This window comes from Halobacillus sp. Cin3, assembly GCF_947311855.1.
GTDB classification, from domain to species: Bacteria; Bacillota; Bacilli; order Bacillales; family Halobacillaceae; genus Halobacillus; species Halobacillus kuroshimensis.
On the sequence record NZ_CAMZMV010000003.1, the window covers coordinates 57,672 to 173,014 of the forward strand.

The following is a 115,343-nucleotide window of genomic DNA, read 5'->3' on the forward strand; positions in this document are numbered from 1 at the left end:
TTGAGAAGGAAGTGCAGAATTTCGAAATAAACGAGATCAATTGATTGGAAGGGTTGATTTTAATTCAAATAGTCCATATAATCTAACTAACGTTAGTTAGATTATTTAAAGGAGGTAATTGAATATGGCATGGTTTTATTTAATCATTGCTGGTTTATGTGAAGTGGGATGGGCTTTTGGTCTGAAATTCTCAAACGGTTTTACAAATATGAGTGTAGTTTTTCCAACATTAATTCTTATGATTGTGAGTTTTTGGATGTTTTCTAAGTCGCTTGTTTCTATGCCAGTTTCTACAGCTTATGCTATCTTCACAGGTATAGGAGCATTTGGAACAGGGATCGTGGGGATGTTGTTTTTAGGAGATGCTTTCAGCATTGTAAAACTGATTCTGTTAGTTACTCTTATTAGTTGTATCATTGGACTGAAATTAGTATCAGAAGACTCTAATGAAAATGACTCTGTTCAAGAAAGAGGTGTATAAATTGAGTTGGCTTTATTTAATGTTTGCGGGTTTGTTGGAGGTTGGAGGAGTAATATCTCTAAAAATGGCTGAAGGGTTCACAAAAATGAAACCCTCCCTGGCTTTTGTTATCTTTATGGGGTCGAGTTTTGTATTACTATCCTTATCCTTAAAAGAAATCCCTATCAGTATTGGATATGGTATTTGGACGGGTATTGGGGCAGCTGGCAGTGTTTTGTTAGGAATGTTCATCTTTAAAGAACGGAAGGATTTGAAGAAACTCATCTTCGTAGGGGGCATAATCGGATGTATTGTAGGCCTTAAATTATTGTCATAAGGGCTACTCGTTGATGATGCATCATGGAGAGGAAAGTTGCGATGAATGATATAGTCTTATTAACCGTTGATTTTGTTTGATTTTAATATCAATATTTCTATTAATTCTGGTATATCGAACTCTAAGAGGAGCAACAGAAGCAGATAAAGCAGTAACCTTAGACACCTTTGGTATTTATTTGATGGCGTATGGGGCTTACCAGGCATATCATCTCCAACACATATGTTGAATAATGTAATGTTCACTAGTAGGTATTCTACTATTTGTTGGGACAGAGGCTACTTCAAAATTCTTAGAAAGAATAATATTAAAAAAACAATATCAATAGCGTCAATTTTTTAAAATGGAGTAAGTATTATAAAGGAGAGAATCCCGTGACTAAAGGAGAAGAAACGAAAAAAAGGATAGTAAACAATGCCTTAATCACTTTTGCAACTAATGGATATGAAGAAACTTCCATGAAAGATATTGCTACCAGGACAAATATTAAAGCACCATCAATTTATGCTTACTTCTCTAGTAAAGACCGCCTATTTGAAGAAGTCATGGATACAACAATGCTCGAATATATTCATTACATTCAAAATATAGACAATGACTTAGCGGACCTTACAACGGAAGCTAAATTATACAATATATTAATTGGGCTGAATGAATATTTTTACAATAACAGTTTAGGGCATTTTATTAAAAGGTTTATGATTATTCCTCCCAAGGACTTCAAAGATAAGTTTAATACGATGTACTTCGAAATGGAGAAGGCCATCAAATCATTGGTGAATCGTGTTTTAAATGAAGGTCGAGAAGAAAACAATAAATTTGTGAATATTGACGTAATAGCCAATTCTTTTTTATGTATTCTAGATGGTGCCCTCATGTATTTGATGAATTTTTCTTATGAAGAGTATAGAAGAAGGTTAGATGATACATGGATAACCTTTTGGAATGGAATTCAAAAGTAGAATAATTAAGAAATTTAAAACTAGATGCTCCTGTCTGAATCGTATAGTTTAATATATTCAATTTAAATTGGAAAGGATAGACTTGCCTGAATTGCTTTCTTTTTAACCCATCTTCTCTGAATGCTTGACAGGCACAAAGCAACGCGAATTTTGATTATCTCTAGGAATAGAGTACATTTTCAGTTAACGAGCGTATCCTTGAAGATTACCATATCACTTTCTATTTAAATTTATTACTTTATCCTGCCAAAGAAAACACCCCGGAAGTTAGATTTTTCGTTCTAACTTCCGGGGTGTACTACCAAAGAGCACTCTTTTATTAAAACAGTCTTTCGATACCCTGAGAGACTACGGCATAAAGGGGAATAACGACAGCAATCGTGCCACCGAACACTACATAAAATCGTTTTTTACTCATGTTGATTTCATTGGAATTGTCTCTTTTATCGCTCATTACAAAACCACCCTGTATAGTATTCCACCACCAGCAAGTGCCAAAGTGATGCACGTCACCAACGGCGATTCCACCGATAGCTCCAGATCTCCTTTTTATCTATTTATTTGGTCATTTTTTCATACTTAGATACCCTTTTTAAAGTTTTTAGAAAAAATTATGATTTAATAACGAACGAAATTATTGAAGTCTAAGCAAAATAAGCCACATGATAAAAGAACCCGCAGACCTCAAAGGCCTGCGGGTTCCATCATCTATTCCATTCTCCGGAACTTCCCAACCGCATAATAGAAGACCGGTACAAAAATCAAGGTGAGCAGCGTCGATGTCGTCAGGCCACCGATGACCGTAATCGCAAGTCCTTTGGAAATCAGCCCGGAAGCCGAGTTCGAAAGGGCGAGCGGCACGAGAGCGAAAATCGTGGCCAGGGCGGTCATGAGAATCGGCCGCAGACGCGTACGGGACGCTTCGACGATCGCTTCTGTGAGCTCGTGTCCTTCGCGGCGGTTGCTTTCAACACGGTCAAGCAGCACGACGGCGTTGGTGACGACGATTCCGATCAGCATCAGCATTCCGATCATTGCGCTCATCGACAACGTCTGGCCGGATAGGAACAAGCCGGCGAGCGAGCCGATCGGGATGAAGATCAGGGAGGACAGGATGACAATCGGTGTCAGGATGCCTCCGAACGTAATGCTGAGTACAAGGAAAACGAGTCCGACAGCTGCGGCCATGGCTAGCCCGAGGTCGGCGAAGCCTTCGTTGATCATTTCCAGTCCTCCGGTCAGATCCACTTCCACGCTGTCCGGCAGGGTGAGGGAGTCGACATCGGCCTCCACGTCACGGGAAACGGCGGCGGTGTCGTCTCCGATGATCGTCGCGGAGACCGTGCTTGCCGTTTCACCGTCCTGGTGCTTGATGGATTTCGGCACTTCCACTTCTTCAATCGAAGCGATTTCCTGCAGCTCTTTGGCACCGTCCTGTGTCATGATGGTATACGTTTCGATATCCGCCTTCGTTGCGAAGGTTTCATCGAAGGCAAGCTCCATCTCCCATTCCTCAGTCAGGGTGAGCGTGCCCCCATCAAGGGGATGAAGTCGTTCGCGGATCGGCTGCATCAGCTGATACGGGCTCACGCCAAGGTCTCTGCCATCCTCGTTCAGGGAGATATCGTATTTCGTCTGCGTATCCTCCATATCGTTGGATACATTCTTTAATTGATCGTTTTGTTCAAAAAGCTGGGCGACCTGGTTGGCGGCCTCTCTCAAATCTTCATTCTCATCACTGTACAAATTCACATCAATCGTATTGCCGGATGGCGGCCCATCCTGCTGGACTTCCGCAGCATTCACAACAGCATCCGGGTAGGCATCCTGCGCCTGGGCAAGCAGATCTTTCTCATAGTCGTTCATTACTTCATCGGCTTGGACGTCCTCCTGAAGCTGGACGTAGAAGCGGGCGATGTTTTCAGAAACAGATGCATTCATGCCTGGAAGCTGCCGCTGGCTGGAAAAGCCGATGGATACCTGCGTGTAGTCGATCTGATCGTCATCCAGAAGGGTGGCTTCCATCGACTGCGCAAGCGCTGTCGTTTCTTCAAACGTCGTCTCATCCGGAAGGGTGAGTTCGACTTCGAACGTTTCACTGCCTTCACTCGGCAGGAACGATACTCCGAGTGCCGGAATGAAGGAGAACGATCCGAACAACAGGACAAACGAAAGGGTGAAGACGAGTCCTTTCTTCTTCAAGGATCCTCTTAAGAATTTTTCATACCATGTGGCCAGCCGGCTCGTTTTTTCCTCGTGCTTCACGTCCTTGAAGAAGAACTTGCCGAGCACAGGGATAAGCATGAGAGCGACCAGCAGGGAGATGGTGATCGAGAACACAACGGCGAGACTGAACGGTCGGAAAAATTCGCCGAGAATACCGCCGACAAAGGCGAGCGGCAGGAAGACGATCAGTGTCGCGATCGTGGAAGAGGCGACAGCGCCGAGCACTTCCTTCGTCGCCTTGAAGACGACATCCCGCTGCTTCATTTCCGGATACTGCTGTTTCCAGCGGTAGATGTTCTCGATGACGACAATACTGTCATCGACGATTCGTCCGACGGCGACGGCCATACCGCCGAGCGTCATAATGTTCAAGGTGTAATCAAATGTTTCAAGCAGGGCGATCGATCCGAGAATCGAAATCGGCAGCGACAGAATCGCGATGATCGTCGCCCGGATGTTTCTTAGGAAAAGCAGGATGACGATGACGGTGAACAAGGCACCGAATCCGCCTTCCTTCAACAATGCGGAGATGGATTTGTTCACTTCTTCGCCCTGGTCGAGGACGGTGTACAGCTCATAGCCGCTGTCATCCACCTCTTCATTTAAATAGGACTTCACCGCATCGGCAACGTCGGCCGTGTTGGCGTCCTGGGTTTTTGTTACTTCAATCAATACACTGTCTTCCCCGTTGAAGCGGGATACTTCGCTGCGCTCGGTCACTTGAGTGATATCGGCGATTTCCCCGAGGGTCACTTCCTGAGGGGCTTCCGGTTCCGGCTGTGCAGCTGCATTTGCTTGTGCTCCTGCGGCAGCCTCAGACCCTGCATTTTGTGGCGGCTGCTGCTGTTGAGCACCGGCCGATGTAACCGGAATGGTGAGGTCTTCAAGAGCGGTCACATCATCAAGTGTTCCTGTGATTTCCACCGGTGTGGACAAACCGTCCTGCTGGAGGGAGCCGGCGGGAAGCTTGTATTCGGACTGCTCAACAGCATCAAGGATGGAAGATAGTGTGAGTCCGTACGTGGAAGCTTCTTCTTCATCCACTTCGATCTGCAGCTTCGACTCCTCACTTCCCGTCACCTGGACACCAGCTACACCTTCAAGGTTTTCAAGCGTCGGAACGATCGTATCTTCTACATCAGCCTGAAGCGCCTGCAGGTCATCGGAGGAAAGCGCGGCCTGGTAGACCGGTGTCGAGTTGATCGACAGAGCGGTCACCTCGGTTTCCGCATCCTCCGGTGTCGTTACATCGGCGATTGCATTGGTGATGTCTGATTGAGCTTCTTCGATATCTTCACCGAATGGATAGGTGATGGTAATAAAAGACGCGTTCTCCTGAGACGTACTCGTAATCGCGTCATAGTCCTCCATGTTCAGAAGGGCTTCCTCGAGAGGGGTGGTCACGTTTTCCTCCACTTCCTCCGTCGAGGCGTTCGGATAGACCGTCTGGACCGTCAGGACAGGAAAGCTGACGTCCGGGAAGGTTTCCACTTTGATTTTGTCCGTCGCAAAGATTCCCATGGCGATCACAAGGACCGTCAGAATCAGGATGGCGACCGTATTTTTTAAGCTGAATTTTGTTAACCAGTTCATACATCATGGCTCCTTTTTCAAGATGGTAGCCTTATCATAAAACCGTTGTATGAACTGAATATGAACAACCAAAATTTTTTCAGCGGCGGGGGAGATGGACAGTGAAAGCTGCGCCCTCTCCGGGCCGGCTTGTCACTTGGATGGTTCCGTCGTGAAGCTGGACGATTCTTTCGGCGATCGATAAGCCGAGGCCGCTTCCGCCTTGTTTTCTCGTCCTTGATTTGTCCGCTTTGTAAAAACGCTCGAAAATCCGCTGCTGATCCTCGGGGCTCATGCCTTCACCGTCATCGGAGATGGTCACTTCCGCACCATCTTCATCTGCCTTCAAACGGACGGCAATCGTTCCTTCCGTCTGTGTATGGCGGATAGCGTTGCTGAGGATGTTCACCCACACCTGCTCGAGCTGGTCGTCATCTCCATAAAGGCTGCAATCCTCAAGATCTGCGTCGATGGTGATTTTTTTATCCGACCACTGCGGCTCCATGTGGGCGAGCACCCGGCGGAGCTGTTCATCCAGCTTGTAGGAGGATGGCTCATACGGCGGGTGGTCGCTGTCGAGAGTGGCAAGCTTCAATAAATTGTGACTGAGGACTGACAGACGGCGGCTTTCCTTTTCGATGATGTCGTAGTAGGCCTGCCTATTTTCCTCGTCCGTAACGACGCCATCCTTCAAAGCCCGGGCAAAGCCTTGGATGGATGTGAGCGGAGACTGGATTTCATGCGACACGTTGGAAACGAACTGCTGGCGCATGCCGTCCAGTTCACCGAGGCCGTGGGCCATCTGATTGAAGCTGTGGGCCAGGCTGCCGAGCTCATCCTTCCGCTTTGTCTCCACTTGGACATCGAAGTTGCCTTTGGCAAGCTCGCCGGCCGTTTCCGTCATCGCTTTGATCGGTCTGACAATCCAGCGCGTCGAAAGAATGAATACGAAGCTTCCAATCAATAGAACGGTCAGGAAAAGGATAAGGACGATCTGACGGAAGCCTTCGAAAAAGAATTCAAAATCCGGCCGCAGAAACAACGCGTAGGAGCTGCCGTCCTTTTCAAAAGGGAGTCCGATGTTGATCCGGGGAGGAAGAAGGTACTCATTGTGGACGTCGCCATTCAGAACGCGCTCGACGTCGGCCTGATCGATATCCCAGTCCTGTCCTTCCTCGTAATAAAGGCTTTCCTCCGCATCGTCCTTAAACAGCAGCACTTCAAAACTGCCCGAGCTCATGGCGTCGAGATAGAGGTCGGCATCGGTGTCGGGCTCTTTTTTATACAGCTCGATGAACTCCTTCCCGATATTCACCATCTGGGTTTCCAGTTTCTCTGCCACCTGCAGGGCGTGGAGCCGTCCGGAAATCGAAAACGTGATGACGAGCCCGATGACGATGGCAGCGATGAATGTAACGACAATTTGAGCATACAAGCTTTTCAAGACGTGACCTCCTCCATCCGGTAGCCGACACCGCGGATCGTCTTCACGGATATGCGGGCGCCTTTTTTCTTCAGTTTGTCGCGGATCCGTTTAATATGAACGTCAACGGTGCGGTCATCGCCCTCGTACTCGAATCCCCATATCCGCTCTATCAGCTGGTTGCGGGTGAAAATCTGCTCCGGATAGGAAGCGAGGGTATACAGCAGCTCGAATTCCTTCAGCGGCCACAGTTCACTCTCTCCGTTGATGGTAATCGTTTTGTTCGTTTCGTTGAGCGTGACATTGCCGGCTTCAATGGTTTGGGAGGCACGGATGTGGTAGCGTCGCAGCAGGGCTTTGATCCGCATCATCAGCTCCACGGGCTCGAACGGCTTCACGATGTAATCGTCGGTCCCGAGTTCGAACCCTTTCACTTTATCCTGGACCTCGCCCTTTGCTGTCACCATAAGAACCGGGATTTCATAGAAACGGCGGATTTCTCTGCACAGCTCATAGCCGTCCATGTTCGGCATCATCACGTCGATGACAGCGAGGTCGACGGCGGTGGAGCCGAGCACGTCAAGCGCCTGCTCGCCATCATCAGCGGTCAGCGCTTCGTACCCTTCGTTTTTTATGTACATCGTGATCAGCTGCTGAATATGCGGATCGTCGTCGACGACGAGAATATGGATCATCAGCCGCCCTCCTTGCTTCCTTTTTTAGTTGTAGTGTACCACAGCCGTCTCATCTGCTTCCGCCTTCTTTTGGAAGGATCTTCATTTTTTCTTCCATCGATTGGGAAAAAGGGCTTGCAAAATCTATGAATGTGAAATACAATAATATGAATAAAAATTCATAGATTCACACATCAGGACAAACAGACAGCCAGACACTCAGTGGTAGGATACAAGCGAAGCGTGACTTCAATATGTATAGAGAAATGAGTATGGTTCAGCAGCGGGTCCTCGCTGCTTTTTTGTTTGGGAAGAAAGAGGGGGAGCACAACATGTTGCAGAATGAAAAACAAACCGCCCGGGAGCCACAGCAGAAACAGGAGAAAAAAGGCATCAACATCAATGCTTTTGTACTGATTTTCTCTGTGATCGTCCTGGCTGCCATCTTGACGTACATCGTGCCGGCAGGAGAGTATGAAAGAGTCGATCAGGACGGCCGTACCGTCGTCGTACCCGATTCGTTCCAGTTCACCGAACAGTCGCCGGTCGGCTTTTTTGAAATTTTTACAAGCGTTCATACAGGGCTCGTCAATAGCGCGGGCATCATCTTTTTCGTATTGATCGTCGGAGGGTCTTTCGGGATCTTAAGTGCGACAGGAGCGCTTGATGCGTTGATCCGTACGCTGACCAAGAAGCTTGGCGATAAGGAGCTGCTTTTGATTCCGGTACTGACGCTTTTGTTTGCGGCGATGGGTTCTTTGATGGGGCTTGCAGAGGAGACTATCATATACATAGCCATCATCGTGCCGCTGGCGATGTCGCTCGGATTTGATGCGATCGTCGGTTATGCGGTGGTCGCCCTGGGGGCGAACATCGGCTTTATGAGTGCCTTGACCAATCCGTTCAACGTCGGTGTGGCCCAGAGTGTCGCAGAACTGCCGGTGTTTTCCGGGATGGGGCTGCGTCTCGTGCTGCTGGCCACCTTTTACGTAGCTGCCGTGCTTTATATTTACCGCTATGCGAGAAAAGTGAAGAAAAATCCGGAGCTCCGCTACATGGGGACGTTTTCCGAGAACAAGCCGAAAATGGCCGGGCCGGCGAAGCTCGAAACGCGGCACAAAGTGATTTTGACCATTTTCCTATTGAACTTCGTCGTGCTGATTTACGGCGTACTTGAGCTTGGCTGGTACATTACGGAAATCGCTGCTTTATTCCTGTTGTTCGGGATCATCGTCGGGGCAATCGGAAAATTGAAGCCGAACGAAATGGCCGACAGCTTGATGGACGGGGCGAAGAAAGTGATGACAGGAGCCTTGATCATCGGGTTCGCTCAGGCGATTCTCGTCGTCTTCCAGGAAGGACTGCTGATGGATTCGGTCCTTTATTTTGCGTCTTCCGTATTGAACCAGCTGCCACCGGTATTCAACGCAGCCGGCATGTTTTTCGTCCAGCTGTTCTTGAATTTCCTGATCCCATCCGGAAGTGGGCAGGCGGCGCTTACGATGCCGATCATGGCGCCGCTGGCCGACCTTGTTGGAGTAACGAGGCAGACGGCTGTTCTCGCTTTCCAGCTCGGGGACGGGATTTCCAATACGATCTTCCCGACCTCCGGCGTATTGATTGCCGGCCTTGCGATGGCGGGGATCCCTTATACGAAGTGGGCGAAATGGGTCTTCCCATTCATCCTTATTGAAGTGGGACTTGCGCTTGTATTTTTATTCATCGCCCATCTCATCCAGTACGGTCCATTCTAATCAGTCTTATTAACGGGAGGAAGATATCATGACACATACGACAGCTGAATTGAGTCAATGGACGGTCGAACAGCGCCGTCATTTCCATAAACATCCGGAGCTTTCCGGACAAGAACACAATACCGCCGCCTATGTGAAGGAGCTTCTTGAGGAGTTCGGCATTCCCCTGCTTGACGGCTTCACAGCACCGAACGTCGTGGCGTTCTTCAAAGGAACCGAAGGGAGCCGGACGGTGGCCTTGAGAGCCGACATGGACGCCCTGCCGGTTCACGAGCAGGTGGAAAAGCCGTTCTCTTCCACGGTTCCCGGCGTGATGCACGCCTGCGGTCACGACGCCCACATGGCGACACTGCTTGGAGCAGCGAAATGGATGAGTGAGCATCCGGAGCTTGTGAAAAATAACATCGTGCTCATTTTCCAAAGCTCCGAGGAGGAATCGCCGAGTGGTGCCCAGCAGCTCGTCAAAGATGGAGTGCTCGAAGGCGTGGATGCCATCTACGGTCTGCACTACATGTCCAATGTAGCTTTGGGCAAAGTCGGCTTTGCAGAAGGCTTTTCGATGGCTTCCAGTGACGATTTTGACATCGTTATCGAAGGAAACGGCGGCCACGGCGGTATTCCGCAGGATACGGTCGATCCGATTTATGTTGCGACACACGTGATCCAGAGCTTCCAGTCGATCATCAGTCGGAACCTGAATCCTTTTCACCCTGGGGTCATTTCGTTCGGCAAGATGAAAGCGGGCAATTCCTACAACGTCATTCCTGATCAGGTGACGCTGAAGGGAACGATCCGTGCACTCAGCTTTGAAGGGCAGGAGCTGATGTACAAGCGGACGGTCGAGCTGACAGAAAAAATCAGCGACAGCTTCGGCGCTGTCGGCCACTACCATTACATCGAAGGCACGCCGCCGGTGTACAACCATCCGGAAGCCTGTGCCACGGCCCGCAACATCATCCAGTCGACGTTCGGAGACGATGTGTTCACAGAGGTCGAACCGACGATGGGTGCGGAAGACTTCGGCTATTACTTGAAGGAGAAAACCGGAGCTTTCATTAATGTCGGTATGGAAGGGGAGAAGAGTGCGTATCCCCATCACCATCCAAAGTTTGATGTGGATGAAGATACCATTCCGACGGGGCTTGAGCTGATGGTTCAGCTGGCTTTGAGAGGATAATAGAAACGTAATCTCTAATCCCGCTGAAGGTGAGGAGTGAGAAAAAGGGATGACCTTCTGTTTAAACAGAAGGTCATCCCTTTTTACTCTATAATACTGGAAGAAGTATCACTGTTGAGGCTTTGCTTTTTCCGCATGCTTGGCTGCCAGAACATCTTCAGCCGTGCGTTTATTTTCCTCGGCTTCTTTTTTCGTCGCTTCATCTCCACCGACGACTTGATCCACGTTGTTTTTCAGTGCTTCATATCCCTGCCTGGCGACTAGTTCTTTATCATTTTTGTTGTTTTCGTCTCCGAAGTACGTAGAATCCATACCGGCATTGTGGTGGAAGCTTGTGTTTGTGGCACCAGGAAGCATGGCGGTCACATTGACGCCGGTTTCTTTCAGCTCTTCTCTTAATGCTTCGGCAAACATGAATCCGAATGCTTTGGATGGACCGTAGACCGTTTCGTAAGGGGTAGGCAGTGTCGCCGATACCGAAGAAACGATCATGATGTCGCCTGCTTGATTCGGAACCATATGCTGAACGACGCGCTTAGCCATATGGACGGTTCCGGAAACATTGATGTCGATGAGCTTCAACTCTTCTTGTAGATCATTTTCCAAGAAGGAGCCTCCCATGCCGATGCCGACATTGAGAACAGCCGCATCAAGGTTTCTTCCCTTGTTTTTCACAAACTGCCAGAAAGCCTCCACCCCATCATACGTCGATGCATCCGCCTGGAATGGATAAGCTTCCACTCCTAATTCTTCAATTTCCTCTGCGGATTGATAGATGGTTTCACTGGACCCGGACATAGCCACGTCATAGCCATCATTCGCAAATAATTTAGCCAGTTCAAAACCGAGCCCTGATGTAGATCCTGTGATCATTACTAATTTTCTATCTGTCATTCTCATCACTCCTCATAAATAAATCCTTACTCTATCAGCTTTTATATAGGGCAAGCTTCTGCATATGAAAGGTAGTTTCCCACAGTCTGGCTGTATCAAACATAAAGGAGCGACTTGGAGCGAGGGTGAGTGGGTATGTACAGGGAAGGCAATTGGACCCGTTTTGACTTTCTTTTGAAAAATTAAGGAAATTTAAGTAAGAAGATGGTAGAATATTTCTCATATCCTGAAAATCTATTCAGGTAAGAACGCTATTTTGAAAGCGTTTCATCATTATGAGGAAAAGGTGAAGCACACGTGAACATGCAAGTGAAAGAAGTATCTATTTTCGATCATACGGGAAACCGAATTGTAACCGACGACCGCGAGATTTCTGTGATTGCGAAGATGGAGGATCCGAAAATCGTCATTCTGGGAAATGTGGTCAGTGATGAAGAATGCGAGAATCTCATCCAGCTGTCGAAGGACCGGATGGATCGTTCCAAAATCGGCTCCAGCCGTGATGTGAGCGAGATCCGGACGAGCAGCAGCACATTTATTCCGGAAGACGATGTGAAGGCACGAGTCGAGAAGCGGATTGCGCAGATCATGAATGTACCCGTCGAACATGGAGAAGGACTTCACATGTTGAACTATAAACCGGGCCAGGAATATAAGGCCCACTATGATTATTTCCGTGCCAGCTCAAGAGCGGCGGCCAACCCGCGCATTTCAACGCTCGTGATTTACTTGAACGATGTCGAGGAAGGCGGAGAGACGTATTTTCCACATATGAATCTATCGGTATCCCCGCAAAAAGGGATGGCGGTCTACTTTGAATACTTCTACAATGATATGGAGCTCAATGAACGGACGCTTCACGGTGGATCGCCGGTGATTGAAGGAGAAAAGTGGGCGGCAACGATGTGGGTGAGACGTAAGCAGTATAAATAAACCAGACACCTTCCTAATACAGGAGGGTGTTTTTTTAACCTTTTTGTTCATTATAATGTTTTGACGAGTCGGAATTTTCGGAGTATGATATAGAAAAATAGGCGGAAAGCACCACGAAAGGCATCGAAAAAGAGGAGCAGGGTGATGGACTATTTTGTACAGTTCCAGTTGAACGTATTTGCGCTTCTATGTCTGGCTGTCCTGTATGTCATAATGAGAACGAAATCCAAGGTGGAAAGTTTCGGAAAACGCCTGCTCCGGATGATTATGGCCGCGACTGCCGCGGCTGTCATCCTTGAACCGCTGACGTGGATCTTCGACCGGAAGCTTTTTTTCGGAGCGTATCTGCTGGAGTACTGGACGAACTTCGGCTTGTTTCTCATCGGCCCTGTCCTCGGTGGTCTGATGCTTTCGTATGTCGATTATCATCTCTTCAAAGCCCCTTCGCGTGTGTATAAGAAGCTGTTTTATCAGCACATGACCATCTTCACGTTCGTTGTTCTCCTGATCAATGTATTTTACCCTGTTTACTTTGATGTGGACCCTGTCGTCAACGGTTTCAGCAGCGGACCGCTCAAAGAATTTCACTACCTCATCCTTGCGGGCATTTACATCTCCATGTTCCGGTTATTGATTAAAAACAAACCAAGAGTCAGCCGCTCGACGTACTGGATTTTCACGGTTTTCTTCGCGCTGCCGATTGGCGGCATGGTTGTCCAGCTGTTCGATTCCAAGCTGTACTTTTCGTGGACGTCGATTGTGCTTGGAATTCTCGTCGCCTATACGTTTTTGGAATCGACGACGTCAGAACAGGATTTCCTCACCAAACTGTACAACCGGCAGAGCTATGAAATCTACCTCAATCATATGATCGAAATCCGCCGGCCTTTCGGCATCATTCTCATCGATCTCGACCATTTTAAGGAAATCAATGACCATTTCGGCCACCAGCAGGGCGACCAGGTGCTTCTCGAGTTTGCGAGGGTGCTGGAGAAAACGTTCAAAAACCATGGGCTGCCGGCACGAATCGGAGGCGATGAGTTCGTGATCGTGCTTCATGATGAGGAACGTCCGGTCAGGGATTACGTGAAGGAGATGTCTGCCCGGCTGAAGACGTACGAGGATCCGTTCATCCGAAACCTTCAGTTCAGCTATGGATGGTCCTGTTATGAAGAGGGCATGTCGATGGAAGATCTGTATACATCAGCCGATCAGAAGATGTATAAGGATAAGCGGGAAGGGCGGTTCATATAATCGCTCTTTTTTTGTGGGTTTTAATTCCTATTTTTCCAAATCTGCTGCCTTCTCGTTTGTAAAATTCATCCAAGAGGCGTAATGTGTCTCGATGATAGAATGTTCAGAAAGGATGGATAGCGATGTGGAAAGAAGATTACGTCACCATCAATGACATGGACCTGCACTATGTTACAGCCGGAGAGGGGGAGCTCATGCTGTTTCTGCACGGCTTTCCTTACTTCTGGTACAACTGGCACCATCAGATCGAAGAATTCTCCAAGGATTATAAAGTGGTAGCTGTCGATATGCGTGGCTACAACCTGTCGGACAAACCGGAGGACGTGGCTTCCTATGACATGTCGATCCTCGTGGATGATGTGAAAAAGCTGGTTGAAGCGTTTGGGGAAAAAGAATGCATTCTCGTCGGCCATGACTGGGGCGGAGCGGTCGCATGGACACTTGCCTACTCAAGTCCGGAATACATCAGCAGACTGATCATGTTTGATGCGCCGCACCCGTACACATTCCGCCGTGAGCTGGCTGAAAACCCGGCACAGCGGGAGGCATCGAGTTATATGGGTTATTTCCAGCGCCCGGATTCCCACGAGCGTCTTTTAGCCAACGATGGAGAGAAGCTGCGCAAGGTGCTGTTTGATCCACTCGTGGCAAAAGGGGCGATGGCCGAGGCGGAGGTCGAGAAGTACATAGAGGCTTGGAAGCAGCCCGGCGCTATGAAGGCGATGCTTCATTATTACCGCGCCATCTCGTTCTATCCGTTTGAAGATCATGTGAAGCAGCCGGTACAGCTGCCTTATGAACAGTTTGATCAGCCGGTGCTCCAGTTCTGGGGTGATGCAGACGCCGCTTTTGAAAACAGCAACCTCGACGGGGTGGAAAACTACCTGTCTGATCTGACCATCCACCGCTTCCCAGGTGTCGGCCATGCGCCGCATCTTGAAAAACCGGAGGAAGTGAACCGGTTGATGCGTGAATTTTTAGCGGAGAAATAACAGAAAGGCCGTTCCTGCATGGGACGGCCTTTTGGCTTCAGAGGTTTCTCTACAAGCTTTTTTCTTTCTTGCCGCCAGGAGCGAAAGCCCCTTCCCTTTCCGCGGACGAGCGCCCGAGCTTCCTCGCAAAACCCACGCTCGGCGATCTCGGACCCCTCGTTCTCCCGCAGGAGTGGAAGGGGCACTGCTCCTTGGGAGTTCTTTAACATCGACAAAGTCTCCTTCACCCCGCTCCCCCTTGCTGGATGGAGGACAATCTTTTTCTACAGCCAAAAGAGCTGCCTACGATAGACAGCTCCTTACACTTATACACCACTATGCTGTGTAACTATCGATTTTCTTTGATGATCTGGTAGATGCCTAATGCGATCAACACCATTGCAATTCCAATTTCTACTTTGAAAATCAAGGAGAATCCCGGGAAAACTTCTGCTTCCAGCGGGCCTGCAGATCCTGCTATGTCTAATCTTTGTAACATGATCCATTGGGTATACATCATCACCAAGGTGTAATGAGCAAAAGCACCTATCAAAAGAAATAAGCCATACTTTATAAAAACCACGTTCAAACCACTCCTCTGCTAAATGATCCCCCTGCTCATTATTTTTGGTTGATCCCGCACATTCAACCTTACGTTTCAATCGATTAAAATCCAGCTCCTTCCATAATGGTTTTGCTTCGATCAATGGATTTCAATTTCGCCCGTTCACCGTCCATTTTATCGTCAACGAAGAAAATAGATAGGCGGCCATAATCAGTATAGGAACCACCAGAAGGGCAATCAGGTTCGTTTTCCAAGTTAAAGGCACCACTCGTTCCCAGATCTCCCCTGTGATTTTCCATAAAACAGAGAAGTAGAAGAAAAAAATGATAGAAGCGATTGTCTTCATGGGAGCTTCCGCCTCCTTTATGTATCCGTGCTCTCTCTAGTAGAGCATACGTGTGTCGTTTTTTCCAAATAAGGGAAACCGTTAGTAACACGTGTGAGGGAGGGATGGAGTTTGAATAAAACGCAGCAGATCATTTTCGGACTTGCGATAGGAACAGCACTGTTTATTGGGGTGCTCGCCGGGATGTCTTTCTCGGAAAACATTTTTGTCGTGATGGGTACCGGACTGGCAGCAGGATTCATCGTCCGGTTCGTTGTCCAGCGTGCGTTTACGGAGATGAATAAAAACAAGTCCTGAGGTCTTTCTTCCATGGTTGGCCGCCTGTTTTTCCTGAAATAGTGTTATCATGATGAAAGATTCTAACCATGGGAAAGAAGGATGTACGTTGAATAGAGTTTTTATTGTCATGTTGCAGGTTGCCGGTCTTTACGGGCTCTATCTTGCCGGGTCATGGATCCAGCAGGCGCTCGGCTTGTTCATTCCGGGCAGTGTGATCGGCATGCTGCTGCTGTTTGTGCTTTTATCTTTAAAAATAATTCCAGAGTGGCTGCTTCAGCAGGGCGTCGCCTTTATGATCCGCCATCTGCCGTTCTTTTTCATACCAGCGACCGTCGGAATTATCAGCTATGCCCACGTCTTTAAAGGGAAAGGGATGCTGCTCATCGTCATAGGCCTCTTCAGTACAGCGCTTGTCATGGCCGTCTCCGGACGGGTGACACAGATGCTCGTCAAAAGGAGGGAGGAGGCATGAGTACCGCTCTTTTGATGATGGTGATGACGATTGCCATTTACCTGGCGACCCTGTTCGTCTACCGCAGACACAGGCGGCTGTACACAACACCCGTCATCGTTTCCACTGCATTGATTGTCATCATTCTATTAGTCTTTCATCTGCCGTATGAAACGTATATGACCGGCGGAAAATGGATTGACCGGCTGCTCGGGCCTGCGGTCGTTGCACTCGCCTACCCGCTTTATCAGTTCCGGGATATTTTGAAAAAGATGTTCGTTCCGATTATGACAGGAACGGTGATTGGTGCAGTTGTTGGAATCGTTTCCGGACTGCTGCTCAGCAAATGGGCCGGATTCAGTGACCTGATCATCCATTCGATTGTGCCAAAATCGGTAACGACGCCTGTCGCGATGTCGATTTCAGAATCGACGGGCGGGGTCATGCCGCTCACAGCCGTATTCGTTATGATTGCCGGCATTGGCGGCCTTTTGATTCACCCGTTCGTGTTGAAAGTGAGCGGTCTGACCCACCGGATCGGCCGTGGTGTCGGCATGGGCAGCGCCTCCCACGCCATCGGCACATCCGCTTCGATGGAGCGCGATACGCTGGAAGGATCGATCAGCACGGTGGCGATGGTGCTGAGTGCTGTGATCGTCTCTATCATCGCTCCCGGTCTTACGCTGTTATTTATGTGAGGCAGGGGTGATCAGCAGTAGAAGAGGCCTTTCAATGATTCATTGAAGGGCCTCTTTTTTAAGTGAGTCTTATTCAACCAACCACACGATTGAGCAAGACTTGATTCCACGTCGGAAAACCTATGTTTCATCCCTACCTACACATGACATTAAACCGTTGATATGCTCCTCTTATTGTCTCTTAATAACGAAAGGGGATGAATGGAAAAGTCATCCATCCGTTTTGGAATAAACCGGACAGGTTATAAGAAGAATAAGGAAGGAATGAAAAATTTTCCGGGTATGCTCGTCCGAATCGTCACGGATTGAGGCGGTTTTTCTTACATTATTCGTGTGGGGAATTTTTAGATTATCGTGACTTTTCCATCTATAAAGCGTTATCATAGAGGTAACGAGTATATCTTAACAGAAAAGCGGCTGCATCCGGCGGTGGTTTTTCTGCAAAATCATAGTTATAAGGATGGTAAACATGAGCAACAGAGCAATCGAAACAGACGTGATCTTGATTGGCGCTGGAATCATGAGCGCGACACTTGGGTCGCTGCTCCACGAGCTTGCCCCGGACTGGAAGGTGACCGTGTTTGAAAAGCTCGGCCGCACAGGTGAGGAAAGCTCAAACGAATGGAATAACGCAGGCACTGGACACGCCGCCCTTTGTGAATTGAATTACACAAGCGAAAAGCCGGACGGCTCGATTGATATGACGAAAGCCGTAAAAATCAATGAACAGTTTCAAGTTTCCAAGCAGTTCTGGTCCTATCTCGTGAACAACCGCCGTATAGAAAAGCCGGAGGACTTCATCCGGCCGCTTCCGCACATGAGTCTCGTATACGGAATCGAGAACATCAAGTTTTTGAAAAAACGCCATGAAACGATGGCGCAGAACCCACTTTTCAAAGATATGAAGTTTTCTGATGATCCGGAAACCTTGAAAAAATGGATGCCGTTGATTATGCAGGAGCGCACGTCGGAAGAGCCTGCAGCCGCAACGAAAGTTGATGCCGGTACGGATGTGAATTTCGGCGCCCTCACACGCAAAATGTTCGACCACCTGGAGCATCAGAACGTAACGATGAACTACAACCACAGCGTCGAAAACCTCGAGCAGACGAGCGGGAGGACGTGGAGTGTTAAGGTAAAAAATGCCAACGGGGAGACAACCCGCTATTTAACGAAGTTCGTCTTCATCGGAGGAGGAGGAGGCAGTCTCCATCTGCTTCAGAAATCCGGCATTCCAGAAGGCAAAGGTATCGGAGGTTTTCCTGTCAGTGGACAGTTCCTCGTCTGCAACAAACCGGAGGTCGCAGAAAAGCACCACGCCAAAGTGTACGGCAAAGCACCGGTCGGGGCACCGCCGATGAGTGTGCCGCACCTTGATACCCGCTACATCGGTGATAAGAAGACCCTTCTTTTCGGACCGTTCGCCGGTTTTTCACCGAAATTCCTGAAAACGGGCTCCAATATGGACCTGCTGACATCGGTCAATGCCAATAACGTCATGACGATGCTGGCTGCCGGTATGAAGGAAATGGCCTTGACGAAGTATTTGATCCAGCAGGTGCTCCAGTCCAAGGAGCAGCGGATGGAAGCATTGAGGGAATTCGTTCCCGATGCGAAAAGTGAAGACTGGGAGCTTGTCGTTGCCGGTCAGCGCGTGCAGGTGATCAAGGATACCGAGGATGGCGGCAAAGGAACGCTTCAGTTCGGTACAGAAGTCGTCAGTTCCGCCGATGGAACCGTCGCCTGCCTGCTTGGTGCATCCCCGGGGGCATCCACCGCTGTCCATGTCATGATTGACGTGCTGCAGCGCTGCTTCCCGGACCAGTTCGCCCAGTGGGAGCCGAAGCTGAAGGAAATGATTCCGAGTTACGGCACATCCCTTCAAAACGACCCGTCTCTCGTTGAGAAAATCCATGCCGAGACAGGCGAAGCGCTCGGACTGACGGAAAAAAAGCTCGTACTGAATTGAGAAGAGGTGACCGCCTCAGCAGTTGAATAAAAACGAAAGCCCTTCATCTTTTTCGGATGAAGGGCTTTTTTGTATGTAGAAAAGTCACTTTTATTGTAAAAATATCAGAATACTTTTACAATTTTAGAAAAGGAGGAGATCATGTGGAAGCGAAACAGACGGTGTATGTGAATACCTTTACGGACGGAGTGCTGGATCCCGGTAAAGCTATGGAATATAAAGTGAAGGACGGCGGACATATTATCGCCAATACAACACCGGGGTGCTGGGGGCCGATGATTACGCCCGCCCTAAAGGGCGGTCATGAAGTGACGAAGCCTGTGTATGTCGAAGGGGCCGAGGTGGGGGACGCCGTCGTCATTCATATCCAATCGATAGAAGTGACGTCAATCGCCACAGCCTCCGGCAATGATCAGCCGGTGGAAGGAAGGTTCACAGGCGACCCCTTCGTCGATGGCCGATGCCCGAGCTGCGGAACGAAAAATCCGGATACGTATATCGAAGGAATCGGCCAGCAGGCGGTCCGCTGTCAAGTTTGTGGAGAAGACGTCACCCCCTTTGTATTTACGAATGCGTACACGATGGCTTTTGATGAACAGAAAGAACTCGGACTCACGCTCCACCGGGAAGCCGCTGAAAAAGTGGCCCGCGATGCCAAGGGTTACATGCGGACACCGGAGGAATCAATCCAAAACCCGGTCGTGACGTTCGCTCCCCATGATCTCATCGGGGCCGTGGCCCGTCTGCGTCCATTTTTAGGACAGCTTGGAACTACACCTTCCCGGCCGATTCCGGATTCTCACAATGCCGGTGACTTTGGACAATTTTTGATTGATGCCCCGCACGATTTCGGCTTAACGGTTGAAGAACTCGAGGAGAGGACAGACGGACATATGGACATCAATCGTGTCCGTGAAGGGGCTGTCATCATCTGCCCCGTAAAGGTCGAAGGTGGAGGTGTGTATGTGGGGGATATGCATGCGATGCAGGGCAACGGCGAAATTGCCGGCCACACGACAGATGTTTCCGGGATCGTCAGCTTGAAGGTCGATGTGTTGAAAGGTGTAAATCTGGAAGGTCCGCTGCTGCTTCCGGTGGAGGAAGACCTGCCTTACCTCGCGAAGCCTTTCACAGAAAAAGAAAAACAGCAGGCTATGAAGTTAGCTGAAAAATGGCAGGTGGAACAGCTGGAGGACTCCTACCCGGTTTCCTTCATCGGGACAGGGGCGGATTTGAATGAAGCGACGACGAATGGCATGGAGCGGGCAGCCAGGGCTTTTGGAATCGATGTTCCTGAAGTGATGAACCGCTCCACGATTACCGGCTCGATCGATATCGGCCGGCACCCTGGTGTGGTCACGGTGACGTTTCTTGCACCGGCCCATTACCTGGAAAAAATAAAACTGGAGAGGCTTGTAAGGGATTATTACAAGCTTTAAAGCAGATCAACAGGTCATTTGTTACAAAATCTTCCGTTTAACTTTCCTGGAGCAGGGGAAGAGGTGTAATAATTTGTGGTATAGGGGAGGTGTATGTCCTATTTCCGGAAGTCACTGGCGCTCGAACCGATCTATGAAGAGAGGATGAGTCGATGACGAAACAGATCTTTCAAGTCGATTTGAACAAGCGTATGGATGAACAGGACGTTGTAGGACATAATCGCTGGCACCCGGATATTCCCGCTGTCTTTTCCGTCAATCCCGGAGAATCGTTCCGTATGGAATGCCTCGACTGGACGGACGGACAGATTAAGAACAATGATGACCCTTCAGATATCAGGGACGTCCATCTCGACCGGGTGCATGTACTTAGTGGGCCGGTCCACGTCAATGGCGTGGAGCCGGGAGATTTATTAGTCGTCGATATTCTCGATATCGGCACGTTTTCCTCCCATGAGTGGGGCTTTAACGGGATTTTTGCCAAGGAAAACGGCGGCAGCTTTTTGACGGATCACTATCCGGAAGCCGCTAAGTCAATCTGGGATTTTGAAGGGATTTACGCCACCTCCCGCCACGTACCGAACGTCAAATTTGCCGGCATCATCCACCCGGGGCTGATCGGTGTAGCCCCGTCTCAGGAGATGCTGGATGAATGGAACAGAAGAGAAGAGGAGCTTGTCAGCCAGGATCCGGACCGCGTTCCTCCGCTCGCCAACCTGCCGACTAAGGAGAATGCCGTTGCAGGCAGTCTGAAGGGAGCGGACTTTGATCGTGTGGCCAGAGAAGGGGCACGGACAGTTCCCCCGCGTGAAAACGGAGGAAACTGCGACATTAAAAACCTCTCTAAAGGTTCGAAAATCTATTTTCCTGTCTTTGTGGACGGGGCAAAGCTGTCTGTCGGTGATCTGCACTTCTCCCAGGGAGACGGGGAAATCACCTTCTGCGGCGGAATAGAGATGCCCGGATGGATCGATTTGAAGGTCGAAGTCATCAAGGACGGCATGAACAAATACCAGATTAAGAGAAATCCGGCGTTCCGCCCCGGTCCCGTGATGCCACACTATAACGAATTCCTCGTCTTTGAGGGCGTGTCCGTCAACGAATTTTCCGGGAAGCAGACGTATTTGGATGCCAATACGGCTTATCGCAATGCCTGCTTGAACGCTATCGAGTTTTTGAAAACATTCGGATTCACAGGTGAACAGGCGTACATGCTGCTTGGAACCGCACCTGTGCAGGGGCATCTGGCCGGCGTCGTCGATATACCGAACTCCTGCTGTACACTTGCCCTGCCGAAGGAAATTTTCACAAAAGATATTCTGCCGAAGTAGAGGAGCGGATGCGTGTTGGCCCATTTTTCTTTTATATGTGAAGCGTGCGGAGAATTCACAATCTGGATGACCGGCATGAAAGAAAGCAGGAGGGAGGCCTCCTGTCCGGATTGTCAGGGCGTTTCGAAGCGGGTCTTCAAGCCGCCGATGACGTCAAGGATGGACAGCCGCGTCAAGCAGCGGATCGAAAACGGCATGGAGCCGCGGACCGTCAGGCGTGAGGATCTTCCAACTTCGCGCCCGCAGCGCCAAACAACAGCCCGGCCGTGGCAGGCTGGTCATTAAGTCAAAAAAGCAGCTGGACGCTTTCCGTCGGCTGCTTTTTCAGGCTTTCCTTCTTCGGAATCCTTCCCATGGGGAGGGTTCTTTCCATGCCCTTGCTTTAGTCAGAAACGGAGTCAATAAAAAGAGGGAGATGAATCCCGCGGCGGCTCCGAATCCGTAAAACGATCCGGGCAGTCCGAATGTGATTTTCAAGATTACGAGGACGATAGGAAGAAAAATGAAGAGCAGAAAAACGGAATCGTCCAGTCTCACGTATTGTTCAAAAGCGCAGTGGGGACAGGCCGCCTTTCTTTCCTGCAGCAGGAGTGGCTGCTGTCTGAACGCTGCACGAAAGCTCCATCGCTGCTTACAGTGGATGCAGGTCGTCACGGTGTTCTCCTCCATTTCACCATCCTTTTTTTATCTATACCTCTTCCGCCTCAAGTGGAAACCTTTGCTCTTGAAGGTTTGTTTGAAATAAGATAGGAACGGATATAGAAATATAGTCTTCTAAAGGAGGAATCTTCATTATGAAAACGTTGGAAAACGCATTAAAACATAGAGTAGGTCTTGGAACCGCGCCACTTGGGAACATGTTCCGCAATGTCCCGGAGGAAGAAGCACGGGAAACGATTCAGACTGCCTGGAATCAGGGTGTGCGCTATTTTGATACAGCACCTTTTTACGGCGCGGGTCTGGCGGAAAGCCGTCTTGGGGATGTCTTGTCCCAATATGACCGTGATGAGTACGTGATAAGTACGAAGGTCGGCCGCTACATGACGCAGGAGGAAGAAGACAAAGATGGGTTGTTTGCGCATGGGCGTAACAACAAAGTCATCACGGACTATTCCGCAGAGGCAACGAGAAAATCGATTGAACAGAGCCTGGAACGTCTGAAGACGGACCGCCTCGATATCGTCTATGTGCACGATTTATCACCGGACTTTCACGGGGACGAATGGATCTCCAAGTTCGAGGAAGCACGGACAGGAGCTTTCCGTGTGCTGTCCGAGATGCGTGAAAAAGGTATCATCAAAGGCTGGGGCCTTGGCGTGAATACGACCGAGCCGATCGAGATTGCGATGGAGCTTGAGGAAAACCGTCCGGACATCAACCTGTCAGCCATCCAGTATACCCTTCTTCAGCACGATCGTGCGCTTGAGCGTATGATGAAGACGGCGGAGGAAAAAGGCATTGATATCGTCGTCGGCGGCCCTTACAACTCTGGTGCCTTGTTCGGCGGCGACCACTTTAACTATGAAAAAGCGGGCGCTGACATCATCGGCCGTGTGAATCAGTTGAAGGAAATCGGTGATAAGCATGGCGTTCATCTGAAAGCGGCGGCCCTGCAGTTTTCTACCGCCCATCCGGCTGTGAAATCCGTCATTCCCGGTTCCACACGTCCGGAACGTATTAAAGAGGATCTTGATATGATCCAGCGCGACATTCCAGAAGCATTCTGGCAGGAACTCGTGGAGCGCGGCTTCATTTCTCCACAGGCACCACTGCCTAAATCGCAAAAGTAAAAGATAATAGGAAAGCATAAAAAAAGCCCGCTTCATCTCGTTGATGAAGCGGGTTTTTTATAGCATTTAATTTCGGATCAGATAATCGAAAGCGCCAAGTGCTGCGTTGGCACCGTCTCCCATAGAGATGATGATCTGGTTATGCGGACTGTCGGTAACGTCACCGGCAGCAAACAAACCAGGAATGCTTGTAGATCCGTGTTTATCTGTAATGATTTCACCAATCTTATTCGTTTCAACATCTGTGCTGAGCCATTCGGTGTTCGGCACGAGACCGATCTGGACGAAGACGCCCTCAAGGTCCACGTGCTGCTCTTCGCCGGAAGCACGGTCGATGTACGTGATGCCGTTCACATTCTCATCGCCGGTAATTTCCGTCGTCTGGGCACCTGTCTTCACTTCGACGTTCGGCAGGCTGTGCAGACGTTCCTGCAGGACATCGTCCGCTTTCAATGTGTCTGCGAATTCAAGGACGGTGACGTTCTGGACGATACCAGCAAGATCGATCGCTGCTTCCACGCCGGAGTTTCCGCCGCCGATGACCGCTACGTCTTTGCCTTCAAATAGAGGACCGTCACAGTGCGGACAGAATGCTACACCTTTGTTTTTAAACTCGTCTTCTCCCGGAACACCGGTTTCGCGCCAGCGGGCACCCGTGGAAAGGATGACGGTTTTACTTTTCAGTACGCCGCCGTTATCGAGTTCAAGTTCAAACATGCCTTCTTCATTTTTGCGCAGGTCCTTGGCACGCTGCAGATTCATGATATCGATATCATAGTCTTTGACGTGTTCTTCAAGGCTTGCGGCAAACTTCGGTCCTTCCGTGCTTTTTACACTGATGAAGTTTTCAATCGTCATCGTATCCAGCACCTGGCCGCCGAATCGTTCGGCTACGATGCCGGTACGGATTCCCTTACGGGCGGAGTAGATGGCAGAACTCGCACCAGCTGGTCCACCACCAACGACAAGAACGTCATAAGGCTCACGCTCTGTAAACTCTTCAGCAGATGGGCCTTCACTAATTTTGGCAACGATCTCTTCAAGGCTGATGCGACCGCCATTGAAGAATTCACCGTTAAGGAAGGCGGATGGAACAGCCATGATGTTGCGGCTCTCTGCTTCTTCTTTAAAGGCAGAACCGTCCACCATTGTATGGGTGATGCCCGGGTTCAGCACGCTCATGATATTCAAGGCCTGCACAACGTCCGGACAGTTGTGGCAGCTCAGGCTGACAAATGTTTCAAAATGAAACTCGCCCTTGATGTTCTGGATTTTCTCAATCATCGTGTCATCCACTTTCGGAGCACGGCCGCTCACTTGAAGGAGGGCGAGGACGAGAGAGGTGAATTCATGACCGAGAGGAATGCCGGCAAACGTGATGCCCGTTTCTTCCTGAGGGCGGTTTACGCTGAAGCTTGGTGTACGTTTAAGTGTTGTGTTCTGGACAGTAATCTTAGGTGACATGGCAGAAAGCTCATCGGTGAGAGCCAGCATGTCACGGGAGACCTTATCGTCTCCCGCGCTGACTTTCAGTTCGATGTCACCTTCTAAAAGCTGCAGGTACTGTTCCAGTTGTGCTTTTATTTGTGCATCGAGAACCATGGATTAAGACACTCCTTAGATTTTACCTACGAGATCAAGGCTTGGTGTAAGGGTTTCTTCGCCTTCTTCCCATTTTGCAGGGCATACCTCGCCTGGGTTGTTGCGAACGTATTGAGCGGCTTTGATTTTGCCGATCAGGTTATCTGCATCGCGGCCGATTCCGCCTGCGTTAACTTCTACCGTCTGGATAACGCCGTCTGGATCGATGATGAATGTTCCGCGGTCAGCAAGGCCGTCTTCTTCGTTAAGAACGTCGAACTGACGGGATAGCTGCTGGGAAGGATCCCCGATCATAGCGTATTCGATTTTACCGATTTTTTCAGAGCTGTCGTGCCAGCCTTTGTGTACGAAGTGTGTATCTGTAGAAACAGAGTATACTTCTGCACCTAGTTCTTTAAGAGCTGCATAGTTGTTCTGCAGGTCTTCAAGCTCTGTCGGGCATACGAAAGAGAAGTCTGCCGGGTAGAAACAAACAACGCTCCACTGACCTTTGAAGTTTTCGTTGGAAACGTCGATGAATTCACCTTGTTTGAATGCTTTCGCCTGGAATGATTGTACTTCTTTTCCGATTAGGGACATAGTAAAATTCCTCCTGATATAGGTAGAGATTTAACTGCAGAAAAATGGGCGCAGTTATTTATAATAATTATTATCCAGTAACTATTATTATATACATTGTTTTATTTGTCAACATTTATAAGGTTTTGTCGGAATTTCTTCTGAACAGCTGTGTAGAGCGGTTCACCAGAGGGTTTGCTGTGTGGGAATGGATCTTATAAAACCGGGGAACATGGAGATTTTGTGACAAACGATGAGAAACTTTGACTTTGAATGATTCTATCACATAAACTTAGCTTGGTTACGGAAGTCTGTCATCATGGGATGGGTGATCCGTAAAGGGATGATACCCGTTATCTCTATAGTAAAATACTCCGGCTTTAATAGCCAATCATAAGGCTTTCATTTACTTAGTCTTAATATGGAGAAAGGATGGAAAAATTATGCACAAAATTTCAACGGCCTTACTGGCACTGATCGTCGCTCTTGGCTTGTTCACTCCGGCGGTCCATGCTCATACATCACTGGAAAACTCGACGCCCGCTGAAGGGGAGACGGTGGAAGAACCCCTGGATACGATCGAACTGAACTTCAATACAGTCATTGAAGAGGGAAGCACGCTTGAATTATCGAAAACGGAGGGAGAGGCTCCCGCGCCGTCCGAGGTGACGATCTCTGATCAGACGATGACCGCCGTGTTTGATGACGTCCTTGAAAATGGAGCGTACACGGTCAATTGGGAAATCATCGGTGCGGATGGTCATGTGATTGAGAAACAATTCAGCTTTACTGTAGACGGACCAGCTTCTGAAGAAAACACGGAAACGACCGAAGAAGCGGCTCCTGAAGAGGAGAACGATACAGAAACAGACACCGATGCAGATCAAACGGAAACAGACGTGGACAGCGAACAGGAGCCGGAAGAGGAAAACAGCCTGCCTGTGTTCATGATTGTTGTTGCGCTCCTGCTTCTTGTCGTTGTTATCGTACTCGCTGTGAAGCTGTTCAGCAGCAAGAAGTGAGTCAGTACCAATGGGGATTCTGATTGGACTGACTGAACTGCTTTTGTACCTTTCGTTTTCCTTATTAATGGGATCTCTGATCCTGCTGCTTGTACCGGACCATCTGAAACCTCCGGTACGCATAGATCAAAGGCTGATTCAGGCATGTGCTTTGCTGGTGACATTCGGATCTTTCCTGCCGGTGCTGCCCATCGTCGATCTGCTTGCATCATCAAGAGGGTGGGGGAGCGCCTTCATTCAGGTCATTTTTGAGTTTGCCGTCGGACGTGCCTTTCTTTTGACAGCCTTTTTCTCTATGCTCCTTCTTCTTATCTGGACAACAAAGGGTGTAAAGGAAAAAACGGGTCTGCTCTATGTATCTTTAGGGCTTGTCGCTGCGATGACGGCTTCCTATTCAATGGCCGCACATGCAGCGTCCATCGGAGGAGCGTCGGGCCATGTGTTTCATACCCTGCATTTTCTCGGGGCATCCGTATGGATCGGCCTCCTCCTGATGGTCAGCTGGTTTGCTGTGTCTAAAAAGAACTGGGGATCCTTTCTACGGTGGTACACACCAACGGCTGTCTCCAGTCTGCTTGTCGTGTTTGCCGCCGGGTACTTCACGATGTCCGTGGATTTGTACAGCTTTGGCTCTCCGGATATGAATGCGTTGGAAGGCTACGCTCAATCCCTGCCATCGAACTACGGTCAGGCCCTTCTCGTCAAGCACCTGTTTGTCATCGGCATCCTTTTGTTCGCCTTGGTCAACGGGGTGTTGTTCCGTAAAAAGGCCTGTGACCAGCGTTTTAATCCGCTTCCGTGGACGAAGGCGGAAAGCGGGTTTGCTCTCGGCGCTTTTGCTTTGACGGCTGCCATGGGCCGGGCGGGTACGCCAAATCAGGAGGGGACAAAAGGAGAAGAAGCTTCCTTTTTGTACCGGGCGTTTACAGGGGAAAGTGGCTCGGAACTCATCGAAGTGACGATGTCGTTCGGACCGGTCAGCTGGATGCTCGGTCTGATCGGCTCTTTGTTCCTCCTGCTCACTATCGCTTCCGCAGTGAAGAGGCCTTCGCTTAGTATAGTGACGGCTGCCGGGAGTTTAATGATTGTATCGTTTTATTTGGCTGTCATGACGGCTGTGTAAAATAAAAAACCCGTACGAGGATAGGACTTTCTATCTTCGTACGGGTTTTGTTTTGATTAAACAAAAAGGCTGAACAGAAGGACGAATCCAAGACCGGCAACGGAAATGATCGTTTCCAGGAGCGTCCATGTGGCGAACGTTTCCTTCATCGTTAAGCCGAAGTATTCCTTGAACATCCAGAAACCGGCGTCGTTGACGTGGGAAGCGATCAAGCTTCCGGCACCTGTGGAAAGCACCATCAGTGCCAGGTTCACATCTGTCTGCCCGAGAAGCGGTGTGACAAGGCCGACCGTCGTCAAAGCAGCCACTGTAGCAGAACCGAGGGAGATTCTAAGGATCGCAGCAATGATCCAGGCAAGCAGCAGTGGAGACATGGAAGAGCCCTCGAACATCTGCGCCACATAATCACCGACACCGCCGTCAATCAGGACCTGCTTGAAGGCACCGCCGCCCCCGATAATCAACAACATCATACCGATCTGGGCAATGGCTGTGGAGCAGGAGTCCATCACGTCTTTCATTGGAATGTTACGAGCAATCCCCATCGTGTAAACCGCCACAAGCAGGGAGATGATCATCGCTGTGGATGCGTTTCCAATTAAGTTTATAACAGAGAGGAAGCCGCCGGATTCTACACCCATGGTTTCCTGAATCAATGTAATAATTGTAGAAATAGCAATGAGAATGACGGGCAGCATAGCTGTGAAGACACTGATACCGAAGCCTGGTGTCTCTTCAAGCTTAAAGGATTTCTGTTCGCCTAAAGAAGCGATGTTCCCCTGCTTTTTGAAAGAGTCCGGGACAATTTTCTTCGCCATTTTTGTGAAAATCGGACCAGCAAGAATGACCGTCGGGACAGCAATGATAATTCCATACAGCAGCACTTCACCAAGGTCTGCCCCGTACTCACCAGCGATAACTGTTGGGCCCGGGTGAGGCGGCAGGAAGCCGTGAGTGACGGACAGGGCGGCTGCCATCGGGATTCCCAGATACAAAATCGATACGCGCAGCTCTCTTGAAATCGCAAAAACGATCGGGATTAACAGGACAAGTCCGACTTCAAAGAACAACGCAATCCCGATAATGAAGGATGCGGCAACAACGGCCCACTGAATGTTCTTTTCTCCGAACTTATTGACGAAGGTCATGGCAATGCGCTGGGCACCACCGGCGTCTGTGATCAGTTTACCGAGCATAGCTCCAAGACCGAAAATCAAGGCGAGGTGGCCGAGCGTTCCGCCGAGACCTGCCTCGATGGTTGGTACAATATCCGTAAGCGGCATGCCGAGTAGGACGGCAACACCGAAGGAGACGATAATCAGGGAAACAAATGTGTTCAGCTTGAGTCCCATAATCAAGATAAGTAAAGCGACGATTCCAATAGCGACCATTAATAATGGCATCGTAAACCCTCCGTTTGTTTAGTTGGTTAAGTTTCGTTGGTAATTGGCAATGCTGGCGTAGTTTTCTTCCAGAGATCTGGACAGCTGGATGAACATCGGAAGCAGCTGGCGGTATTCATGGACCGCTTCTTCCTCCGGTGTATGCTTGAAGGTGCTGCCGATCATCCCGGATACAATATCGAGTGAATCTGTCCGGCCTGTAGCGTAGAGTCCTAGAATACAGGCTCCAAGACAGGAACTTTCATAGCTTTCCGGCACGACAACCTCGGATTCGAAGATATCGGCCATCATCTGGCGCCACACTTCCGAACGGGCAAACCCTCCGGTCGCCTGAATCCTTGTCACCGGTCCGTCCATACATTCCGTCAGCGCAAGGAAAACCGTGTACAGGTTGTAGATGACCCCTTCCAGAGCAGCTCGGATCATGTGCTCTTTTTTATGGGATAACGTCAGCCCGAAGAAGGATCCGCGTACATCCGGGTTCCAAAGCGGGGCCCTCTCTCCTGCGAGATACGGGTGGAAGAGCAGTCCGTCTGATCCTGGTCGGACGCCTTCTGCGATTTTCGTCAGCACTTCATAAGGATCGATGCCGAGGCGTTTCGCCGTTTCTGTTTCCGAGGAAGCAAATTCATCGCGGATCCAGCGGAGAATCATGCCGCCGTTGTTGACCGGTCCTCCGATGACCCATTGATCTTCGGTCAGCGCGTAGCAGAAGATCCGGCCTTTTTCGTCGGTCTGCGGCTTGTCGATCACTGTGCGGATTGCTCCACTTGTGCCGATCGTAACGGCGATTTCCCCTTTTTTGATGGCGTTGACTCCAAGGTTGGAAAGGACCCCATCACTGGCTCCGATTACAAAGGAAGTGTTGTGATCAAGACCGGTAACCTTGGCGTATTCTTCTTTCAGTCCGGTGAACAGAGAAGTCGTAGAAACGAGCTCAGACAGTTTTTCACGGCCGATGCCGGCGACCTCAAGGGCTTCTTCATCCCAGTCGAGCTTCTCCAAATTCATCATCCCTGTCGCTGAAGCGATGGAATGATCGATCACATAGGTACCGAACAGTTTATAAAATACATATTCTTTGATTCCGATATATTTATAGGTTTTGGAATCGATTTCAGGTTGTTCCTGGACGAGCCATGTTATTTTGCTGAGCGGACTCATCGGATGAATCGGTGTACCCGTTCTCCGGTAGATGCTGTGCCCGTTCCACTCGGTTTTGATTTTTTCCGACCATTTCTCACTGCGGTTGTCCGCCCACGTGATGCAGGGGGTGATCGGGCTGCCGTCCTTATCGACAGCAATCAGGCTGTGCATCGCACTGCTGAAGGATACGAAGGATACGGCTTTGTCCGCATGGGCCCCTTTAACAAGTGTGACCGCTTCCAAAACAGCCTGGAAAATTTCCTCCGGGTCCTGCTCCGCTGTTGAGATGTCCGGCGTATGTAGGGGATAGCCGACATTCGCTTTCTCCACGACTTCTCCTTGTTCGGTGAACAAGACAGCTTTTGTACTTGTGGTGCCGATATCGACACCCATCATATAGTTAGTCATCGCTTTCGACTCCTTTTGAATAGATCTGCTGTGACCTCCATAAATCCTCGACACTTCCTTGGACGTCATCGAAATTTTTGTGCAGCGATTCGACCATAAGATCGCGGTCTTTCTGACGGATGGCTTCGATATACAATTCATGGTTGTTGATGATCCGGTCGAAATCGTCGTACTTTTCCTTGAAGCGCATGCGCATGGAAATAAGGATCAGGCTTTCCAGTGTCGGCTTCAGGTTCTTCCAGATCATGAAAATGTGGGAATGATCAATAGAGCGGATGATCGTTTCGTGAAACAGGACATCTTCATATGAGAAATCGTCAGCATCTTTGTACTTGATGGCGATCTTCATCATTTCCAGTGTCTTGCTCAGTTCCTTCACAAGTTCCGCTGTGTCCATTTTGACGAGTCGTTCGAAAACGAATGTTTCGATCAAAAGACGGACATCATAGATTTCCTGGATTTCCTTTTCGGACAGTTCAAGAACGACCGCTCCCATCCGTTCCAGACGGATCAGGTTTTCCGATGCGAGCAGCTTGAGGGCTTCGCGGACCGGGGAGCGGCTGACGGAAAATTCGGTGGCCATCTGGTTTTCGGAAAGCTTTGAACCGCTTTCAATCAAACCGGCAATAATCCGGATCCGAAGCTCAGAGGCGACACGTTCGCCGGCCGATGCTTTATTCAGCCATTTTTCAGGATATAAATAAGGGATGGAATCTGTCATCGATTCACCTTCTTTAATGGTTTTCGTATACTTGTCTAACTTGTATACAAGTATTATGGCATAGATTGTGGAAATTGAAAACGCTTTTACTAGATTTTTTTAAAACGCTTTCTTCGGACCCTGGGCTGACGGGGCCTGAGTGTGTCATAAGGGGAAGCATTCGTGGTAAACTGTTAGGAGATATTATGGACCGGAGGGGCTTTATGCGCATTTTTAAAATTTTGAACAACAACGCCGTGGTCGTTTATGACGGAGGACAGGAAAAAATCGTGATGGGAAAGGGACTGGCTTTTCAAAAGAAGCGGAACGATATCGTCCCCAAAAACAAAATCGAAAAGATCTTCCTGCTTCGGGAACAGTCATCAGAAAAGTTCCAGCAGCTGCTTGCGACACTCCCGGAAGCGCATATCGATCTGGCTGAACGGATTATCAGTTATGCGGAAGGCCACCTGGAAGCGCCTTTGAATGACCATATCCATATAGCGCTTACGGATCATCTTTCCTTTGCGCTCGAACGTCTCGAGCAGGGATTTCCGATTCACAATAAGCTGACGCATGAAATCAAATTCCTCTATAAGAAGGAATATGAAGCGGGGCTGTGGGCGAAGGAGGAAATCAAGAAGGTGCTGGGCGTGGATATTCCGACCGATGAGGTCGCGCATATCGCCCTGCACATCCATACAGCCAAGATGGACTCCCCGTCGATGCAGGAGTCGCTGCAGACAGCGACGGTTCTCCGGGACATCGTAGAAAAAGTGGAGGAGACCGCCGGGCTGACGATCGAAGAGACAAGCATCAATTATCAGCGTCTTGTGACCCACCTTCGTTATGCCTTGAGCCGTGTGGAGGAAGGCAGCCAGTTCGAACCGATTGACGAGGATATGCTCGAGCTGATAAAAATGAAGTACAGCGATGCATTCCAAGCGTCGGAAAAGGTCGCGGCTTTTTTGAAAGCAGAATACAGCATCGATTTTCCTGAGTCTGAAATCGCCTATATCGCCCTTCATATTCAACGATTGATGAAGTGATCGTTTTTGATTGAAAATGGTTGACGATAGCGTTTTCATCGTTTAGAATAGGAGTCAATCCAAAGTTGAATAATGTAGGATTGTTACTGCAGTAGCAGGCAAGACCTAAAATGTGTAAAGAAGCATAGGTGTATCCTTTTTCAGGGACCTATCCGCATTCTTTATGCGTTTTAGGTCTTTTTTATTGGAAAAATAAAGGAGGAATCATCATGAATCACAAAGAAGTTGCTGAACAGCTTGTCCCTCTGCTTGGTGGAAAAGAGAACATTGTCAGCGCCACTCACTGTGCCACTCGTCTCCGCCTCGTTATGGATGATGAGAGCAAAATAGATAAATCGGCTGTGGAAGAACTTGATGGCGTCAAAGGGGCGTTCTCAAGCTCCGGCCAGTATCAAGTCATCTTCGGAACGGGAACCGTGAACAAAGTATTCGCCCACTTCGGCCCGCTTGTCGGCGCGTCCATAGGGGAGGAAGAGGAAAAGAAAGACGCCTCCGTTTCCCATAAAGATGCAGCAAAAAGCAAAATGAACCCGTTCGCCCGTTTTGCGCGGACGCTTTCCAACATCTTCGTTCCGATCATCCCGGCTATCGTAGCTGCGGGTATGCTGATGGGTCTGCTCGGTTTGATGCGTACGTACGAATGGATGGACCCGGCCAGCGGACTATTTGTCATGCTGGATATGTTCTCCTCTGCGTCCTTTATCATTCTGCCGATTCTGATCGGTTTCAGTGCAGCAAGAGAATTCGGAGGGAATACGTATTTAGGCGCTGTTATCGGGGGGATTATGACCCACCCGGCACTCTTGAATCCGTGGGGGCTTTCTGATGCCCAGCCGGAAACCCTTGATTTCTTCGGCTTCGGCGTTGAAATGCTTGGGTATCAGGGGACTGTTATCCCAGTTCTGTTGACGGTCTACGTCATGTCCTGGCTTGAAAAGAACTTCCGTAAGATCGTTCCGAACGCGGTCGATCTTCTGCTTACCCCGTTCCTTACCGTTATTTTCACCGGTTTCGTAGCGCTCCTTGTTGTAGGACCGCTCGGCCGTGCACTTGGGAATGGATTGACAACGGCTCTTGATGTGGTCTATGAAACGGCCGGTCCGATTGCCGGACTGATCTTCGGGGGCTTGTACTCTACGATCGTATTGACAGGGGTACACCACAGCTTCCACGCCATTGAGGCGGAGCTGTTGAATAACGTCGGCGGAAACTACCTGCTTCCAATCTGGGCGATGGCCAACATTGCTCAAGGGGGAGCGACACTTGCCGTCTTCTTTAAAACACGCAACAAGAAAACGAAAGAAATCGCTCTTCCAGCTGCCATTTCCGCATTCCTCGGAATTACAGAGCCGGCGATCTTCGGTGTGAACTTGAAGCACCGCCGCCCGTTCATCGGTGCAGCTATTGGTGGTGCGCTCGGCGGAGCTTACGTCGTCTTCACCAAAGTCATGGCGAACGGTATCGGTCTGACAGGTATTCCGATGTTTGCGATCGCGCAGGACCCGATCAACTACGGAATCGGCTGTCTGATCGCTCTCGGCGGTGCGGTCATTGCCACTCTTCTTCTTGGATGGAAAGAAGAAGCGAAGTAAATCCTTTTTTCAAGTCCTTACCAGCTTGTCTGGTAGGGATTTGTTTCGTATGATTCATACAAAGGTTCAAAGGAGGAATTAGTGATGAAAAATGGTGTCATCTCGCTCGGTGAAGCGTTAATCGATTTTATTCCCTTGGATAAAAACAATGTGAACTACCAGAAAAGTCCCGGCGGTGCTCCGGCTAACGTGTCGGTCGGTCTCGCAAGACTCGGGGTTCCATCCACGTTCTTAGGGAAGGTCGGCGATGATGTTCTCGGACGTTTTCTGAAGACAACCCTCGAAGATTTCGGTGTGCAGACCCATGCCATGCCGTTGACGGGTGATGTGCGTACGGGTGTTGTGTTCGTGACGAACGCGGAAGACGGAGAACGCAGCTTCGATTTTTATATCCATCCCAGTGCGGACCAGTTTTTAGAGCGCTCCGATCTTCAGGAATCTGACTTTGATACACACAAAGTGCTTCACTTCGGTTCCATCTCCATGATCGGAGATACGGTAAAAGATACGACGAAGCGGGCTGTGGAGCTGGCCAGGGAAAAAGGGATGCTGATTTCCTATGACCCCAACCTGCGCATGATGCTTTGGCCATCTGAAGAACAGGCCCGCGAAACGATCATTTCCATGCTCGGGGAAGCGGATATGCTTAAGCTTTCTGAAGAAGAGCTGGAATTCATCACAGGAGAAAAAGAAATCACGCCCGGCCTGAAAGCCCTCGAGAAGTATGAAATCCCTCTCGTTCTCATTACCATGGGCGGAGACGGAAGCTATGTTTCTACGAAAGAAGGCGTCGAGCACGTACCGGCGATGAAAGTAAAAGCGGTCGATACAACAGGGGCTGGAGATGCGTTTGTCTCCGGTATGCTTTATCAGCTGAACCGCTATGAGGGGAACATGGAGGAACTGACGCTTGCGGAAGCTGTGAAAATGGCAGAATTCGCAGCCGTTTCCGGAGCACTGGCTGCATCGACAAAGGGAGCGATGACGGCCCTTCCGACCATCGAAGAAGTTCAAACACGCCTTCAGTCAGGAGAGTAATCGATGTCTAAAGATCAAGAACTGCGAAAGAGCGCTTATGAAGAAATCGAAAAGCATCAGTCTCTAGTGGAGAGCGATCCGTATCGTCTCCATTACCACATCATGCCTCCTGTCGGTTTGTTGAACGATCCGAACGGCTTCATTCAGTTCCAGGGCACGTACCATCTGTTTTATCAGTGGATGCCGTATAAAACCGACCACGGTGCTAAACTGTGGGGGCATTACTCATCCGAGGACCTTGTCCACTGGACGCATGAAGAGATCGCTCTGACACCGTCCGAGTGGTTTGAAAAAAACGGCTGCTATTCCGGCAGTGCCATCGAGCATGACGGGAAGCTCTATGCCTTTTACACAGGAAACGTCAAAGATGAAAATGGAAACCGGGAATCGTACCAGTGTCTCGCTGTATCCGAAGACGGCATTCATTTTGATAAAAAAGGGCCCATCGCCCATCTGCCTGACGGCTATACCGCCCACTTCCGCGATCCGAAAGTATGGAAGCAGAACGGCCGTTGGTTTATGGTCATCGGCGCACAGACGGAAGATAAGAAAGGGGCAGTCGCTCTATTCACCTCAGAGAATCTGATGGACTGGACCCATGCCGGTATTCTTGCCGGCGCTGGTCAGGAACCTCTCGGGGAGTTCGGGTATATGTTTGAGTGCCCGGATTTATTTGAACTGGATGGACGTGATGTGCTTGTCTTCTCTCCGCAGGGGCTGGAAGCGGACGGCATGAACTATCAAAACGTTTACCAGGCTGGCTATGTGACAGGTGCCTTCGATCCGGAAGAAGGGACGTACGAGCATGGTGCATTTACAGAGCTTGATCACGGTTTTGACTTTTACGCGCCACAGACGACCGTGGATGCGCACGGCCGCCGGCTGATGTTCGGCTGGATGAGTATACCGGATCAGAATGAGCAGGATCACCCGACGATTGCCCATAAGTGGCTGCATAACATGACGCTGCCAAGAGAATTGACGTGGCAGGACGGGCAGATGCACCAACAGCCGGTTCAGGAATTGGAAGCACTCAGGCAGGAAGATGCCGTTGATCATCAGGTCAGCCTTAACAAAGAGAGCCGTACCCTGGATGGTGTTCATGGGAAAGCCGTTGAATTGATGATGAGTGATATCGACGTTCAACAGGGCTGGTTTGGTGTAAGCTTTGGTTCAAATGCAAGAATCCTATATTCCAAAGAACAGCAGGTGCTCACACTGGAACGGCAGAGCTACGTGGACGGAACGGTAGAGAAGCGCCAGGTCGAAGTGCCGCAGCTTAAAAGTTTGAGGGTTTATGTAGATACGTCTTCCATAGAAGTTTTTGCTAATGAAGGAACTCATGTGATGACAGCAAGGTTCTACCCGGCCCCGAACGATGAAAGTATTTGTTTCGAGAGCTCCGAAGAGACATCTTTCCATATTTGTAAGTGGGAGCTGACTCAAGTAATAGAATAGGTATCGAAGAGGACAGCGGATCGAGCTGTCCTCTTTTTTATGTCATTTTCTTTTGAAGTCCGACGATTTTTCTCATTTTTCAAACCAGTCTTCCAATTTTTCTTATAAATGGTAGAGTAGTAGGTAATTAGGAAGAAACGGGGGATTGCATGAAAAAAGTGAGCGGACTGCTGATGGCTTCGGTGTTGGTATTCGGAATGCTGCCGACCGTTACATCAGCGGCAGATGGAACGTATGCCTGCGAAAGCTATGAGGAGATTTCCTGTTCAGACATTGCTGAAATGCTGACGGAAAAAGCATTGGAACGGAATATTCCACCGGAAGTAGCTAAAGCAGTCGCCTTTGCTGAATCCAATTGGTCGCAGTGGACGGATGCCGGACAAACGAAAGCGAATGTGAATAAAGAGGATGACGGTAGTTTAGGCATTGGAATTATGCAGGTGACGGATGATGGATACGATACAGAGCGATTAAGAAGCGACATCGGCTATAACATGGACGTTGGGCTGGATATTCTGCTCGATAAATGGAAGCTTGCGGAGCGTGGAGTGATTCCGACCGTTAATGACGCATCCAAGGATGTTATTGAACATTGGTATTTTCCTGTTATGGCCTACAACGGTGTCGTGGAAGTGAACAGCCCGGTCGTGAAGGCGGACGGTTCGGTCAATACCGATGCCTATCAGGAGAAGGTCTTCCGCTATATCGAAAACTATAACAACGGAATGGCGCTGACAGATCTTCCTTTTGAAAAGGATGACTTCATCTATGACCCTTCTGATAATGATGCAGAAGTGAAATTTGCCGTAGACCATTATGATGTCGACGGGCCGCTGACGAAATCGCGGCAGATGTTTGAGGAAAGTGATACGGTCATCACAGTCGATGGCACAAACGTGCGCCGGACAAAAGATGGAAACGGCGGCTTCCGTCTGAGTGATAGACAAGAAGCGGAAATCATCGATGCTTCCATCTATTATGATGAGTCGGATCAATCACCGGCTCGCCACTGGGTCCGTTACCGTGTCCAGCTGGAGGACGGAAGAACCGGCTACGTGGCTTCAGGCGCATTGACGCCGGCAACGACACGGTTGAAGGGCGCGACCCGTATAGAAACAGCTGTGGAGATATCCAAGGAAGGATGGCAGGATGGAGCAGAAACGGTGGTTCTTGCGAAAGCGTTTGATTTCCCAGATGCTCTTTCCGGCGCCCCGCTGGCCTATCAAAACGATGCGCCTGTTCTATTAACGAGATCAGGAGAATTGACCCCGGCGGCTAAGGAAGAAATTGAACGCCTTGGAGCGGACAAGTTGATCATTTTAGGGAGCACCGGTGCGGTGAGTGAGAGGGTGGAGAATCAGTTGAATGACATGAACCTCTCATCTGTGGAGCGGATTGGAGGATCGGACCGTTATGAAACGGCTGCTCTTATCGCTGAAAGTCTGAACTCGGATTCCGGGGAAGCAGTGATCGCCACAGGCCGGAACTATCCGGATGCGCTGGCGGCTGCCCCATACGCAGCGAGGCAGGGAGTGCCTATTCTATTAACAAGACCCGAGTCTGTCCCGGAGGTTACACTAAAAGCGCTTACAAGTACAGCGACTGCCCATGTTATTGGAGGAACCGGTGTCATCAGCGAAGAAGCAGCGTCCCAGCTGCCTGCAGAAGTGGAAAGGATTGCTGGAGATACGCGGTTTGATACAGCCGCAGAGATCATTGAAACGCTGGACGTCGGTCATCAGCAGGCCCTTGCCGCTACCGGCTATAATTATGCGGATGCTCTTACAGGAGCTGTGCTGGCTGCCAAAAAAGATGCCCCGCTTCTGCTTGTTAGAAAAGAGGAGGTCCCTGAATCTCTTGAGAACACGATCCAGAAGCGTTCCATCCGCGATTACATGCTGCTTGGCGGGGAGGATGTCGTCGATGTTGCAGCTCCTTTAACGAAACTTGCCAACCAGGTGAGTCAATAACTTATAGATATCCTTTTGTAAAAACTCTGCAAATCTAGTAAAAATCTCTCCTGAAAGATTCACAGTCCTGGAGGGGTCCGATAAGCTGAGAGGATACATAGGAGGAAGAGAGAAATGGAGATGGTGATGAGTGAATGATTTAAGGACCCCTGAGAAAAGATTCCGTCCGGAAATCGAAGGCGTGCGTGCGGTTGCCGCCTTCCTTGTGGCGGTATACCATATATGGCTTGGATCGGTTTCCGGCGGTGTGGATGTATTCTTTATCGTTTCCGGTTACCTGATAACGACATCCCTGCTTTCCAAAATGCTCAAGCAGGGAAATATCCATTTAGGAGAATACCTGCTGGGGCTCGGACGCCGGCTGTTTCCGGTTGCGTTTATCGTCGTGCTGTTCACCCTTGTCGGCTCCATCTGGATTCTTCCGCAGGCCCAGTGGAAGCAGATCATCGCTGAAGGATTCGCTTCGGTGTTTTATTTCCAGAACTGGCAGCTGGCCATCAGTTCCGTTGATTATCTGGCGCAGAACAACCAGGCGAGTCCTTTTCAGCATTTCTGGGCATTATCCGTACAGGGACAGTTTTACATAACCTGGCCGATTTTCATCACGGCCGCCTATTTTCTTGCACGTAAAGTTTTGAAGACACCGGTCCGGAAAACACTGCTCGGCGTGTTGATCACATTGTTCGTGTTATCTATTTCGTACTCTGTTTACAAAACGGCCGTAAACCAGCCGTGGGCCTACTTTGATACGTTTGCGCGTGCGTGGGAGTTCAGTCTCGGAGGAATCGTCGCTTTGCTGCTTCCGTATGTGAAGCTGAACAGACGTGTGTCTGTGATTCTTGGATGGACCGGCCTGGCCGTCATTTCTCTTACGGGTATCCTGCTTCCGGTATCCACTGTTTTTCCTGGCTGGGTCGCTCTTCTACCGGCCTCCGGCGTGATTTTTGTTATTATATCGGCTGAAAACAGTGGCGGCTTCGGTGTAGACCGTCTGTTGGGCTCCAAGCCTTTCCTTAAATTCGGAAGCATTTCCTACGGGTTTTATTTGTGGCACTGGCCGCTTTTGATTTTCTATTTTGCCTGGTTTGATACCGGTCAGGCATCGATTTTCGCCGGGGCGGTCATTATAGCAGCTGCCCTTGTGCTTGCTTATGTAACGGTAACCTACATTGAAGCCCCCGTCCGTAACTTGAGCGTGAAAACGTCGAAGGTGAAAATCGGAAAAGCGCTCACTGCCTTGATTGTCCCTGTTCTTCTCGTTAATGGCGGATGGAATTTTTACGTGAGTCAGATGCAGGGGAAGGCTTATGAGGCGGGGGACTATCCGGGTGCTCAGGCCGTCTTCTATAACGTAGATGCGGAAGAGCTGGATCCTTATCCATCGACCATTGAAGTGCAGGAGGAGCTGCCTGCCTTTTATGAGGACAGAGAATGCTTCATGTATACGAGTGAAGAAGGGATGAAAACTTGTTCTATGGGAGAGACGGAGAATCCGGACTATACGGTTGCCCTCGTCGGCGGCTCCCACTCCGGACACTGGTTCCCGGCCCTCAGTGAACTGTCTGATGATCTGAATTTGAAAATCGACCTTTACAATAAGGATGCCTGCCGGTTCTCCAACGATGATTTTGACGGGCTGTTGAACGAAACGTGTATGGAATGGAATGAAAAAGTGCTGCAGGATCTACAGGAGGACCCGCCGGATCTCGTCTTTACAACATCGACGGTCAATAGTGGAACGACGGTGCCGGACGGCTATCTTGAACAGTGGAAGAAGCTCGAAGGGACGACTCATATCATGGCAGTCCGTGATAATCCGCGGATGAAAGAGGATACGCCGCTTTGTATTGAGGAAAAGGGGTCGATCGAGGATTGTTCGGTTTCCAGAGATGAAGCCTTATCTGATGTCGTGCCATGGGAAAATACAGATGGTATTCCGGAGAACGTCACATTCGTGGATTTGTCGGATTACTTCTGCGGGGAAGAAGTGTGTGAGCCTGTCATCGGCAATGTTATTGTATACCGTGACAAACACCATTTGAGTACAGCTTACTCCAAAACCCTTGCGCCTGCATTGAAGGAGCCTTTAGAGGAAGCGCTGCAGAAACAATCCTAATAAAACGGCAGGAGAACGTCATACGTTCTCCTGCCGTTTTTATCTGTCCAGCTGTATTAAAAGTCCTCGCTGTATACCCTGCCGTTCTGGTCGATGTAGACCGAGGAAATCATCGTCCGGGCGAACTTTTCTTTTTGATAGGTTCCTTCCACTTCGATGGTCAGGCTGTACACACCTTCTCCAAGCTTTGGAAGTTGATACGATCCGCCTGATTGCTGCTTTGCTTTCAGTTTCGTTTCTTTCTGACGACCGTTTTTATAGTGGGTGACGGTCATGTCGCTTTTGAATTTCAGACGGGCGTCTTTGTTTTTCACTTTCAGCTCATCCAGGTTGATCGAGGCGCTGATTTTTTCATTCAGTTCACTGTCAAAGGAGGTGTTGAGCAGATAGGATTCCCCGCCTGGACTCCAGGCTTCCAGCTTCCATCTGCCTGCAGCGGGGTCATCGATTTTCAGTGTGTGATGATAGGATCCTTCAAGCACCTCTGTTTCATCCTTTGCTGCTTTAAAGCCGCTGTAGGTTTTTTTATCAGGGGAGACAAGCTTCAAGTCAACATCTGGACTGGAGCTGATCCAGTCGAAGGTGACGGCGTCTGCTCCGGATTCTACAATAACGGTCTCCCGTGTGCGTCCTGTGTATTCGCCACCCGACACATACTGACCGGCCGCCGGCTCGGTTTCTTCTGTCACAGCGGCTTTTTCGAGTCCGAATGCCGCGAGCGGAGCGGACTCATTCAAGTAAGGACGGAAAAGGGGAAACGTGGAGGAGCCTTCTTTGATGCTCGTGTGATCCCATTTTCCAACTTTCAATTCCTGGGCGTAAGGGAGGCGGGAGCTTTTCACTGTAACCGCTCCATCATTACTGCCGTAAGAGCTTAAGTACAAGCCTCCCCAGTACAGGGAGCTGCCGAAGCTGCCCCATTCCGTACCGCCGAACGTGTAAAACGGAACGGCATCGATATCCGGGCTGCTGTCGGTGGTGGAGCGGAAATAGCTCATGTACCCAGTCTGCAGGGAATAGGTGGCTTCATTTTTACTGCCGATGATGCCGGCAAGCCATCCGGCCCAACTGCTGTAGGCAAGATCGGCAAGCTGCGAGCCGTGGTGGGGGGAGGAAAGGGTAATGACACGATCCACATAGGGAGAGGCGCCGTGATGAACAAGAGCCGCCTGTGTATCAATGCCGCCCTTGCTGTGAGCGATGATGACGACTTTTTCGCCGAAATGATGATACATGTCTTCGATTTTACCGGCCAGCAGCTCCCCGTTGTCCCACATATCCTTGGTTGGGTACAAATCGATAAAGGCTGTTTCGTAGCCGTTATCGAGAGCGGTGGTATACATATCATTACTCTCGTACCACGTTTCTGATGAACTGTTGAGGCCGTGGATGAAAAGAATGGGGCGTTTCTCTTCCGTTACAGAGGCGGGTGTGTCTCCCACGTACCATTCCCCGGGATTCCCGGAGGCTCCATCTTTTATGGAGCCGGCGTAGCTGGTGATGGGAAAAAAGAAAAGCAGGATGGCGCAGGTAAAGAGACCTTTAGTCAGCAGATCCATGTACATTCTCCTTCACAATTGAATTGAGGAGGTCATGAGGTTTGATCCAGGGGTGTCCACCATTTCTATCGTACGCAACCTGGAAAATCTGACAAGGTCCATTGGAAACAGGCAGAAAGTCCGGGAAGGGAAAGAGCGTCTGCATCAGGAGCGGAAGAAAACGAAAAGGTGTGATTTCTACTCCCTAAATCCTCCATGGTTTCATAGGATAGAGAAGGGGAGGAGTGGTTGAGGTGGCTGAGGCTGTTTCACGCGGGAATAATTTAATTTTCATGACGGAGCCGGGAGGTCAGACGGTTGAATCAGGGGCTACCGTGGATGTGACGAAGGATCTGCCCGGCGGCATTGATGTCCGCCCGTTCTACTCCATCCGGGTGGCTGGCGGCAACCGGGTGGTATCGGAAGGGCCTGTCACGTTCAAATTGATTGTGAAAGTGGAAGGTGTGAATTTCCTCCTGCTGGATTCCTTCCGGGTCATTCCGGGACAGCAGTTTACAAGGGTTTTTAATGTGCCTGGAACGGGACTGACGATAAAAACAGAGGCTGATGGAGGAACGGGGCTGAATGCCGTGGATGTTGTGGTGTTCGGATATAAATTTTGACGGCAGGGATTTTCCCTGTTTTTATTTTTGTAAAAAGGCCCCGATGCCGAGGCCGTTATTTTTTCTGAATGATGTAGGTTGCCCGGTCCGTCGTGACAATAAAGCCCTCCGGACTGTATAGATACTGCGTCGTATCCTGCAGAGGGATTTCGTAATAGGGTGCTGGAAGCGGCTCCATCTGCTGAGGGCCGATTTCTGCTTCGCCATCTCCATATAAAAACAGGGAATGCATAGGCAGGTATTCATCCAGACGTGCAGCATCCGTCCCGTAAGCGATGTGATCCAGATGCATCTCTGTTGTATCCTTATCGTTCAGCTCCAGTTTTGTAATGACAATATCGGCACCGCTCCATCGCTGGAAGCGCTCGTTGAAATGTTCAATCGTTAATGGTCGTCCATCCATGGTGAGATCCCTCCTGACATTATTGTCCCCAAAGGAAACCCGCTCTACGCTGTTAAATAGTGGTCGCGGCGGGAATGGAAGGGGGAGGAGGGAAATCGATGGCCGATGATTTAAAAGAAGCCCGCCAGCTGCTCAGCAGGGCGGTTGATATTCAAAGCAGGCTGGGACGTTCAGACGTCCGTAACGAGCTCATCCACCGGTCGGTACCTGTCTTATGGCTCGGGGAGAGGCGGGAGCATCCCATCGTCACCATTGGGACAAACCCGACGTCCCGGTATTTTTTGAACGACCAGGCCGATTGGCAGACAACGGCGCAGTCATTTGACCAGGAAAGTGCAGATCTACTCGCATCTTTTCAGGAAGATGATGACCGGCAGACAGCCGTCATCAAGAAATACGAGGACTATTTCAAGGGGGAAGACGCGTATACCCGATGGTTTGGCAGAAAGGGTGGAGCGAAGCTTGAGGGGTTTATGAACGGGATGGGAGCTTCTTTTTATCAAAACGAGCCTCCTCTTGTTCATGTCGATGCTTTTCCTTTTCCGACGCTCCAGTTTATGGGTAAAATAAAAAGCAAAGAGAAGCTGCTGTGTCTTCCTGAAGTAACGGCAGTGCTTGAAGAGACGCTGCATTATTTACAACCTTCCCTTATCCTGCTGCTTGGCAGAGAACACAGGAGAAGGTTTGCAGATGTCTATGGTGTGTCCTACGATTCATCCATGAACGTAGAAGGATTCCCTTCTGCCCGGTTTCATTTTGGTACATACCCCACTCTTGGTGTACCTGTCATCGGCCTCGATTTCAAGCCGTCCGAGCCGTTTCTGGGCCTGGGCAGCCGTGTGGATAATCGTGGGGCACATCACGGGCGGTATGGAAAACGGGAAAGTCTTAGGGATATCGGTGCGTATATTCGAGAGTGTTTTTTGAAAAGGGGAGAAGGAGTATGAGAATGAGACTGGGAGTGCTGTTTCTGTTCAGTCTGGTTGTAATAAGCGGCTGTGTGCAGGGCGATGTGAAGCTGACCGTCAACAAAGATAAAAGCGGTGAGGCACAGGTGCAGATTGGTGTGAACAAGGAAGAGGCGGGTCTGTTCATGGAGCGGATGCAGGGCGTGATTGATGAAGCGGAACAGGACCTCGAATCCCGCGGCTACCAGGTTGACCCGTACGAAGAAGATGGCTACACCGGGTTTACCGCCGGAAAGGCTTTTGAAAACGTCGAGGAAATCCAGGTTCCGGATCAGCTGGAACAGCCGGCAGCCGCCGGGATCGGAAACGTCATGGAAGGACTCCCTGTGGAATGGTCGGAGGAGCCTGGGTGGTTTACGACTACATATCAGGTGGAAGGTGAAATAAATCTTGAAAACAGCGGAATGATGGGCGGGATGCAGCAGATGGTCTCGGATCAGCTGGACCTCACCTTCACGCTTGATCTTCCGATTGCACCCAAAGACCACAACGCCGACCGGACGGACGGAAATGAACTGCAGTGGGATATCCAGACCGCCGGTACAACGAATATGATGGTGGAACTCGCCGTTCCTAACATTCGCAACATCATCATTACCGCTGTCGCAGGTCTCCTGATCATTGCAACCCTCCTCTTTTATCTACGGAAAAAACGGAAAACGAAGCAGGCATGAAAATAAGCCGTCGGGAAGGTAATTGTCCCCGCGGCTTTTTCTTATTTCGAAGCTTCCTCGAAGGCTTTTTTCATTTCCCGCATCGATTCGTATAAGTCGACGATGGGAAACGGATAATCCTCCCCGAGCTGGACCCCGTACTGCTCCTGCTCAATCATACCCATTTCCCCAGGATTGAAAATCCAAGGTACAGGCAGTTCACGAAGCTCCGGCAGCCAATAGCGCAGGTAATCCCCATCAGGATCATAATCCTGCGCCTGTTTTTCCACGTTAAAGGCCCGGAAGGAAACAGCATCATTTCCGACTCCTGCGATATACAGCCAGTTGCCGTAATTGCTGCTTACGTCATAATCGACGAGCTGTGATTCAAACCAGGCGGCACCGATCCGCCAGTCCAGACCGAGGTTCTTTGTAAAAAAGCTGGCGACATTCTGGCGGGCCCGGTTGGACATGAAACCGGTCTGTTTTAATTCCCGCATGGCTGCATCTACGAGCGGATAGCCCGTGCGGCCGTCCATCCACGCCTGCAGATGCTCATCGTTTGTTTTCCAGGGGATCTCCAAACCATTCAGCCCTGTCCTGTAGAAGAGACGACCGCCGTATTTCCGATGCACGAGGTGGAAGTAGTCCCGCCAGAGCAGTTCGAAGTAAAGCATATAGGTCGACTTGTTTTTCGTATAGTTTTTTTCATAGTGCTGGATCTGCTCATACACGACCCGCGGAGACAGGTTTCCGTTGGCCAGATAAGGAGAAAATTTAGAGGAATCGTCTTCAAGAAGCATCCCGTTTCTTGTTTCCTTATAAACCCGGAGTCGGTCCTTAGTAAAGATGTAATCCCGGAGCCGCTGTTTAGCCGCTGTCGATCCGCCATGGTAACGCGGCTTTTTCCGCTCGATCTCCATGCCTAAGGCAGCGGCGTCCGGAATCTTCCCTTCCTCTATCTTATTTGGAAGCTCCGCTTTTACAGCTGCTTGAGGTGGAGCGATCGCTTTCGGGGGCGTCCCCCCATTTTTTTCAATTCTTTTTCTAAACTGGGAAAACGTATCTGGCACATCCCAGGTGGAAAACGGCAGGTCTTCCGGTGGAAACAGGTTATGTCCATGATCGACGTAAAAAGGAACCCCCGGCAGGGCTTTTCTTACTCGTCCTTCGGTCTGTTGCTCTTCGCTGGCGATTTCTTCATGAAGGTACACTCCGTCAATCGTGAAATCACAGCTCATCTCCAGGAAAGCATCCCTTGGGTCTTTGTGCCTAATCAAAAGCGGCACGCCCAGTTCAGCCAGGTTCCTCCTCAAGTCTTCAAGACTTTCCTGTATAAATTGTGCCCGGTGAGGCCCGGTTTTTATAAAACCATAGGAAAGATCGCTGTAATCATATGGATCGAAAATATAAAGTGCGATGACCGGATGCCCTGCTGTGACAGCTCTAGTCAAGGGTTTATGGTCGTGGACACGCAGGTCATTCCGGAACCAGACAATCGAATAGGTGCTCATCGTCATTCTCTCCCTTTTTCTCCTAGTGTACCCTGGGCAGGAGGCTTCCTCATACTTTTAATCGGCTGGATGTGTCTTTATTCGACAACATCGGGTATAGTTAAAATAGACCATTCAACGGAAGAGTACATCATCTATATTTTTTGTTGTGTACGGCCTGGAAAGGTGGCGGACACACGATAGGGGAGAGGGAGAAATGGAGCGTTTTCGTAAAAAATGGATGCAGAAGTCCGCAGTAATATTGACGGCGTTCACTTTGTTCACAGCAGGAGCATCGGCTGCAATTCCTCATCAGGTTGAGGCGAAGAGCTGGAAACAGGATCTCAAAGCAGAAGAATGGAAGTGTAATGATCCGGTCATTTCTACCGTTTACAAGGATATGAGGAAGGAAACGAAAAAGCCGCACTCGTTTAGTGAAGCTGAATCTTCCATGGAAACCATGAACAAGGCAGACATTATGGATCATTATTTGGATCGAAATCACCGCAGAGTGACGCCTTATACATTGATCAGGGTTGTAGACGCTGTATTCAGCATTGATCTTCAAGCCATTTCTGATCTTGGAGTTGGAAAGCAGACAAGCAGTTATTCTGATGATGTCCTTGAACGCGTCCGTGAGGCATCTCCGAAACCGTTGAGTGATGAAGATATCAGTCAACTTTCCAAAGTCCGCGTCATGGAACTATACTGGTTGTCTTACCAAAAACGCCTGACGGCTGATGAGCGGTATAAGATGATCAATGAAATCTTTGGCGTGAATTTAGTAGGCATTGCAGGATTGGAAGGAACAGGGGTTGCCCTTTTCTCAAAAAATCAGTGGATTTCGCAGTATGATACGGACTTATTCATTGTAGAAACCGGCAGTGATGACGTTGACGTCTGGGTATATCCGACAGAGTACTTCAAGCAGCAGACGGGACTTGAAGAAAATCCAGAGGAATTGAACAATCGTTTGACCAAGCTGGGCTTCTCCTATAGTGAAGAAAAAGGCGCCTTTTATTACGCTGATCCGAACGGGGAATCTGTTCCGGATGCATTCAAGGGACAGACGCTTGGAACCATCATTGGATTCATCCAGGAACAATATAAAGATCTTTTAGAAACAGAAAACGCTGCGTGAGACCGCAGCGTTTTTTTATATATTCTAATCCAGGTTCCACAATTTTTGCTGCACAGGATCGTCAGGGTCAAGGATAATGGTGCCTTCCTCATCAGGCTCCAGGCGTGTTTCGTAGAGGCCTTTTCCGGTCCGTGCTTTCAGTATCTCACTCTGCTTTTTTTCGATAAGCCGCAGGCGTTTGATTGCCTTCCACATCTCTTCTTCTGTCATATCATCGCCTCCTGTTCCTTTATGGTAACATCAACTTCCAATATATGTTTATCTAATGCTGATATGGTAAAAATAGAAATTCAAATGTTATCCTGATTATGGAAAAGGAGGGAGACCGATTGAAAAACTTGATTCGATGGCTGGCAGCACCGGTAGTTGTTCTCATAATCTTTGGTATTCAGCTCACGCTTGAATACAGTTCTTATCATGTTCCCTTTGGTGTAGGGATGGAGGAGGAAACCGTTGAAAAATATAATTGGAGGGGGGAGGTTGTTGAAACAGCACCGCTTCCATCTGAGAATGTTTCCCACAACGGCACTCTTATTGTAGAAATGGAATTGAAAGAGATGTTCGGACTTCTCATTTCGATCATCGCAGCTTTTCCTTTCATCCTGCTTATGGATGTTGTTCTTAAACGTCTTGGTATACAGAGTACAGGGTTATTGCCAAAGAGGTGGGAGAATGTAATCAAATGGGGATCGATCGCCTTTCTGTTCGTTCTGTTGATGTTTACGTTCTTTATGTTCCAGGAGGCCGTTGAAGAAGGGCGGTCCTTTTTTGATGCTTTACCGTAATACATAAGACCTGTGCAGCCAGCTTTTCATCCGAGGAATTTGTTGACGTATATACATATAAAGCCTGTCCTGTGATAGTTTGAGCACAGGACAGGCTTTTCCTTTTGAATTTACTGTTTCTTTTTCAATACATCTACAAAGTGGGCGAGGATTCTTGCGGTCATTCCCCAGATCACCTTGTCTCCATATTGATAAAAATATTCTTCCATCTGACGCGTACGCCAATTGTAATTTTCACCGCCCGGAATGAGCTCATAGGGGAAGTTTTCCGCCGGCTGGGCCTCGAAATGGACGTAGTGGATTTCCGGCTCCTGGTCCATAAAGAAGGAAAGCGGAACGGTAAAGAGCTCCTTCACTTCATCCGGATTTTTTTCAAACGCACTTTCGTCGGTATTCAAGTACCCCGCAAAAGCGTAGACAATCATCCCGAACGGGGATACGAGATAGTCGAGCGGGTGGACGTCGGACAGCTGCCCGCGCCCGATGCCGAGCTCCTCCTCCGTTTCACGGATGGCGGCGAGCCGTGCGGACGGGTCATCCGGATCGATTTTCCCACCTGGGAAACAGATTTCTCCGGGCTGCCGCCTTAGTGTACTGGCCCGTACTTCGAACAGGACGTGAATCTCCCCATCCTTTTCCATAAGCGGCAGGAGGACAGAGAACTTCCGGAACTGCTCGTGACCGAGAACGGAAGGCTGATGTTGTTTGATTTGATGGAGTATACGTTTCGAATTCATCGTTTCACCTCATGCCTTTACTATACCAGACCGCACCGTTTGGGAGGAAAAGAGCCGCTCGACAATTACAGCGCTTCTTTGATCACCTTTTTGTAATATAAGACTGAAAGGAGACCGAAGATGGAATATAAAGCTGTGTAGACGCCCATCACCATCAGCATCGGCGTCCAGATTTCATTACCGAAAAAGAACCAGCCGGACTTCACGGCGAAGTAGCTGTGCAGCAGACCGATCAAGAGCGGTACCCCGAAATTGAAGAGCTGTTTGCCCTGGATGCCGCGCAGAAGATCCCCCCTTGTAAACCCAAGCTTTCTAAGAATCGTATAGCTGTCTTTTTCGTCTTCTCCTTCATCCATCTGTTTGAAGTAGAGGATGCATCCGGAGGTGATAAGAAAGGTGAGTCCTAAAAAGGCGACGATAAACATCACGGCTCCCATGTTCTGTTTCTGCGAGGTTTCCACATACCACTGGGACCGGTGTTCGATGCCGTCGGCCAAACCAGCTTCCTCAAACAATTGGAAAGCCGCTTCGTTCCTGCTGTCATCCTCTAAATTGATCCCGGTGTAGATCGAAGGTTCGAGCTTCTCTTTCATATCCATAAACTGTTCCTCGGACACGACGCCGATCGGCAGACCGCCGACGGTATAATGGGAGGAAATGACATAGTCTTCCCGCAGTCCCTGATAGGATAGTTTTACCGAGTCATTCTCGGACAACCATTCCACCTCTCCGTTGTCTTTTAAGGAAATGTAGGACTGCATAATATCGTTGTATCCGGTCATCATCATGTTTTCCGCTTCCAGATCGAGCTCCGGAACGGCAGTTTCACTGATGACAGGAATGGTTGTATTTTCCACATTAAAATTCATGTCCTCAAGGTCCACATCAAGAATGTCCTCCACGTTGAAACTCGCCTGCAGCACCTCCACTTGGCGGTACGAATGGTCGAAACCCTCATCCTCCAGCGTTTCCGAAAAGGCCAGTGCTTTTTCTTCATTGGTGATGGAAAAATCATCAGGGGATCTGTTTTCTGCCAGGCTCTCCGCTGAATACAAAGAGATATAACTGAGGGCTAACAGACCTATAGCAAGGGCGGACACGGTCGTAATCACGGTGAGTAACAAGGCGTTGGACTTCATCCGGAACATCATCGAAGACAGCGAAAGCACTTCGTTGATATTCATATAGCCTGCTTTCCGTTTTCTAAGCAGGTTGCTGACAAAGCGCACAGAACCCTTGTAGAAAAAGTATGTTCCGATGATCGTGGACGCCAGTATGAACGTCATCGCGATAAACAGACCGTTGATTGTGGTAATATCCCCTTCAAACAGCTGCGTGGACACATAATATCCTGAAGCAATCATGACAATACCAAGAATCCCCATGATGTGTTCCCAGATCGAGAGTTTTTTCACTTTACCCTGCGTGCTCGAGGTGACACGGAAAAGGGAGAGGATGGACTGCTTCCGAATAAAGATGTACATCGTCGCCATGATGAGCAGAAAGATGCCCGCAAATACGATCAGCGTCTGGGCAAGAGCCGCCATGGAGAAGTGCAGGTCGGCCACTTCATCAACGTTGACAATCTTAAAAAAGCCCATGAGAATCAGCTTGGAAACGGCAAACCCGATGAAAATGCCGACGGCCATCGATCCGAAATAGATGATCAGGTTTTCAATGGTCAACAGCCGGAAAATCCGGTTTTTCGTCATGCCGATCAGCTGGAACAGGCCGATTTCCTGACTACGGCGTTTCACGAATAAAGCGTTGGCATAAAGAAGGAAAACGGCCACGATGCCAATCAATAGAACCGAAGCGACCATCAATCCTGCGCTTCCCTTGACCGACCCATCCTGACTCATCGCCGGGTCGTACTGAAGCGTCACGAAGGAAAAGTAGAGCGCCACAGAGAAGACGAGGGCGAAAACATATAAGTAATAGTTTTTCAGATTCTTTTTCAAATTTCGGAGGATCAGCTGATTAATGCTCATAGCTCACACCACCCAATACACCCTGGGTTTTCATGATGTCCTTCAAGAATGCCTCCCGCGTCTGTCCGCCTTTATGTAACTGGGTGTAAATCTGCCCGTCGCGGATGAAGATGACGCGGCTGCTGTAGCTCGCCGCCACAGGGTCGTGGGTGACCATCGCGATGGTCGCTTCCCGTGTTTCATTTAGTCCGCTCAGTTTGCCGAGCAGATCGGATGCGGACTTGGAATCCAGTGCACCTGTCGGCTCATCGGCAAAAATGATGCTCGGCTCGTGGATGAAGGCCCGTGCCGCTGATGTCCGCTGCTTCTGTCCTCCTGAAATTTCGTTCGGATATTTATTTTGGACGTCCTGAATGCCGAGTTCTTCGGCCAGCACCTTGAATTTCTGCTGCGCTTCTTTACGGTCCGTTTTCGAAATAGAGAGTGGAAGCAGAATGTTTTCCTTCACCGTCAGTGTGTCCAACAGGTTATATTCCTGAAAGATGAACCCGAGATGATGCTTTCTGAACTCTGCGAGCTGTTTATCCTTTTGTCCGGTAATTTCCTGCCCGTTGATCACGATCGATCCGTGGCTGACCCGGTCAATGGAGGAGAGGACGTTCAACAGGGTCGTTTTCCCGGAACCGGAGGCTCCCATGATGGTGACAAACTCCCCTTTATCAATCGTGACATCGATGCCCTCCAGAACGTGCTGCTTCATAAATTTGTTTCCATAGCTCTTATGAATCTTCCGTGCTTCTAATAAACTCATTCGTTCAACCTCCTTTTTCATCTGACTTCATTGTACGTTTACCGGGGACGTGTTTCCTTCGATTCAGCTAACAAAAGCGGGGGTGGAAGTGACACTTTTGTCACACGGCTTTCATTTAATAAGAGCTCTCGCGATAGGTTTTGAAAACGCAGACCAGGGTTCACCTTAGAAGCTTAAATAAGGTTCAAGTCACGTTCGTACGTCGACTTTGGAGGTGCAGAATAACTCAGGGTTTTACATGAATGGTCCTTTTGTTTCGTTAAAAAGTACCCTTGGGGTTATGAACAAAGTCTATAACCCCTATGATACCTGCAGCAATGAGTAAAAGAGCCAAAGCGATGAAGGTCAGACGAATGATCTTGTACGACCTTTTTCCGATTTAAAATCTCTTATCCCTTGTAAAGGGAAAAAGAGTAAACACAACCCGGACAAGAGTGTAAAAATAAACATGAACGATCCGCTCCTTATTCATGTGGCTGCTAGTCCATACGATGCGGCTCTTCTATACGTTTCACGAGGAGGAGGATCCATAAAAAAGTATCCTTCCACCATCAGGTAGAAGGATAGCGGTTAGTTCTTAGGACGCCACAGCTGTTCCATGGCAATGACAAGGGCGGTGCCGACGAGCAGACCGTTACTCATTAAGTTCTGCACAAGCGCCGGCATGGCGGAAAAAACTTCCGCCGGTAGAAACATTGTCCCCATCCCGAAGAGGTAGGCAATGCCGACGATGGTAATCTTTCTGGAATCCAGAGGCTCCAGCGTGAAGTTGTTAATCGCGATTCCCACAAGCTGGACGAATGTCGCCATAAGTGCCGCGTTGGCAACCGAGGAGGGGATGCTTGAAATCACCCGTGTCACCGGTGGGAAAAAGGCTGTGAAAAGCAGCAGAACCGCAGCGTAGATGAAAGGATTCTTTCGTTTCTGCCCGGTAATGGCAATGAACCCTGCTGACGTAGCCCCGGGCACGTTGGCGACGGTGGCCATGCCGCCGGCAATCATCGTGTTGATTCCAGAAAACATCGTTCCTCTGTCGACCTGGACGCCGTTATTTTCTTTACCTTCTCCCAGTGTCTGCTTCACAGCTGTAATGGAGGCGACGATATTCGAAATGGAAATGACCGCCGTGATGAACGCCATCGGCAGCAGGCTCCATTCGAGTGTCGGAGCTCCGAAAGCGAACAGTTCGGGCAGCGAAAACAGGGGCATCTCTGCTTCCGCCGTCTGCCCGCCGAGAATCAGGCGGTGAATGACCCAGCCGATCACAATGCCGATGAAAACGGCATAGCTGCTCAGCCATCCTCTGGCAAACGTGGATAATCCGAGCACAATAAAGAATGTCAGAAATGCAATGCCTGCGGTCGTTCCTTGTATGGTTCCGCTGTCTCCCTGCAGCCCGAGCATCCCTTTCAGGAGCGTTCCACTCAGCTGTACGGTCAAGAACAGGAAGAATGATCCTGTGACAAGAGGAGTGAAGATGGGCAGGATTTTCTGCGACACTTTAAACGCCCCGAACAGGAACAAAAAGCCTCCCGTCATGAGCATCGTCATCTCCAGCGCCTGGAGCGTTCCTGTATAACTGCCGTCTGCTTCTGCACCGGTCATGGCCATGACGGTAAAGACACTGACCCAGATGCCTGCGGGAATTTCCATAACGGGTAATCGGTGGCCGAACAGCCCTTGAAGCATGGAAGCGATCCCAACGGTAAAGAAGGTCCGCTGGATCAATCCGGCGGTTTCTATGTAATCTAATTGATAAATCGATCCGATCACAATCGGCAGCGCAACCGCATTAGCAAGCATGAAAACGAACCATTGGATGGTTTCAAGCAGGCTGGCTGCCGGACTGGTTTGATTCAATGTAAACACTCCTTCAAATGAACACGGCTGTAATAACCTCTATGAGTGTATCACGTTCCACTCATACGCGGGGAAGTTCCGGACTGTTCCTGATCTTAGTGAACGTATTCGGTTCCGGGAACCAAAGCGTGAACATGGATCCCAATCCGGGTTGGGATTGAACATCCAGTTCAATGTTCAACGGGCGGCGGATGCGGTCAACGAGGTACAGCCCCATTCCTGACGCCGCTTCATTGTAATGGTCGGTCGTCGATGTGAACCCTTTTTCAAAAATGCGCGGAATGTCCTGTGCTGCTATGCCCCTGCCTTGATCAATGATCGTAACAAAAGATCGTCCACTCTTTCTGCCGCTTGTTACCGTAATGTCTGAGGAAGTGCTGTATTTAATGGCGTTCGATAACAATTGGCGGATAATAAAGGAGAGCCATTTCGCATCCGTCAGAACAGATTTTTGATTAAGCTCAAGGTCAAAGCCGATGCCCTTCTGCATGCACCACGATCTCAAGGTTTTAATTTCACTGAACAATAAAGGCTCGAGCGCGGTTTCTTCTATGTATAAGTCATTTTCAATAAAAGGGATCCGCTTCCGGTGCAGCTGCTGGTCGAGCAGAAGATGGATGCGCATCCATTCATATGTCAGCCGCGAGCGCAGCGGGTAGTCTTCAATCCCTTCAATCATCAGCTTCATCGCGGTCATCGGCGTTTTCACTTCATGGATCCAGCCGAGCAGGTCATCTTTTTCCTCCTGCAGAAGATCATGGTGATGGGCAGCTTCCTTTTTCAAACGTTCCAGCTGCTCCCGGATGCTCGTTTCAATAACAGACTCCAAGGGGCTCTCTGCTTCAGGAATCGTAGTCAGATCAAGGTCATTGTCCCGCTCCTCCAACCGCTTGTAAAACCGGGTCTCCTTCTGGAAACGGAGGATCAGGAACACGCTGAAAATGATCAGCGATAAAAATACGTAATACGTAACGGCACGGAACGGAAGGGACGAGTCGAGGTAGCCAATAAGGAGAGCAAGCAATTGAAGGGACACGAACAGCAGAATCCAGCTCAGTCGTTCCCGCATATAGGTGAAAATCATGAACCTGCCCCGTCTCTGGCTGTATACCCTTGCCCGACTTTTGTTTCGATGACGTGTTCCAGACCAATTTCATTCAGCCGCCTGCGCAGCCGGTTCACGTTGACAGTGAGTGTATTGTCACTCACGAACCTTTCATCCTCCCACAGCTTCTGAATGATTTCTTCACGGGAGACTACTTTGTTCTTTTTTTCGAGCAGCTGCTTTAGTATGAAGCTTTCGTTCTTCGTTAAATCAATGGACGTATCGTTTGCCGTCACCCGGCCCCGCTCAAAATCGACCGTTGCGCCAAACCACGTCTGCAGTTCAGAGGCGTGGGTATTGTAATTGTAGACACGTCGGAGAATGGCCTGGATTTTAGCGATCAATACTTCGAAGTGAAACGGTTTCTGAACGAAATCATCGGCTCCAAGATTCATCGACATGACCATATCCGTCGGGTGATCCCTCGAGGACAGGAAGATGATGGGGACGTTGGAATGCTCCCGGATCATCCGGCACCAGTGAAAGCCGTCAAACTTCGGCAGCTGGATATCGATGATCACAAGCTGTGGTTCAACCGACGTGAATACTTCCATCACCCGGCTGAAATCCTGCACTCCGTGGACCGTATACGACCATTGGGACAGCCTTTCCTGCATTTCCTGAAACAATGTCCGGTCATCTTCAATCAACAGTACATCAAACACATCGATCCCTCCGATTTTCCGTTATTTCCCTTTTGATATTATAGCAGACAAACGAGGGATTCCCTATTGTACTTTTGTAACGCGTGACCGCGGTGAATTTTTTGAACATTTCAGCATCTTCCTCTTTCATTTGTTTGAAGGAGGGCGTACAATGAGTACTAATATTTCCGCCTGTGATGTCAGGTGAAACCAATCGAAAAGGAGTCTTATCTATGTCCCTACCAATCGTTGAAGCCGCCTATAAAAAGGAGAAACCCGAAACGGAGCAGATTCCTTTTGGAAGAACGTTCACGGATCATATGTTTGTAATGGATTATGAAGAAGGGAAGGGCTGGCACGAGCCGCGCATCGTTCCTTACGAGCCGCTGACGCTTGATCCGGCCGCAATGATCTTCCATTACGGGCAGACCGTATTTGAAGGATTGAAAGCCTACCGCACAGACGACGGACGTGTCCTGCTGTTCCGTCCGGAAAAGAACTTTGAGCGCCTGAACCTATCCGGTGACCGTCTCAGCATCCCACCTGTCGATGAAGACGAGGTGCTTGGCTACTTGAAGGAACTTGTAGCTCTTGAAAAGGACTGGGTGCCGGAATTTGAGGGGACTTCCCTATACATCCGCCCGTTCATCATCGCTACGGAACCGAGCCTCGCTGTTGCTCCGTCCAAGTCGTATAAGCTGATGATCATCATGTCACCGGTCGGTCCGTACTTCTCCGGAGGGATCAAGCCGGTTACCATTAATGTAGAAGACCAGTTCACAAGAGCTGTCAAAGGCGGAACCGGAATGGCTAAAACCGCCGGTAACTATTCCTCCGGCTATCAGGCACAGGCGAAGGCAGCGAAAGAAGGTAATGCTGACGTCCTTTGGCTGGATGGTGTGGAGAAGCGCTACATTGAAGAAGTCGGCAGCATGAACATCTTCTTTAAAATCGATGGGGAAATTGTGACTCCTGCCCTGAGCGGAAGTATTCTGCAGGGGATTACACGAACATCAATCATTGAAGTACTGAAAAAATGGGAGATCCCAGTGACCGAACGCCGCATCTCTATTGAAGAGTTGTATGAAGCGTATGAACAGGGAAAACTGGAAGAAGCGTTCGGAACTGGAACAGCGGCCGTCATTTCTCCCGTCGGTGAGTTGAACTGGCTTGGGAAGAAAATGGTGATCAACGACCACGAAATTGGTGCTCTCTCCCAGGAGCTGTATGATACGATCACAGGCATACAGCGGGGAAGAAAAGAAGACAGCTTCGGCTGGACCATCGAAGTATAAGAAAGCAGAAAAAAGGCTGCCGAGAACTTTCTCGACAGCCTTTTTTCATTTAACCGACCATATGGGCTTTCGGCTTTTCACTGGGTTGAAGCTCGTTGTAAGTCTCCATGACGCGGGCGGTCTCTTCTTCCGTTAATGGAAGAAGAGGGAGACGGACGCCTCCGGTGTGAACACCCATTTCATTCAACATCGCTTTTACCGGGGATGGGCTCGGGGCTGAGAACACGGCATCCATGACAGGGAGAAGCTTTTGATGAAGACGCGCGGCAAACGGGGCGTCTCCTTCTCGGAAACTCTGAATCATCTGCTGCATCTCATTACCGATCACATGGGAAGATACGGATACGATGCCGGTGCCTCCGATGGCGACGAACGGAAGTGTATTGGAATCTTCCCCGCTGTATACGGAAAAGTCACGGCCTGTTTCACGGATGATTTCCGCCGCGGCTTCCAGGTCGCCGCTCGCTTCTTTTACGGAAACAATGTTTTCAATCTCAGAAAGGCGGATAATCGTTTCCGGCTCCATGTTGACGACACTGCGTCCTGGAATGTTGTACAGCATGACCGGAAGGGAAGTGGCTGCGGCAATTTTTGAAAAGTGCTGGTACAGGCCTTCCTGTGTCGGCTTGTTGTAATAAGGGGCTACAAGCATGATGGCATCCACGCCTGTCTGTTCCGCTTTTTTCGTCAATTCAATGGAAGCGCGGGTGTTATTGGATCCTGTACCGGCAATGACCGGGACACGGCCGTTCACAACTTCTACCACGTGTTCAAACAGCTGGAGTTTTTCCTCCGTTGTCAGTGTCGGAGATTCACCGGTCGTCCCGCCGACAACCAGGCCGTCACTGCCGTTCTCGATCAAGTGGTTGACTAAAGCTCCCGTTGCTTCCAGGTCCATATTCTCATCGTTGTCAAAAGGGGTCACCATCGCTGTCAGTACTTGCCCGAAGTTCATTAACCTCACACCTTTTCTTGTATTTTGTACGTTCGAGGTCGTGAGGGCCATACGGCAGTAAAATCAAAAACGGCAGCATCAAGGGCTTCGATGCTGCCGTAGAAACTTTATACCGTTCCTGCGTAAGATAGCCCTCCATATAGTTTCCTATATGACAGTTCTGTGCCTGTTCAGCATCAGACCCAGCTTCAGGACCATGAGAGTCCGTACACTTCGGCAATTTCCCCTTTCCGCATGTATCCATGGATCTCATTCTCCTCCACATGCGTACTCTTGTCATTGCACCTCTATCCTTACTCCAAATAAAATTTGAAATAAGAAACTATTTAGTTAGTAAAAATAGTACCAAAATTCACGCCTGCTTACAACAGGGAAGTGCTAAAATCATGCTATTCGACAAAAATGGTCGCCAGGCACCGATGTCCGACTCTTCTTTTTTATAAAGCTCTGTTAAAGTCTGTTGTTGATATTTCAAACGATTACTAAATCGTCTCCGTCTGGAATTAAGGGTCCGGTCCGTTGTTTACTCAGAGCATGGGATGGCAGGGAAAACCGTCCGCTTTCTGCGGGGAACGATGAGCCTCACGGTACCCCGCGGAAAGTGAGTCATTCCCAAGGCCGCCTCATACAAATCTTATGACAGAGAGGGGGGATCTGAGCTCACATGTTAAATAACAACACCAAGCAATAACAGAGCCTTTTATAAAATCCGTCTGCAGGCGGAGGAAGAATCCATCCCGGGCACATCGAGAAGGACATGGATATTCCTTACACTTGAAGGAACTTACAAAAAAGGTGGGGATAGTTATGTCCGGTTCATCCATTACAGTTTCCGAAGCTGCACCGTTGGCAGAACAGCCTTCCATTTTTCGAAATAGAAATTTTCTCCTGTTGTGGGGAGCGGCCCTGTTGTCCAGCTTCGGTATTTCGTTCTTTTTATTTACTCAAAGCTGGTATGTCGTCCATGAGCTCCGTCTTGAAGCTTCTCTTGGTGTGCTGTACGTGGCAGCAAGTATTCCACGGCTGGTCTTTATGATTGTCAGTGGAACGGTCGCCGACCGGTTCAGCCGGACGAAGCTGATGTTCCTGTCCGATTTCACGAGGGGTTTGCTGTTAACAGGACTTGTCTGCTGGTTTTTCTTCGGGGACATCAGTCTTTGGACATTCGTCGGGTTTGCGTTTGCCTTTGGGATTTTAGATGCGTTCTTCTGGGCAGCAGAAGGGTCGGTTCTGCCGTCAATCATATCCAGGGATCAGTTGACCCGTGGAAATTCAGTGATACAAATGACGAATCAAACGTCGTTCATTCTAGCTCCTATGGTGGCAGGGATTCTCGTTTCCTTTGGCAGCTACGCGCTCGTATTCACAGTGACTGCCCTGATGCTGTTTACCGGAAGTCTGCTGATTTTTCTTATGAAGGTGGATGAAGAAAAGAGAGCAGGAGGGGAGGAGGAAGCGTTCTGGGACTCCTTCAAAGCAGGTGTGCGCTACGTCAAAAACTCCCGTGTGCTTTCCTTGATTATCGGAATGAGCATTTTATTGAATCTGTTCATGGTGGGGCCGATGACGATGGGGCTGCCTCTCTTTGTGAAGCAGCGCCTGCATGGCACCGCCCTGGACTTCAGCTTCCTTGAGGCAGGTCTGGCGGTGGGAATGCTGCTCGGATCTGTAGTCATCGGGATCCTTAATTTGAAAAGAAGACGAGGAAAAACGAGCCTTACAGCCTTAATGGCTGCCGGAGCCGCTTTTTTCGCTTTGAGCTTCACAGAAGGGGTATGGTTCAGCCTTGGGTGCCTCGTCGTCTTCGGATGTTCGCTCTCTATCTGCAACATCCCCGTCATCTCTGTGCTTCAGAGCTTCATTGAAGAAAAAATGATGGGCAGGGTGATGGGGCTTGTCTCGCTTGCATCAATGGGGCTCGTTCCAGTCAGCTACGGCGTGACCTCTCTGATACTGGCGGCAGGAGTGCCGATTCATCAAATCATGGCCGGGGGATCTGTACTCGTTACGCTGTATGTCCTCTTTGTCTATGTACGCTTCAAAGAGCTTCGCGAACTGGACTGAATGTCCCTCCATTAAAAAAGGGAAATCCCCTGGTAGCAGAAGATCACCCTTTTATTCTCAAACACATCTGTGTACAGACACTAGTGAATACTGTTTCCATCGTCAGCGCTGTCCCTTATACCAGCCTTTCTCCTTGAACCTGGAAATCGCTTCAATCCGATTGGAGACCTCCAGCTTCTCCAGGATGACAGATACATAGTTCCGGACGGTACCAGGGGTAATGAACAAAGCTTTGGATATGTCCTTCGTATTTCTGCCGTCCGCCATCAGCTGCATCACTTCCCGCTCCCGTTCTGTGAGCGGGTTTTGATCGGCGAAGGCAAGGTCGACGAGCTCAGGGTCAAAGATGCGCTGTCCGGCTGTAATTTTACGAATGGCTGTTGCCAGGTCTTCACTCGGACTGTCTTTCAACAGATAGCCGCTGACGCCTGCTCTTCTGGCACGGTCAAAATAACCCGGACGGGCAAAAGTCGTAAGGATGATCACTTTGCAAGGCTCCTGATACAACTCTTCAGCGGCATCCAGCCCATCCTTGACCGGCATCTCAATATCCATGATGCAGATATCCGGTTTCAGACGGCGGACGAGGCTGCAGGCTTCTTCGCCGTTGGAAGCCTGGCCGACGACTTCCATGTCCTCCTCTAAATCAAGCAGCGCCCCGAGTGCACCGAGCAGCATGCGCTGATCCTCGGCAATGACAATTTGAATCATAAGAGTTCCTCCTTTTTCCCTTGCTGAATGACTGTGGGAATGTGCAGGGTCAGTTTCGTTCCCTGTTCACTTTCCAAATCAAGCCGTCCATTTACAAACTCCAGTCGTTCCCTCATCCCCTGAAGACCGTGACCCTGGAACGGGTCCATCGTTTCCGGAAGGCCGATCCCGTCATCTTCGATGGTGACCGTCAATTCCATGGAAGAGGCTTCAATCTGGACGTGACAACGAGTGGCCCGGCTGTGTTTGACGATATTGGTGGCGGCTTCCTTCAGGCACATGCTGAGAACATTTTCCGTTAAAGCCGGGATGGAAGTCTTCCCGAGGTTTCCTTCATAGGTGAACTCCATTTCCGCAGCTTCGATGATCTGCTGCACCCGGATCAGTTCATCCTTTAGTTTCATTCCTCTCATGTTGGAAACCATCTCCCGAACCTCCTTGAGAGCATTTCGGGCCGTATGCTGGATATCCTCCACTTCTTTCTGCGCTTTGTCCGGCTTGGCCGTCATCAGCTTGGCGGCGAGATCACTTTTTAAGCCGATCATAGACAGTTTCTGCCCCAGCGTGTCGTGCAGGTCACGGGCAATCCGTTCCCGCTCTTCAATCACCATAAGCTGGGAAATCCGCTGGTTGGCGTCCTCCAGCTTATTTTCAAGGTCCTGCTGCTGGTTGCGGTAACGAACGGTGAATGGCAGCAGGATCACCCCGATGACGGTAATGATGATAAATGGAAGGTTCGGAAAAATCGAATCCAGCTGCTGCACGAAGGTATAGGCAATCGTTGCAAGTGTGAGAGTCAGGTGAACAATATATAAAGAAAGAAACCCTCCGAAATGACGGATGTTCCCGATGAAAAAAGCCAGGAACAATGAAAAGTAAATGTAGCCGAACAACAAGGTCATTCCGAGACTGATCGCCATTTCAATACTGACCCACAGATAGACAAGACGGCTGTCCGATACGAATGAAAACCGATAGGCCAGGAAGAAAATAAAGACAAGAAGAAGTCCGGTCAAAATTTCGTAAATGGAAGATGCCCGGAAGATAAAGAAAAACGGCAGGATACAAAAGATGATCCAGACGTATATGCTGAGTCCGGTGTTTTTTGGAATAATATGATACCACTTCTGCATGAACGCTACCTCCTGTGTCTAGCATATGGGAAAATCGGGCGGCTGTCATGAAGGAAAAAGCCCATTCTCAACGAATGGGCTTTGAATCAACTTTCATTCTGCACGCGGCGGGAGACCGCAGCACTTGCTTTCTTCTTCAGGAGCGGCTGGACTTCCCGGAACGTCCGGAACGTTTTGTTCTCGGTGTCATAGAGACGGAATTTGATGGACTCAAGGCTCGTTTTCAGCGTAATTGTTGTTGCATACTGGAGCGGCGGTGTTGCATCATGAGCTTTTTCCAGTGCATAGTTGGGAACCCTAGGGCTCAAGTGGTGCACATGGTGAAAGCCGATGTTGCCGGAAATCCACTGCAGGACTTTCGGAAGTTTATAATAAGAGCTTCCATCCACAGCTGCTTTTACAAAATTCCACTCGGATTCCTCTTCAAAATAGGAATCTTCAAACTGGTGCTGGACGTAAAACAACCAGATGCCCAGTGCACCGGATATATAGAGAATCGGGAGCTGGACAATCAGGAAGGCTTCCCACCCGGCCATCCAGATGATCATTCCGTATATCAATGCAGCAGCAGCCGTTGTCACGTGGGTGTTCACACGCTCTTTTCGCTTTGCGCCCTTACGGTTGAAGCGGTTGGAAACGAGGAACAAATAAATCGGTCCCAGGCCAAACATGATGACAGGGTTTCGGTACAGACGGTAGATGAGGCGTTCTTTGAAGGACGCTTGTACATATTCATCGACGGTCATGACCCAGATATCACCTGTTCCGCGCTTATCGAGATTGCCGCTTGTCGCGTGGTGGATGGAGTGGCTCCGCTTCCACTTATCGAAAGGGAACAGCGTCAGGATACCTGTAATCGTCCCGATCACGCGGTTGGCTTTTTTATTTTTGAAAAAGGATTGGTGGGTACAATCGTGAAAAATGATAAACAGACGGACGACAAAACCTCCAGCAAGCACACCGAGTCCGGCGGCGAGCCAAGGGGAGACAGCCATGCTTAGATAGGCTGCGGCCCATATGATTAGAAATGGAACGAGTGTATTGATCAGCTGGCGGATGCCGGCGTTTCGATCTGGTTCTGCAAAGCGGGCGACGCTTTTCTTCAGCTCTTTTTCTTTCTCCTTATCCATCGTAACGACTCCTTCGTAGTAATTCGTAATTCTAACAATAGGGGAAAAGGAGGCCCACTAGAAGACATAAACGTCAGCACTTTTATATGACACTTGTCATGGGTGTTTACCGGTTTCTGGATGTGTTTCACGTGGAACAGGTCGTCAGGCATCCACGCCGGGGGTTCTTAACTCGCGGAGGCCTTTCAAATCAAGCAGCGTAAACCCAAGCTTGGAGAGGATTGGCAGCACGATGAATGCTGTAATCTCCATGACCTCTTCAAATGCCCCTACACCTGAAGGGCCGAGAACCCACGCCGTCGGATAGAGCACCCAGAAAGACGTCAGGTAGGCGGCCATCCGCCTGTAATGACGTTTCAGCCCGTCCCCGCTCTTGGCAGCCATCTTCCGCAGGGGATACCAGATGATATACAAAACAATGAGAAGGGCGGCTATACCAAGCCCGTACCAGACGTATTTCAGCGTATCATTTGAAAAATCAGCGATCAGCCCGGTTAAGATCATAAACACATCGGCTGTAATTAGACCGCCGATCAGGGCCTTATCTTTTTTCGGCTCGTAAAACATCGCTGTTAATGCAAGCGCCAGCAGCAGGAGGGGGGTCGTGACCACCCAGTCCAGGTAGCGGGCAAAGTAAATGGTTTGATCCGGCTCCTGCAAGACCCCCTGACCGAGGGCGATGGATAAGTAGGCGGTTCCTGACCAAAGTGGAATGATCATCGCAATGATGTATTCTCCCTTGGAAACTCCGCGTGGCTTTTGGCTCCATATAAAAAAGGTGACAGCTCCAATAAACATGATGGCTGAATAGGAATAGTGCATAACAATATCAAAGCGGCTCATTAATTTCAGCTCCTTGTTACGTTTCTTCCATCATTTTGGTCATAACGGATAGAAAATAGACCTATCCTCTTAAGCGAGCGCTTACAACGTGGTATGATAGAAGTGTGAATACCATCTTGATCGGGAGGGTTTTTCTATGACTACGAAACGCATTCTTGTTGCCTATGATGGAAGTGAAATGAGTAAAAGAGCTGTGGCCGAGGCGAATCTGCAGGCGGTGGAAGCTCCGCAGCGCGAGATTCATCTGATGGCTGTTGTAACACCTACCGGCCCTGCTACAAATGCCGCCGTGTCTAAAAGCCTCGGCAGGGAAATGGCTGACCGGTTTCAATCAGAAATGGAAGAGCTCAAACAGGAATTCAAATCTCATAACATCGATGTCATTACAGAAGTTGTAGTCAGCCCTGTGAAACAAAACGCAGCTGTCCAGATCGTTGCCTATGCCAATAAGCACGACATGGACCTCATTATTATCGGAAGCCGTGGTCTCGGAAACATGAAAAAGATGCTGCTCGGAAGTGTCAGCAGCAAAGTCGTCCAGCAGGCCTCCTGTCCGGTCCTTGTCATGAAATAACAAATGGACAAAAAAAGACTCTCCTCTGTATATGCAGAGGAGAGTCTTTTAGTTTCTACGAGTTCTATTTTCCGCTTCTTCTTACAAGCCGTAGGACGTCATCCCGCCGTCGATGAATATATTCTGGCCGGATACATAGCTGGAACCTGAAGAAGCGAGGTACAGAATGGAGGACTGAAGCTCTTCCAGCTGTCCGAGACGTTTCATTGGAGAACGATCTTCAATGGTAGAACGGAAGCTGTCATCGGCTAGTGCCTCTTCGTTCAAATCGGTTTTGAAGAACCATGGGCTGATGGCGTTCACCGTAATATTGTAAGGCGCAAGCTCAAGGGCAAGCTGCTTCGTCTGGTGGATGGCTGCCGCTTTACTTGTGCCGTACACAGAGCTGAAGGACAGGCTCACTTCACCGGCGACAGACGCAGTATTAATGATTCGTCCGTATGCCTGTTCTTTCATATAAGGGGCAACGGCCTGAGTCATGAAGAAGATGGATTTGGCATTGGTGTTCATGACCGTGTCCCAATCCTCCTCGGTCAGACTGTTGATATCTTTGAACGCGGCAGTTCCTGCGTTGTTTACAAGAATATCGATTTGTCCGAAGTCATTGTAGATGGTCTCTACCACCCGTTTGATATCGGAGGTGTCTGTGACATCGCCGGAATAACCTTTAACTTCAGAACCGGTTGCCTCACTGATTTCAGCAGCCGCTTTTTCCACTTTCTCTGCTGTACGTCCGATAAGGGCTACAGAAGCTCCGCTTTCTGCCAGGGTATGGGCGGCTGTTTTTCCGATGCCGCTCCCGCCACCGGTCACGATAGCTGTCTTCCCGTTATTGTTAAATAATTCCATGATGTTCACTTCCTTTGCTTGTCTGGATTGTCCCATAAGATTGGGTTACGAGAATGATAGTACCCGGCCTGTGTCCATGTAAACCAATCCATCTCCGGACAGGTTGGGAGAGGGCCCTTCATCATTTGTAAGACTTTTACACTTTTTTATATGAGAAAAATGTTTATCATGGTAATTTCTGTGATATATAAAGGATGTGTACACAACAACAACCAACTTTTTGAAAGGAGTTTTTTAAGATGGCAGACCGTTTTAAGACTGGCGAAAAAGCACCTGAAAAAGGAACATATCAATTCGATGGGTTAGTTGATGGAGGCAGTGAAAACGACGTAACCGAAGACGAAAAACATATCGAACTGGAAAACGGGGGTCAGTTCCCGCCGATCCGCTCCAATAAGGAAGCGGCCTATTGGAAAAAAGCGTAGCGTGAAAAGTGAATAAGACCCCCGGAAAGGTTCATCCGGTGGGTCTTATTTATTTTATCAATATAGTAGTCGGAGTGTGAAAAGCGATCTATTGTGCTTAAACACTAAATTGCCGTGCTTATCTTTGTGGTTGGTGCACGTTGTTTTATGTAAGCGTTATTCGTTACAATTTTCTTAACAATTAAAATACGACATTCCACCTAAACGGCCCGCATGGTAATCGATAGGAGAATGATGAAAGGGTGTGGTGTTCTTGGAAGCCATCAGCAAGAATTTTTTCTTATACCTCTCCAACAACAAGCTGTTAGACCGCTTTGCAAAGCGTTTTGGCGCTAAGTTCGGGGCTGACAAGATCGTGGGGGGAGAGACGTTCACCCACGCAATTCCAATTATACAGCAGTTAAACCATGACGGGCTCGAGGTCACTGTCGACCATTTAGGGGAATTTGTAGATTGTGAAGAAGAGTCGAGAGACCGCGCCGGAGAGTGTATCCGGACCATCCAGCAGATTGCTTCCGGAGGACTTCGATCAGAAGTTTCGCTTAAGCTTACTTCTCTGGGACTGGATATCAGCCGGGACCTCGTTATCGAGAATTTGTCCCTGATCTTGAAGGAAGCGGAGAAGCACGATATTACGGTCACCATCGATATGGAGGACTCCTCCAGATGCGGGGAGACTCTTGATATTTATAGAGAATTGAAGGAGAAGTATCCAAATCTCGGCACGGTCGTTCAATCTTACTTATACCGTTCTGATGAAGATCTGGATGCCCTGAATGACTGCGATCCTTATCTTCGTCTTGTAAAAGGGGCCTATAAAGAATCACCGAAAGTCGCCTTTTCTGAGAAGAAGCTGGTGGATGATAACTTGAAGCACCTGATCAAGAAAAACCTTCTGAACGGCCATTACACGGCTGTCGCCAGTCACGATGACCGGATTGTCGAGTATACAAAAGCTCTCGCAGAAGAGCACAGCATTCCGCGTGAACAGTTTGAGTTTCAAATGCTGTACGGCATGCGGAACCAAATGCAGAAGGATCTGGTGGAAGAAGGATATAAAGTACGCGTGTATCTTCCCTATGGCGAGGACTGGTACGGATATTTCATGCGGCGTTTAGCCGAGCGTCCGGCCAACATTGCCTTTGCCGTTAAAGGGATTTTCTCTAAATAAAACCACACAATCAGAAAGGGGAATATTATTATGGTACAGCCTTACAAACACGAACCATTCACGGATTTTGAACAGCAGGAGCACAAGAAAGCCTTTGAAGATGCATTGAAGCAGGTCAAGGAGCAGCTGGGGCAGCACCATGACCTTCTGATTAACGGAGAGCGTGTCCGGACAGATGATACGATTACATCCACCAACCCGGCGAACACGAAGCAGGTTGTGGGTACGATTTCGAAAGCGAATCAGGAGCTGGCGGAAAAAGCGGTACAGTCTGCTTCCGACGCTTTTGAAGACTGGAGAAAATGGGATCCAAGGGCACGTGCAGAGATTCTATTCCGCGCCGCTTCCAAAATCCGCCGCCGTAAGCACGAGTTCTCTTCCTATCTTGTCTATGAAGTCGGTAAGCCATGGAAGGAAGCTGATGCGGATACAGCTGAAGCAATCGATTTTCTTGAGTATTACGGCCGTCAGATGATTGAGCTGAAAGAAGGAAAAGCAATAGAAAGCCGTCCGGGCGAAGAAAACCGCTATGTTTACCAGCCGATCGGCGTGACAGTCGTCATCCCGCCTTGGAACCTGGCCCTTGCCATCATGGCAGGTACAACCGTCGCTCCGCTTGTAGCTGGTAACACGGTGGTTATGAAACCGGCCAGTAACAGTGCCGTCATCGCTGCTAAGTTTGTAGAAGTACTGGAAGAATCCGGGCTTCCGAAAGGCGTCCTGAACTTTGTACCGGGAAGCGGCGGCGAAGTCGGCGACTATCTCGTCGATCATCCGAAAACCGCATTGATTTCCTTTACGGGCTCCCGCGATGTCGGTCTGCGTATCATGGAACGGGCTTCCGTCCGCCAGCCAGGTCAGAATCACTTGAAACAGGTGATTGCTGAAATGGGCGGTAAGGATACGGTTGTCGTCGACAAAGAGGCAGACATTGATACAGCTGTCGATGCGATCGTCGTTTCGGCGTTCGGCTTTTCCGGACAGAAATGCTCATCCGGCTCCCGTGCGGTCGTTCACGAAGATGTGTATGACGAAGTATTGGAAAAAGTCAAAGCAGCCACTGAAAAATTAACGGTCGGCAACGCTTCTGAAGAAAATGTCTACATGGGTCCTGTCGTCGATCAGGGAGCTTATGACAAAATCATGAGCTATATGGAAATCGGCAAGGAGGAAGGTCGCCTTGTCACCGGTGGCAAAGGAGACGACTCCAAAGGGTACTTCATCAACCCGACCATCTTTGCCGATCTTGATCCAAATTCCCGCATGCAGCAGGAGGAAATCTTCGGACCTGTCGTCTGCTTTACAAAAGCGAAAGACTTTGATGAAGCGATTGATATTGCCAACAATACCGAATATGGCCTGACAGGAGCCGTCATTTCCGATAACCGCGCCCATCTTGAAAAAGCGAAATACGATTTTCACGTCGGGAATCTATATTTCAACCGTAACTGCACAGGTGCCATTGTCGGTTACCAGCCGTTCGGCGGCTTCAAGATGTCCGGTACAGATTCTAAAGCCGGCGGGCCTGATTATATTGCCCTTCACATGCAGGCGAAAACCATTTCCGAGAAGTTTTAAACCATGCTCATAAAGGCTCTCCGTTCAGGGGAGCCTTTTTTATTTGAAGGAAGTCCGCTCTTTTCCCCGCCCCTTTGACCATTTTCTTTTTCTTTCCAGTGACAACCGATATAATGGAGGGTAACGAATGAAGACATTCAGCCTACTTAGAAAGGTTAGGATTCCCATGGAAGTTAAAGATAGGATTCTGCAGGCAGAAGATATCCATAAAGCGACGGAGCTGCTGAGCTCCAGACTGGGTAAGCCTGTGATTATTGAAAACAAAAACTTTGAGTTGATCGCCTACAGCTCGACCCATGATGATTTCGATCAAACTCAGCAGAAAACCATTCTATCCAAAAAATGCCCGATCTTCATTATTGACCGTTTGAAAAAAGAGGGCATCGTCCAGCGTCTGGAAATGCAGCCGGACCCGATCCGTGTCCATCCGATGGAAGAGCTTGGCTTCCAGCAGCGTGTCGTCGTGGCAGCCAGGCACCTGAATCATACGATGGGGTATGTCTGGGTGCAGGAGGCCGACCAGCTGCTGGATGATGCGGACTTTCAGTTCCTTGAGGACATTACCAACCATATAGGCAGACTCATTTATGATCAGTTCATGAGAGACAACGCCAAGGAAGGACGGAAAGAGGAGCTTTTGTGGCAGCTGCTGCAGCATGAGTACGGCAGTGAAAGCCAGTTCCGTCACGAAGCAGCCCTCGCCAAACTGAATCTGGCCGACCGTTTTTCCGTCGTGGTTTTTTCGGTCACCGCTCCTCAGTACAAGAGCATGCTTGATGATCTTCTACAAACGGTGCACCGCTTCCGCATCACCCGGCCGATGTATGTGCTGAAAACAGAATTCCAGCTTATTCTGCTCGTGGAGGGAAAGGCGTCCGACCGCTTTTCATCAAGGTCGACAGCGAGGGATTTTATTGAGGAAGTGAAAAAAGAAACAGGAGAAGAAGCGTTTTATCATTTCCTGATTGGCGTCGGCAAGGAATATACAACATTGTCCTTGATGAGGAAAAGTTTTTTGGAGGCGCTCGAGGTCATTGAAACAGCCAACTTCATTAACCCCCGACCGGAAACGATGCCGCGGGAATTCGCGACGCTCGGCCTGTACAGATACCTGGCCGCCCTTTATGAAAAAAACAGTTCCGAGGATTATTACAGTGAAGATCTGCTGGCCCTGATGAAAAATGATATGGATAAACAGACGGAACTTCTGCTCACATTGGAAACCTATCTTGCTAACAATGGGAAAGGAAAGCAGACCGCCGGCGAATTGTTTATCCATCCCAATACACTCAATTACCGGATCAAACAGATCCAGGAAATGACGACCATCGATTTCCAGGACTTCAACATGAAAGCTTACCTTTATACAGAGCTCCTGCTCCTGAATAACGTCGAACACTACTACAAACGTTACCAGTCAGCACTAAGGTCGTGAACGATCTGCACATAAGAGTGATGGGTACGCTCCACTTATCGGTGGATGCTTGCCGCGGGCACGGCCTCAGCTAACTGGATCAAGAAGAACACTTGATCCAGTGGATCTTCGGCTCGCGCTGTTCCCGCAGGCGTCACCACCGAACGCTCCACGTAACACGAGGGGGGAGCGGAAGGGTGTCTTTACAATGTTGGTTTGCTTATTCATTCAGGGAAGATAAAAGTGGATTCTCTTTCCAGAGTGGGAAAATCGGATGCGAATCTGGACAGCGTGAGAAGGGGGACTGCCTGTGTGGGCGGTTCACCTTTTTTATATACGTTCTTGGAGGGTTAAGAGTGATGACAGACCGGGTACACGTACACTATACCTGAAAGGACGTGACGAGCATGGCAGAAAAAAGACCGGTCATTGCGCTTGCAGGCGCGAGTGGATATATAGGACAGAACCTGATGGAAAAGTTGAGAAAGCACGCCGATATCATTGCCCTTTCCAGAAGCGGTGACCAAAAAGATGATGAGGAGCAGGTGACATGGCGTTCCTGTGACCTTTACTCCATGGTGGATGCTGAAAAAGGCCTGGAGGGGGCGGACATCGCGGTCTACCTCGTTCATTCCATGCTGCCTTCTGCGAAGCTGACCCAGGGAAAGTTTGAAGATATGGATGTCATTTTAGCTGATAACTTTGCCCAGGCTGCAAAGAAACAAGGCGTCCGCCAAATCATCTACTTGAGCGGTATCATCCCGGAGCAGGAAAAGAAGCTGTCCCGACACTTGAAGAGCCGCCTGGAAGTGGAAGAAATTCTTGGAGCCTACGGAGTGCCGGTGACCACGATACGAGCGGGGCTGATTGTGGGGCCGAAAGGATCTTCCTTCCCGATTCTGAAAAAGCTGGTTAAACGGCTGCCGTTCATGATTCTGCCAAAGTGGACCCGGACGAAAACCCAGCCGATTGCCCTCCCGGATGTCCTGCATGCCCTCGACAGCAGCATTGGAAATGAAGAGGTGAAAGGACGCCCGGTAGACGTGGGCGGTCCGGATGTTATGACCTACGAGACGATGATGAAACGGACGGCTGCTGTTATGGGTAGAAACCCGCTCACCATTAACGTTCCTTTTTTAACCGTTGAACTCTCCAAATTGTGGGTGCGCCTTGTCACGGGTTCGCCGAAGGAAATGGTGTATCCCCTGATTGAAAGCTTGACCCATCCTATGGTCACACAAGAGGAAAATAAAGTGGAAGGGTTAAGTGAAGGCCGCATTTCTTTTGAAGAAGCGGCCAGGGAAGCTCTTGAAAAGGAAGAAGAAAACAAAGATGGAAAGAGAGCCCTTCCGATGTTTCAACCGATGCAGCAGGATGTCCGGTCTGTCCAGCGTATTCCGATTCCAGAAGGATATGATGCAGACTGGGTTGGGCGTTACTATGTGAAATGGCTGGAAAACACACTCAATCCATGGGTGAAAACGGAAGTGGATGAAGACAACTGCTGTAAGATCGGGGTCATCTTTAATCAGTCTCCGCTTTTATCCTTTGATTATGCGAAAGACAGGAGTACCCGGGACCGTGCTCTTTATTACATTTCCGGAGGTATGCTCGCCGACAGCGGAAAAAATGTGCGCGGCCGTCTGGAATTCAGAAAGATTCCCGGCCGTCAGGAAGCCATTGTAGCGATTCACGACTACATGCCTTCGCTGCCCTGGTTTTTCTATAAATACACCCAGGCGAAAGCGCACCTTGTGGTGATGGCCTTATTCAGGAAGCATTTGGAGAAATGGGGAAGTTCCACCGTTCTTCATCATGCATAAGCGTTGACCGCTTTTCCAAAACTAAGCGTGTAACACTTAAGCCTGTATGAGGTGATTGGGATGAGCAAAAAGGACAAAAAGCACGACCGGCAGTTCAAGGAACGCAAAAGTCACGGTGAGCAACGGAACGGGCGGCTGGCTCAATTTAAGAACCACAGTACTGAGTTCGGCTCCGAGCCGGATGAATATATCGACCGTGCCCGCCTTGGCTATAAAGGCGACGCATAAGAAAAGGCCTGTCCATTCATGGACAGGCCTTTTGCTTGTCACCCTTCAGAAGGGGATTTCATCTTCTGCACTCCCGTGCGCACATTTTTCAATGTGATGAAGTAAATGGCGCTGATCAACAATCCGGCCGAAGCCGTTAAAAGGTAGACGATGGACAGATTGTCGGAAATGCTGTCTACAAAGGACGATAAAAACTGTCCAAGAAAAACAGCGGAAGAAAAGTAGGCGAGATTTTTCCCGCGGTTGGCCGTGCTGCTTTTTTCCACGGTCATATGGTTGGCAAGGGGAATGGTAAAGCCAAATCCAAAACCAATCAAAATCCCAGCCCCTACGGCAAGCAGAAGGGAGGTCTGATTCAGCCCAAGCAGCAGATAGCCGCCTCCGAATAAAAAGAATCCGGTCATCAACGTGGAGTAGTCACTGATTTTGTTGACCACCTTAGGCATCTGGCTCGCTGATATGACGGCGACAAGAGAGATCATCGCCATAAAGTATCCCGTTCCTGTGGAAGTCATGTGAAAGTGCTCGGCCAGGTAAAAGGGCACAGAGACCATCGTTACAAAAAAGATGGTCATGGCGAGCATAGCGGATAACAACACAGGCCAGATTTTTTCTGAAGAAGAACCCTCATCTGCTTCTGCTTCCTCTGCGGTTTCTTTTTTTGTAAATGGAACGAAAGACAATAGAAAAACAAGAGCGATCCAACCGAGAAGATACAACAGGAAGGGGAACTGCCATCCGAAACTTCCGAGGATGCCTCCGATACTCAGGAAGATGATGCCCCCAGCTTCAATGGACATGCCCTGCAGAGCCATCATCTTCAGGCGCTTCTCTCCTTCAAAAAATTCGGCAAGCAGCCCGGTAGCCGAAGACATCACGACAGCCGTTGCCCCGCCGAGGAGAATGCGGTCGGCTAAGACCAACACAGTCCCGTCCAGCCAGATGGCGGTTATTCCCAATCCTCCGTATAAAATCAGTCCGGTACACAAAGCTCTGTAGGGTCCGGACTTGTCGATGAATTTACCGGCAAGCGGAGCGAACAGGACAACGCCGAGCGAAGGGAGTGTCGTCAGCCAGGCAGCTGAGTCCTCCATATTGTAGTGCTGGGATATATCGAGTAAGGCGGGAGTAATGGCGCTGCCGACCATAACGGTCAGGCTGGCCGCGAGCATTAAGGCAAAAACTCCCGCTTTGGATAATGGTTTCATCGTACATACCTCCTTTAACAATTCGGAATTCATCATAACATAAATTTAGTTAGGAAACTAATTAAATGATCGTTCAATGAAATCTATTTATGATAAAATAGCGGCAGAAAGGGTGAACGCGATGAACGAATCACACAATGAGGATATTGGCTATCAGATTCAGAAAATATCCCATTCCATCAAACAACTGCAGAACGAAAGGCTCCAAAAGGAAGATTTGAGCGTTTCTCATGTGAATGTCATGTTCGTTCTTTACGAAAAGGATGGGGTGACGCAGTCTTATCTGCAGAAAGAGCTTGGTATCAAAGCTTCTTCCTTGTCCAAGCTGATTGATATCCTTATTCAAAAAGGTCTGGTTTATAAAGCATCGATTGAAAAGGATGCCCGTACGAAACTGATTCATTTAACGTCTCTTGGTAAAGAGCGGAAGGAACAGCTTCAGCACATCCGTTACGACTTAGAAAGCGAAGTGACCCATCCACTGACACCCACAGAAATCAAGCAGATGCAGGAGATGCTGAAAAAAATCAAAAACCACCTGGAGGACTAGCGGAGCCACTGTCTGCCTTTTCCCCCTTAACTGTTTTTACAAAAACGACGATATAAGAAAAAAAGACATGCAGGGGGATTTGATATGGGATGGTTGAATAAGAGAAAAGAGGCCGTGCGTAAGAAGCTGGGAGAGGGAAGGACAGGGGTGATCGACGTCCCTGAAGGTTCAGATATTCATCGTCAGTGTGAAATGATTCAGCTGACGGCAGACGACCTCGCTGTTTTGCAGGACCTGCAGCCGATGGTGAGCGAGGAAATGGAAGCGATTGTGAAGAAATTTTACGTGAATCTCGAAAGCGTGCCGATGCTTCAGCAAATGATTAAGGACCACAGTACCGTTGACCGCCTGCGGAAAACACTGGCTGTTCATATGGAAGAGATGTTTTCGGGCGTCATCGATGAGGCTTATATTGAAAAAAGGAAGCGGATTGCCGCGGTACACTTGAAAATCGGTTTGGAGCCCAAATGGTACATGTCTGCCTTTCAGGACTTACTGCTCTCATTCCTGGAGGTATACGACAGGCATTTGGAAGAAGACGACTACCGGCAGGCGGTTGCAGCGACGACAAAAATACTGAGCATCGAACAGCAGCTCGTCCTGGAAATGTTTCAAAGAGAAGCGGATGCCTTACGGGAAAAAGAAATAGAGAAAAGAGAGGAAGCCTACCTAAAAGTGGACCAGATGTCCGCTGAAGTGGCTGCTGTTTCCCAGCAAGCCAGTGCTTCTACAGAACAGCTGACCGATCAAACGGAAAAAATGGTCACGGACTCTAAAAATGGAACAGCGGTGGCCCGTCAAGTGGAGCAGCAGTCGCTTGATGGCAAGAAGCAGCTGGAAGTACACCAGCGGCAGATGAATCAGATTCAGCAGACCATCAGGGAAATCTCCGGGGATATGGAAAAATTGAGCCGGATCGCTGAAGAAATCAGTAAAATTGTGACGATCGTTTCTTCCATCGCTGAACAGACCAACCTGTTGTCTCTGAATGCTTCGATTGAAGCTGCGCGTGCAGGGGAGCATGGAGCAGGGTTTACGGTTGTAGCCGCTGAAGTACGTAAATTATCGGAGCAGACGCAAACCTCTGCGGCAGAAGTTTCCCAGTTGATTCATTCTACAAGTGGACAGATCCATAACGTGTCCGGCCATGTAGGCAGTATCGATGAGATGATTGCAGAGGGTGCGGACAGTATGGAGCAGATCAATCACTTCTTTACGGAAATTGTTACGGCGATGGGGCAGAACAAAGCCTACAATGCAAGTATGGAAGAGGAGCTGCAGCATTTTTCGTACGTTATTGATGAAATCAATGATGCCGTTGGTAAAGTAGCGGCTTCTTCCCAGCAGTTGACAGCCATGACTGATTAAATGATCTGTCCGTAAGGGGAAGCCTTTTAGTGTTTCCTTAAAAAAAGTCCCTGAGACGGCTGTCTCAGGGACTTCTTCTATTAAGAGCGTGTATTGATTTCAGTGACGTTGTCCTGTGTATTGGAAGGGGTGAAGGCTTTTCCTGCTGTTGGAGTAGTCTGCTCTTCCTCATCGCTGGAAAGCTCTTCTTTCGCTTCTCTGGCTTTGTCTCCGACTTCCTGCAGTTCTTCGCCGGCATCTTTAGCTGTGGAAACAATTTCTTCAGACTCTTCTTTGATGTCCTTCACTTTGTCGGTGATTTCTCTGCCTTGGTTGTTGAAGACCTCCTGCACGGTGGCAGCCGCTTCAGATGCGATATTGACGATATTACGGACACGTGTAACAAGGTCATCTTTTTTCTCTGATGGATTTTCCTTTACCTCGGAAGCGTATTCCGCTACAGAATCCTTCTTCGCGCGGGATCCTTCTTTCAAACGGCGGCGTTGTTCAGGGTCTTTGGCCAGAACAATCGCTCCTCCGATAAGAGCTCCGGTTACAATAGCGATGGGAAGCTTTTTGCTCCCGCTTTTTTTGGTCGTCTGTTGAGTTGTCATAATTGAATCACCTTTCTATCCTTATATTTTTTTGAGCTTCATTCCTCATTGTTTCTCTGGCAGTCTGAATGTCTTCATATTGAATTTTACCCGTCTGATAAAACTCACCCTTTTTACGCTCCACCTTCATTTTGGCAACGGATGGATCACGCGTGAGGGAGTTGATAAGTATGCCTGTCAGAGCACCTGCCGTCAATCCTGATACCCATTCAAGAGTCTTCATGATGTCGTACGATCCAGCTGGGCTGCTGATTTGAGCGCTTTTCTTTTCTGAGACAGGTAATAGGTCATGGCAAGCGCTCCATAAATGCCCCGCCAGCCTTCTTCATTAATCTTCTGCTCTCCTTCAAAGGTGGTATTCTTCAAGGAAGAGGTCATATCTACAAGAGAAGAAGTGAGCTTCCTGGAGGATTCTCCAATATCTCCAACGATATAGAATAACGGGCTCAATGCTTTAATCTTTTCATTCACATCGGCCAGTGTATCATTACTGTTATGCAGAACGCCGGTCGTTTCCTTCATGACGGAGTCCAATTGTTCCGGGAGCTGATCCACAGTTTCGCGGACACCGCTTAAAACACCGGCAAGGTTATTGAGAGTTTTAATAAGAAAAATAGAGACCACGGCAAAAGCGATTCCGATGATGAGTACGCCGATTCCTAGAAAATCCATGCCAACCTCACTCCTTTATTTTCTTTCGTTTCCATTTTACATATAAATCAATGGCTGCATCGCCCCACTGCATGGCTTTAATGACGTTCTCATTACGCTCGTGGGAGGCGTGGGCCACACTTTCTGAAACCCCTTGAAGGGAACTGTTCACATTTCCTACGGTCGATCCCACATTGTTGACGGCATCCATCAACCCGTTGATGCTCTGGGTTTTCTCTTCAAGATCAGCCGCCATTGAATTGGTTTTTTTCAACAGGCTTTCTGATTCGGAGGTAATCCCCTGAATCTGGCCTTCCACTTTCTCCAGTGTTTGGGAAACACTGGACATCGTATGGGATGCTGTCTTTAATGTTTTCACAACAAAGATACTGATGAAGGCAAAGGCAATTGCGATGATGAGTAGTCCAAGTCCTGCTAATGACATCTCGTTCCACCTCTCTTAAATTCGGTTTGTAAAAGCTATACCACTATTCTTTTTTGCTGAAACGCTTCTTGAAAAGAAAAAATCTGCCAGCCCTTGATAGAAGATAAAGGGAGGGGGCCCATAGACTCAGAGAATCGGTGGTTTCTATTTTTGTAAGCCGGGGAATAGAACAAAATATGTAAACGCTTACTTAAAAAGGTTCTTAACGAAAAGTTAACAAATGGACGGACGCCATGGTTATTCGACATTTTTCGACAAAACTTTTCAGAATATTTTCATCAATTGCAATTGTAAATCTATACAGGTGATTTTATGATGAATATAGGAGATAACAAACGTTTCCGAATTGATTGATAGGCAGCTGGTCTAGTCATAAAGTTTGATTATTGAGACGAGGAGTGATGGTGTGATCCAGGGTACATCTTTAGAACATGATATTTATTTATTCCATGAGGGGAATCTCCGGTACAGCCACAAACTGCTGGGGGCCCATCCGGATACGAGGAACGGAGAGCAGGGCATCCGTTTTGCCGTCTGGGCTCCGAACGCCGTTAAGGTCAGTGTCGTCGGTCCATTTAACAACTGGGACGGACGGGAACACCCGATGGAAAAGATCAATGACAACGGCGTGTGGATCGCTTTTCTTCCCGGCTTGGAAAAAGGAACGATTTATAAATACGAAATTTTAACTCCTCACGGACATCTCCGCTTGAAAGCTGATCCGTATGCATTTTCAAGCGAACTCCGTCCAAATACCGCTTCGGTTGTCTATCCGCTGGATGATTATGCATGGGGCGACCATGACTGGATGAACCAGCGGAAAGGACGTAATCCCTATGAATCACCCATGTCGATCTATGAACTTCATTTAGGGTCCTGGAAGTACATAGAGCCGGAGGTTTTTTACAATTTCCGTGAATATGCAGATATGGTGATTCCTTATGTGAAAGAACTCGGCTATACCCATATCGAACTTCTACCCATGACAGAGCATCCGTTTGACCGCTCCTGGGGTTATCAGGCGACCGGATACTTTTCCGTGACCTCCCGTTACGGCACCCCGGATGACTTCAAGTATTTTGTCGATCAATGTCACAAATCTGGAATCGGTGTCATATTGGACTGGGTACCGGGCCACTTCTGCAAGGATGAACATGGACTTCGCAGGTTTGACGGGGAAGCGCTTTATGAATATGCCAACCCTAGTAAAGCTGAGAAAACACAGTGGGGGACGCTTACGTTCGACTTCGCCAGAAACGAAGTACAGAGCTTTCTCATCTCCAATGCTGTGTACTGGCTGAAAGAATATCACCTGGACGGCCTGCGTGTGGACGCTGTTGCCAGTATGCTCTACCTCGACTTCGGTAAGGAAGACGGAGAGTGGGAGCTGAATGAATACGGCGGGCGTGAAAATATTGAGGCCATCGATTTCATCAGAAAAATGAATAAAGCCGTTTTTGAAGAAGTTCCGGATACGCTGATGATGGCGGAGGAATCGACGTCCTGGCCGCTTGTCAGTGCACCGACACATATCGGCGGACTCGGGTTCAATTACAAGTGGAACATGGGCTGGATGAATGACATGCTCAAGTATATGGAAATGGACCCGATCCACCGGAAGTACCATCATAATTTAATTACCTTTTCTCTTCATTACGCCTTTTCCGAGAACTTTGTATTACCGATTTCTCATGACGAAGTCGTCCATGGAAAGAAATCGTTATTAAATAAAATGCCGGGCGACTATTGGCAGAAATTCGCCAACCTGCGTGCATTTCTCGCTTATATGTACGCCCATCCCGGTAAGAAGCTTCTATTTATGGGAGGTGAATTCGGACAATTCGACGAGTGGAAGGACTTGGAGGATCTGGACTGGGAGCTGCTGGACTACGACTCCCACGCCTCCATTTTGGAGTACACGAAACAGCTTCACCAGATGTATCAGGATATGCCTGCATTGTGGGAGCTCGATCACAAACCAGAAGGGTTCACATGGATCGATCCGAATAACTATGAGCAAAGCATTATATCTTTTGTACGGAACAGCCGGACATCAAACGATCAATTAGTCATAGTATGCAACTTCACTCCGGAGGTCTACCACGAATATAAAGTCGGAGTGCCTGAACAAGGCTCATACGAGGAAATTTTCTCGAGTGACGCGGAGCACTTTGGTGGTTCCGGTCAGAGAAACGGACTGCCCCTGGACACGATATCCTCTCCATGGCAGGGCCAGAACCAGCATGTCACCATGACGGTTCCCCCGCTCGGTGTGAGCTTCCTGAAAAGAACATCAGTAAATCAAGGAGGAGAATCATGAAAAATAAAGAATGTGTAGCGATGCTTCTAGCTGGTGGGCAGGGGACCAGATTGAAATCATTGACGAAACAGATCGCCAAACCTGCCGTATATTTCGGCGGTAAATACCGGATCATTGATTTTCCGCTGAGCAATTGTACGAATTCAGGCATTGATACAGTAGGCGTACTTACCCAGTACGAGCCGCTTATTTTAAATGATTACATCGGCATTGGAGATACATGGGACCTGGACCGTAAATTCGGCGGTGTGTCGGTGCTCCCTCCATTTATGCAGTCGGAAGGCGGCGGCTGGTATACAGGGACGGCGAATGCCATCTACCGCAACCTGAAATTCCTGAATCAGTATGATCCGGAGCACGTCCTGGTCCTGTCCGGGGATCATATTTATAAGATGGATTACGGCGCGATGCTTGATTACCATAAGGAAACGGATGCGGACGTGACGATTTCTGTTATTGAAGTTCCGTGGGAGGAAGCGAGCCGTTTTGGAATTATGAACGCCGACGACAACGGGAAGATTACAGAATTTGATGAGAAACCTGAATATCCGAAGAGCAACCTGGCCTCCATGGGTGTCTACATTTTCCGCTGGGATGTACTGAAGCAGTACTTGATTGATGATGCGGAAAAAGAAGATTCCTCCCATGATTTCGGGAAGGATATCATTCCAGCTCTTCTTAATGATTATAAAAAGATGATGGCCTATACATTTGATGGTTATTGGAAGGATGTCGGAACGGTCGACAGCCTTTGGGAAGCCAACATGGACCTGCTTAAGAGAAATCCTGAATTGAACCTTAGTGATTCCAGATGGCGGATCTATTCGAAAAACCCAAACCAGCCGCCGCAGTATATTGCTCCATCGGCTACGGTGAAGAATGCGCTGATTAATGAAGGGTGCCGGATTTACGGCAAAGTGGATACATCGGTGATTTTCTATGGTGTTCACGTTTGTGAATCCTCCGTTGTGAAAGATTCTGTCATCATGCCGGATGTCAAAATCGGCAGAAATGTCACGATCAACCGTGCCATCATCTCAAAAGGAACAGTGATTGAGGATGGAGCCGTGATCGGTGATCCTTCACCAGACAGCGAAATCACGCTGGTGGCAGATGAAGGAAGTGTTCTGGCAACAAGCTATGCTACAAACTGATTTTTGAGGAGGATATTATGGATCGTATCGCTGGAATTATTAACCTGGACCATGAGCAGGATATGCTCGATGAACTTACGTACTTCCGCTGCGGGGCAGCGGTTCCTTTTGCCGGACGCTACCGGATGATTGATTTCGCTATTTCCAATATGACCAACTCCCGGATTGAATCCGTAGCTGTCTTTGCGAGAAGAAAATACCGTTCGCTGATGGACCATCTCGAACAAGGAAAAGCGTGGGATCTGGACCGCAAGCGGGGCGGCCTTTTCATCCTGCCCCCTGACTGGAATGATCCGACAGATATTTCCCGCGGGGATCTGCAGCATTTCCATAACAACATCGATTTCATCAACCGGACTCTGGCGGATTATATCGTCATCTCCGGATCCCAGCACATCTGCAACATCGATTATCAGGATGTCCTGCAGGAGCACAAGGAATCAGGGGCGGACGTAACGGTCATTTATAAAAAAGTGGACGAAATGTATTCCGAGCATGAACGCGCTCACAAGCTTGATATCGATGGGAATAACCGTGTGACGAATATTCACAATGATCGAAGCAGCCATAACGTCTATATGGATATGTACATCATTGACAAAGAATTTTTATACAACCTGATTGAAAAGTGCATTGCTCACGGATGCTCCAACTTCTTCCTGGATGGGATCAAAGGAAAGCTTCCGAACATTCATATCAATGCTTATGAGTACCACGGCACTCATGCGCTGATCAATTCGGTGGAAAGTTATTACCGCAACAGCGCCAAGCTGTTGAATGCCTCTGAGCATGATGATTTATTCAAAGAGGATGCCCCGATTTTCACGAAGGTGAAAAACGAAGCTCCATCGAATTATACCCAATCGTCTCATGTAACAAACACGATGGTGGCCAACGGGTGTGTCATTGAAGGAGAAGTCGAGGACAGCATCCTGTTCCGCGGTGTCAAAGTAGGAGAAGGGGCGGTCGTTAAAAACTCCATCATCATGCAGCGCTGCGAAATCGAAGAAGGAGCGGTCCTGGAAAATGTCATTCTTGATAAGGATTGCACCATTTCAAGTGGGAAGACGCTGATTGGAGCACCTGAAAAGCCGTACGTACTAGCGAAGCGGCGATCAATGTAACCCCCTTTGTCAGGGACTGTCTGGACCTTACCGCTCGGGCAGTCCTTTTTCTTTAACAGTGGTTAAGTGATGGATTGAACAAAGATAAGGAGTGGATATACGTGAATATTTTAATGGTTGGTTCAGAATGCACCCCTTTTGTAAAAACCGGTGGTCTTGCTGATGTGCTCGGTACTCTGCCGCATGCCTTGAAAAAACAGGGCGCCGATGTCCGTGTCGTCCTGCCGAAATATGAGAACATGGATGATCACTGGAAGGAACAGCTGACCCACCTGGATGAACTGGATATCACGCTTGGGTGGCGGAGCCAGTATGCAGGAATCGAATATATCAACTATGAGGGCATTCCCGTCTATTTCATAGATAACGAATATTATTTTAAACGTTCCAATCTTTATGGGTATGGAGATGAAGCCGAGCGGTTCGTTTTCTTCAATAAAGCGGTCATGGACTTTATCTGCACGCTGGAATGGACTCCGGATATCCTGCACTGCCATGACTGGCAGACCGGTCTCATCCCTGTCTACCTACATACCCACTATAAGGATGTGGAAAAGCTTCAAGGTATGAAAACGGTCTTCACGATTCATAATTTGAAGTATCAGGGGATTTATCCGCAGTCCGTCCTGCATGATCTCATGGACTTTGATGAAAGCATGATGAGAGATGATGCGTTCGAATTTTTCGGAAACATCAACTTCATGAAGGGTGCTTTGAACTACGCCGATTTTATTACAACGGTCAGCGAAACTTATGCAAAAGAGATTCAAACGCCCTATTATGGGGAAAACCTAGACGGAGTACTTAGAAAACGGACTGACGAATTAATCGGAATCGTCAACGGCATCGACGAGCATAACTATAACCCTATGAAAGACGAAGCCCTTGCTTTTCCGTATCGCAGCTCCCTGATCAAGAAGGCTCAGAACAAGATGTGGCTGCAGGCTGAATTAGGTCTGCCTGTACGTAAGGAAGTACCGATGATTGGCATCGTTTCCAGAATGGTGGAACAAAAAGGGTTCGACTTGATCGGAAGGGTGATTGACGAGCTGCTCTATCATGATGATGTTCAAGTCGTCCTGCTTGGTACGGGTGAATATCAATATGAGCAGCTGTTTCAATGGGTACAGCACAGACACCCCGAAAAAATGTCAGCGAATATCCGTTTTTCAGAACCATTATCCCGTCAGATTTATGCGGCCAGTGATATGTTCCTCATGCCTTCCCGTTTCGAACCGTGCGGTATTGGCCAGCTGATTGCCTTAAGGTATCTGTCTGCTCCGATCGTCAGGGAAACAGGGGGACTTGTGGACACTGTCCAGCCATATAATGAAGAGACTGGGGAAGGGAACGGATTTTCGTTTACAAACTATAACGCCCACGACATGCTGTACACGATCCGCCGGGCTGTCGAATTCTATCAGGAGCCTGCTTCTTGGCAGAATCTTGTAAAAAACATCTGCAAGAGTAAGTTCACTTGGAAAAACTCTGCGGAGCAGTACATGGATTTGTATCAAACGATGTTCCGGTAGAGCTGATAGGAGGAACCTTTATGGTGATGTTCAGTAGCAAAGAGGAATTCAAGGCCGCGTTTAAGGAGCAGTTGGAGGACCGGTATGGGCGGACGCTGGAGACAGCATCGGAGTATGATACGTACCGCGCGTTAGGGACGCTGATTCAGGAGAAAATCAACAATAAATGGCTTCACACCCAGCAGCATTACAAGCGTAACAAAACGAAGCAGGTGTTTTATTTCTCGATGGAATTCCTTATGGGGCGTCTGCTTGGGAACAATCTATTAAACATGGATGTTCTGACACTTGTAGAAGAAGGGCTGGATGAGCTTGGTTTGTCCCTGTCCGGATTGGAAGAGAAGGAAAGTGATGCAGGCCTCGGCAACGGCGGTCTCGGCCGTTTGGCGGCTTGTTTTCTGGATTCTCTGGCCTCTTTGGAGATGGCTGGTCATGGCTATGGTCTCCGTTATAAGTACGGCATGTTTGATCAGCATATCATCGACGGGAAACAAGTGGAATTTCCTGATTACTGGCTTTCCAAAGACTTCGTCTGGGAAGTAAGACGCCCGGATGAAGCGATCGAAGTCCGTTTTGGCGGACAGGTATCTTCCACACGTGACAAAGAAGGAAAGCTGCATTTTAAGTATGAGCACTATGAACCGATCCAGGCGGTGCCTTACGATGTCCCGATTGTCGGATACAAAAACGAAACCGTGAATACGCTCCGGTTGTGGTCCGCGGAACCATCTGTCGGCGACACAATGTCCCGTGCTGAAAAAGAAGGGGAGTTCGGTCATTTTCTCGGCCATAAACGTTCGCTGGAATCTATTTCGGATTTTCTATATCCGGATGATTCTACAGAAGACGGTAAACGCCTCCGTTTAAAGCAGGAATATTTCCTCGTGTCCGCCGGTGTCCAGTCGGTCGTCCGCTATTTTGAAAAACTCGGAGTGCCATGGTCCTCCTTCCCTGAAAAAGCAGCCCTCCATATCAACGATACCCATCCGGCCCTCGTCATTCCTGAACTGATGCGGATCCTTATGGATGAGAAAGGAATCGGCTGGGAGGAGGCATGGGAGATCACCCGGTCATCGGTTTCCTATACGAATCATACAACCCTTAGTGAAGCGCTTGAGTCCTGGCCTGTAGGTCTTGTCCGCTCGCTGCTGCCGCGGATTTTCATGATCATCAATGAAATCAATGAGCGTTTCTGCCAGGAGCTGTGGAGCACTTACCCAGGAGATTTCGACCGCATTGCCGACCTTGCCATCGTAGCGGACGGTCAGGTGAAAATGGCCCATTTATCCATTGTCGGAAGTCACAGCATTAATGGTGTGGCAAAACTCCATACAGAAATTTTAAAACATCGGGAAATGAAACGGTTCTTCCATACCTTCCCGGATCGCTTCAACAATAAAACCAACGGAATTACTCACCGCAGGTGGCTGATGCACAGCAACCGTAAATTGGCATCACTCATTACGGAAACGATCGGCGACACCTGGATCCACGAGCCGCAGCAGTTAAGCCGGCTGATGAGCCGGAAAGATGATTTAAGCTTTCTTGATCAGCTTCACGATATTAAGCATCAGAATAAAGTGGAATTTGCAGAGTGGGTGCAGCAGACGCAGGGAATCACCGTCAATCCGCACTCCATATTCGATGTCCAGATTAAACGGCTCCACGGTTATAAGCGTCAACTGCTTAATGCTCTTCATATTATGCATTTATACAATGAATTGAAGGCAGACCCTGCGATGGAAATGGTACCGAGGACTTTCTTTTTCGGAGCCAAGGCCGCCCCGGGTTATCATTTCGCAAAAACGGTCATCCAATTGATCAACCGTATTGCAGAAGTGGTCAATAATGATCCTGCTGTAAACGATTATATAAAAGTGGTGTTCCTTCCGAACTATTCCGTGTCCATGGCAGAGAAAATCATTCCGGCGACCAATATCAGTGAGCAGATATCCATGGCTACGAAGGAAGCTTCGGGTACAGGGAATATGAAATTCATGATGAACGGCGCGGTGACGGTAGGGACGATGGATGGGGCGAACGTCGAAATCCATGACCACGTCGGGGATGATAACATTTATATCTTCGGACTCACTTCTGAAGAAATCTGGGAATATTACAATCAAGGATCCTATTCCTCCAGCAGTATTTATCACAACGACGAGCGGATCCGCCATATTCTCGATGAATTGATTCACTACAGTCCTTTTTCTAAAGGCGAAACGGAATTCCAGGCCATTTACGATGCTTTGGTCACCTATAATGACGAGTACTTTGTACTGAAAGATTTTCCGGATTATCTGCTGGCTCAGAAGAAAGTCAGTCAGGATTATCAGAGAAAGCGTCAGTGGAACTTGAAGAGTCTCGTAAACATCGCCCAGTCCGGTGTGTTTTCCAGTGATCGCACAATCCAGGAATACGCAGAGGAGATTTGGAAAATCAATCGCGTCGGGGCGCTGAAGTAGTTATATAGGGGGACGGATTTGTGAGACAAAAGGAAATGTATCATAACAGCTTTGAGGAATCCTATAGAGAGCCTTTCGGTGCTGCGCCGAAAGGTTCTGCTGTTACACTGAAACTGGATGTGCTCAATCGCCATCGTGTATCCCATGTCATCCTTCACTATATCCTTGACCGTACGGATCATGAAAAGACGAAGGAAATGGATGTATGCAGTGAGGAACACCAGTGCACGACATATGAAACGACTATAAAAATGCCGGAAAGTCCGCAGCTGATCTGGTATTTCTTTGAGATCATCTCCGAAGACCGCACCCTTTTTTACGGACGGGAGCGGAGTAATGAGAGCGGGGAAGGCAGAATTTATGATCATATTCCCCCCTCCTGGCAGATTACCGTTTATGACCCTGTTTACGAAACGCCGGAATGGTGGAAGAATGCCACGATGTATCAAATATTTCCTGACCGTTTTTATGCTGCCGGCGACATTGATATGAAAAAAGCACCGGAAACGAGCCTCGTACATGCCCATTGGGAGAATGATCCTGTTTATATCCGCAATGAGCGTGGAGAAGTCATCCGCTGGGACTTTTTCGGCGGCAATCTGAAAGGCATTACGGAAAAACTTGATTACCTCGAGACACTGGGCATTACCGTTCTTTACTTGAATCCAATTTTTGAAGCGGAAAGCAATCACCGTTATGATACGGGGGATTATCATAAGATTGATAAACTGCTGGGGACAAAGGAAGACTTTGAGGCGTTGATTGAAGAAGCGGAAAAAAGAGGCATGGAAGTTATGCTCGACGGGGTGTTCAGTCATACGGGGAGCAACAGTATTTATTTCAACCGGGAAGGGAAGTACGACTCCCTTGGTGCCTATCAATCCAAAAATTCCCCGTATTTCAGCTGGTATACATTCCACAACTATCCCAACGAATATGATGCCTGGTGGGGAGTAGGGACTCTCCCAACACTCCGGAAGGAAAATGAAGATTACCAGAATTTCCTGATTCATGATGAAGACAGTGTCATTAAAACGTGGCAGAAGTCAGGGATGAAGCACTGGCGTCTTGATGTAGCGGACGAGTTGACCGATGACTTGATCCGGCAGATTTATACCCAGCTGAAGAAGAAGGATTCATCCAGTGTGCTGCTGGGGGAAGTGTGGGAGGATGCCTCCAACAAATCTGCCTATGGAAAACGCCGCGACTATTTTCTCGGGGGCGTCCTGGATTCGGTGATGAATTACCCGATGCGGCGGATCCTGCTCGACTTTATTAAAGGGGACATGGATGCCTACACGGTGCACAGGCGTTTGATGACCTTATGTGAGCACTATCCGAAAGAATACTTTTATGCCGTGATGAACATGCTCTCGAGTCATGATGTCGAAAGAATTTATACGATGCTGGCAGACTTTCTGCCTGATGATTTTTCAGATGAGCAGAAAGAGCAGCTCATCTTCAAGCAGATCAAGGCTCTCAGTCTATGGATCTATGCTTTTCCAGGTGTACCTTCCCTGTACTATGGCGATGAAGCCGGGCTGACAGGGGGAGCGGATCCGGATAATCGTAAACCATATCCTTGGGGAAGAGAAAACCAGGAACTGCTTGACTGGTATACCGAAATTGGGAAGTGGCGGAAAGAGCATGACGTCCTCCGTACAGGGCATTGGAAGTCCTTTGCACTGGATGACGATGTTATCGGATTTGAGAGATGGAATGAAAACAATGTCGACCATTTTGGAAATGAAGCGGCGGACGAGCGGATTCTCTTTTTGTTCAACCGGAACCTCCGGGAAAAGCGGGAAATTAATATTCCCATTCAAAAAGGAAAGTGGCAGCAGCTGGAGAATAAGAAAAGTATATTCAGTTCAAAAAACAACTGGCTGACGATCAAACTGGATCCGTCAGAGAATATGATTCTACGGTTAATGAAATAGGAGGCGTAACCAATGGGTTTCTTAGATGGATTAATGGGAAACGCGTCCGAAGTGGACGTAACGAAGCTTGAAAAGGATTTAAAAGATATCCTTGCCGGTGGAGAGCAGGTAGAGAGCGGTTATAAGGTGCTCCGCGACTCGTTCATCTTTACAAATAAACGTCTGCTTCTCGTGGATAAGCAGGGCATGACGGGGAAGAAAGTGGAGTACCACTCCATTCCGTATAAAAGCATCACCCATTTCAGCGTAGAAACAGCTGGAAGCTTCGATATGGATGCTGAGCTGAAGATCTGGATTTCAGGGTCATCCGAGCCGATCGGAAAACTTTTTAAGAAGGACAGCCCGATTGAATCCGTTCAACAAACACTGGCTGAACATGTGTTATGACTTTTGCAGCCTTCTTCCGTGTAAAGGAAGAAGGCTTTTGCTATTGAAAAATGACCGCCTTTCAAGCATCATGGAAGTACACTATTATGAAAGCGTTACCAAAGAGGTGTTCTCATGAAGCTTGAGCTTGTTCAGAAACAAACGACAGGGTTATTTATGACAACGGAAATGCGCCAGGCTGTTCAAATGCTTCAATATTCAGCAGGTGAGTTATGGGAGTATGTGCAGCGGGAGGTTGATGAAAACCCGCTCCTTCATTTTTCTGTCGACGCTGCATCCATGTTCTACAAGAAAGGTGCATCGATGAATTTCATGGAAGAAATGACTCCTGATCAAGCATCATGGAGGGATAATATAGAGGACCAGATCCGGCTGCTGCAGGTGTCTGAAGAGACGAAAGAGATGCTGATTTTTCTTGCAGGGCATCTGGATGATGACGGTTTTTGTGAAGCATCGGACGAGGAGACAGCAGAAACCTTTCATACGACGTTGGAATCAGCGAGGAACGTACGCATGTCTATGTTTAACCTGGATCCGGAAGGTGTAGGCTGCCGGAACATAAGGGAGTATTTGGTGTTTCAGGCCGTCCGGCGCTTTCCTGAGGATGAAAAACTGCCGCTGATCATCCGGCATCACTTGGATGATCTGGCCCTTGGAAACTGGGAGGAGATTGAAAAGTCTACAGGCATACAGCGGGAGGAAGGAGAGGAAGCACTTTTGCGGTTAAAGCAGTTGAATCCAAGACCGCCGGCTGCTTCTTTATCTCCATCCATTCCATCTCTCCCCCCTGATTTAATATTGGAAGAAACCGAAGAAGGGTATCAGCTTCACGATCCTTATTCCATGACGAAATACCTGGGGTGGGACCATGAACTCCTTGAGTTGTACGATACGAATGCAGAGGCCGCCGGTTTTTTTGAAGAAGACTATAAACGGGCACGATGGCTGATCCAAAGCGTGGAAAGCAGGAAGAACACCCTCCTGCAGACGGCTGAAGTCGTCGTCCGCCATCAGCGGGAGTTTTTCAAAGGCCGTTCACTGCAGCCGCTGACGCTTAAGAACGTGGCAGATCAGATCGGTGTGCATGAATCCACCATCAGTCGTGCGGCTGCCAATAAAGTCATGCAGACACCAAAAGGGCTGTATTCCCTGAAGAGCTTTTTCGTCACAGGGTATCAAAGTGAGGACGGAAGAGGATATTCATCGGGTTATGTGAAAGAAAGGATCGCCGGGATGATCGAGGGGGAAGATAAAAGGAAACCATACTCCGACCAAAGCATCAGCCGCCTCCTGCTTCAACAGGAAGGTCTGCACATATCGAGAAGAACGGTAGCCAAATACAGGGAGACTATGAAAATTGCATCCTCCTCACGCAGGAAGGACACATCCAAAAAGCTTCACCTCCTACATTCCTAGGTTAATATTCTCCTAAATGGGGGATAGACTATTAAAGTGGAGTGAAGGAGGAGAGAAACGTTGAAGAAGATCATTGATTATACGAAAGCGGTCATCAAGGAATTCCAAAAAGATAATGTCCCTCTGCTTGGGGCCGCCCAGGCTTATTATTACTTACTATCCATTGTTCCGATGCTGATTCTGCTATTATCTATACTCCCCTATTTGAATATTGATTCAGAGACGGCAATCCAGGCCATGGGCAACGTTCTTCCGAGCGGCACCGTTGATGTATTCCGTGAAAATATCGTTGCGGTAGTGGAACAGCCGAACGGGGGGCTCCTTACAGTTGGTATTCTGGGTACGCTCTGGTCCGCTTCCAGTGGGATCAATGCATTCATACAATCGGCTAATGAAGCTTATGAAGTGGAAGAAACGAGGTCGTTCATCAAAGTGAGACTGCTGGCGATCGCGTTGACGGCAGGCATGATTGTAGCGATTGTCGTTGCTCTTGCGCTTCCGGTGTTCGGACAGGTCTTGATTGACTTCATCAATCTTCCAGCTCAGACGGAAATACTTATGCAGGTGCTGCGCTGGGTGATCAGTATATCTGTCATCGGCCTCGTATTGATGGCCCTTTATCATTTCGCACCAAATAAGAACATTCCATTCAAGCATATTCTTCCTGGGGCAGTGATTACTGCGCTTCTCTGGCAGGTCATTTCCCTGGCTTTCTCGTTTTACGTAACGAACTTTGGAAACTATTCTGCGACGTATGGAAGTCTCGGTGGTGTCATCATCCTTATGCTTTGGTTTTTCCTGACCGGTATCATCTTAATGGTCGGTGCGGAAATCAATGTCGTCTATCACCGACGCCACGGAGGCAGAAAATCAAAAGCGGCGTAAATGTGAAGGAGGTCTCCCGTCCTATGAGGAGACCTCCTTTTTTATTGGAGGGAGAAGTTGAATTTCTCAAGAAGTTCAGGCAGCGTCGGTCGGTAATGTCCGTTCCTTCCTTTCCCAGGCTCTGCATGAAGCAGTGATTCCAATACAGCCTCTTCGCAGGACTCGCGTACAGCTCGGAATGCCGCATCGATATCCTCTTCATGAAGCATTTCTAAAGACAAGGGGTGGTCCGGTTTGTCATGCGGAATGGTTCCAGCCGTTGTAAAACCGATGACAACTTCACCACTGCCATTACCGATAATAGACCCGGTCCTGGACAATCCGGCTGCTGTCCGTTTGAGTATCCGCTTCAACTGCCGCTCTGTGACCGGGAGATCCGTCGCGCAGATGACCATCACCGAACCGCGGTCCTTCTCCTGTGTTTGATGTGCTTCACTCAGCTCTTTCCCAACCGATCTTCCATCGATCCGCAGGTCACTCAGCGTCCCGAAGTTGGTCAATGTCAGAACACCAAGGGTATACGACCCGTAGGCGAGGTCAATTTTACGCGAAGCTGACCCGATGCCGCCTTTCATGGAGTAACATACCATGCCTGTCCCCGCTCCCACACTTCCTTCTTCAAAATCATTTTCCGCCCTTTGCAGCGCATGCCATACATCCTCCTTCGCTACGCTGCGGTTTCGGATATCATTCAAATGCATATCATTGCACTCGCCGACGACGGGGTTGACCGTCCCTGTCGTCCGTCCGATTTCGGGGTTCCGCTCCAAGCTGTAATCAACGAGGGCATCGTAAACACGGCCGACTGCAAACGTATTGGTTAAGGCGACAGGGGTTTCCAACGTCCCCATTTCCTCGACCTGGATTAATCCGGTGGTTTTCCCGAAGCCATTGATGACATGCGAGGCGGCCAGCAGCTTTTGTTTGAAAAGGTTCCCCTCATGCGGAAGGATGACCGTTACCCCTGTGTGTGTGTCTCCGTCTGTCAGTGTTTGATGACCGACTTTGACACCGGGTACATCGGTGATTTGATTTCGTCTCCCCGTCTCCATTTCTCCAATTGTAATTCCGTATGTTCTTGTTTTTGTTCCCATCCATAGTCCCTCCCTGTCTTCCCAATACTTTCTAAATGCAGGGCTGGAATTCCTTTTTATGTATGAAAATACATCCATCGGTTTTAATATACGTTCAAACGCTCGTGAATAAAGGATTTTTGTATGGAAAAGTGAATAAAATAAATTTTCTTTTGAAAAATCTCAAAAAATATTTGGTTGCGCTTACATCGTTTTTATAAGTGGATTTGTAAAGGATTGTCATTGTCGTATTTGCATGAAAATTCAGCTGTCATGCCTGATGAAGGCGTGATTCTTCCATATGTTCATGCTATACTAGTAAGAAACTGAAAAGACAGAATTTTTCTATTATTGCCTGCAACTTTCAAGAATAAGTCCGCTAGGGGGAAAGATAATGCAAAAACACGGATATCCTGTTCCGCAGGGGCTGTATCATCCGGAAAATGAGCATGAAGCTTGTGGTATCGGAGTTATTGCCAACATCGATGGGACAAAGAGTCATAGTATTGTAGAAAATGCCATCACGATCTTATGTAATCTGGAGCACCGGGGCGGTCAGTCCGCGGATGTCAGTACAGGGGATGGTGCCGGTATTTTAACCCAGATTCCTCATAAATTCTTTGAAAAACAATGTGAGAAAGAAGATATATACCTTCCGGAGGCTGGGAAATACGGGATCGGTATGGTGTTCTTCCCGGAAGACCATGCGTTAAGAGTCGACTGCATGCAGCGTTTTCAGCGTATCGTTGAGGAAGAGGGACAGCAGTTCCTTGGCTGGCGTACTGTACCCGTCAACGACTCCTTCGTAGGGAAAGATGCGAAAAAGACAAAACCATTCATTCGTCAGGCTTTTGTAGCTCCTTCTGATAATATCCAGACACAGATGGATCTGGAACGTCGTTTATACATTATCCGCAAACGTGCGGAAAGCGAAATTGCTTCCATGGACCAGTATGATGACTTTTATATCAGCAGCCTGTCTTCCAATACGATTGTCTATAAAGGTATGCTGATTCCGGAACAGCTGGACTCCTTCTATATTGATTTGAACCACCCTGACTTTAAGACCGCCCTCGCTTTAGTGCACTCTCGATTCAGTACGAACACCTTCCCGAGTTGGAAACGATCACATCCAAACCGCTATACCATCCATAACGGAGAGTTTAATACCCTCCGCGGAAATGTGAACTGGATGAGAGCGAGGCAGGAGCTTTGCGAGTCTGAATACTTCAGCAAAGAAGATCTGGATAAGCTTCTGCCGGTCATTGATGCCAACGGAAGTGATTCATCCATGTTTGATAATGCGTTTGAGTTCCTTTACTTATCCGGTCGTTCTCTGGCGCACACCGCTATGATGATGGTCCCTGAGCCGTGGTCCAATGATGAGACGATTCAGGAAGATAAGAAGAGTTTTTATGAATATCACAGCACGCTGATGGAGCCATGGGACGGTCCGGCAGCCCTTGCTTATACGAACGGGAAGCAAATTGGTGCCTGTCTGGACCGTAATGGTCTGCGCCCTGCCCGTTACTATGTAACGAAGGACGGTATGATCGTGCTTGGGTCTGAAGTTGGTGCTCTTGATATTTTCGCTGATGATATTTTGTACAAAGATCGTCTGCACCCTGGCAAAATGCTGCTTGTCGATCTCGAAGAAGGAAAAATCATCCCGGATGAAGAGATCAAGCTTCAGATTGCCCGTGAGCATCCGTACCAGGAATGGATTGATGATCATAAATTCGATTTGGAAGACCTGCCTGAGCCAGCCACAGAACACCGCCCGATCGGCAGTTTGATCGATCAGCAGCTCGCTTTCGGATACACGACTGAGGAATTGAATAAGATTCTCATGCCGATGGTGACAGATAAAAAAGATCCAGTCGGTTCGATGGGATATGATTCCCCGCTGGCTGTCCTTTCCAAGAAACCTCAGCTGCTTTACAGCTATTTCAAACAGCTGTTTGCCCAGGTGACCAACCCGCCGATCGATGCGATTCGTGAAAAGCTGATTACGATGGTGGAAACGACCATTGGTGCTGAGGGGAACCTGGTGGATCCAAAACCGGACAGCTGCCGTCAGATCCGTCTGAAAACACCGATTCTGACGAATACAGAACTTGAACAGCTTCGCCAGCAGACGGTGGAAGGATTCAAACCGGTTACACTGTCGATGTTATTTAAAGCGGAAGAAAATGAAATGAAAACTTCGCTCGACCGTTTATTTGAAGAAGCCGATCAAGCGGTGGAAAACGGAGCGACACTGATCATCCTTTCTGACCGCGGTGTGAATGATGAGTACGCTGCGATACCGACGCTGCTTGCTGTTTCAGGTCTCCACCACCATCTGATCCGCGAAGGGACGAGAACAAAAGTCAGTCTGCTTGTGGAATCAGGGGAAGCGCGTGAAGTTCATCATTTTGCAACACTTCTAGGCTACGGGGCAGAAGGGATCAACCCTTACCTTGCCTATGAATCTCTGCATGACCTTCTTGAAAATGGTCAGATTGAAGACGTATCCCATAACGAAGCTGTACAGACGTACATTAAAGCGGCGACAGACGGCATTATTAAAGTCCTCTCCAAAATGGGGATTTCGACTATCCAAAGTTACCGGGGGGCTCAGATTTTTGAAGCGGTCGGTATTCATATGGATGTGATCGATCAATACTTTACCCGGACGGCTTCCCGTCTCGGCGGAATCGGTCTGGACATCATTGAAAAAGAAGTATTGATGCGTCATGAAACAGCCTTCAGTGAAGGCCGTGGCGGAAACCGTACGCTTGATGCGGGTGATGATTATCAATACCGCAGAAATGGTGAGGATCATCAGTACAATCCGCAGACGATCGCGACACTGCAGCACGCCTGCCGTGCCAATGATTATGATTTGTTCAAGCAGTACTCGAAGATGCTGACGGATGAAAAGCATAACCTGCAGTCTCTTCGTGGACTTTTATCCTTTAAACAGCGTCCGTCCATTCCATTGGATGAAGTGGAGTCCGTGGAGGACATTACCCGACGATTCAAAACAGGAGCCATGTCCTTCGGGTCCATCAGTAAAGAAGCCCACGAGGCTCTCGCTGTGGCGATGAACCGGATTGGCGGCCGGAGCAACTCCGGAGAGGGTGGAGAAGACCCGTCCCGTTTTGAGCCGGATGAAAATGGTGATCTGAAGCGAAGCGCTATTAAACAGGTAGCTTCCGGCCGTTTCGGCGTAAACAGTCACTATTTAGTGAATGCCGATGAAATCCAGATCAAGGTCGCGCAGGGGGCGAAGCCCGGGGAAGGCGGACACCTGCCTGGTAAGAAAGTGTACCCGTGGGTAGCCGAAGTCCGCGGCTCCACCCCAGGCGTTGAATTGATTTCACCGCCTCCGCACCATGATATTTATTCCATCGAGGATCTGGCTGAGCTGATCTACAACTTGAAAAATGCCAATCCAAAGGCTCGTGTCAGCGTGAAGCTTGTATCGGCTGTCGGTGTCGGAACCATTGCTGCCGGTGTAGCAAAAGGCCGTGCCGATCTCGTTCTGATCAGTGGGTATGACGGTGGTACTGGGGCTGCGCCGCGTACAAGCATTAAGCATACCGGTCTTCCGTGGGAAATCGGTCTGGCTGAAACCCACCAGACGCTTGTGCTCGACCGGCTTCGTGACCGCATTGTCGTTGAAACAGACGGTAAGATGATGACCGGCCGTGATGTCGTTGTCGCTTCTCTCCTTGGAGCGGAGGAGTATGGATTTTCCACAGCCCCTCTTGTTGTCCTTGGCTGTGTCATGATGCGTGTCTGCCATTTGAACACATGTCCTGTTGGTGTCGCCACCCAGGATCCTGAACTTCGGAAGAAATTCACCGGCGAAGCCGATCACCTTGAAAACTTTATGCGCTTCATTGCACAGGAAGCGAGGGAGATCATGGCAGAACTCGGTTTCCGTACGATCAACGAAATGATCGGACGTACGGATGTGCTTGAAACAAATGAAGCAATTGATCATTGGAAAGCGAAGGGTGTGGACTTGTCTGCGCTTCTTTACCAGCCGGATGTACCGGACAACTATGGTTTATTTGCTGTGCGTAAGCAGGATCATGGTTTGGATAAAACCCTCGATATGGAAGAACTGCTTCCATTATGTAAAGACGCAATTGAAACGGGTAAACCGATGAAATATACCGGGTCGATCCGGAACATCCACCGGGTGACAGGGACGATTTTAGGCAGTGAGATCACCCGCCGTTACGGCGCAGAAGGTCTGCCTGAAGATACGATCAACCTGACATTCAAAGGTTCAGCAGGTCAGAGTTTCGGAGCTTTCATTCCTAAAGGGATGACACTGCGCCTGATCGGAGATTCCAATGACTATGTCGGTAAAGGACTGTCCGGAGGGAAGATCATCGTCCACCCTTCATCCAAGTCTTCGTTCCGACCAGAAGAAAACACGATTATTGGAAACGTGTCCTTCTATGGAGCGTCTGCCGGAGAAGCTTATATCAACGGTCTTGCCGGGGAACGCTTCTGTGTGCGGAACAGCGGGGCGGATGTCGTCGTCGAAGGTGTCGGGGACCACGCCTGTGAATATATGACGGGTGGAAGGGTCGTCGTCCTTGGTGGTACCGGCCGAAACTTTGCTGCCGGTATGTCAGGAGGCGTCGCCTACGTTCTTGATGAAACAGCCCACCGTTTTGAAACGAAGTGCAACAAGGAGCTTGTGCTCCTGCAGCAATTGCAGGATTCACAGGAAATCCAGGAGCTTTATGACATGATCGACCGTCATGTATCGTATACAAACAGCCCGCTGGGTCAGAAGATCCTTGCAGAGTGGCCGCAGTACGTGAGCAGATTTGTCAAAGTGATTCCAAGAGATTACCTGCACATGCAGGATCGCATCCAGCGCCTGAAAGAGAGCGGACTGGACAAATTTGACGCAGAAATGACAGCTTTTGAAGAGAGAAACAAACCGGTAGAAACCGTCAAATAACAGCGGAGGGGGAGACCTGATGGGAAAGCCAACTGGATTTATGGAATATACACGCCAGGCCATACCTGAGCGTGATCCTGAAGTTCGAACGAAAGACTGGGAAGATTACACGCTTCCCCTTTCAGATGAAGAAGTACAAAAGCAGGGGGCGCGCTGCATGGACTGCGGCGTTCCGACCTGTCATTCCGGTATGGAGATCAATGGCATTACGACTGGATGCCCGGTCTATCACTTGATTCCCGAGTGGAATGATCTCGTCTATCGAGGGAAATGGAAGGAAGCCCTTGAGAAAGAGCATGAAATGAACAATTTCCCGGAGTTTACCGGATTTGCCTGCCCGGCTCCATGTGAAGGCGCCTGTGTGCTTGGCATAAATGAGCCGCCTGTTGCAATCCGTAGTGTAGAGCGCTCGATCATTGAAAAAGGTTTTTCGGAAGGCTGGGTGACTCCTCAGCCGCCGGCCTACCGTACAGGTAAAAAAGTGGCGGTTGTCGGTTCCGGACCGGCCGGTCTTGCTGCAGCTGCGCAGTTGAACAAAGCCGGGCACTGGGTGACGGTATATGAGCGGAACGACCGTGTCGGCGGACTGCTGACCTACGGCATTCCGGAAATGAAGCTTCCGTACTCCGTCGTGGAGCGCCGTGTGAACATTCTGAAGCAGGAAGGCATTCAATTCCTTACCAACACAGAGGTGGGGCGTAACTATCCTGTTTCCCGCTTGAATGAAGAATATGATTCTGTCATTCTATGCGGCGGTGCAACGACACCGAGGAACATCGACGTAAGTGGAAGAAGCCTGAAAGGCGTTCACTATGCCATGGATTTCCTTCACTCCAATACGAAGAGTCTCTTGGATTCGGACCATGAAGACGGCAACTATATTAGTGCCAAGGATAAGAATGTCATCGTGATCGGCGGGGGAGATACAGGGACAGACTGTATGGCCACATCCATGCGCCACGAATGTAAGAGTCTGACCCAATTTGATATCTACGATAAGAAGAGCAGCGTCCGCGATAATGAAACAAACCCGTGGCCGCAGTATCCAATTATCCACCGTATTGAATATGGGCAGAAAGAAGCGGAAGCTGAATTCGGGAAAGATCCGAAGGCCTATGCGGTCATGACGAAGAAATTCGTTGGTGATGAGAATAACCGCATCAAGGAAGTGCATACCATTGATGTCGCACTTTCCTATGATGAAAAAGGGAACAAAGTTCGTACAGAAATTCCAGGAACGGAAAAAGTGTGGAAAGCGGACCTTGTCCTGCTTGCGATTGGATTCAGTGGGCCGGAGCAGGATCTCATTGAGAAGCTGGGCATAGAAACGACCGTCCGCTCCAATGTTGCTGCACAATATGGCAAATACACGACCAATGTAGATGGCGTGTTTGCTGCGGGCGACATGCGACGCGGACAGAGCTTGATTGTGTGGGCAATCAATGAAGGTCGTGAAGCAGCCCGTGAATGTGATCGTTACTTGATGGGTACGACACAGCTGCCTTAACGATAACCAGAGGGTGGACAACAATGTCCGCCCTCTTTTTTATGGCGTGCCTGATTCATTGTTTTTGTTTTCTAAAAATAATAATAATGTCGTTTAACTTGTCGAACCCTCGGGTACTTTTAGATTGTAATGGTTATTTTTTACTCACCATTCTAAACATAATCAGAGGAGGAGCACAATGAGCGACAAGCGTACAAAAAAGGATGAGCAGCTGGATCAGTACAGAGTAGATGATTCTGGTAAACATATGACCACCAACCAGGGAGTGAAAGTATCCGAGGATGAATTCTCCCTGAAAGCTGGTGAACGCGGTCCTACTCTTATGGAGGACTTTCACTTTCGCGAAAAAATGACTCACTTTGACCATGAACGTATTCCTGAGCGTATTGTGCACGCAAGAGGCTTTTCTGCTCATGGAGAATTTCAATTATATAAATCACTTGAAAAATATACGAGTGCTGAATTTTTGACAGATACATCGAAGACAACCCCGACATTTACACGTTTTTCTACTGTGCAGGGGTCCAAGGGCTCTGCTGAAACCGTTCGTGACGCCCGAGGTTTTGCTACAAAATTCTATACACAGGAAGGGAACTTTGATCTTGTTGGAAACAACATTCCTGTTTTCTTTATCCAGGACGCAATCAAATTCCCCGATTTGATTCACGCTGTTAAACCGGAACCGCATAACGGTATGCCGCAGGGAGCTTCCGCCCACGATACGTTCTGGGATTTTGTTGCCCATAACCAGGAATCCGCGCATATGGTGATGTGGACAATGTCCGATCGTGCCATTCCACGCAGTCTGCGTATGATGGAAGGTTTCGGTGTACATACCTTCCGCCTTGTGAACAAAGAAGGCGTTGCACACTTTGTGAAGTTCCATTGGAAACCTGTTCTAGGAACGCATTCCCTCGTTTGGGACGAGGCTCAGAAAATCAATGGGAAAGACCCGGATTTCCACCGTGGTGACCTTTGGACCTCTATTGAAAACGGGGATTATCCGGAATATGAACTCGGCATCCAGGTGATTGCGGAAGAAGATGAATATAAGTTTGACTTCGACCTTCTTGATCCGACGAAGCTTTGGCCGGAAGAAGACGTACCTGTCGAAATCGTCGGTAAAATGACGATGAACCGCAACGTCGATAACGTCTTTGCTGAAAACGAACAGGTGGCCTTCCACCCGGGCCATCTTGTACCAGGTATCGACTTTACGAATGACCCGCTGCTACAGGGGCGTCTTCACTCCTATACGGATACGCAGCTGATTCGTCTCGGCGGGCCGAACTTCCACGAACTGCCGATCAACCGTCCGGTCTGTCCGTTCTTTAACAATCAGCGTGACGGCTATGGACGTCAGACGATCAATAAAGGACCTGTGGCTTATCACAAAAATGGTCTGGCTGGTAACACGCCGGCACCCGCAAGCAAAGAAGAAGGCGGCTTTGAGCATTATCAGGAAAAAGTGGACGGCCATAAAGTCCGTGCACGCAGTGAAAGCTTTAAGGATCACTTCTCCCAGGCGACCCTGTTCTGGAACAGCATGAGTGATCATGAAAAGAATCACATCATCAATGCATTCAGCTTTGAACTTGGAAAAGTACAGAGTGAGGATGTGCGTGAGAAAATCGTCGAGATGTTCTCCAACGTAAGCCTTGAGCTCGCCCAGTCCTTTGCAGAAAACATCGGTGTAACCCCTCCGGAATCCGGTGGATCGAACGTGACGAAATCTTCCCCGGCGCTCAGCCAGGCGAATACGGTTCACTCTCCGGCAACGAGGACGGTCGGTGTCATTCTTGCTGACGGTTTTAATGGTCAGGATGTGAGACAGACACTGGAACAGCTGGAATCCCAAGGGATCATGACAGACATTATCAGTAACCGCCAAGGGATGCTGAAAGGTGATGACAATTCAGAACTGAAAGTGGACCATACGTTCCTTACGGTGGATTCCGTTCTTTATGATGCGATTTATGCTGTCGGAGGAGCTGAAGCGGATCAAACGTTCGCCAAGCAGTCCGGTAACTTCCTATCTGAAGCGTTCATGCACTTCAAACCGATCGGAGCCACTCATGAAGGTGTGGACTATGTGCAGCAGAACGATATGGACAAGCAAAGCGGCGTCATTACAGGAGACAATGCAGAGCAGTTCGCCAAACAGTTTGGTGAAGCTGTTGCCGCCCACCGCTTCTGGGATCGTGAAGTCATGTAGGGAAATAAAATGGAGGATGGACCTGTCCGTTCTCAAGCTGCCGGGGAATTTTTCCGGCAGCTTTTTTTTCTTCGTTGTTTCAAAAATACAGGATTAAGGGAATAGTAAAAGAAAATCCAAACACAATGAGGTGATCGCATGATTCGTACGATCCTGATGATTATCGGCTTAATAGTAGTAATCAGCTTTATTATCTCTCTTATATAGGAAGTACGTCCGGACGGTGCATGTCGACATGCACCGTCCGTTTTCTTCTGACTGGATGACAAAGGGAGAGAGAGGGACAGCTGTCTGCATCATGTATAATGAAGATATGGTTTGAAAAAGGGAGGTAGTAAAGTGAGAGAAGCTGTGGAACAACATAAGGAACAATTTATCGAAGAACTCAAGCAGTATCTGCGTATACCGAGTATCTCGTCGCTTTCTGAATATAAAGGCGAGGTTCGCCGGGCAGCGGAATGGACCGCCGAAGCTTTGGAAAAAGCCGGCATGGAGCATGTGGAAGTCATCGAAACGAATGGTCATCCACTTGTTTATGGTGACTGGCTTCATGCCCCGGATAAGCCGACCGTGCTGGTGTACGGCCACTATGACGTCCAGCCGGAAGATCCTGTAGACCTATGGGATACACCGCCTTTTGAGCCGGTCATCAAAGACGACAAGATATATGCCCGTGGAGCGACCGACGACAAAGGCCAGCTGTTCATTCATATCAAGGCGGCCGAACTTCTGATGAAAGAGCATGGAGCGCTGCCTGTGAACGTGAAGTTTATCATCGAAGGGGAGGAAGAAGTCGCCAGTCCTCATCTCGGTCCGTTCATTGAAGAGAATCAGGAGCGTTTATCCTGTGATTCTGTCGTGATAAGTGATACCTCCTTCAGTGCAGAAGACCAGCCGGCGATCTGCACCTCCCTGCGAGGGGCGCTCGCAATGGAAATGACGGTCCAGACGGCGAACTCCGATCTTCACTCTGGTACATATGGCGGCGGAGTCCCGAATGCGGTCCATTCGCTCGTTTCCCTGTTGGATTCCCTTCATGATTCACAGGGGAGAGTTTCTGTAGAGGGCTTTTATCAAGGCGTTCCGGAACCGACCGAAGAACTCCGCCGGGAAGTCGCTGCCGTTCCTTTTGACGAAGAAGAAACGAAACGCGCACTGGAAATAGACGATCTTTACGGAGAAGCCGGGTTTTCATTTAAAGAAAGAACAGGAATCCGCCCGACGCTCGAGATCAATGGCATTACAGGTGGTTTCCAGGGCGAGGGACTGAAAACAATTGTTCCAAAGGAAGCGTCCGCCAAAATCAGCTGTCGTCTCGTCGGTGATCAAAATCCGCAGGCGGTTTATGAATCAATAGAACGCCATGTGAAGCAGCATAAGCCTGCCGGGGCCAAAGTCAGTCTGGAGAAATTCATTCAAGCGGATCCTGTCGCCATGGATTCTCAAAACTCCTTTATCCAGGCTGCGGCAGAAGCTTATGAGGATGTCTACAAGGTGCGTCCGCTGTTTCCGAAAGAAGGCGGGTCCATTCCCATCGTGGAAGTTTTTGGCCGTGTTCTTGAGGCTCCTGTCGTATTGATGGGTTTTGGTCTTCCGACAGAGAATCTCCACGCCCCTAATGAACATTTCCATTTGGATAATTTCACAAAAGGGATTGAAACGGCCGCCCAATATCTTCAGAAGTTGTCATGAAACAAAGCTGGCACCCATGCGGGTGTCAGCTTTGTTTTGCAGCGAGATGGAGGATGTGATGAATGAACGGCTCTTTCTCTGCTGTGTAGCGGAAGCGTTTTTCAAAAGAGGATGGGGAGTTTACCCAGACCTAAGTTCCCCGCTATCCAGAAGTGAATGCAGGAGGTTAATAGGAATTGACAGAAGATGTGGCGGCAATTCTTTTACCAAAACTGCAGCCGGAAAACCGTGCAGAGAGGACCGCCTTTCCTTTACAGGGAAGGCGGCTTTTTTTGAAGAATCCATAGAATAATGGAGAAAATAGAAATAAATATTTACAACAGCCGTATATTTGGTATTATATATAAGGATTTGTAGTGATTTGAGGAAATTTAACGAAAAAAGGGGAAAAACGATGGTTACGTCATTCGCGATGTTGTCACTGACCGTCCTGCTTCTGTTCTTAGTGATGTATGCAGCTGATACATGGGTGCGCCGTTTACGCAAAAGCGGACAGGAAACAGCCGCCGCTCCATCCAATCCATTGGATGTTCAGCCGCCATCTGCCAAATAGATAGAAAGAGTGAAGGCGTCCCGTGTCCGGGCCGCCTTTTCTATGCCGGGAACCGGTTTGCGTTTTGTTCCCCTGTGGATTGTGGTAAAATATATATGTTTACATATCGGAAGATTCACGCCTTAGGTAACGGGTCGTGTATAGTTAATAAAAAGGTAAAAGGGGATATCTCATGACGAATAAAGCGGTCGTTTTAGGTGCGAATTATTATATTGGACTGAGTACAATCCGGTGTCTGGGTATTCATGGTGTCTATGTTGCTGCTGTGGATTACGCGTGGGAAGGGGCTTACGGGCTGGAATCTAAATATTGTTCGGAAGCTCTGATCGGACCTCACTATAAAGAAGATCCGGCTGGACTTGCTGCTTTTCTCGTGGATTATGCTAAGAAACAGGACAGTCCTCCTGTTCTCATTCCGACAGCCGATCCGTACGTGGAGTTCGTCGATGAACATCTGCCGGAATTACGGGAACATTTCCTTATTCCTCAAAAGGAACAGGGGTTATATACTAAGATAATGGACAAAGGAACGCTACATACCCTGGCTTCTGAACATGGGGTGGCGGTTCCTGAAACTGTCAATGTCGATGAAGAGAATTTCGAAGAGCGGGTGGAAAAGGACATTCAGTATCCGTGCCTTGTCAAACCGGTGGATTCACCGGCATTTGTGGCCAAGTTCCGAAGAAAGCTCTTTACCGTACACAATCAGGAAGAACTGCTTGAGAAAGTCAACGAGGCGAAAGCGGCAGATATCGAAGTGATTGTACAGCGCATCATTCCTGGTTTTGACGACCATATGTACACATTTGATGCTTATCTGGATCAGGATTCGAAAGTGACGCACTGGGTGACCTGTCAGAAGCTTAGGCAGTTTCCTGTGAATTATGGGGCTTCTGTCTACACCCAGCAGAAATATGTCCCGGAATTGTACGAGCTTGGAACGAAATTCCTCGAAGGGATCCAGTACAAAGGATTTGCCGAAATCGAGTTTAAAAAAGATGCCGAAACAGGGCAGTATTATTTGATTGAAATCAATGTGAGAATTACAAACTTAAACCACCTGCTGCAGAAGACAGGAATCAATATTCCTTATATCACCTACCGGGAGCTTACAGGCCGTCCACTTGAGCCGAAAGCTGTACGTGAGGATAAAAACATCGTATTCTGGTATGCCTATGAGGATCTTCTTGCCGTAAGGGAATATATCAAAACGGGTCAGCTTTCCCCGAAAAGTGTGATGAAATCCTATTTCAGACCGAAAGCCCATGCGATCTGGGACCCGAAAGACCCGAAGCCGGCCTTTGCTTTCGGAAAGAAGCTGGCCCGCCTCGTCGCTGGACGTGTAACAAAAAAAGCGTAGAACAACAGGAAATATATACCGGAGGACAGCGGGAAAAGTTCTGCGGTGTACGAAGCATATAAACGGATCATAATCGAAATGGAAACCAGTCAAAAATGAGCAGGGAAGGTAGATAACAATGGCTATGCTTAATCAGTTATTATCATCGATTGAAGTGTTGGAAGCCTGGAATGATAAAGACATACATGTCCAGGGACTTGCCTACAATTCTAAAAACGTAAACGAAGGAGACGTCTTCGTCTGCATTAAAGGCTTTAAGACGGATGGGCACCGGTACGTGAAAGATGCGGTGCAGAGTGGTGCAGCCGCAATAGTTGTAGAAGATTACCAGGACGGATGGGGAGACCTTCCTCAATACCGCGTCGCGGACAGCCGTCAGGCTCTGGCTGCGTTAAGCGATGCCTACTACAACCACCCTTCCCAGTCTATGAAGACGATCGGGATTACAGCTACGAATGGAAAGACGTCCACTTCCTTTATGACTGATGCCATTTTGGAAGAGCACGGCTTGAAAACAGGATTGATCGGGACCGTGGTCGTGAAATACGGCGACTATTCCGAACCGACCAAGCTGACGACACCTGAATCACTGGACCTGCACAGATACTTTGCAGAAATGAGAAACCAGGATGTTTCCCACGTAACGATGGAGGTTTCATCCTCCGCCCTTGATTTAAGCCGGGTGGGCAGTGTCGATTTTGATATCGTCTCATTGAACAATATCAGTAGAGAACATATTGATCTTCACGGATCTTTTGAGGAATACTTTAACAGTAAAGCCAGCTTGATCCGGAACGCTTCTGAAGGGAGCTGGGCAGTCCTGAACCTGGATGATTCCTATTCGGCATCCTTAGTTGAGGAAACGAAAGCCAATGTTCTTACATTCAGTGTGGAAACCGCCGATGGGGATCTCGTTTGTAAGAATCTTGACCTGTCCACAGGACGAGCTGAGTTCACGGTGGAAATCCGCCGGCCGTTTTCTGCCGGGAATACTGATTACGCTCCACAGGAATTCGATATAGAATTGTCCACGCCGGGCTATCATTCTGTTTACAATTCTATGGTGGCCATCGCAGCGGCGCTTCTGAATGAGGTACCGATTCCGACCATCCAGTCCGGTATCAAAGGCTTTGGCGGTGTGGAGCGCCGGTTTGAAATGGTCTTTGAAGATGACTTCAAAATGCTTGATGATCACTTCGCCAACTATGGAAATATTAACGTAACACTGAGTACGCTGCAGCAGATGGACTACTCAGACTTGAAACTTGTTTATGCTATCCGCGGCAGTCGCGGGGTCACAGTGAACAAAGAAAACGCGAAAGCTATTGCTGAATGGGCTCCGCGTCTTGGCTTGACAGAAATTATTGCTACGGTGAGTCATTCTCATGTGACTGAAAAAGATGTTGTGACGGACGAAGAGGTCCGTGTATTCCAAGAAGCGATGGATGAAGCCGGCATTAAAGTCCACCTTTATAGAGAACTTGATGACGCTGTAAACCATGCTTTATCTGAAGTGCAGGAAAATGATGTGCTGCTGCTGGCGGGATGTCAGGGCATGGACCCAGGCGCGAAGATTGCTTTAGAACAGTTAAGTACAAAAAGACCAGACATCGACGAAGATCAGCTGTTCAAACCGTTGAAAAACCGGGTGGCCGGTGTTCTGTAAATGGCTTTTCAGCCACGTATCGGGTCTTTTGTAAGGAGGCAGACGATGAACGACAAAATTATCGGCATACTCGGGGGTATGGGACCTGAGGCAACGGCTGAATATTATATGAAGATTATCCGCGCTACACAGGCCGAAAAGGATCAGGATCATTACCGTGTGATTATTGACAGCAACGCTAAAATCCCGGACCGTACTGCGGCCATTTCCGGCCGTGGGGAAAACCCTGTCCCGCAAATGATCGATGCCGCTAAGAACCTGGAAAAAGTGAATGTGGATGTGGCTTGTATTCCATGCATGACAGCCCATTATTTCATCGACGACGTTCAAAAAGCCGTATCCTTTCCACTTATGAACGCTTTTGAAGAGTTGAAAAAATATATCGAGGATCATTATCCCGGCGTTCGGAAAATCGGTGTGCTGGCAACGTCCGGCACACTGCAGACCGGATTGTTCAAAAAACACCTTGGTCACCTTGATGTTATTGAACCCCGCCCGGTGACACAGACCGAGAAAGTGATGGAATCCATCTATGGAAGCAATGGCATTAAAAGCGGCAACACGGATGCAGAACCGCTTTCCCTTTTAAAAGCTGCTGCTGAGGAACTGCTCGATCAGGGCGCAGAAGTGATCATTTCCGGATGCACAGAAATCGGTCTGGTTCTAAAACCATACCATCTTCCTGTGCCGCTGCTTGATCCTATGGAAGTCGTAGCCCATGCTGTAGTAAAAGAATCTGTATTCCAGAAGTCATGAATTTTCCCGTTTCGTCTTATATATAACTAAGACGATTTACTCGAGGGGGAAATGCATTGGCAAAAAAAGCGTTTGAGCGCTTCTTGGTCGAGTCATTTCAAGAAGGTATCTTCTTCAGGGAACTCCGTTTGTCTGAAAAAGAGGTGACCCGTCTCAAGAAACTCTACCCTTCCGCTGAGATTAAACAGACGAGCCCGGTGGATGCCGTGCTCCGAAAATCATGGTACGAAGTAAACCTGGATCCGGACGCCCGGACAAGGAAGTCGTACGATTCCGTTGTATGGGAAAACCTCCAGCTCAAGAGGGAAATTGAAAAATTAAAGAATCATCACCTGAAAAAATAAGCTGTCTTTCTACCAGGACAGCTTATTTTTTTATGCGTAGACAGGGTCTAAGGACCTAAATATAATTACCTGTAACGACTCCTGGATATGACGGATGATGTCGAAAAGAAACCCTGATATTACAGGGTTCTGTAAACTTATGAAACACAAATGTAATAATAATTTGTCTTTATTTAGCGAATATATTTGATATAATTAGTAGGGTAATTGAACGAGACGACCGAGACTACATAATTTTTTACAACATAGATCAACAAATATGAAAGATTGGTAGGAAGTGATAGAAATTGTTTGAAACGCATCACCGTATAACCGAAGACGCAGGCAGAATGAGGGACTTTCAAACCGTTATAAATCAGAAGTGCCGGGGTGACAGGAATTATGAAATTTAAAACGTTCGGCCGGCACGGAAAAGAAGGCGTCAAAAACATAACGAGAAACAAGTGGATGTCGGTAGCCTCCATCTCAGCGGTAACCGTAACCCTTCTGCTTGTCGGAGTTTTTGCGACACTTCTCCTGAACTTGAATGATATGGGAGAACAGATTGAGGAAGACGTCGAAGTCCGTGTTTTCATCGAGCGTACCGCCGATGAGGAAAGCCGTGAGAACCTGCAGGGTCAATTGGAAGACGTATCGGGTGTATCCAGTGTGAATTTCCAGTCGAAGGATGAAGGTCTGGATAACCTGATCAATAGCATGGGAGATGAAGGGGAAGCCTTTGAATCTCTCAAAGATGAAAATCCATTGAACGACGTATACGTAGTGAAAACGGCAGATCCACAGGATACGATTCAGGTAGCTGAAACGATTGAAAGTTTTGATAATGTGGACAAAGTCGAGTATGCCAAAGAGACCGTAGAACGTTTGTTCAGCGTTATGGATGTAGCCAGAAACGTCGGGCTGGCGATTATCGCAGGGCTTTTATTTACAGCGATGTTTTTGATTGCGAATACAATCAGGATCACTATCGTAGCCAGGGGACGTGAAATCGAGATTATGAAAATGGTAGGGGCGACCAATTGGTTTATACGTTGGCCTTTCTTATTCGAAGGTATCCTAATTGGAATTCTTGGGTCGATTTTACCTATCGCCCTTGTGATCTTTGGTTATGATGCTCTCTACGATGAGATTACGACCAGATACCCTACTTTATTTATAGACTTACTGCCGGTTTACCCGTTTGTTTTTGAAGTATCTGCCCTGCTTGTCCTGATGGGGGTCACCATTGGACTTTGGGGAAGCTTTACGTCCATCCGTAAGTATTTGAAGGTTTAGAAAAATAGATGAATCATACACACAGGTGAGGAATCGGGGGAGGAAGAAGAGTGAAATCAAAAATCATTACAGCCGCTCTTACTGCCGGTCTGATTCTATCCGGTTTACCTGTTTCAACAACGGTTAATGCTGAAACAAATCAGGAAAAACTGGAAGAGAATAGACAACAGCAGTCTGAAAATGAGCAGGAAATTCAGGAAAAAGAAGATACAATCGCTGAACTGCAGGAAGATCAGGATGAAGTAGATGCTGAGATTGCACGTCTGGACGAGCAGACGATGGATACACTGGATAAAATCCAGACGAAAGAAAATGAAATCGCACAGACAAGAGAGAATATCGATCAGCTGAAAGAAGAAATTGCCGAGCTTGAAAAGCGCATTGAAGAGCGTGATGAACTTCTTAAAGAACGTGTGAAATCCATGCATCAAAACGGTGGAAGCGTGGATTACCTTGATGTTCTAATGGGCGCTGAAAGCTTCGGAAACTTCCTGGAGCGTGTCATGAGCCTGAACACGATTGCTACACAGGATAAGGAAATTCTGGAAGAGCATCTTGCTGATAAGCAGGCTGTGGAAGAAAAGAAAGCCCAGGTGGAAGAGGAATTGTCTTCCCTTGAAAGTAAATTGTCCGAGCTTGAAACATTAAAGCAGGAGCTTGAAAGTAAGAAAGAAGAAAAAGAAGCCTTGATGTCCACGCTTGAGCAGGAAGAAGAAGATGCTCATAACCACATGGTCAGCGTGGAAGAAGAACAGGAAACACTTGCTGCACAGGAAGCCGCTATTGAGAAGGAAATCGAGCGCCAGCGCCAGCTTGAACTTGAACGGAAGCGCAAAGCTGAAGAAGAAGCCAGAAAGAAGGCCGCAGCTGAAAAAGCCGCTGCAGAAAAAGCCGCAGCTGAAAAAGCGGCTGAGGAAGAAAAAGCAGAGGAGACTGTAAGCAGTGCCTCTTCCAATTCATCATCTTCAAATAAATCCAGCTCATCTGATTCAAGTGAGTCTGAGAGCACGTCCAGTTCGTCATCCAGCAGCAACAGTTCAGGATTTATCTGGCCTGCTAACGCACCTGCCGTATCTGAATATGACCGCAACCGAATCCACCCGATTTATGGGACACCTCGTCTTCACTCAGGGATTGATTTAGCTGCCGGAGGCACGATTCCGATACATGCGTCCGCATCAGGGACGGTTATCCGGGCTAACTATTCATCCAGTTATGGAAACGTGGTTATGATTTCCCACTATATGAACGGTCAGACGTTCACAACCGTTTATGCACACTTGAGAAGTACACCGGCTGTATCTGCAGGTCAAACGGTCTCTCAAGGCCAATTCCTAGGTAATATGGGAAGTACCGGTGATTCTACTGGGCAGCACCTTCACTTCGAAATTCACGAAGGTTCCTGGAATGGAAGCCGTTCAAACTCTGTAAACCCTAGAAAATATCTCCCATAAAGGGAAAGGAGCTGCATCGATATGAATCGGTGCAGCTTTTTTTAATACTTTCAAAACGTTGATGTCCCTGTCATCGCTGCCTGCTTTTCATATTGTTTGATGCCTCGATGGTCTGTGGTGTGTAAATGAGCGGGTAAGCGTGCCTGACGGCTTAAATCTTGGCCGCATAAGGGACAGGTCCAATGGTCGTTCTGGCAGCTGTAGGATGCCCTGTGGCAGTGATGGCATAGCTTCCTGTACATAAGGCAGGTCACTCCTTAATGATTTGTTCTTTATAAAGAACTTTTTTCTTTTATTATACTGAATTCTGCTTGGAATTCAATATAAAATACAATTGTTCTTTATATCATTTATGATTCTAAGGTCCTTATTTCAAAAACCATCCGAAGTGGGTATATTTGGATGTTATAATGAAAGGAAGAATTACTCCATGAATGTACATCAACACCCTTTACCATAATGGAGGAGGATGTCCATGAGTCGGATGAAATTGATTCCTTACCGAACGGAAGCAATTTTAGAAACAACAAACGAGCGTCCGAAGGGAATACAGATGGTGGAAGCTGAAAGCCTATGGGTAGATTCGGATCAAGGAGCTGGAAGCGTTGTAGCGATCATTGATACAGGGTGTCAGCTTGATCATCCTGATCTCGAAGAGAACATTCTGGATGGACATAACTTTACTGATGATTATGGAGGGGACCCTGATAATTACTCAGACAACAATGGCCATGGGACACATGTAGCAGGGACCATTGCTGCAGTAGAGAATGGGGAAGGTGTCATAGGAACGGCACCCAAGTCAAAACTTCTCATCTTAAAGGTCCTATCAGAGGATGGGGGAGGGGAGTATGAATGGATTATTGATGCCATCCATTACGCCGTTAACTGGAGAGGACCCAATCAGGAACGGGTGAGAGTGATATCGATGTCACTTGGAGGTCCTCAAGATACAAAACCCTTAAGAGAAGCTGTTAAAAACGCTGTCAGCCATGATGTATCCGTCGTCTGTGCTGCTGGCAACGAGGGAGATGGCAGGGAAGACACTATGGAGTACGGATATCCTGGAGCATATAATGAAGTCATTCAAGTAGGAGCCGTAGATGAACGCCGGGAACTGGCTGATTTTACAAATACGAACACCCAGCTTGACCTTGTGGCTCCCGGAGTTGATGTCCTTTCCACCTATTTAGAAGGAAAATACGCAAGGCTCTCAGGTACATCAATGGCCACTCCTCACGTCTCCGGGGGACTCGCTCTCCTTATTCCATTAGTTGAGAAGCAATTCAATCGATCGATGACGGAATCAGAAATATTCTCCCAGCTTATCAAACGTACAACTCCTCTTGGATACTCAAAAACAGCTGAAGGCAATGGGTTGATGACTTTAGCTTTAACGAAGAAATTGGAGGATTTGTTCAGCACTTATATGAAGCAGTGAAAAAAGACGATGCTTTCTGCATCGTCTTTTTTTATTTATCTTAGTCCACTCTATAGAAACGGCGAATATAACTCAGTCCGTGATTTTGTGTTGAAAAATGTAAAAAAATATGAAAATGCTCTTATGTATACAAATTTGTTTGCAAGTATACAAAAAGAATACAAAATGTTTGCGTTTATGTTTTCATGTACACAAAAGCGTGTACAAGCTGTCATATAGGCATGCGTGCAATTTTGTTTACAAGTATACGTTTTTGATTACTTGTGTGCGTAAATGAACACGAAAAAAGGAGGATTGACTATTCTCTGATAGTTTTATAGATTCTAACTAAGGAGAGGTCATTTTAATAACTTATAAAAAGGAGAGCTGTTTATGACACATTCAAGAATTGCAGCGATCGATGTCGGTAATGATGCTTTGAAAGCAAATTTCGGGAAACTGGAATCTTCCCTTTATATTCCTAACGTGGTAGCGAGAGATTTGGAAGACCGCCCGGTTATCGGAATTGAGGATCTTGATGATAAAAATCCACTCGATAATCTACATATTCGGGTGCATTCCCCTGCCCTTAGGGAAAATAATGCGATTTACCGCGTAGGGAATCTAGCGACGAAAACAACAAACTCCACCGAGCTTGATCCAGGCAGCTATAAATCGGAAGAAGATCAGACTTTGATTATGCTGTTTGCATCCCTTGCCCTTGATGCGGTTTCTGGCAAAGGATCTCAGCAAGCTAAAAATAATGTAGTAGAAGCCAACTATACTCTCGGTACTGGTCTTCCCCTTCGTGAAGTCAAAGAAGGGAAGGACGTAGGATACCGTTCCCAGCTCCTCGGATCTGTCCACCAGGTTGAGTTTTTAGTAACCCCTAAATATCAAGGGATGAAAGTCAACCTTAAGTTTGACGAAGTGAAAGTTTATCCGGAAGGGTTCGCCGCCTATGTCAATCTTGTTATGGATAATGATTTGAACATTATTAACAAGGAGCTTGTGGACAAGCAGATTCTTATACAGGATATTGGTGGATTATCCACAGATATCGCGGTTATCCGCAACCGTAATGTGGATGATGATAAAGCACAGGGCTTCAACCTCGGTGTATCTGAATCACTGGAAATGATTCGTGATGAAATTTTGACGAAGCATGGAGTGGAACTCGACAGCCGCCGGGACGTAGTAGATATTATTACGAGGAAGAACGACCGTCATCACATTATGGTTCGCGGTAGCCGTACAAGTGTTCACGACATAACTGATCGTATTCTCCTTGAACTGGCTAAGAAACAATACCGCTACCTGCGCAATGTGTGGCAGAAAAATTCCCAGACGGAAATCTGCTATTTTGTTGGTGGAGGCTCTGCCGTTCTTAAGGAATACATCAAGATGCTGAACAATAAACTGGACGGATTTAATATTGAATTCTTCGAGGATGAGGAAGAGAGCATCTGGATGATGGCAAACGCTTATTACAAGCTGATTTCCGACTTTATCCGTAAGACGAACAAAAAACCAGCCGAACCGGCGAATAAAAAAGTGGAACAACAGGCCGGATCTTCCAAGTAAGGTGATCATTCATGAGTTCATCTAGAAAAAGTGTCGAACGGGGGCAGTCGATTACATTTCGTGTCCCCTCGGACACTCCGGATCATTTATTGAAACAATTGTCGCATTTGAAAGAGACGGAACGGCGCAATTTTTCCAGCCGTATTGCTCAGTTCGTTATGGACGGAGTGAATGAATCTCTTTCCAAGGATAAAGAAACGATTACAGTTCCCCTTCCGAAAGCCTTGTCGAAAGAGCAGAGAAACTGGATGAAGCATGAACATTCCGAAGCGTTGATCGGCAGTATCCTCCATCAACTCATCATGGATCCGGTCCGTGCCACAACACTACTGGCTTCCCTGAACAGCCGCGCTTATGATATAGACGAAGCCCTGTATCTTCAGGAAGAAATCGCTGCATCTGATGAACCTCAAGTTCCCGTTATTCCTGACGGAGAGGAAGCAGGAGAAGAGGTGCAGGAGCCGGTGTTGGATACAACCGGAGACGATGATTTGGATGGACTGGACCTTGGCCATTTCCAGGACGACCTCCGTGATGCGGAATCGTCGGAGGAGACCGAGGAAGAGGATGATGACCTGCTCGGAGATTTTCTTTCTAGGATGAATCAATAATCGTAAGCCCGCTCTTTACACAGGAGAGGGCTTATTTTTTTGAAACTTTTTATTGGAAAATTACGTAAACCATTGTACGAGGAGGGATATACTTGGTACTTCGTGTAGAGAACTGTTCAGTGGAAATTGGCGGAAATCCGATCTTACAACACGTGAATCTTCAGGCTGGGCCTGGAGAAATCCTTGCCTTGGTCGGTCATAATGGAGCAGGCAAATCGACGTTGATGAAAACGATGATTGGTATGAGAGGAAAGCTATCGGGGTTGATTAAGATTCAGCAGGAAAGCATGGATGACCATTTGAAGAACTATAAGCGTTTATTCAGTTATATCCCGGAAGAGCCGCTGCTGTTCAGTGAACTAACGACCCGGCAGCATTTTGATCTATACAGGCGGAGCTACTCCATTGATGAAGATATCTTTGCAGCCAGAGTTGATAGGTATATGGACGCCTTTGAAATCACAGACAAGAAGGATGACTATCCAGAAGCGTTATCTAAAGGGATGAGGCAGAAGGTTCAGACGATTTGTGCCCTCCTCCCGGATGTTCCTGTTTTGTTTATTGACGAACCTTTTATGGGCCTGGATGTTTACGCTGGTCAATATTTAGAAGAAGAGTTGATTCGCAGAAAAGAACAGGGCATGACAATTATTCTGACCACTCATCAGCTGGACAAAGTGAAAGCTCTGGCAGATACATACGTCATGTTGAAAAATGGTTCGGTGTCTTCCTCCGGCCCTGTCGAATCTTTTGAGAGACTGGAAAGGAGGGAGCATAAATGAACAGGTCGGAGAGCTGGCAGGTTTTTCGGGTATTGAAACGAAGTCGTCGGCAGAAAAAAATGCTTTTGTATCGAAAGTCGTTTCATACGTTGTATGATCCTGTTGTATTTCTTTATGCCGGGGTCATGGCTGTTATATTATTCTTCATCAGTCTTGACTGGTTGAAAGATTTCACCCCGTTTTTTCAAACATTGGAAAAACGAGCCTTGATGTATCTCCCTTTTCTTCCCCTTGCTGTGTGGGTGAGAGCTTGTATGGCAGCTTTCAAGGATTCCTCGCTGCCTTTTACTTCATCAGAACTTCACCTCAGCCTTCTTCCTCATTCCAGACGGGACATTCTTTTTGATTTATACAGGGAGAAGGCAGGGAAGACCCTCCTTCTGGCAGCCGTTTTGCTATCGGCAGCCGGATGTTTAACCCCACTATCGTCAGTCATTATCCTTTTATTTCTTATCGTGTATGGAGTCAGTCTTTTGTTTGAGGTGTGGATTCAATGGAGATTATACAGCACACCGTGGTATATCAAACTGGCGCTTGCCGCTGCAGGGGGAATGGTTATAACGGCCGGCTATACTGCAGGATCCTTCCTTGGGCTGGTTATTGGAACACTGGTATGGGCTGCCGCAGCTTCCAGTGCCTGCTTTTATTATTATGAACCTTCCTGGGGCAGGATCGCGGAACGGAACGATGCAAAGGTTTGGAACCTGTGGCTGGTCAATCAAGTGACGAATGTCGCTGTGAAACCACCCAGGCGTTTTACGGCTGCTGTTCAGAGAAGGAGAAGCAGTTGGTTTTATCCTAAGCGTTTGTATGATCGGATCTGGCTGTCCCATGGAAAAGAATCCTACAACTATCTGATTTCTGCCCTAACAGCGTGCGTCCTTATTATAGTCGTAGTTCCACTTCAGGTGGACTGGATGAGATTTTTAACGGTGCCGCTGGCTGCTTTTATCTTTGTTGAAGTGTCGACCAGTATCTTTCACAACTTTTTTAAACAGCCGACGGTATTTCGATTTATCCCAGTTGAAGATGAACAGCTCGCCCTTACTTATGTGAAATGGATGAACCCCCTGCTTGTTATTTATGGATGTGCGGTGATGGTTATTCAGGGGATGCTCGGTTTTTCTTTGGTTTCTTCGTGTATCCAGGCATTGGCCATTGCTTGTTGGACGGGGTATGACTTGAAAGGGAGCGTGTTGGAAGAGATGAAGAAAGTGAATGAAGAATCCTTTTATCCCGCTTCGTGGAATCGATTGGCGGGATATGTATTCACAGCCGCCGTTATGGTGTATCCATCTTCAGCTCTCTTTCTTATAGTCTTCTTTCTCACCCGGGGAGGGTTCCGTTTGAATATACGACGAAAAAGAACCCTCTGATTCTATTCAGGGGGTTCCATTCATACGCTGGTGTCCAGCAAATGCTATGAAAGAGGCTTCATCTTCAATCAGACCACAGGCCCCGCACTGGACCTTAATGGCGGGTCCTTGATAAGCGAGATGAAAGGCATCCATGGTCTCTGCAGTATAAGATGGGTGTTTCTCTCCAGTCTGCGGGTCCATCTTGACCGGCATTGCCTGCTGTTCAATGACGTTAAAGCGCGAACGGTTTGTTTTGCATCCCGGACATAAATAAGGATTCAGATCGATCACCTCCAGGAATAGGCTTCCCGAAAGGCCGGTAATTATGAGTGCGCCTTATTTCCCGGGCAATAGAACTAGGAGGCTTCCTTAGGTGCGGATTGTTTAATGAACTGCCCGGCCACCAGTCTTTTTCTGACCGTAATGCCCAGCCAGGAGGCAAGAAAAGCCTTGATCAATCCGACCGCTATAAAAGGATAGGCACCGGTGGCAAGTGCTGCGGTCCAGCTTATATCCAGGACGAATTTCAACTGCAGGATTCCACATAGAAGAGTGATGACCATCCCGGCCGTATTCGCCGCCAACGCCCATCCTAAGTTGAATGACGTTTTTTCGAGGATATATCCAGTTATAAATGCACTGAGTATGAATCCGAAAATGTATCCTCCTGTCGGTCCGGCAAGAACCTGGGGTCCTCCGCTGAATCCTGCAAATACAGGCATCCCTACTGCACCCAAAGCCATATATCCAACCATAGCTGCTGCGCCCTGTCGGCTCCCGAGAATCGTGGCGGTTAAACCGACCGCAAGTGTCTGGCCGCTGATTGGTACAACGGGAAGAGGGATTTCAACTTGAGCCATAATGGCCGTTAATGCGGCAAAAATCGCACTATTTAACAAAAATCGAAGCTTTCTGCTTTCGTGAGACATACATCAACCTCCTTTTGTAAACTTATTTTATAATAGGTTAACATAAAAAGGAGAGAAAATGACGAACTATGAAAAAATTATGTATAGATAGTAACTTTTAAGTGTCATAGGCCAAGATGTTCATTTTTCCATGACAAACCTGTAATAAAACAAGGGTAAATGTGTCAGAGTTTTAA

102 protein-coding genes and 1 riboswitch are annotated in these 115,343 nt (G+C 48.5%); of the genes, 66 read left to right on the forward strand and 36 right to left on the reverse strand.

Annotated elements, in window-relative coordinates; genetic code table 11:
• Window positions 1-124 precede the first annotated feature (124 nt).
• From QMA39_RS11060 to QMA39_RS11070, 3 genes are all read left to right on the forward strand, one after another.
• A complete protein-coding gene (locus tag QMA39_RS11060; protein WP_206934773.1) occupies window positions 125-481 on the forward strand; it encodes a multidrug efflux SMR transporter in 357 nt (118 codons plus the stop codon).
• Between the two features lies 1 nt (window position 482).
• Window positions 483-797 carry a multidrug efflux SMR transporter gene (locus QMA39_RS11065; RefSeq protein WP_206934772.1) on the forward strand — a complete coding sequence of 105 codons (315 nt, stop codon included), beginning with the start codon at window positions 483-485 and terminating at the stop codon, window positions 795-797.
• A gap of 374 nt (window positions 798-1,171) precedes the next feature.
• Complete coding sequence (locus QMA39_RS11070; protein ID WP_281658768.1) at window positions 1,172-1,759, forward strand: TetR/AcrR family transcriptional regulator; 588 nt, start codon at window positions 1,172-1,174, stop codon at window positions 1,757-1,759.
• Between the two features lie 319 nt (window positions 1,760-2,078).
• On the opposite strand, the gene QMA39_RS11075 is transcribed toward QMA39_RS11070, so the two are convergent.
• The 4 genes from QMA39_RS11075 to QMA39_RS11090 form a co-directional block, all read right to left on the reverse strand.
• The gene (locus QMA39_RS11075; RefSeq protein WP_277988120.1) at window positions 2,079-2,213 is read right to left on the reverse strand and encodes a hypothetical protein; all 135 of its coding nucleotides are present in this window, start codon (window positions 2,211-2,213) and stop codon (window positions 2,079-2,081) included.
• Window positions 2,214-2,467: 254 nt separating this feature from the next.
• Window positions 2,468-5,578: an efflux RND transporter permease subunit gene (locus QMA39_RS11080; protein ID WP_281658769.1), complete on the reverse strand. Its 3,111-nt coding sequence runs from the start codon at window positions 5,576-5,578 to the stop codon at window positions 2,468-2,470.
• Window positions 5,579-5,657: 79 nt separating this feature from the next.
• Entirely contained in the window at window positions 5,658-7,001 is a 1,344-nt protein-coding gene (locus QMA39_RS11085; protein WP_281658770.1) for a sensor histidine kinase, read from the reverse strand.
• Window positions 6,998-7,675 carry a response regulator transcription factor gene (locus QMA39_RS11090; RefSeq protein WP_206934762.1) on the reverse strand — a complete coding sequence of 226 codons (678 nt, stop codon included), beginning with the start codon at window positions 7,673-7,675 and terminating at the stop codon, window positions 6,998-7,000. Before QMA39_RS11090 ends, QMA39_RS11085 begins: the two co-directional genes overlap by 4 nt.
• A gap of 311 nt (window positions 7,676-7,986) precedes the next feature.
• Between QMA39_RS11090 and QMA39_RS11095 the strand changes: the two genes are divergently transcribed.
• Both QMA39_RS11095 and QMA39_RS11100 read left to right on the forward strand, forming a co-directional pair.
• The gene (locus QMA39_RS11095) at window positions 7,987-9,408 is read left to right on the forward strand and encodes an SLC13 family permease (RefSeq protein ID WP_281658771.1); all 1,422 of its coding nucleotides are present in this window, start codon (window positions 7,987-7,989) and stop codon (window positions 9,406-9,408) included.
• Between the two features lie 28 nt (window positions 9,409-9,436).
• Entirely contained in the window at window positions 9,437-10,585 is a 1,149-nt protein-coding gene (locus QMA39_RS11100; RefSeq protein WP_281658772.1) for an amidohydrolase, read from the forward strand.
• A gap of 108 nt (window positions 10,586-10,693) precedes the next feature.
• Here QMA39_RS11100 and QMA39_RS11105 read toward each other — a convergent pair whose 3' ends face one another.
• On the reverse strand, window positions 10,694-11,479 hold the full coding sequence (locus QMA39_RS11105; protein ID WP_281658773.1) for an SDR family NAD(P)-dependent oxidoreductase: 786 nt from the start codon (window positions 11,477-11,479) through the stop codon (window positions 10,694-10,696).
• Between the two features lie 303 nt (window positions 11,480-11,782).
• Here QMA39_RS11105 and QMA39_RS11110 point away from each other — a divergent pair, with 303 nt between their 5' ends.
• The 3 genes from QMA39_RS11110 to QMA39_RS11120 all read left to right on the forward strand — a co-directional run bounded on the left by QMA39_RS11110 (window position 11,783) and on the right by QMA39_RS11120 (window position 14,658).
• Window positions 11,783-12,412: a 2OG-Fe(II) oxygenase gene (locus QMA39_RS11110; protein WP_206935050.1), complete on the forward strand. Its 630-nt coding sequence runs from the start codon at window positions 11,783-11,785 to the stop codon at window positions 12,410-12,412.
• Between the two features lie 144 nt (window positions 12,413-12,556).
• Entirely contained in the window at window positions 12,557-13,666 is a 1,110-nt protein-coding gene (locus tag QMA39_RS11115; protein WP_281658774.1) for a GGDEF domain-containing protein, read from the forward strand.
• A gap of 122 nt (window positions 13,667-13,788) precedes the next feature.
• Window positions 13,789-14,658: an alpha/beta hydrolase gene (locus QMA39_RS11120; RefSeq protein ID WP_281658775.1), complete on the forward strand. Its 870-nt coding sequence runs from the start codon at window positions 13,789-13,791 to the stop codon at window positions 14,656-14,658.
• A gap of 328 nt (window positions 14,659-14,986) precedes the next feature.
• Here QMA39_RS11120 and QMA39_RS11125 read toward each other — a convergent pair whose 3' ends face one another.
• Complete coding sequence (locus tag QMA39_RS11125; RefSeq protein ID WP_027955991.1) at window positions 14,987-15,220, reverse strand: hypothetical protein; 234 nt, start codon at window positions 15,218-15,220, stop codon at window positions 14,987-14,989.
• Between the two features lie 130 nt (window positions 15,221-15,350).
• Window positions 15,351-15,548, reverse strand: a complete 198-nt coding sequence (locus QMA39_RS11130) for a hypothetical protein (RefSeq protein ID WP_281658776.1) — start codon at window positions 15,546-15,548, stop codon at window positions 15,351-15,353.
• Window positions 15,549-15,659: 111 nt separating this feature from the next.
• Here QMA39_RS11130 and QMA39_RS11135 point away from each other — a divergent pair, with 111 nt between their 5' ends.
• The 7 genes from QMA39_RS11135 (at window position 15,660) to QMA39_RS11165 (ending at window position 22,000) form a co-directional block, all read left to right on the forward strand.
• Complete coding sequence (locus QMA39_RS11135; RefSeq protein ID WP_027955993.1) at window positions 15,660-15,845, forward strand: hypothetical protein; 186 nt, start codon at window positions 15,660-15,662, stop codon at window positions 15,843-15,845.
• 88 nt (window positions 15,846-15,933) lie between these two features.
• Window positions 15,934-16,299, forward strand: a complete 366-nt coding sequence (locus QMA39_RS11140) for a CidA/LrgA family protein (protein ID WP_281658777.1) — start codon at window positions 15,934-15,936, stop codon at window positions 16,297-16,299.
• On the forward strand, window positions 16,296-16,976 hold the full coding sequence (locus QMA39_RS11145) for an LrgB family protein (RefSeq protein ID WP_281658778.1): 681 nt from the start codon (window positions 16,296-16,298) through the stop codon (window positions 16,974-16,976). The genes QMA39_RS11140 and QMA39_RS11145 overlap by 4 nt, the downstream gene beginning before the upstream one ends.
• A 445-nt stretch (window positions 16,977-17,421) precedes the next feature.
• A complete protein-coding gene (gene mqo, locus QMA39_RS11150) occupies window positions 17,422-18,945 on the forward strand; it encodes a malate dehydrogenase (quinone) (protein WP_348646618.1) in 1,524 nt (507 codons plus the stop codon).
• A gap of 143 nt (window positions 18,946-19,088) precedes the next feature.
• Window positions 19,089-20,384 (forward strand): acetamidase/formamidase family protein, encoded by a 1,296-nt coding sequence (locus QMA39_RS11155; RefSeq protein WP_206934732.1) that lies wholly within the window; start codon window positions 19,089-19,091, stop codon window positions 20,382-20,384.
• Window positions 20,385-20,536: 152 nt separating this feature from the next.
• Complete coding sequence (gene fmdA / locus QMA39_RS11160) at window positions 20,537-21,715, forward strand: formamidase (RefSeq protein ID WP_206934730.1); 1,179 nt, start codon at window positions 20,537-20,539, stop codon at window positions 21,713-21,715.
• 12 nt (window positions 21,716-21,727) lie between these two features.
• On the forward strand, window positions 21,728-22,000 hold the full coding sequence (locus QMA39_RS11165; RefSeq protein WP_281658779.1) for a zinc ribbon domain-containing protein: 273 nt from the start codon (window positions 21,728-21,730) through the stop codon (window positions 21,998-22,000).
• 39 nt (window positions 22,001-22,039) lie between these two features.
• Here QMA39_RS11165 and QMA39_RS11170 read toward each other — a convergent pair whose 3' ends face one another.
• A complete protein-coding gene (locus QMA39_RS11170; protein WP_281658780.1) occupies window positions 22,040-22,384 on the reverse strand; it encodes a TIGR04104 family putative zinc finger protein in 345 nt (114 codons plus the stop codon).
• A gap of 125 nt (window positions 22,385-22,509) precedes the next feature.
• Between QMA39_RS11170 and QMA39_RS11175 the strand changes: the two genes are divergently transcribed.
• Window positions 22,510-23,505 (forward strand): aldo/keto reductase, encoded by a 996-nt coding sequence (locus QMA39_RS11175; protein WP_206934726.1) that lies wholly within the window; start codon window positions 22,510-22,512, stop codon window positions 23,503-23,505.
• A 66-nt stretch (window positions 23,506-23,571) separates the two neighbouring features.
• Here the strand turns inward: QMA39_RS11175 and ahpF are convergent, their stop codons facing one another.
• Both ahpF and ahpC read right to left on the reverse strand, forming a co-directional pair.
• Complete coding sequence (gene ahpF / locus QMA39_RS11180; protein WP_206934724.1) at window positions 23,572-25,107, reverse strand: alkyl hydroperoxide reductase subunit F; 1,536 nt, start codon at window positions 25,105-25,107, stop codon at window positions 23,572-23,574.
• 15 nt (window positions 25,108-25,122) lie between these two features.
• Window positions 25,123-25,686 carry an alkyl hydroperoxide reductase subunit C gene (gene ahpC, locus QMA39_RS11185; protein WP_027956005.1) on the reverse strand — a complete coding sequence of 188 codons (564 nt, stop codon included), beginning with the start codon at window positions 25,684-25,686 and terminating at the stop codon, window positions 25,123-25,125.
• Between the two features lie 422 nt (window positions 25,687-26,108).
• Here ahpC and QMA39_RS11190 point away from each other — a divergent pair, with 422 nt between their 5' ends.
• Window positions 26,109-26,687, forward strand: a complete 579-nt coding sequence (locus QMA39_RS11190; protein WP_281658781.1) for a copper resistance protein CopC — start codon at window positions 26,109-26,111, stop codon at window positions 26,685-26,687.
• A 10-nt stretch (window positions 26,688-26,697) separates the two neighbouring features.
• The gene (locus QMA39_RS11195; protein WP_281658782.1) at window positions 26,698-27,810 is read left to right on the forward strand and encodes a hypothetical protein; all 1,113 of its coding nucleotides are present in this window, start codon (window positions 26,698-26,700) and stop codon (window positions 27,808-27,810) included.
• 56 nt (window positions 27,811-27,866) lie between these two features.
• On the opposite strand, the gene QMA39_RS11200 is transcribed toward QMA39_RS11195, so the two are convergent.
• From QMA39_RS11200 to QMA39_RS11210, 3 genes are read right to left on the reverse strand one after another with little or no spacing between them, the layout of a single operon-like run.
• A complete protein-coding gene (locus tag QMA39_RS11200) occupies window positions 27,867-29,213 on the reverse strand; it encodes a GntP family permease (protein WP_027956007.1) in 1,347 nt (448 codons plus the stop codon).
• An 18-nt stretch (window positions 29,214-29,231) separates the two neighbouring features.
• Window positions 29,232-30,767: a gluconokinase gene (gene gntK, locus QMA39_RS11205; protein WP_027956008.1), complete on the reverse strand. Its 1,536-nt coding sequence runs from the start codon at window positions 30,765-30,767 to the stop codon at window positions 29,232-29,234.
• On the reverse strand, window positions 30,760-31,488 hold the full coding sequence (locus QMA39_RS11210; protein WP_281658783.1) for a GntR family transcriptional regulator: 729 nt from the start codon (window positions 31,486-31,488) through the stop codon (window positions 30,760-30,762). The genes gntK and QMA39_RS11210 overlap by 8 nt, the downstream gene beginning before the upstream one ends.
• Before the next feature lie 203 nt (window positions 31,489-31,691).
• On the opposite strand from QMA39_RS11210, the gene QMA39_RS11215 reads away from it, so the two are divergent.
• From QMA39_RS11215 to QMA39_RS11240, 6 genes are all read left to right on the forward strand, one after another.
• Complete coding sequence (locus QMA39_RS11215; protein WP_027956010.1) at window positions 31,692-32,516, forward strand: PRD domain-containing protein; 825 nt, start codon at window positions 31,692-31,694, stop codon at window positions 32,514-32,516.
• Between the two features lie 209 nt (window positions 32,517-32,725).
• A complete protein-coding gene (locus QMA39_RS11220; RefSeq protein WP_281658784.1) occupies window positions 32,726-34,108 on the forward strand; it encodes a sucrose-specific PTS transporter subunit IIBC in 1,383 nt (460 codons plus the stop codon).
• Between the two features lie 84 nt (window positions 34,109-34,192).
• Window positions 34,193-35,146, forward strand: a complete 954-nt coding sequence (locus QMA39_RS11225) for an aminoimidazole riboside kinase (RefSeq protein WP_027956012.1) — start codon at window positions 34,193-34,195, stop codon at window positions 35,144-35,146.
• Window positions 35,147-35,149: 3 nt separating this feature from the next.
• Window positions 35,150-36,604, forward strand: a complete 1,455-nt coding sequence (locus tag QMA39_RS11230; RefSeq protein ID WP_281658785.1) for a sucrose-6-phosphate hydrolase — start codon at window positions 35,150-35,152, stop codon at window positions 36,602-36,604.
• A 149-nt stretch (window positions 36,605-36,753) separates the two neighbouring features.
• Entirely contained in the window at window positions 36,754-38,574 is a 1,821-nt protein-coding gene (locus QMA39_RS11235; RefSeq protein ID WP_281658786.1) for a cell wall-binding repeat-containing protein, read from the forward strand.
• A 130-nt stretch (window positions 38,575-38,704) separates the two neighbouring features.
• Window positions 38,705-40,690 carry an acyltransferase family protein gene (locus tag QMA39_RS11240; protein WP_281658787.1) on the forward strand — a complete coding sequence of 662 codons (1,986 nt, stop codon included), beginning with the start codon at window positions 38,705-38,707 and terminating at the stop codon, window positions 40,688-40,690.
• A gap of 56 nt (window positions 40,691-40,746) precedes the next feature.
• Here the strand turns inward: QMA39_RS11240 and QMA39_RS11245 are convergent, their stop codons facing one another.
• Window positions 40,747-42,249, reverse strand: coding sequence for a hypothetical protein (locus QMA39_RS11245; protein WP_281658788.1), 1,503 nt, complete (start codon window positions 42,247-42,249; stop codon window positions 40,747-40,749).
• 233 nt (window positions 42,250-42,482) lie between these two features.
• On the opposite strand from QMA39_RS11245, the gene QMA39_RS11250 reads away from it, so the two are divergent.
• Window positions 42,483-42,851 carry a hypothetical protein gene (locus tag QMA39_RS11250; protein ID WP_027956018.1) on the forward strand — a complete coding sequence of 123 codons (369 nt, stop codon included), beginning with the start codon at window positions 42,483-42,485 and terminating at the stop codon, window positions 42,849-42,851.
• A gap of 55 nt (window positions 42,852-42,906) precedes the next feature.
• Here the strand turns inward: QMA39_RS11250 and QMA39_RS11255 are convergent, their stop codons facing one another.
• A complete protein-coding gene (locus QMA39_RS11255) occupies window positions 42,907-43,254 on the reverse strand; it encodes a hypothetical protein (protein WP_027956019.1) in 348 nt (115 codons plus the stop codon).
• A 98-nt stretch (window positions 43,255-43,352) separates the two neighbouring features.
• Here QMA39_RS11255 and QMA39_RS11260 point away from each other — a divergent pair, with 98 nt between their 5' ends.
• Both QMA39_RS11260 and QMA39_RS11265 read left to right on the forward strand, forming a co-directional pair.
• Window positions 43,353-44,201: a hypothetical protein gene (locus QMA39_RS11260; RefSeq protein ID WP_281658789.1), complete on the forward strand. Its 849-nt coding sequence runs from the start codon at window positions 43,353-43,355 to the stop codon at window positions 44,199-44,201.
• Window positions 44,198-44,896 carry a hypothetical protein gene (locus QMA39_RS11265; protein WP_281658790.1) on the forward strand — a complete coding sequence of 233 codons (699 nt, stop codon included), beginning with the start codon at window positions 44,198-44,200 and terminating at the stop codon, window positions 44,894-44,896. Before QMA39_RS11260 ends, QMA39_RS11265 begins: the two co-directional genes overlap by 4 nt.
• Before the next feature lie 41 nt (window positions 44,897-44,937).
• Here the strand turns inward: QMA39_RS11265 and QMA39_RS11270 are convergent, their stop codons facing one another.
• Complete coding sequence (locus QMA39_RS11270; RefSeq protein ID WP_281658791.1) at window positions 44,938-46,389, reverse strand: DASH family cryptochrome; 1,452 nt, start codon at window positions 46,387-46,389, stop codon at window positions 44,938-44,940.
• 196 nt (window positions 46,390-46,585) lie between these two features.
• On the opposite strand from QMA39_RS11270, the gene QMA39_RS11275 reads away from it, so the two are divergent.
• The gene (locus tag QMA39_RS11275) at window positions 46,586-47,509 is read left to right on the forward strand and encodes a hypothetical protein (RefSeq protein WP_281658792.1); all 924 of its coding nucleotides are present in this window, start codon (window positions 46,586-46,588) and stop codon (window positions 47,507-47,509) included.
• A gap of 24 nt (window positions 47,510-47,533) precedes the next feature.
• On the opposite strand, the gene QMA39_RS11280 is transcribed toward QMA39_RS11275, so the two are convergent.
• A complete protein-coding gene (locus QMA39_RS11280; protein ID WP_281658793.1) occupies window positions 47,534-47,719 on the reverse strand; it encodes a hypothetical protein in 186 nt (61 codons plus the stop codon).
• Window positions 47,720-47,838: 119 nt separating this feature from the next.
• On the opposite strand from QMA39_RS11280, the gene QMA39_RS11285 reads away from it, so the two are divergent.
• On the forward strand, window positions 47,839-48,294 hold the full coding sequence (locus QMA39_RS11285; protein WP_027956024.1) for a hypothetical protein: 456 nt from the start codon (window positions 47,839-47,841) through the stop codon (window positions 48,292-48,294).
• 110 nt (window positions 48,295-48,404) lie between these two features.
• Here QMA39_RS11285 and QMA39_RS11290 read toward each other — a convergent pair whose 3' ends face one another.
• From QMA39_RS11290 to QMA39_RS11315, 6 genes are all read right to left on the reverse strand, one after another.
• Window positions 48,405-49,031 (reverse strand): CoA pyrophosphatase, encoded by a 627-nt coding sequence (locus QMA39_RS11290; protein WP_206934661.1) that lies wholly within the window; start codon window positions 49,029-49,031, stop codon window positions 48,405-48,407.
• 65 nt (window positions 49,032-49,096) lie between these two features.
• A complete protein-coding gene (locus QMA39_RS11295) occupies window positions 49,097-51,022 on the reverse strand; it encodes an ABC transporter permease (RefSeq protein ID WP_281658794.1) in 1,926 nt (641 codons plus the stop codon).
• Entirely contained in the window at window positions 51,012-51,773 is a 762-nt protein-coding gene (locus QMA39_RS11300) for an ABC transporter ATP-binding protein (RefSeq protein ID WP_027956027.1), read from the reverse strand. The genes QMA39_RS11295 and QMA39_RS11300 overlap by 11 nt, the downstream gene beginning before the upstream one ends.
• A gap of 570 nt (window positions 51,774-52,343) precedes the next feature.
• Complete coding sequence (locus QMA39_RS11305) at window positions 52,344-53,633, reverse strand: purine/pyrimidine permease (RefSeq protein ID WP_281658795.1); 1,290 nt, start codon at window positions 53,631-53,633, stop codon at window positions 52,344-52,346.
• A 61-nt stretch (window positions 53,634-53,694) separates the two neighbouring features.
• Entirely contained in the window at window positions 53,695-54,717 is a 1,023-nt protein-coding gene (locus QMA39_RS11310; RefSeq protein WP_206934657.1) for a sensor histidine kinase, read from the reverse strand.
• Window positions 54,714-55,403: a response regulator transcription factor gene (locus QMA39_RS11315; protein WP_027956030.1), complete on the reverse strand. Its 690-nt coding sequence runs from the start codon at window positions 55,401-55,403 to the stop codon at window positions 54,714-54,716. The genes QMA39_RS11310 and QMA39_RS11315 overlap by 4 nt, the downstream gene beginning before the upstream one ends.
• 212 nt (window positions 55,404-55,615) lie before the next feature.
• Here QMA39_RS11315 and QMA39_RS11320 point away from each other — a divergent pair, with 212 nt between their 5' ends.
• Window positions 55,616-56,677 (forward strand): branched-chain amino acid aminotransferase, encoded by a 1,062-nt coding sequence (locus QMA39_RS11320; protein WP_206934655.1) that lies wholly within the window; start codon window positions 55,616-55,618, stop codon window positions 56,675-56,677.
• A gap of 49 nt (window positions 56,678-56,726) precedes the next feature.
• On the opposite strand, the gene dapA is transcribed toward QMA39_RS11320, so the two are convergent.
• The gene (dapA, locus tag QMA39_RS11325; protein WP_027956032.1) at window positions 56,727-57,632 is read right to left on the reverse strand and encodes a 4-hydroxy-tetrahydrodipicolinate synthase; all 906 of its coding nucleotides are present in this window, start codon (window positions 57,630-57,632) and stop codon (window positions 56,727-56,729) included.
• Window positions 57,633-57,752: 120 nt separating this feature from the next.
• A riboswitch (Lysine riboswitch) is annotated at window positions 57,753-57,930 on the reverse strand.
• A gap of 509 nt (window positions 57,931-58,439) precedes the next feature.
• Between dapA and QMA39_RS11330 the strand changes: the two genes are divergently transcribed.
• Window positions 58,440-59,696, forward strand: coding sequence for an MFS transporter (locus QMA39_RS11330; RefSeq protein WP_281658796.1), 1,257 nt, complete (start codon window positions 58,440-58,442; stop codon window positions 59,694-59,696).
• Window positions 59,697-59,798: 102 nt separating this feature from the next.
• On the opposite strand, the gene QMA39_RS11335 is transcribed toward QMA39_RS11330, so the two are convergent.
• From QMA39_RS11335 to QMA39_RS11350, 4 genes are all read right to left on the reverse strand, one after another.
• On the reverse strand, window positions 59,799-60,407 hold the full coding sequence (locus QMA39_RS11335) for a response regulator transcription factor (RefSeq protein WP_027956035.1): 609 nt from the start codon (window positions 60,405-60,407) through the stop codon (window positions 59,799-59,801).
• Window positions 60,404-61,540: a sensor histidine kinase gene (locus tag QMA39_RS11340; RefSeq protein ID WP_281658797.1), complete on the reverse strand. Its 1,137-nt coding sequence runs from the start codon at window positions 61,538-61,540 to the stop codon at window positions 60,404-60,406. The genes QMA39_RS11335 and QMA39_RS11340 overlap by 4 nt, the downstream gene beginning before the upstream one ends.
• Window positions 61,541-61,626: 86 nt before the next feature.
• Complete coding sequence (locus tag QMA39_RS11345; protein WP_027956037.1) at window positions 61,627-62,670, reverse strand: fatty acid desaturase; 1,044 nt, start codon at window positions 62,668-62,670, stop codon at window positions 61,627-61,629.
• 144 nt (window positions 62,671-62,814) lie between these two features.
• Entirely contained in the window at window positions 62,815-63,513 is a 699-nt protein-coding gene (locus tag QMA39_RS11350; protein ID WP_206934648.1) for a bacteriorhodopsin, read from the reverse strand.
• A gap of 136 nt (window positions 63,514-63,649) precedes the next feature.
• On the opposite strand from QMA39_RS11350, the gene QMA39_RS11355 reads away from it, so the two are divergent.
• Window positions 63,650-64,087 (forward strand): universal stress protein, encoded by a 438-nt coding sequence (locus QMA39_RS11355; protein WP_027956038.1) that lies wholly within the window; start codon window positions 63,650-63,652, stop codon window positions 64,085-64,087.
• Between the two features lie 81 nt (window positions 64,088-64,168).
• Here the strand turns inward: QMA39_RS11355 and QMA39_RS11360 are convergent, their stop codons facing one another.
• Window positions 64,169-64,936 (reverse strand): 3-oxoacyl-ACP reductase family protein, encoded by a 768-nt coding sequence (locus QMA39_RS11360; RefSeq protein WP_281658798.1) that lies wholly within the window; start codon window positions 64,934-64,936, stop codon window positions 64,169-64,171.
• Between the two features lie 239 nt (window positions 64,937-65,175).
• Between QMA39_RS11360 and QMA39_RS11365 the strand changes: the two genes are divergently transcribed.
• The 6 genes from QMA39_RS11365 to QMA39_RS11390 all read left to right on the forward strand — a co-directional run bounded on the left by QMA39_RS11365 (window position 65,176) and on the right by QMA39_RS11390 (window position 71,575).
• Window positions 65,176-65,361 carry a YjzC family protein gene (locus QMA39_RS11365; protein WP_281658799.1) on the forward strand — a complete coding sequence of 62 codons (186 nt, stop codon included), beginning with the start codon at window positions 65,176-65,178 and terminating at the stop codon, window positions 65,359-65,361.
• 253 nt (window positions 65,362-65,614) lie between these two features.
• A complete protein-coding gene (locus QMA39_RS11370) occupies window positions 65,615-66,532 on the forward strand; it encodes a proline dehydrogenase (RefSeq protein WP_281658800.1) in 918 nt (305 codons plus the stop codon).
• Window positions 66,533-66,562: 30 nt separating this feature from the next.
• Window positions 66,563-68,110: an L-glutamate gamma-semialdehyde dehydrogenase gene (gene pruA / locus QMA39_RS11375; protein ID WP_027956042.1), complete on the forward strand. Its 1,548-nt coding sequence runs from the start codon at window positions 66,563-66,565 to the stop codon at window positions 68,108-68,110.
• Between the two features lie 127 nt (window positions 68,111-68,237).
• Window positions 68,238-69,545, forward strand: a complete 1,308-nt coding sequence (locus tag QMA39_RS11380) for a helix-turn-helix domain-containing protein (protein WP_281658801.1) — start codon at window positions 68,238-68,240, stop codon at window positions 69,543-69,545.
• Window positions 69,546-69,931: 386 nt separating this feature from the next.
• A complete protein-coding gene (locus tag QMA39_RS11385; protein ID WP_281658802.1) occupies window positions 69,932-71,347 on the forward strand; it encodes an NAD(P)H-binding protein in 1,416 nt (471 codons plus the stop codon).
• Between the two features lie 60 nt (window positions 71,348-71,407).
• Entirely contained in the window at window positions 71,408-71,575 is a 168-nt protein-coding gene (locus QMA39_RS11390; protein ID WP_169516214.1) for a hypothetical protein, read from the forward strand.
• A 38-nt stretch (window positions 71,576-71,613) separates the two neighbouring features.
• Here QMA39_RS11390 and QMA39_RS11395 read toward each other — a convergent pair whose 3' ends face one another.
• Complete coding sequence (locus QMA39_RS11395) at window positions 71,614-72,783, reverse strand: MFS transporter (RefSeq protein ID WP_281658803.1); 1,170 nt, start codon at window positions 72,781-72,783, stop codon at window positions 71,614-71,616.
• Between the two features lie 121 nt (window positions 72,784-72,904).
• On the opposite strand from QMA39_RS11395, the gene QMA39_RS11400 reads away from it, so the two are divergent.
• On the forward strand, window positions 72,905-73,333 hold the full coding sequence (locus tag QMA39_RS11400) for a MarR family transcriptional regulator (RefSeq protein ID WP_281658804.1): 429 nt from the start codon (window positions 72,905-72,907) through the stop codon (window positions 73,331-73,333).
• Between the two features lie 84 nt (window positions 73,334-73,417).
• Entirely contained in the window at window positions 73,418-74,701 is a 1,284-nt protein-coding gene (locus QMA39_RS11405; RefSeq protein ID WP_281658805.1) for a globin-coupled sensor protein, read from the forward strand.
• 80 nt (window positions 74,702-74,781) lie between these two features.
• Here the strand turns inward: QMA39_RS11405 and QMA39_RS11410 are convergent, their stop codons facing one another.
• From QMA39_RS11410 to QMA39_RS11420, 3 genes are all read right to left on the reverse strand, one after another.
• A complete protein-coding gene (locus QMA39_RS11410; protein WP_281658806.1) occupies window positions 74,782-75,294 on the reverse strand; it encodes a hypothetical protein in 513 nt (170 codons plus the stop codon).
• Window positions 75,295-75,513: 219 nt separating this feature from the next.
• Complete coding sequence (locus QMA39_RS11415) at window positions 75,514-75,966, reverse strand: DUF948 domain-containing protein (RefSeq protein ID WP_281658807.1); 453 nt, start codon at window positions 75,964-75,966, stop codon at window positions 75,514-75,516.
• 7 nt (window positions 75,967-75,973) lie between these two features.
• Window positions 75,974-76,390 carry a DUF948 domain-containing protein gene (locus QMA39_RS11420; protein ID WP_027956773.1) on the reverse strand — a complete coding sequence of 139 codons (417 nt, stop codon included), beginning with the start codon at window positions 76,388-76,390 and terminating at the stop codon, window positions 75,974-75,976.
• A gap of 406 nt (window positions 76,391-76,796) precedes the next feature.
• Here QMA39_RS11420 and glgB point away from each other — a divergent pair, with 406 nt between their 5' ends.
• From glgB to QMA39_RS11465, 9 genes are all read left to right on the forward strand, one after another.
• Window positions 76,797-78,710, forward strand: a complete 1,914-nt coding sequence (gene glgB, locus QMA39_RS11425; RefSeq protein WP_281658808.1) for a 1,4-alpha-glucan branching protein GlgB — start codon at window positions 76,797-76,799, stop codon at window positions 78,708-78,710.
• A complete protein-coding gene (locus QMA39_RS11430) occupies window positions 78,707-79,864 on the forward strand; it encodes a glucose-1-phosphate adenylyltransferase (RefSeq protein WP_281658809.1) in 1,158 nt (385 codons plus the stop codon). Before glgB ends, QMA39_RS11430 begins: the two co-directional genes overlap by 4 nt.
• Window positions 79,865-79,881: 17 nt before the next feature.
• Window positions 79,882-80,988: a glucose-1-phosphate adenylyltransferase subunit GlgD gene (glgD, locus tag QMA39_RS11435; RefSeq protein WP_281658810.1), complete on the forward strand. Its 1,107-nt coding sequence runs from the start codon at window positions 79,882-79,884 to the stop codon at window positions 80,986-80,988.
• A gap of 101 nt (window positions 80,989-81,089) precedes the next feature.
• On the forward strand, window positions 81,090-82,520 hold the full coding sequence (gene glgA / locus QMA39_RS11440; protein ID WP_027956769.1) for a glycogen synthase GlgA: 1,431 nt from the start codon (window positions 81,090-81,092) through the stop codon (window positions 82,518-82,520).
• A 26-nt stretch (window positions 82,521-82,546) separates the two neighbouring features.
• Window positions 82,547-84,985, forward strand: a complete 2,439-nt coding sequence (locus QMA39_RS11445; RefSeq protein WP_027956768.1) for a glycogen/starch/alpha-glucan phosphorylase — start codon at window positions 82,547-82,549, stop codon at window positions 84,983-84,985.
• Between the two features lie 20 nt (window positions 84,986-85,005).
• Window positions 85,006-86,925, forward strand: coding sequence for a glycoside hydrolase family 13 protein (locus QMA39_RS11450; RefSeq protein WP_027956767.1), 1,920 nt, complete (start codon window positions 85,006-85,008; stop codon window positions 86,923-86,925).
• Window positions 86,926-86,937: 12 nt separating this feature from the next.
• Window positions 86,938-87,312, forward strand: a complete 375-nt coding sequence (locus tag QMA39_RS11455) for a PH domain-containing protein (protein ID WP_027956766.1) — start codon at window positions 86,938-86,940, stop codon at window positions 87,310-87,312.
• A 114-nt stretch (window positions 87,313-87,426) separates the two neighbouring features.
• Window positions 87,427-88,728, forward strand: a complete 1,302-nt coding sequence (rpoN, locus tag QMA39_RS11460; protein WP_027956765.1) for an RNA polymerase factor sigma-54 — start codon at window positions 87,427-87,429, stop codon at window positions 88,726-88,728.
• A gap of 60 nt (window positions 88,729-88,788) precedes the next feature.
• Window positions 88,789-89,613: a YihY/virulence factor BrkB family protein gene (locus QMA39_RS11465; RefSeq protein WP_027956764.1), complete on the forward strand. Its 825-nt coding sequence runs from the start codon at window positions 88,789-88,791 to the stop codon at window positions 89,611-89,613.
• Between the two features lie 41 nt (window positions 89,614-89,654).
• On the opposite strand, the gene QMA39_RS11470 is transcribed toward QMA39_RS11465, so the two are convergent.
• Window positions 89,655-90,707: a P1 family peptidase gene (locus tag QMA39_RS11470; protein WP_281658811.1), complete on the reverse strand. Its 1,053-nt coding sequence runs from the start codon at window positions 90,705-90,707 to the stop codon at window positions 89,655-89,657.
• A gap of 373 nt (window positions 90,708-91,080) precedes the next feature.
• Here QMA39_RS11470 and gltB point away from each other — a divergent pair, with 373 nt between their 5' ends.
• From gltB to QMA39_RS11555, 17 genes are all read left to right on the forward strand, one after another.
• Complete coding sequence (gene gltB / locus QMA39_RS11475; protein ID WP_281658812.1) at window positions 91,081-95,661, forward strand: glutamate synthase large subunit; 4,581 nt, start codon at window positions 91,081-91,083, stop codon at window positions 95,659-95,661.
• Between the two features lie 19 nt (window positions 95,662-95,680).
• Window positions 95,681-97,168, forward strand: coding sequence for a glutamate synthase subunit beta (locus QMA39_RS11480; protein ID WP_027956761.1), 1,488 nt, complete (start codon window positions 95,681-95,683; stop codon window positions 97,166-97,168).
• A 178-nt stretch (window positions 97,169-97,346) separates the two neighbouring features.
• Complete coding sequence (locus QMA39_RS11485; protein ID WP_281658813.1) at window positions 97,347-99,383, forward strand: catalase; 2,037 nt, start codon at window positions 97,347-97,349, stop codon at window positions 99,381-99,383.
• A gap of 339 nt (window positions 99,384-99,722) precedes the next feature.
• Window positions 99,723-101,075: a dipeptidase gene (locus QMA39_RS11490; protein WP_281658814.1), complete on the forward strand. Its 1,353-nt coding sequence runs from the start codon at window positions 99,723-99,725 to the stop codon at window positions 101,073-101,075.
• 58 nt (window positions 101,076-101,133) lie between these two features.
• Window positions 101,134-101,367, forward strand: coding sequence for a hypothetical protein (locus tag QMA39_RS11495; protein ID WP_281658815.1), 234 nt, complete (start codon window positions 101,134-101,136; stop codon window positions 101,365-101,367).
• A gap of 102 nt (window positions 101,368-101,469) precedes the next feature.
• Window positions 101,470-101,628: a hypothetical protein gene (locus QMA39_RS11500; protein WP_281658816.1), complete on the forward strand. Its 159-nt coding sequence runs from the start codon at window positions 101,470-101,472 to the stop codon at window positions 101,626-101,628.
• A gap of 172 nt (window positions 101,629-101,800) precedes the next feature.
• A complete protein-coding gene (locus tag QMA39_RS11505) occupies window positions 101,801-102,988 on the forward strand; it encodes a carboxylate--amine ligase (protein ID WP_281658817.1) in 1,188 nt (395 codons plus the stop codon).
• A gap of 118 nt (window positions 102,989-103,106) precedes the next feature.
• A complete protein-coding gene (murE, locus tag QMA39_RS11510) occupies window positions 103,107-104,654 on the forward strand; it encodes a UDP-N-acetylmuramyl-tripeptide synthetase (protein WP_281658818.1) in 1,548 nt (515 codons plus the stop codon).
• 45 nt (window positions 104,655-104,699) lie between these two features.
• Window positions 104,700-105,410, forward strand: a complete 711-nt coding sequence (locus QMA39_RS11515; protein ID WP_027956756.1) for an amino acid racemase — start codon at window positions 104,700-104,702, stop codon at window positions 105,408-105,410.
• A 56-nt stretch (window positions 105,411-105,466) separates the two neighbouring features.
• Complete coding sequence (locus QMA39_RS11520) at window positions 105,467-105,754, forward strand: hypothetical protein (RefSeq protein ID WP_281658819.1); 288 nt, start codon at window positions 105,467-105,469, stop codon at window positions 105,752-105,754.
• Between the two features lie 381 nt (window positions 105,755-106,135).
• Window positions 106,136-107,029 (forward strand): permease-like cell division protein FtsX, encoded by an 894-nt coding sequence (gene ftsX / locus QMA39_RS11525; protein WP_027956754.1) that lies wholly within the window; start codon window positions 106,136-106,138, stop codon window positions 107,027-107,029.
• A gap of 50 nt (window positions 107,030-107,079) precedes the next feature.
• Complete coding sequence (locus QMA39_RS11530; protein ID WP_027956753.1) at window positions 107,080-108,483, forward strand: M23 family metallopeptidase; 1,404 nt, start codon at window positions 107,080-107,082, stop codon at window positions 108,481-108,483.
• Window positions 108,484-108,958: 475 nt separating this feature from the next.
• Window positions 108,959-109,924 carry a S8 family peptidase gene (locus tag QMA39_RS11535; protein ID WP_281658820.1) on the forward strand — a complete coding sequence of 322 codons (966 nt, stop codon included), beginning with the start codon at window positions 108,959-108,961 and terminating at the stop codon, window positions 109,922-109,924.
• Between the two features lie 372 nt (window positions 109,925-110,296).
• Window positions 110,297-111,487 (forward strand): ParM/StbA family protein, encoded by a 1,191-nt coding sequence (locus tag QMA39_RS11540; protein WP_027956751.1) that lies wholly within the window; start codon window positions 110,297-110,299, stop codon window positions 111,485-111,487.
• An 11-nt stretch (window positions 111,488-111,498) separates the two neighbouring features.
• Window positions 111,499-112,098, forward strand: a complete 600-nt coding sequence (locus tag QMA39_RS11545) for a hypothetical protein (RefSeq protein WP_027956750.1) — start codon at window positions 111,499-111,501, stop codon at window positions 112,096-112,098.
• A gap of 92 nt (window positions 112,099-112,190) precedes the next feature.
• On the forward strand, window positions 112,191-112,880 hold the full coding sequence (locus tag QMA39_RS11550; protein ID WP_281658821.1) for an ABC transporter ATP-binding protein: 690 nt from the start codon (window positions 112,191-112,193) through the stop codon (window positions 112,878-112,880).
• Complete coding sequence (locus QMA39_RS11555) at window positions 112,877-114,256, forward strand: hypothetical protein (RefSeq protein ID WP_281658822.1); 1,380 nt, start codon at window positions 112,877-112,879, stop codon at window positions 114,254-114,256. The genes QMA39_RS11550 and QMA39_RS11555 overlap by 4 nt, the downstream gene beginning before the upstream one ends.
• Window positions 114,257-114,262: 6 nt before the next feature.
• On the opposite strand, the gene QMA39_RS11560 is transcribed toward QMA39_RS11555, so the two are convergent.
• On the reverse strand, window positions 114,263-114,520 hold the full coding sequence (locus tag QMA39_RS11560) for a DNA alkylation repair protein (RefSeq protein ID WP_206935042.1): 258 nt from the start codon (window positions 114,518-114,520) through the stop codon (window positions 114,263-114,265).
• A gap of 74 nt (window positions 114,521-114,594) precedes the next feature.
• Window positions 114,595-115,167: a biotin transporter BioY gene (locus QMA39_RS11565; protein WP_281658823.1), complete on the reverse strand. Its 573-nt coding sequence runs from the start codon at window positions 115,165-115,167 to the stop codon at window positions 114,595-114,597.
• Between the last annotated feature and the right edge of the window lie 176 nt (window positions 115,168-115,343).

Bases quoted from the DNA above. Each gene is read 5' to 3' on its own strand.
- QMA39_RS11235 (WP_281658786.1), top strand. From the start codon at position 36,754: ATGAAAAAAGTGAGCGGACTGCTGATGGCTTCGGTGTTGGTATTCGGA.
- QMA39_RS11360 (WP_281658798.1), bottom strand. From the start codon at position 64,936: ATGGAATTATTTAACAATAACGGGAAGACAGCTATCGTGACCGGTGGC.
- QMA39_RS11170 (WP_281658780.1), bottom strand. From the start codon at position 22,384: ATGGAGGAGAACACCGTGACGACCTGCATCCACTGTAAGCAGCGATGG.
- QMA39_RS11200 (WP_027956007.1), bottom strand. From the start codon at position 29,213: ATGCCATTATTAATGGTCGCTATTGGAATCGTCGCTTTACTTATCTTG.
- QMA39_RS11515 (WP_027956756.1), top strand. From the start codon at position 104,700: ATGAACGACAAAATTATCGGCATACTCGGGGGTATGGGACCTGAGGCA.
- QMA39_RS11290 (WP_206934661.1), bottom strand. From the start codon at position 49,031: ATGAATTCGAAACGTATACTCCATCAAATCAAACAACATCAGCCTTCC.
- QMA39_RS11310 (WP_206934657.1), bottom strand. From the start codon at position 54,717: ATGATTTTCACCTATATGCGGGAACGACTGAGCTGGATTCTGCTGTTC.
- ahpF (WP_206934724.1), bottom strand. From the start codon at position 25,107: ATGGTTCTCGATGCACAAATAAAAGCACAACTGGAACAGTACCTGCAG.
- QMA39_RS11335 (WP_027956035.1), bottom strand. From the start codon at position 60,407: ATGATTCAAATTGTCATTGCCGAGGATCAGCGCATGCTGCTCGGTGCA.
- QMA39_RS11260 (WP_281658789.1), top strand. From the start codon at position 43,353: ATGGCCGATGATTTAAAAGAAGCCCGCCAGCTGCTCAGCAGGGCGGTT.
- QMA39_RS11280 (WP_281658793.1), bottom strand. From the start codon at position 47,719: ATGACAGAAGAAGAGATGTGGAAGGCAATCAAACGCCTGCGGCTTATC.
- QMA39_RS11255 (WP_027956019.1), bottom strand. From the start codon at position 43,254: ATGGATGGACGACCATTAACGATTGAACATTTCAACGAGCGCTTCCAG.
- QMA39_RS11500 (WP_281658816.1), top strand. From the start codon at position 101,470: ATGGTTACGTCATTCGCGATGTTGTCACTGACCGTCCTGCTTCTGTTC.
- QMA39_RS11555 (WP_281658822.1), top strand. From the start codon at position 112,877: ATGAACAGGTCGGAGAGCTGGCAGGTTTTTCGGGTATTGAAACGAAGT.
- QMA39_RS11195 (WP_281658782.1), top strand. From the start codon at position 26,698: ATGGGGATTCTGATTGGACTGACTGAACTGCTTTTGTACCTTTCGTTT.
- QMA39_RS11090 (WP_206934762.1), bottom strand. From the start codon at position 7,675: ATGATCCATATTCTCGTCGTCGACGACGATCCGCATATTCAGCAGCTG.
- QMA39_RS11275 (WP_281658792.1), top strand. From the start codon at position 46,586: ATGGAGCGTTTTCGTAAAAAATGGATGCAGAAGTCCGCAGTAATATTG.
- QMA39_RS11470 (WP_281658811.1), bottom strand. From the start codon at position 90,707: ATGGGAACAAAAACAAGAACATACGGAATTACAATTGGAGAAATGGAG.
- QMA39_RS11385 (WP_281658802.1), top strand. From the start codon at position 69,932: ATGGCAGAAAAAAGACCGGTCATTGCGCTTGCAGGCGCGAGTGGATAT.
- QMA39_RS11145 (WP_281658778.1), top strand. From the start codon at position 16,296: ATGAGTACCGCTCTTTTGATGATGGTGATGACGATTGCCATTTACCTG.
- QMA39_RS11455 (WP_027956766.1), top strand. From the start codon at position 86,938: ATGGGTTTCTTAGATGGATTAATGGGAAACGCGTCCGAAGTGGACGTA.
- QMA39_RS11100 (WP_281658772.1), top strand. From the start codon at position 9,437: ATGACACATACGACAGCTGAATTGAGTCAATGGACGGTCGAACAGCGC.
- QMA39_RS11480 (WP_027956761.1), top strand. From the start codon at position 95,681: ATGGGAAAGCCAACTGGATTTATGGAATATACACGCCAGGCCATACCT.
- QMA39_RS11410 (WP_281658806.1), bottom strand. From the start codon at position 75,294: ATGACAACTCAACAGACGACCAAAAAAAGCGGGAGCAAAAAGCTTCCC.
- QMA39_RS11115 (WP_281658774.1), top strand. From the start codon at position 12,557: ATGGACTATTTTGTACAGTTCCAGTTGAACGTATTTGCGCTTCTATGT.
- rpoN (WP_027956765.1), top strand. From the start codon at position 87,427: ATGAAGCTTGAGCTTGTTCAGAAACAAACGACAGGGTTATTTATGACA.
- QMA39_RS11245 (WP_281658788.1), bottom strand. From the start codon at position 42,249: ATGGATCTGCTGACTAAAGGTCTCTTTACCTGCGCCATCCTGCTTTTC.
- QMA39_RS11495 (WP_281658815.1), top strand. From the start codon at position 101,134: ATGAATGAACGGCTCTTTCTCTGCTGTGTAGCGGAAGCGTTTTTCAAA.
- QMA39_RS11110 (WP_206935050.1), top strand. From the start codon at position 11,783: ATGCAAGTGAAAGAAGTATCTATTTTCGATCATACGGGAAACCGAATT.
- QMA39_RS11390 (WP_169516214.1), top strand. From the start codon at position 71,408: ATGAGCAAAAAGGACAAAAAGCACGACCGGCAGTTCAAGGAACGCAAA.
- ftsX (WP_027956754.1), top strand. From the start codon at position 106,136: ATGAAATTTAAAACGTTCGGCCGGCACGGAAAAGAAGGCGTCAAAAAC.
- QMA39_RS11485 (WP_281658813.1), top strand. From the start codon at position 97,347: ATGAGCGACAAGCGTACAAAAAAGGATGAGCAGCTGGATCAGTACAGA.
- QMA39_RS11340 (WP_281658797.1), bottom strand. From the start codon at position 61,540: ATGCAGAAGTGGTATCATATTATTCCAAAAAACACCGGACTCAGCATA.
- QMA39_RS11175 (WP_206934726.1), top strand. From the start codon at position 22,510: ATGAAAACGTTGGAAAACGCATTAAAACATAGAGTAGGTCTTGGAACC.
- QMA39_RS11095 (WP_281658771.1), top strand. From the start codon at position 7,987: ATGTTGCAGAATGAAAAACAAACCGCCCGGGAGCCACAGCAGAAACAG.
- dapA (WP_027956032.1), bottom strand. From the start codon at position 57,632: ATGAACTTCGGGCAAGTACTGACAGCGATGGTGACCCCTTTTGACAAC.
- QMA39_RS11505 (WP_281658817.1), top strand. From the start codon at position 101,801: ATGACGAATAAAGCGGTCGTTTTAGGTGCGAATTATTATATTGGACTG.
- QMA39_RS11230 (WP_281658785.1), top strand. From the start codon at position 35,150: ATGTCTAAAGATCAAGAACTGCGAAAGAGCGCTTATGAAGAAATCGAA.
- QMA39_RS11265 (WP_281658790.1), top strand. From the start codon at position 44,198: ATGAGAATGAGACTGGGAGTGCTGTTTCTGTTCAGTCTGGTTGTAATA.
- ahpC (WP_027956005.1), bottom strand. From the start codon at position 25,686: ATGTCCCTAATCGGAAAAGAAGTACAATCATTCCAGGCGAAAGCATTC.
- QMA39_RS11535 (WP_281658820.1), top strand. From the start codon at position 108,959: ATGAGTCGGATGAAATTGATTCCTTACCGAACGGAAGCAATTTTAGAA.
- QMA39_RS11355 (WP_027956038.1), top strand. From the start codon at position 63,650: ATGACTACGAAACGCATTCTTGTTGCCTATGATGGAAGTGAAATGAGT.
- QMA39_RS11080 (WP_281658769.1), bottom strand. From the start codon at position 5,578: ATGAACTGGTTAACAAAATTCAGCTTAAAAAATACGGTCGCCATCCTG.
- fmdA (WP_206934730.1), top strand. From the start codon at position 20,537: ATGACGAAACAGATCTTTCAAGTCGATTTGAACAAGCGTATGGATGAA.
- QMA39_RS11545 (WP_027956750.1), top strand. From the start codon at position 111,499: ATGAGTTCATCTAGAAAAAGTGTCGAACGGGGGCAGTCGATTACATTT.
- QMA39_RS11215 (WP_027956010.1), top strand. From the start codon at position 31,692: ATGCGCATTTTTAAAATTTTGAACAACAACGCCGTGGTCGTTTATGAC.
- QMA39_RS11060 (WP_206934773.1), top strand. From the start codon at position 125: ATGGCATGGTTTTATTTAATCATTGCTGGTTTATGTGAAGTGGGATGG.
- QMA39_RS11190 (WP_281658781.1), top strand. From the start codon at position 26,109: ATGCACAAAATTTCAACGGCCTTACTGGCACTGATCGTCGCTCTTGGC.
- QMA39_RS11565 (WP_281658823.1), bottom strand. From the start codon at position 115,167: ATGTCTCACGAAAGCAGAAAGCTTCGATTTTTGTTAAATAGTGCGATT.
- QMA39_RS11270 (WP_281658791.1), bottom strand. From the start codon at position 46,389: ATGAGCACCTATTCGATTGTCTGGTTCCGGAATGACCTGCGTGTCCAC.
- QMA39_RS11400 (WP_281658804.1), top strand. From the start codon at position 72,905: ATGAACGAATCACACAATGAGGATATTGGCTATCAGATTCAGAAAATA.
- QMA39_RS11295 (WP_281658794.1), bottom strand. From the start codon at position 51,022: ATGAGCATTAATCAGCTGATCCTCCGAAATTTGAAAAAGAATCTGAAA.
- QMA39_RS11220 (WP_281658784.1), top strand. From the start codon at position 32,726: ATGAATCACAAAGAAGTTGCTGAACAGCTTGTCCCTCTGCTTGGTGGA.
- QMA39_RS11105 (WP_281658773.1), bottom strand. From the start codon at position 11,479: ATGACAGATAGAAAATTAGTAATGATCACAGGATCTACATCAGGGCTC.
- gltB (WP_281658812.1), top strand. From the start codon at position 91,081: ATGCAAAAACACGGATATCCTGTTCCGCAGGGGCTGTATCATCCGGAA.
- QMA39_RS11320 (WP_206934655.1), top strand. From the start codon at position 55,616: ATGTCCCTACCAATCGTTGAAGCCGCCTATAAAAAGGAGAAACCCGAA.
- QMA39_RS11445 (WP_027956768.1), top strand. From the start codon at position 82,547: ATGTTCAGTAGCAAAGAGGAATTCAAGGCCGCGTTTAAGGAGCAGTTG.
- QMA39_RS11300 (WP_027956027.1), bottom strand. From the start codon at position 51,773: ATGAGTTTATTAGAAGCACGGAAGATTCATAAGAGCTATGGAAACAAA.
- QMA39_RS11350 (WP_206934648.1), bottom strand. From the start codon at position 63,513: ATGAGCCGCTTTGATATTGTTATGCACTATTCCTATTCAGCCATCATG.
- QMA39_RS11365 (WP_281658799.1), top strand. From the start codon at position 65,176: ATGGCAGACCGTTTTAAGACTGGCGAAAAAGCACCTGAAAAAGGAACA.
- QMA39_RS11120 (WP_281658775.1), top strand. From the start codon at position 13,789: ATGTGGAAAGAAGATTACGTCACCATCAATGACATGGACCTGCACTAT.
- QMA39_RS11415 (WP_281658807.1), bottom strand. From the start codon at position 75,966: ATGGATTTTCTAGGAATCGGCGTACTCATCATCGGAATCGCTTTTGCC.
- QMA39_RS11395 (WP_281658803.1), bottom strand. From the start codon at position 72,783: ATGAAACCATTATCCAAAGCGGGAGTTTTTGCCTTAATGCTCGCGGCC.
- QMA39_RS11330 (WP_281658796.1), top strand. From the start codon at position 58,440: ATGTCCGGTTCATCCATTACAGTTTCCGAAGCTGCACCGTTGGCAGAA.
- QMA39_RS11380 (WP_281658801.1), top strand. From the start codon at position 68,238: ATGAAGACATTCAGCCTACTTAGAAAGGTTAGGATTCCCATGGAAGTT.
- QMA39_RS11210 (WP_281658783.1), bottom strand. From the start codon at position 31,488: ATGACAGATTCCATCCCTTATTTATATCCTGAAAAATGGCTGAATAAA.
- QMA39_RS11345 (WP_027956037.1), bottom strand. From the start codon at position 62,670: ATGGATAAGGAGAAAGAAAAAGAGCTGAAGAAAAGCGTCGCCCGCTTT.
- gntK (WP_027956008.1), bottom strand. From the start codon at position 30,767: ATGACTAACTATATGATGGGTGTCGATATCGGCACCACAAGTACAAAA.
- pruA (WP_027956042.1), top strand. From the start codon at position 66,563: ATGGTACAGCCTTACAAACACGAACCATTCACGGATTTTGAACAGCAG.
- QMA39_RS11430 (WP_281658809.1), top strand. From the start codon at position 78,707: ATGAAAAATAAAGAATGTGTAGCGATGCTTCTAGCTGGTGGGCAGGGG.
- murE (WP_281658818.1), top strand. From the start codon at position 103,107: ATGGCTATGCTTAATCAGTTATTATCATCGATTGAAGTGTTGGAAGCC.
- QMA39_RS11225 (WP_027956012.1), top strand. From the start codon at position 34,193: ATGAAAAATGGTGTCATCTCGCTCGGTGAAGCGTTAATCGATTTTATT.
- QMA39_RS11420 (WP_027956773.1), bottom strand. From the start codon at position 76,390: ATGTCATTAGCAGGACTTGGACTACTCATCATCGCAATTGCCTTTGCC.
- glgD (WP_281658810.1), top strand. From the start codon at position 79,882: ATGGATCGTATCGCTGGAATTATTAACCTGGACCATGAGCAGGATATG.
- QMA39_RS11405 (WP_281658805.1), top strand. From the start codon at position 73,418: ATGGGATGGTTGAATAAGAGAAAAGAGGCCGTGCGTAAGAAGCTGGGA.
- QMA39_RS11540 (WP_027956751.1), top strand. From the start codon at position 110,297: ATGACACATTCAAGAATTGCAGCGATCGATGTCGGTAATGATGCTTTG.
- QMA39_RS11075 (WP_277988120.1), bottom strand. From the start codon at position 2,213: ATGAGCGATAAAAGAGACAATTCCAATGAAATCAACATGAGTAAAAAA.
- QMA39_RS11130 (WP_281658776.1), bottom strand. From the start codon at position 15,548: ATGAAGACAATCGCTTCTATCATTTTTTTCTTCTACTTCTCTGTTTTA.